This window comes from Rhizobium sp. 05N49 (genome assembly GCF_056396805.1).
This window is the reverse complement of record NZ_JBFTME010000005.1, coordinates 114351-229693: the sequence shown is the minus strand read 5'-3', so window position 1 is coordinate 229693 and position 115343 is coordinate 114351. Positions and strand designations below refer to the sequence as shown.

101 protein-coding genes (2 of these 101 cut by a window edge) are annotated in these 115343 nt (G+C 59.0%); 42 read left to right on the top strand and 59 right to left on the bottom strand.

Annotation, left to right across the window (positions count from 1 at the left end; translation table 11 throughout):
- The 6 genes in view from AC1DF8_RS12965 to AC1DF8_RS12940 are tightly spaced (at most 33 nt apart) and all read right to left on the bottom strand, a layout consistent with a single transcriptional unit that may run on beyond the window.
- On the bottom strand, positions 1–757 hold the 5' portion of the coding sequence (locus AC1DF8_RS12965) for a glutamine amidotransferase (RefSeq protein ID WP_113206619.1). 14 nt of this gene lie to the left of the window's left edge; only the first 757 of its 771 coding nucleotides appear in the window; its start codon is at positions 755–757; the stop codon falls past the left edge of the window.
- Between the two features lie 28 nt (positions 758–785).
- A complete protein-coding gene (locus AC1DF8_RS12960) occupies positions 786–1856 on the bottom strand; it encodes a phosphotriesterase family protein (protein WP_478153820.1) in 1071 nt (356 codons plus the stop codon).
- The gene (locus AC1DF8_RS12955) at positions 1856–2860 is read right to left on the bottom strand and encodes an ABC transporter permease (protein WP_113206617.1); all 1005 of its coding nucleotides are present in this window, start codon (positions 2858–2860) and stop codon (positions 1856–1858) included. Before AC1DF8_RS12955 ends, AC1DF8_RS12960 begins: the two co-directional genes overlap by 1 nt.
- A complete protein-coding gene (locus AC1DF8_RS12950; RefSeq protein ID WP_113206616.1) occupies positions 2857–3666 on the bottom strand; it encodes an ATP-binding cassette domain-containing protein in 810 nt (269 codons plus the stop codon). Before AC1DF8_RS12950 ends, AC1DF8_RS12955 begins: the two co-directional genes overlap by 4 nt.
- The gene (locus AC1DF8_RS12945; protein ID WP_112542529.1) at positions 3663–4613 is read right to left on the bottom strand and encodes an ABC transporter substrate-binding protein; all 951 of its coding nucleotides are present in this window, start codon (positions 4611–4613) and stop codon (positions 3663–3665) included. Before AC1DF8_RS12945 ends, AC1DF8_RS12950 begins: the two co-directional genes overlap by 4 nt.
- Before the next feature lie 33 nt (positions 4614–4646).
- Entirely contained in the window at positions 4647–5681 is a 1035-nt protein-coding gene (locus tag AC1DF8_RS12940) for a LacI family DNA-binding transcriptional regulator (protein ID WP_478153819.1), read from the bottom strand.
- Between the two features lie 364 nt (positions 5682–6045).
- Here AC1DF8_RS12940 and AC1DF8_RS12935 point away from each other — a divergent pair, with 364 nt between their 5' ends.
- Together AC1DF8_RS12935 and katE are read left to right on the top strand one after the other, a co-directional pair.
- Entirely contained in the window at positions 6046–6903 is an 858-nt protein-coding gene (locus tag AC1DF8_RS12935; protein ID WP_112542531.1) for an SDR family oxidoreductase, read from the top strand.
- A 310-nt stretch (positions 6904–7213) separates the two neighbouring features.
- Positions 7214–9355 (top strand): catalase, encoded by a 2142-nt coding sequence (katE, locus tag AC1DF8_RS12930; RefSeq protein WP_478153911.1) that lies wholly within the window; start codon positions 7214–7216, stop codon positions 9353–9355.
- A gap of 85 nt (positions 9356–9440) precedes the next feature.
- On the opposite strand, the gene AC1DF8_RS12925 is transcribed toward katE, so the two are convergent.
- From AC1DF8_RS12925 to AC1DF8_RS12915, 3 genes are all read right to left on the bottom strand, one after another.
- The gene (locus AC1DF8_RS12925) at positions 9441–9773 is read right to left on the bottom strand and encodes a hypothetical protein (RefSeq protein ID WP_112542532.1); all 333 of its coding nucleotides are present in this window, start codon (positions 9771–9773) and stop codon (positions 9441–9443) included.
- Between the two features lie 286 nt (positions 9774–10059).
- The gene (locus AC1DF8_RS12920; protein WP_478153818.1) at positions 10060–12114 is read right to left on the bottom strand and encodes an ATP-binding protein; all 2055 of its coding nucleotides are present in this window, start codon (positions 12112–12114) and stop codon (positions 10060–10062) included.
- A 386-nt stretch (positions 12115–12500) separates the two neighbouring features.
- Entirely contained in the window at positions 12501–14036 is a 1536-nt protein-coding gene (locus AC1DF8_RS12915) for a histidine kinase dimerization/phosphoacceptor domain -containing protein (protein WP_113147775.1), read from the bottom strand.
- A 689-nt stretch (positions 14037–14725) separates the two neighbouring features.
- Between AC1DF8_RS12915 and AC1DF8_RS12910 the strand changes: the two genes are divergently transcribed.
- Positions 14726–15103 carry a hypothetical protein gene (locus AC1DF8_RS12910; RefSeq protein WP_478153817.1) on the top strand — a complete coding sequence of 126 codons (378 nt, stop codon included), beginning with the start codon at positions 14726–14728 and terminating at the stop codon, positions 15101–15103.
- 89 nt (positions 15104–15192) lie between these two features.
- Positions 15193–15492: a GCG_CRPN prefix-to-repeats domain-containing protein gene (locus AC1DF8_RS12905; protein ID WP_112542536.1), complete on the top strand. Its 300-nt coding sequence runs from the start codon at positions 15193–15195 to the stop codon at positions 15490–15492.
- 95 nt (positions 15493–15587) lie between these two features.
- On the opposite strand, the gene AC1DF8_RS12900 is transcribed toward AC1DF8_RS12905, so the two are convergent.
- Positions 15588–17684 carry a carboxy terminal-processing peptidase gene (locus tag AC1DF8_RS12900; protein WP_478153910.1) on the bottom strand — a complete coding sequence of 699 codons (2097 nt, stop codon included), beginning with the start codon at positions 17682–17684 and terminating at the stop codon, positions 15588–15590.
- Positions 17685–18076: 392 nt separating this feature from the next.
- On the opposite strand from AC1DF8_RS12900, the gene AC1DF8_RS12895 reads away from it, so the two are divergent.
- Positions 18077–18910 carry an SMP-30/gluconolactonase/LRE family protein gene (locus AC1DF8_RS12895; RefSeq protein ID WP_478153816.1) on the top strand — a complete coding sequence of 278 codons (834 nt, stop codon included), beginning with the start codon at positions 18077–18079 and terminating at the stop codon, positions 18908–18910.
- 8 nt (positions 18911–18918) lie between these two features.
- On the opposite strand, the gene AC1DF8_RS12890 is transcribed toward AC1DF8_RS12895, so the two are convergent.
- A complete protein-coding gene (locus tag AC1DF8_RS12890) occupies positions 18919–19611 on the bottom strand; it encodes an FCD domain-containing protein (RefSeq protein ID WP_183848713.1) in 693 nt (230 codons plus the stop codon).
- Positions 19612–19758: 147 nt separating this feature from the next.
- Here AC1DF8_RS12890 and araD point away from each other — a divergent pair, with 147 nt between their 5' ends.
- Entirely contained in the window at positions 19759–21495 is a 1737-nt protein-coding gene (araD, locus tag AC1DF8_RS12885; RefSeq protein ID WP_478153815.1) for an L-arabinonate dehydratase, read from the top strand.
- 17 nt (positions 21496–21512) lie between these two features.
- The gene (locus AC1DF8_RS12880) at positions 21513–22235 is read left to right on the top strand and encodes a ribonuclease activity regulator RraA (RefSeq protein WP_478153814.1); all 723 of its coding nucleotides are present in this window, start codon (positions 21513–21515) and stop codon (positions 22233–22235) included.
- A 28-nt stretch (positions 22236–22263) separates the two neighbouring features.
- Here the strand turns inward: AC1DF8_RS12880 and AC1DF8_RS12875 are convergent, their stop codons facing one another.
- From AC1DF8_RS12875 to ltnD, 7 genes are all read right to left on the bottom strand, one after another.
- Positions 22264–23163: a carbohydrate ABC transporter permease gene (locus AC1DF8_RS12875; protein ID WP_112542542.1), complete on the bottom strand. Its 900-nt coding sequence runs from the start codon at positions 23161–23163 to the stop codon at positions 22264–22266.
- 11 nt (positions 23164–23174) lie between these two features.
- Positions 23175–24107, bottom strand: coding sequence for a carbohydrate ABC transporter permease (locus tag AC1DF8_RS12870; RefSeq protein WP_112972434.1), 933 nt, complete (start codon positions 24105–24107; stop codon positions 23175–23177).
- Positions 24108–24188: 81 nt separating this feature from the next.
- Positions 24189–25493 carry an ABC transporter substrate-binding protein gene (locus AC1DF8_RS12865; RefSeq protein WP_478153813.1) on the bottom strand — a complete coding sequence of 435 codons (1305 nt, stop codon included), beginning with the start codon at positions 25491–25493 and terminating at the stop codon, positions 24189–24191.
- Positions 25494–25643: 150 nt separating this feature from the next.
- Positions 25644–26711, bottom strand: coding sequence for an ABC transporter ATP-binding protein (locus AC1DF8_RS12860; RefSeq protein ID WP_478153812.1), 1068 nt, complete (start codon positions 26709–26711; stop codon positions 25644–25646).
- 78 nt (positions 26712–26789) lie between these two features.
- Complete coding sequence (locus AC1DF8_RS12855) at positions 26790–27563, bottom strand: SDR family oxidoreductase (protein WP_478153811.1); 774 nt, start codon at positions 27561–27563, stop codon at positions 26790–26792.
- A complete protein-coding gene (gene denD / locus AC1DF8_RS12850) occupies positions 27560–28546 on the bottom strand; it encodes a D-erythronate dehydrogenase (RefSeq protein WP_112542547.1) in 987 nt (328 codons plus the stop codon). Before denD ends, AC1DF8_RS12855 begins: the two co-directional genes overlap by 4 nt.
- A 270-nt stretch (positions 28547–28816) precedes the next feature.
- Positions 28817–29722, bottom strand: a complete 906-nt coding sequence (gene ltnD, locus AC1DF8_RS12845) for an L-threonate dehydrogenase (protein ID WP_478153810.1) — start codon at positions 29720–29722, stop codon at positions 28817–28819.
- Between the two features lie 237 nt (positions 29723–29959).
- Between ltnD and AC1DF8_RS12840 the strand changes: the two genes are divergently transcribed.
- The 8 genes from AC1DF8_RS12840 to AC1DF8_RS12805 all read left to right on the top strand — a co-directional run bounded on the left by AC1DF8_RS12840 (position 29960) and on the right by AC1DF8_RS12805 (position 39585).
- Entirely contained in the window at positions 29960–30916 is a 957-nt protein-coding gene (locus AC1DF8_RS12840; protein ID WP_478153909.1) for a LacI family DNA-binding transcriptional regulator, read from the top strand.
- Between the two features lie 157 nt (positions 30917–31073).
- Positions 31074–31997, top strand: a complete 924-nt coding sequence (locus AC1DF8_RS12835; protein WP_478153809.1) for an ArsR/SmtB family transcription factor — start codon at positions 31074–31076, stop codon at positions 31995–31997.
- Between the two features lie 206 nt (positions 31998–32203).
- Positions 32204–33712, top strand: coding sequence for an arabinosylfuranosidase ArfA (gene arfA / locus AC1DF8_RS12830; RefSeq protein ID WP_478153808.1), 1509 nt, complete (start codon positions 32204–32206; stop codon positions 33710–33712).
- 197 nt (positions 33713–33909) lie between these two features.
- A complete protein-coding gene (locus AC1DF8_RS12825) occupies positions 33910–35814 on the top strand; it encodes an ABC transporter substrate-binding protein (protein WP_478153807.1) in 1905 nt (634 codons plus the stop codon).
- Positions 35815–35918: 104 nt separating this feature from the next.
- Complete coding sequence (locus tag AC1DF8_RS12820; RefSeq protein ID WP_113116494.1) at positions 35919–36923, top strand: ABC transporter permease; 1005 nt, start codon at positions 35919–35921, stop codon at positions 36921–36923.
- Positions 36924–36926: 3 nt separating this feature from the next.
- Positions 36927–37784, top strand: coding sequence for an ABC transporter permease (locus tag AC1DF8_RS12815; RefSeq protein WP_018114640.1), 858 nt, complete (start codon positions 36927–36929; stop codon positions 37782–37784).
- 2 nt (positions 37785–37786) lie between these two features.
- Positions 37787–38776 carry an ABC transporter ATP-binding protein gene (locus AC1DF8_RS12810; RefSeq protein ID WP_478153806.1) on the top strand — a complete coding sequence of 330 codons (990 nt, stop codon included), beginning with the start codon at positions 37787–37789 and terminating at the stop codon, positions 38774–38776.
- The gene (locus AC1DF8_RS12805) at positions 38773–39585 is read left to right on the top strand and encodes an ABC transporter ATP-binding protein (RefSeq protein WP_112972441.1); all 813 of its coding nucleotides are present in this window, start codon (positions 38773–38775) and stop codon (positions 39583–39585) included. The genes AC1DF8_RS12810 and AC1DF8_RS12805 overlap by 4 nt, the downstream gene beginning before the upstream one ends.
- 296 nt (positions 39586–39881) lie before the next feature.
- On the opposite strand, the gene AC1DF8_RS12800 is transcribed toward AC1DF8_RS12805, so the two are convergent.
- Genes AC1DF8_RS12800 through AC1DF8_RS12780 form a run of 5 tightly spaced genes read right to left on the bottom strand, consistent with a single transcriptional unit; the run spans position 39882 to position 44817 of the window.
- Entirely contained in the window at positions 39882–40496 is a 615-nt protein-coding gene (locus AC1DF8_RS12800) for a DJ-1/PfpI family protein (RefSeq protein WP_478153805.1), read from the bottom strand.
- A 59-nt stretch (positions 40497–40555) separates the two neighbouring features.
- On the bottom strand, positions 40556–41503 hold the full coding sequence (locus AC1DF8_RS12795; protein WP_018114636.1) for a substrate-binding domain-containing protein: 948 nt from the start codon (positions 41501–41503) through the stop codon (positions 40556–40558).
- Positions 41504–41556: 53 nt separating this feature from the next.
- Positions 41557–42549: an ABC transporter permease gene (locus AC1DF8_RS12790; RefSeq protein ID WP_018114635.1), complete on the bottom strand. Its 993-nt coding sequence runs from the start codon at positions 42547–42549 to the stop codon at positions 41557–41559.
- Positions 42546–44108: a sugar ABC transporter ATP-binding protein gene (locus AC1DF8_RS12785; protein WP_478153908.1), complete on the bottom strand. Its 1563-nt coding sequence runs from the start codon at positions 44106–44108 to the stop codon at positions 42546–42548. The genes AC1DF8_RS12790 and AC1DF8_RS12785 overlap by 4 nt, the downstream gene beginning before the upstream one ends.
- A 28-nt stretch (positions 44109–44136) precedes the next feature.
- A complete protein-coding gene (locus tag AC1DF8_RS12780) occupies positions 44137–44817 on the bottom strand; it encodes a GntR family transcriptional regulator (RefSeq protein ID WP_478153907.1) in 681 nt (226 codons plus the stop codon).
- 211 nt (positions 44818–45028) lie between these two features.
- On the opposite strand from AC1DF8_RS12780, the gene AC1DF8_RS12775 reads away from it, so the two are divergent.
- The 4 genes from AC1DF8_RS12775 to AC1DF8_RS12760 all read left to right on the top strand — a co-directional run bounded on the left by AC1DF8_RS12775 (position 45029) and on the right by AC1DF8_RS12760 (position 49997).
- On the top strand, positions 45029–46255 hold the full coding sequence (locus AC1DF8_RS12775) for an iron-containing alcohol dehydrogenase (RefSeq protein WP_478153804.1): 1227 nt from the start codon (positions 45029–45031) through the stop codon (positions 46253–46255).
- A 34-nt stretch (positions 46256–46289) separates the two neighbouring features.
- Positions 46290–47759, top strand: coding sequence for an NAD-dependent succinate-semialdehyde dehydrogenase (locus AC1DF8_RS12770; protein WP_478153906.1), 1470 nt, complete (start codon positions 46290–46292; stop codon positions 47757–47759).
- Positions 47760–47778: 19 nt separating this feature from the next.
- Complete coding sequence (locus AC1DF8_RS12765) at positions 47779–48597, top strand: alpha/beta hydrolase (RefSeq protein WP_478153803.1); 819 nt, start codon at positions 47779–47781, stop codon at positions 48595–48597.
- A gap of 143 nt (positions 48598–48740) precedes the next feature.
- On the top strand, positions 48741–49997 hold the full coding sequence (locus AC1DF8_RS12760; protein ID WP_478153802.1) for an arsenic transporter: 1257 nt from the start codon (positions 48741–48743) through the stop codon (positions 49995–49997).
- A gap of 408 nt (positions 49998–50405) precedes the next feature.
- Here AC1DF8_RS12760 and AC1DF8_RS12755 read toward each other — a convergent pair whose 3' ends face one another.
- The 4 genes from AC1DF8_RS12755 to AC1DF8_RS12740 all read right to left on the bottom strand — a co-directional run bounded on the left by AC1DF8_RS12755 (position 50406) and on the right by AC1DF8_RS12740 (position 56512).
- Positions 50406–51620 carry a GGDEF domain-containing protein gene (locus tag AC1DF8_RS12755; protein ID WP_478153801.1) on the bottom strand — a complete coding sequence of 405 codons (1215 nt, stop codon included), beginning with the start codon at positions 51618–51620 and terminating at the stop codon, positions 50406–50408.
- A gap of 102 nt (positions 51621–51722) precedes the next feature.
- Positions 51723–52598, bottom strand: coding sequence for an alpha/beta fold hydrolase (locus tag AC1DF8_RS12750; RefSeq protein ID WP_478153800.1), 876 nt, complete (start codon positions 52596–52598; stop codon positions 51723–51725).
- A 947-nt stretch (positions 52599–53545) separates the two neighbouring features.
- Positions 53546–54460, bottom strand: a complete 915-nt coding sequence (locus AC1DF8_RS12745; RefSeq protein ID WP_478153799.1) for a phosphotriesterase family protein — start codon at positions 54458–54460, stop codon at positions 53546–53548.
- A gap of 261 nt (positions 54461–54721) precedes the next feature.
- Positions 54722–56512, bottom strand: a complete 1791-nt coding sequence (locus AC1DF8_RS12740) for an ABC transporter ATP-binding protein (protein ID WP_113116504.1) — start codon at positions 56510–56512, stop codon at positions 54722–54724.
- Between the two features lie 199 nt (positions 56513–56711).
- On the opposite strand from AC1DF8_RS12740, the gene AC1DF8_RS12735 reads away from it, so the two are divergent.
- Together AC1DF8_RS12735 and AC1DF8_RS12730 are read left to right on the top strand one after the other, a co-directional pair.
- Positions 56712–56930, top strand: coding sequence for a hypothetical protein (locus AC1DF8_RS12735; RefSeq protein ID WP_162710013.1), 219 nt, complete (start codon positions 56712–56714; stop codon positions 56928–56930).
- Between the two features lie 192 nt (positions 56931–57122).
- Positions 57123–57956: a MipA/OmpV family protein gene (locus tag AC1DF8_RS12730; RefSeq protein WP_112542565.1), complete on the top strand. Its 834-nt coding sequence runs from the start codon at positions 57123–57125 to the stop codon at positions 57954–57956.
- A gap of 18 nt (positions 57957–57974) precedes the next feature.
- Here the strand turns inward: AC1DF8_RS12730 and AC1DF8_RS12725 are convergent, their stop codons facing one another.
- From AC1DF8_RS12725 to AC1DF8_RS12670, 12 genes are all read right to left on the bottom strand, one after another.
- Positions 57975–58331: an EamA family transporter gene (locus tag AC1DF8_RS12725; RefSeq protein WP_478153905.1), complete on the bottom strand. Its 357-nt coding sequence runs from the start codon at positions 58329–58331 to the stop codon at positions 57975–57977.
- Between the two features lie 5 nt (positions 58332–58336).
- Positions 58337–59512 (bottom strand): GNAT family N-acetyltransferase, encoded by a 1176-nt coding sequence (locus AC1DF8_RS12720; protein WP_478153798.1) that lies wholly within the window; start codon positions 59510–59512, stop codon positions 58337–58339.
- Positions 59493–60308, bottom strand: coding sequence for an alpha/beta hydrolase (locus AC1DF8_RS12715; RefSeq protein ID WP_478153797.1), 816 nt, complete (start codon positions 60306–60308; stop codon positions 59493–59495). Before AC1DF8_RS12715 ends, AC1DF8_RS12720 begins: the two co-directional genes overlap by 20 nt.
- Positions 60298–61173: a fatty acid desaturase family protein gene (locus tag AC1DF8_RS12710; protein ID WP_478153796.1), complete on the bottom strand. Its 876-nt coding sequence runs from the start codon at positions 61171–61173 to the stop codon at positions 60298–60300. Before AC1DF8_RS12710 ends, AC1DF8_RS12715 begins: the two co-directional genes overlap by 11 nt.
- Positions 61170–61520: a DMT family transporter gene (locus AC1DF8_RS12705; RefSeq protein WP_112542569.1), complete on the bottom strand. Its 351-nt coding sequence runs from the start codon at positions 61518–61520 to the stop codon at positions 61170–61172. Before AC1DF8_RS12705 ends, AC1DF8_RS12710 begins: the two co-directional genes overlap by 4 nt.
- Positions 61517–62470, bottom strand: a complete 954-nt coding sequence (locus AC1DF8_RS12700) for an arginase family protein (protein ID WP_112542570.1) — start codon at positions 62468–62470, stop codon at positions 61517–61519. Before AC1DF8_RS12700 ends, AC1DF8_RS12705 begins: the two co-directional genes overlap by 4 nt.
- A 4-nt stretch (positions 62471–62474) precedes the next feature.
- Positions 62475–63887 carry an aspartate aminotransferase family protein gene (locus AC1DF8_RS12695; protein WP_183848756.1) on the bottom strand — a complete coding sequence of 471 codons (1413 nt, stop codon included), beginning with the start codon at positions 63885–63887 and terminating at the stop codon, positions 62475–62477.
- Between the two features lie 12 nt (positions 63888–63899).
- The gene (locus AC1DF8_RS12690; protein ID WP_478153795.1) at positions 63900–64583 is read right to left on the bottom strand and encodes an MtnX-like HAD-IB family phosphatase; all 684 of its coding nucleotides are present in this window, start codon (positions 64581–64583) and stop codon (positions 63900–63902) included.
- 87 nt (positions 64584–64670) lie between these two features.
- The gene (locus AC1DF8_RS12685; protein WP_478153794.1) at positions 64671–66038 is read right to left on the bottom strand and encodes a sensor histidine kinase; all 1368 of its coding nucleotides are present in this window, start codon (positions 66036–66038) and stop codon (positions 64671–64673) included.
- On the bottom strand, positions 66035–66697 hold the full coding sequence (locus tag AC1DF8_RS12680) for a response regulator transcription factor (protein WP_112542573.1): 663 nt from the start codon (positions 66695–66697) through the stop codon (positions 66035–66037). The genes AC1DF8_RS12685 and AC1DF8_RS12680 overlap by 4 nt, the downstream gene beginning before the upstream one ends.
- 216 nt (positions 66698–66913) lie before the next feature.
- Positions 66914–68062: an ABC transporter ATP-binding protein gene (locus AC1DF8_RS12675; protein ID WP_478153793.1), complete on the bottom strand. Its 1149-nt coding sequence runs from the start codon at positions 68060–68062 to the stop codon at positions 66914–66916.
- 301 nt (positions 68063–68363) lie between these two features.
- Positions 68364–69566 (bottom strand): ROK family protein, encoded by a 1203-nt coding sequence (locus tag AC1DF8_RS12670; protein WP_478153792.1) that lies wholly within the window; start codon positions 69564–69566, stop codon positions 68364–68366.
- A gap of 240 nt (positions 69567–69806) precedes the next feature.
- Between AC1DF8_RS12670 and AC1DF8_RS12665 the strand changes: the two genes are divergently transcribed.
- Positions 69807–70727 carry an ROK family protein gene (locus AC1DF8_RS12665; RefSeq protein ID WP_478153791.1) on the top strand — a complete coding sequence of 307 codons (921 nt, stop codon included), beginning with the start codon at positions 69807–69809 and terminating at the stop codon, positions 70725–70727.
- Positions 70724–72466, top strand: a complete 1743-nt coding sequence (locus AC1DF8_RS12660) for a GH116 family glycosyl hydrolase (protein WP_478153790.1) — start codon at positions 70724–70726, stop codon at positions 72464–72466. The genes AC1DF8_RS12665 and AC1DF8_RS12660 overlap by 4 nt, the downstream gene beginning before the upstream one ends.
- Before the next feature lie 97 nt (positions 72467–72563).
- Here the strand turns inward: AC1DF8_RS12660 and AC1DF8_RS12655 are convergent, their stop codons facing one another.
- From AC1DF8_RS12655 to AC1DF8_RS12645, 3 genes are read right to left on the bottom strand one after another with little or no spacing between them, the layout of a single operon-like run.
- Positions 72564–73382 carry a carbohydrate ABC transporter permease gene (locus AC1DF8_RS12655; protein ID WP_018114657.1) on the bottom strand — a complete coding sequence of 273 codons (819 nt, stop codon included), beginning with the start codon at positions 73380–73382 and terminating at the stop codon, positions 72564–72566.
- Entirely contained in the window at positions 73379–74332 is a 954-nt protein-coding gene (locus AC1DF8_RS12650) for a carbohydrate ABC transporter permease (protein WP_113206586.1), read from the bottom strand. Before AC1DF8_RS12650 ends, AC1DF8_RS12655 begins: the two co-directional genes overlap by 4 nt.
- On the bottom strand, positions 74329–75570 hold the full coding sequence (locus tag AC1DF8_RS12645) for an ABC transporter substrate-binding protein (protein WP_018114659.1): 1242 nt from the start codon (positions 75568–75570) through the stop codon (positions 74329–74331). The genes AC1DF8_RS12650 and AC1DF8_RS12645 overlap by 4 nt, the downstream gene beginning before the upstream one ends.
- Before the next feature lie 205 nt (positions 75571–75775).
- On the opposite strand from AC1DF8_RS12645, the gene pglB reads away from it, so the two are divergent.
- Positions 75776–77074: a polygalacturonase PglB gene (gene pglB, locus AC1DF8_RS12640; protein ID WP_478153789.1), complete on the top strand. Its 1299-nt coding sequence runs from the start codon at positions 75776–75778 to the stop codon at positions 77072–77074.
- 405 nt (positions 77075–77479) lie between these two features.
- Positions 77480–78712, top strand: a complete 1233-nt coding sequence (locus tag AC1DF8_RS12635) for an MFS transporter (protein WP_183880567.1) — start codon at positions 77480–77482, stop codon at positions 78710–78712.
- Between the two features lie 184 nt (positions 78713–78896).
- Here the strand turns inward: AC1DF8_RS12635 and AC1DF8_RS12630 are convergent, their stop codons facing one another.
- On the bottom strand, positions 78897–80102 hold the full coding sequence (locus tag AC1DF8_RS12630) for an MFS transporter (protein WP_478153788.1): 1206 nt from the start codon (positions 80100–80102) through the stop codon (positions 78897–78899).
- A 105-nt stretch (positions 80103–80207) separates the two neighbouring features.
- Between AC1DF8_RS12630 and AC1DF8_RS12625 the strand changes: the two genes are divergently transcribed.
- On the top strand, positions 80208–81158 hold the full coding sequence (locus tag AC1DF8_RS12625) for an AraC family transcriptional regulator (RefSeq protein ID WP_183880569.1): 951 nt from the start codon (positions 80208–80210) through the stop codon (positions 81156–81158).
- 182 nt (positions 81159–81340) lie between these two features.
- On the opposite strand, the gene AC1DF8_RS12620 is transcribed toward AC1DF8_RS12625, so the two are convergent.
- Entirely contained in the window at positions 81341–81793 is a 453-nt protein-coding gene (locus tag AC1DF8_RS12620) for a VOC family protein (protein WP_113202405.1), read from the bottom strand.
- Positions 81794–81805: 12 nt separating this feature from the next.
- Positions 81806–82069, bottom strand: coding sequence for a hypothetical protein (locus tag AC1DF8_RS12615; RefSeq protein ID WP_478153787.1), 264 nt, complete (start codon positions 82067–82069; stop codon positions 81806–81808).
- Positions 82070–82211: 142 nt separating this feature from the next.
- Between AC1DF8_RS12615 and gcvA the strand changes: the two genes are divergently transcribed.
- On the top strand, positions 82212–83099 hold the full coding sequence (gene gcvA / locus AC1DF8_RS12610) for a transcriptional regulator GcvA (RefSeq protein WP_183880571.1): 888 nt from the start codon (positions 82212–82214) through the stop codon (positions 83097–83099).
- A gap of 78 nt (positions 83100–83177) precedes the next feature.
- Here the strand turns inward: gcvA and leuS are convergent, their stop codons facing one another.
- A complete protein-coding gene (gene leuS / locus AC1DF8_RS12605; protein ID WP_183880573.1) occupies positions 83178–85697 on the bottom strand; it encodes a leucine--tRNA ligase in 2520 nt (839 codons plus the stop codon).
- Between the two features lie 412 nt (positions 85698–86109).
- Here leuS and AC1DF8_RS12600 point away from each other — a divergent pair, with 412 nt between their 5' ends.
- The 5 genes from AC1DF8_RS12600 to AC1DF8_RS12580 all read left to right on the top strand — a co-directional run bounded on the left by AC1DF8_RS12600 (position 86110) and on the right by AC1DF8_RS12580 (position 90822).
- Complete coding sequence (locus AC1DF8_RS12600; protein ID WP_478153786.1) at positions 86110–87393, top strand: GGDEF domain-containing protein; 1284 nt, start codon at positions 86110–86112, stop codon at positions 87391–87393.
- A gap of 807 nt (positions 87394–88200) precedes the next feature.
- Complete coding sequence (locus tag AC1DF8_RS12595) at positions 88201–88845, top strand: lysophospholipid acyltransferase family protein (RefSeq protein WP_018114117.1); 645 nt, start codon at positions 88201–88203, stop codon at positions 88843–88845.
- A complete protein-coding gene (locus AC1DF8_RS12590; RefSeq protein ID WP_112542588.1) occupies positions 88842–89789 on the top strand; it encodes a phosphatidate cytidylyltransferase in 948 nt (315 codons plus the stop codon). The genes AC1DF8_RS12595 and AC1DF8_RS12590 overlap by 4 nt, the downstream gene beginning before the upstream one ends.
- Positions 89789–90184 carry a hypothetical protein gene (locus AC1DF8_RS12585; protein WP_112970472.1) on the top strand — a complete coding sequence of 132 codons (396 nt, stop codon included), beginning with the start codon at positions 89789–89791 and terminating at the stop codon, positions 90182–90184. Before AC1DF8_RS12590 ends, AC1DF8_RS12585 begins: the two co-directional genes overlap by 1 nt.
- Positions 90181–90822 (top strand): CDP-alcohol phosphatidyltransferase family protein, encoded by a 642-nt coding sequence (locus tag AC1DF8_RS12580; RefSeq protein WP_112970473.1) that lies wholly within the window; start codon positions 90181–90183, stop codon positions 90820–90822. Before AC1DF8_RS12585 ends, AC1DF8_RS12580 begins: the two co-directional genes overlap by 4 nt.
- Here the strand turns inward: AC1DF8_RS12580 and AC1DF8_RS12575 are convergent.
- Together AC1DF8_RS12575 and AC1DF8_RS12570 are read right to left on the bottom strand one after the other, a co-directional pair.
- On the bottom strand, positions 90809–91777 hold the full coding sequence (locus AC1DF8_RS12575; RefSeq protein WP_478153904.1) for an ornithine cyclodeaminase family protein: 969 nt from the start codon (positions 91775–91777) through the stop codon (positions 90809–90811). The genes AC1DF8_RS12580 and AC1DF8_RS12575 overlap by 14 nt on opposite strands.
- A gap of 225 nt (positions 91778–92002) precedes the next feature.
- Entirely contained in the window at positions 92003–92782 is a 780-nt protein-coding gene (locus tag AC1DF8_RS12570) for an alpha/beta fold hydrolase (RefSeq protein WP_478153785.1), read from the bottom strand.
- A gap of 119 nt (positions 92783–92901) precedes the next feature.
- Between AC1DF8_RS12570 and AC1DF8_RS12565 the strand changes: the two genes are divergently transcribed.
- From AC1DF8_RS12565 to AC1DF8_RS12545, 5 genes are all read left to right on the top strand, one after another.
- Positions 92902–93852, top strand: coding sequence for an AraC family transcriptional regulator (locus AC1DF8_RS12565; protein ID WP_210299325.1), 951 nt, complete (start codon positions 92902–92904; stop codon positions 93850–93852).
- A 262-nt stretch (positions 93853–94114) separates the two neighbouring features.
- Positions 94115–94996: an MBL fold metallo-hydrolase gene (locus AC1DF8_RS12560; RefSeq protein ID WP_018114432.1), complete on the top strand. Its 882-nt coding sequence runs from the start codon at positions 94115–94117 to the stop codon at positions 94994–94996.
- Positions 94997–95198: 202 nt separating this feature from the next.
- Positions 95199–95834, top strand: coding sequence for a hypothetical protein (locus AC1DF8_RS12555; RefSeq protein ID WP_478153784.1), 636 nt, complete (start codon positions 95199–95201; stop codon positions 95832–95834).
- Between the two features lie 247 nt (positions 95835–96081).
- Positions 96082–97809, top strand: a complete 1728-nt coding sequence (locus AC1DF8_RS12550) for a flagellin N-terminal helical domain-containing protein (protein WP_478153783.1) — start codon at positions 96082–96084, stop codon at positions 97807–97809.
- 1365 nt (positions 97810–99174) lie between these two features.
- Positions 99175–99438, top strand: a complete 264-nt coding sequence (locus AC1DF8_RS12545) for a DUF982 domain-containing protein (protein ID WP_029616346.1) — start codon at positions 99175–99177, stop codon at positions 99436–99438.
- 56 nt (positions 99439–99494) lie between these two features.
- On the opposite strand, the gene AC1DF8_RS12540 is transcribed toward AC1DF8_RS12545, so the two are convergent.
- On the bottom strand, positions 99495–100379 hold the full coding sequence (locus tag AC1DF8_RS12540; RefSeq protein WP_478153782.1) for a LysR family transcriptional regulator: 885 nt from the start codon (positions 100377–100379) through the stop codon (positions 99495–99497).
- Between the two features lie 228 nt (positions 100380–100607).
- Between AC1DF8_RS12540 and AC1DF8_RS12535 the strand changes: the two genes are divergently transcribed.
- The 4 genes from AC1DF8_RS12535 to AC1DF8_RS12520 all read left to right on the top strand — a co-directional run bounded on the left by AC1DF8_RS12535 (position 100608) and on the right by AC1DF8_RS12520 (position 102811).
- Positions 100608–101342, top strand: a complete 735-nt coding sequence (locus AC1DF8_RS12535; RefSeq protein ID WP_478153781.1) for an SDR family NAD(P)-dependent oxidoreductase — start codon at positions 100608–100610, stop codon at positions 101340–101342.
- Between the two features lie 71 nt (positions 101343–101413).
- Positions 101414–102013: an NADPH-dependent F420 reductase gene (locus AC1DF8_RS12530; RefSeq protein WP_478153780.1), complete on the top strand. Its 600-nt coding sequence runs from the start codon at positions 101414–101416 to the stop codon at positions 102011–102013.
- A 154-nt stretch (positions 102014–102167) separates the two neighbouring features.
- Positions 102168–102329, top strand: coding sequence for a hypothetical protein (locus AC1DF8_RS12525; RefSeq protein ID WP_478153779.1), 162 nt, complete (start codon positions 102168–102170; stop codon positions 102327–102329).
- 119 nt (positions 102330–102448) lie between these two features.
- Positions 102449–102811 carry an RT0821/Lpp0805 family surface protein gene (locus tag AC1DF8_RS12520; protein ID WP_018114424.1) on the top strand — a complete coding sequence of 121 codons (363 nt, stop codon included), beginning with the start codon at positions 102449–102451 and terminating at the stop codon, positions 102809–102811.
- A 1189-nt stretch (positions 102812–104000) separates the two neighbouring features.
- Here AC1DF8_RS12520 and AC1DF8_RS12515 read toward each other — a convergent pair.
- The 10 genes from AC1DF8_RS12515 to AC1DF8_RS12470 all read right to left on the bottom strand — a co-directional run bounded on the left by AC1DF8_RS12515 (position 104001) and on the right by AC1DF8_RS12470 (position 114364).
- Positions 104001–104798: an HAD-IIB family hydrolase gene (locus AC1DF8_RS12515; RefSeq protein ID WP_478153778.1), complete on the bottom strand. Its 798-nt coding sequence runs from the start codon at positions 104796–104798 to the stop codon at positions 104001–104003.
- Positions 104798–105580 carry a DeoR/GlpR family DNA-binding transcription regulator gene (locus tag AC1DF8_RS12510; RefSeq protein ID WP_478153777.1) on the bottom strand — a complete coding sequence of 261 codons (783 nt, stop codon included), beginning with the start codon at positions 105578–105580 and terminating at the stop codon, positions 104798–104800. Before AC1DF8_RS12510 ends, AC1DF8_RS12515 begins: the two co-directional genes overlap by 1 nt.
- A 9-nt stretch (positions 105581–105589) precedes the next feature.
- Positions 105590–106342, bottom strand: a complete 753-nt coding sequence (locus tag AC1DF8_RS12505) for a glycerophosphodiester phosphodiesterase family protein (protein ID WP_478153776.1) — start codon at positions 106340–106342, stop codon at positions 105590–105592.
- A 57-nt stretch (positions 106343–106399) separates the two neighbouring features.
- Positions 106400–107452 carry a sn-glycerol-3-phosphate import ATP-binding protein UgpC gene (locus AC1DF8_RS12500; RefSeq protein ID WP_478153775.1) on the bottom strand — a complete coding sequence of 351 codons (1053 nt, stop codon included), beginning with the start codon at positions 107450–107452 and terminating at the stop codon, positions 106400–106402.
- Positions 107453–107455: 3 nt separating this feature from the next.
- Positions 107456–108304 (bottom strand): sn-glycerol-3-phosphate ABC transporter permease UgpE, encoded by an 849-nt coding sequence (ugpE, locus tag AC1DF8_RS12495; protein ID WP_478153774.1) that lies wholly within the window; start codon positions 108302–108304, stop codon positions 107456–107458.
- Between the two features lie 11 nt (positions 108305–108315).
- Positions 108316–109200 (bottom strand): sn-glycerol-3-phosphate ABC transporter permease UgpA, encoded by an 885-nt coding sequence (gene ugpA, locus AC1DF8_RS12490; RefSeq protein WP_112970482.1) that lies wholly within the window; start codon positions 109198–109200, stop codon positions 108316–108318.
- Positions 109201–109264: 64 nt separating this feature from the next.
- On the bottom strand, positions 109265–110590 hold the full coding sequence (gene ugpB / locus AC1DF8_RS12485; RefSeq protein WP_478153773.1) for a sn-glycerol-3-phosphate ABC transporter substrate-binding protein UgpB: 1326 nt from the start codon (positions 110588–110590) through the stop codon (positions 109265–109267).
- A 645-nt stretch (positions 110591–111235) separates the two neighbouring features.
- A complete protein-coding gene (locus AC1DF8_RS12480; RefSeq protein WP_478153772.1) occupies positions 111236–112108 on the bottom strand; it encodes a carbohydrate ABC transporter permease in 873 nt (290 codons plus the stop codon).
- Between the two features lie 12 nt (positions 112109–112120).
- Complete coding sequence (locus AC1DF8_RS12475) at positions 112121–113008, bottom strand: carbohydrate ABC transporter permease (protein WP_112542603.1); 888 nt, start codon at positions 113006–113008, stop codon at positions 112121–112123.
- Between the two features lie 90 nt (positions 113009–113098).
- A complete protein-coding gene (locus AC1DF8_RS12470) occupies positions 113099–114364 on the bottom strand; it encodes an ABC transporter substrate-binding protein (protein ID WP_478153771.1) in 1266 nt (421 codons plus the stop codon).
- A gap of 196 nt (positions 114365–114560) precedes the next feature.
- Here AC1DF8_RS12470 and AC1DF8_RS12465 point away from each other — a divergent pair, with 196 nt between their 5' ends.
- A protein-coding gene (locus AC1DF8_RS12465; protein WP_478153770.1) for a Gfo/Idh/MocA family protein crosses the window boundary here: on the top strand, positions 114561–115343 show its 5' portion. The gene runs 252 nt beyond the window's last position; the window shows 783 of its 1035 coding nt (coding positions 1–783); it begins with the start codon at positions 114561–114563; the stop codon falls past the right edge of the window.

Below are 115343 nucleotides of genomic sequence, written 5' to 3'. Positions count from 1 at the left end.
TCAGCCAGCCGAGAATATTCTTCCAAAGACGCCCGTAGCCCTCCCATTCGCAGAAGGCCGGCGAGAGCCAATGCGGACCGATATCCGAGGTCCAGGCGGCAGTTCGGCCTTTGCCGAAGCGGCCTGTGACCAGCAATGGATGGCCACCTTCCGCTTCCGGTAGCCGGGCAATGACTTCGACATCGGCGCGCTCGCGCACTTCGACTTCGTTGACGCCGAGCAGCAACGGCCATTCGCCTGACAGACCGGCGACGGTCTCGTGACCGGGCTTGACGAGGACAGGCGTCGTTCCCTCCGGAATTTCCACCCGGTCGTCATAGGGCAGGCACGTGACCGGCAGGACATCCTCGACCGGCGTGCGACGCCAGCGCGCCTTGCCGTCTATGCCCTGGAACGAGAAATAACCGCCGACCATCAGCAGCCCGCCACCCTTTTCGACCCAGGCCTTGAGCAGTTTCAGCCGGTTCGGAACAGTCTTGGAATGCAGCCAGACCGCCGGGGGAAGCAGCAGGGAGTTGGCGCCGATATCGGAGAGAATGATCGCGTCAAAAGCGTCGAGCCCTGCCATGTCGAAGGGGAATTTTTCGACTGCTTCATGGGCGGGCATATAGGTGAGCTCGAATGCACTATCCTTGAGTGCCGCAACGAGCGGCTCGGCGCCGAGGTGAAACGTGACGCTCCCGAACTGGTCGAAACCCTTATAATGCGTGGCGGAACTGACCCAGCTTTCGCCGACGAGAAGAACCTTCTTTTTCATGATGTTTCCATTTCTTTTTATGTGGCGGTCAGGCGCTGGCCTGAAAAACCGACCTTGGATTGGCGCGCATGAAGATGTCGAGCATCGCATCATCGAGACCGTGACGCTTCAGGCGAGGCAGAAAGTGGCGCAGGATATAGGCGTAGCCGTTGCCCCCATAATGCTTGAGCATCATCTTCAGGAAGACGTCGTGGGAGAGCAGGAGGCGATCCGCATATCCCATCTCGACGAGTTTGACGAGCGCGCGCGCCGCCTCCTCGTCACTCGGGCATTGCACCTGCTGATCGGCGTAAAAGAAGTCCATACCGATCATGTCATATTCGAGAAACGCACCGCGGGCGGCCAATTCCGACTGATAGGTGAGATCGTCATGTGACGGGTTCATGTGGCAGAGCACGGTGTGCCTTAGATCCGCCCCTTCGGAACCGACGATACCAAGGACCTTGTGGCCCAGCCGAAACCAGCCGGGAAGATGGACCATCAGCGGCAGGCCGGTGCGCACCTGAGCCTGTGCCGCACCCCGCAGCGATTTTTCCTCGGCGGCGATGAAATCAGAGGATACGCCGATTTCGCCGATCAGGCCGATCTTCACATCGGTACCATCAGCTCCGACCGTCGCTTCGAAGACGATCTCGTCGGCGATCTCGGAGACGGACATGCCGGCAACCTTGGCCGGATGCGAGGAGCCCAGATAGAAGCCGGCACCCATGACGATGTTCAGTCCTGTCGCCGCAGAAATCCGCCGCAAGGCGAGAGGATCGCGACCAATGCCCTGACACGTGGGCTCAACGACCGTACGTCCGCCGAGACTGGCAAAGTCCCCAAGTTCGGTGACGGCAAGGTTCTCATCGTCGAGCGTGATATTGTGCTTGTTGACGAAGGGGTCCTGCCTCAGTTCGCCGAGAATCTCCATGCAGACAAATCCCTCGGCAAGATATTGCCGCTCAGGCGTCTTCGGCGCATGCCACCAGCAGCGGCAATCGTTGAGGATGTGTTCGTGCATCAGCGTGATGCCGATTTCCGCCGCTGGAACCGGCCCGGAGACCGTCATCACATTGCCGGAACGCACATGACCCGGCGAAAGCTCATTTGCCGCCATCAGCTCTTCCTCCTGCCCGCCAAGCGGAAGTTGGTTGTGAAGATGCGAGTGTTCAGCCAGATGGCGACAAGGATGATCGCGCCGGTGACGATCTGGGTGAAGAAGGGCGAGATATGCATCAGGATTAGCCCGTTGCCGATGACGGCAATGGTCATCGTCCCAAGGACCGTGCCGATCATCGTGCCGCGCCCGCCCATCAGCGAGGTGCCGCCGAGCACGACCGCCGCGATGACCTGCAGTTCGAAGCCGACAGCGGCATTCGACGAGCCGGAACCGAGGCGAGCCGCGATCAAAAGACCGGCGAGTGCGGAGGCGGCGCCTGACACGAGGTAGACCGAGGCGACGATCCATTTGGCCGGCATGCCGACGCGGCGCGCTGCTTCCATGTTGGATCCGACAGCCACGATCTGCCGTCCGTACTTGGTGACCGCCATGATGGCGTAGCCTGCGATCGCAACCAGAATCGCAATGAGCGCCGGGACAGGAAAACCCGCCAGTTCGCCACGCCCCAGGTAGAAGAAGCCAGGCTCGTTATTGATCGGAATCGAATAGCCTTGCGTCAGGTAGAGGGCCACGCCACGCAGGATGGAAAGCCCGGCAAGGGTGACGATGAAGGCTGGAATGTTCTGGTAGGCGATGAACCAGCCCTGAAGCAGACCGACAATGCCGCCGAAGGCGAGCATGCCGATCGAGACTATGGGCCAGGGTATGCCTGTCGCCAGTGTAATGGCGGCAACGGCGTTGATCAGGGCCAGCATCGAACCGACCGACAGATCGATCCCGCCGGTGACGATGACGAGGGTCATGGCGATGGCGACGACGAGGATAGGAGCTGCCTGGCGCACGATGTTCAGGATGTTGCCCGTCGTCATGAAGGTCGTCGTCGTCAACGAAAAGAAGACGAGGCATGCCAGAAAGAAAAAGGCGATCGACAGAACCTGAGCGTTCTCACCCAGAAAGTCGGCTATCGGCGAGCCCTTGGCGCGTTCGGTGTAGACGGTCAATGTCTTTCTCCCCCGACGATGAGCTTGACGAGATCTTCGAGATTGGTGTTGCCGATGTCCCGCTCGGCAACCTTGGTGCCTTCATACATGACGGCAATCCTGTCGCAGACGCGGAACAGATCCTGCAGACGATGGGTGATGAGGACGACGGATACACCCTTTGCCTTGACGCGGTTGATCAGTGCAAGCACAGCCTCGACCTCGGCGACCGCCAATGCCGATGTCGGCTCGTCCATGATCAGAACCTTGGGCTGGAAGGAAGCCGCGCGCGCGATCGCAATCGCCTGGCGCTGGCCCCCGGACAGCTTCTCGACCTTGGCGGAGAGACGCGGAATACGGATTTCCAACGCATCCAGCATCTTGCGCGCTTCGCTCATCATCTTTTGACGATCAAGGAACGGACCCCTGGTGAGTTCTCGTCCAAGAAACAGATTGCCGACGACATCGATATGGTCGCAGAGGCTCAAATCCTGGAAGACCATTTCGATATGGCGGTTGCGAGCATCAGCAGGCCCGGACAGGTGGACCTCTTCGCCGTTCAGCGAAATCGTCCCCTCATCCGGCAGATAGGTTCCGGAGATGATTTTGGTAAGCGTTGACTTACCGGCTGCATTGTCACCGACAAGACCAAGGCACTCGCCTGGAAAGAGGTCGAGGTCGACGCCACGCAACGCCTGATGCGAACCGAACGTCTTGCGGATCCCGCGCAGTGAGACAGCAGGTGTCCGGGCGGACGAGCCGGAGGAATGCGGGGAGGCTTGCGCCTCCCCGGCCCCGGCATAAACAGGCCGATTGTCCGTCATCATTTGAAGACGGCCCGGTATGGCTCGACATTTTCCTTTGTCACGATCGTGATCGGAACGGAAATGCTCTTTTCGACGCTCTGGCCTGCTGTCAGCTTGGCAAGAGCTTCGACCGCGGCCTTGCCTTCGCCGGCAGGATCCTGCTGGACGACAGCAACGACGTAGCCGTCGTCGAGACCCGAAATCGCCTGCGCGGTCAGATCCCATCCGAAGACTTTGATACTGTCCTGCTTGCCCTGGCTCTGGACAGCGGCGATGGCGCCGAGCAGGGCCGGTTCGCCAGTTGCGTAGATCGCCGTCATGTCGGGATTGCCGGTAATCAGGTTCTCGGCAGCAGCAAGTGCATTGTCCTGGATATTCTGGCCGTCGACGACGCCCGAGGTCTCGATGCCATCGCCCTTGATGGCGTCCTCGAAGCCCTTCTGGCGGACGTTCTGAATATAGGAGTTCAAGGCGCCGACGATGCCGACCTTGGCCTTGCCGCCCATGTTCTTCTTCACGTAGTCGAGGAAGTAGGCGCCCATATCGGCGCCGGCCTTGCCGTTATCGACGCCGATCTGCGATTTCTGCGGTCCATCGGGCAGGATCGCGTCGATGGCGACAACAGGAATGCCGGCGTCCGAAGCCTGTTTGACCGCCGGCATGATGCCATTGACGTCAATTGCGACAACGATCAGGCCATCGACCTTCTGCTGGATGTAGTTTTCGATGGCGCTGTTCTGTGCGGCCGCTTCATTGTTGGCGTTGAAGATGACAAGCTTGTCACCGGAGGCATCGGCCGCCTTCTGCGCGCCTTCGTTGATCTGGTTGAAGAAAAGGGCCTGCTGATTGATCTGCACCAGCGCATAGGTCTTGCCCGCAGCGTGAGCGAGCGAAGCTCCAAGTGTGGCGCTGGCAAGCGCGGTGAAGGCAAGAGCGGCGCTGAACGCCCGACGTCTGATCTGTTTCATGTTCTCATCCTCTGGTTTCGTTATCGTTGCTTATTATTGCTTATTATGGGTCGACGGCGGCGCAACGGAGTTCCGCACGACGATTTCGACTGGCACGAGTTCCTCGGTGGCGAGCGATTTGCTCTCCTGCCAGTTTGTTTCAAGAAGAAGGGACAGGGCACGCCGGCCGATAGCGCGCACCGGCTGCCGGATCGCCGTTAATGGCGGCGCAAAAAGGTGTAGCGGACTGACATCGTCAAAGCCGATGATCGACAGGTCTTCAGGGATCGATATTCCCTTCTCTCTGAAGACTTCGATCATGCCGATGGCGATTTCGTCGGAGCTCGCGAAGATTGCGGTCGCTGGCTTGCCTTCTTCAAGGAAGCGGCGTGCCATGTCCCGCCCGCAGGCGACCGTATATTCGCCGCTGTAGCGCCTGATCGAGGCATCACCACCGAAATGCTCCTGCAGGCCCCTATGCAGTCCGTTGAAACGGCGCTGCGTGCTGATCATGGCATCGGGACCGCCCACATAGAGCACGTTTCGATGGCCGAACTCCGCCAGATGGCGCCCCGCCAGATGGCCGCCCTGAAAGTTGTCACAGAAGAGCTTCGGGACACTCGCGAGCGGAACGTCTTCGTCGACGACGATCACCTTGCCTGTTCGATTGATGAGAGCCGCGAGATCGCCGTTGTCGGGATGGTTGGTGACGAAAACCAGGCCGTCGACATGATTGTGCTCAAGCAGCCGGAGATAGGTGACCTCACGGCCGGTCCGGTTGAGAGTCGCGTAGAGCGAAACGGCCAGCCCCCGATCGTTTGCCTCCTCTTCGACCGCCGCCACCATGGTCGCGAAGAACGGGTTGGCGATATCAGGCACGACCAGCCCGATCATGTCGGAGCGGCCGCGGCTCAGCCGCCGCGCGTGAGGGTTCGGCTGGTATTTGAGGGAAGCGATAGCGTTTTCGATACGCTGCTTGGTGAGGGCAGGCAAATCCAGCGAGCCGTTCAGCATGCGCGAGACCGTCGTCACCGACACGCCCGCCGCTTTCGCGACATCCTTCAACCCTGGAGTTCTCGCTTGCGCCATCAGCTTGTAAACCGCTTTAGTAAAACGCTTTACTTACACTCCATGACAAGAGATTGCCTGTCAAGAGCCGTTATCAGCTGCGGAAGATCTGGTTTGGAAGGCTGACTCAATTGCCCACGGGGTACGTCGCTTCGGATACCGCTTCGACCGCCGGTCGAAGGGTTCGTTAAATCAGTTGGTTAGCTCCCGGCAAGAACAAGACCAATGCCTTCCGTCTTGAGGTGGCCGGCAGGAACGAGCTGCGCAAACACGGCGCTCAATCCGGATTATCTCCGCAAACTCACCGGGAACTGCTGGCCGACCGACGAGTTGTGTACCGAAACTCCGACCGCATCTGCGCCGCGAAAGTCAAAAGGAACAGAAAATGGCCAATTACCCGACCCCACCCTTCGATACGCCGCGCCAACCGATGCCGGGCACGACCGACGCGATGTCGCCGGTACCGGACCACGGCGAGCGGACCTATCGAGGATCTGGCCGACTGACCGGCAGGAAAGCGATTATTACCGGCGGCGACAGTGGTATCGGACGAGCCGTTGCGATTGCCTATGCCCGTGAGGGCGCAGATGTTCTCATCGCCTATCTCGACGAGGACGAAGACGCACGAGAAACCCAGAAATGGGTCGAAGAAGCAGGGCGAAAGGCCATTCTTGTCTCCGGGGACCTGCAGCATCCCGAACATTGCCGGCACATCATCGAAACAGCGCGCAGCAAACTTGGTGGTATCGACATCCTCGTCAACAATGCGGCCCATCAGGCAAGCTTCAAGGATATCGGCGAAATCAGCGATGACGAGTGGGAACTGACCTTCAAGGTCAATATCCATGCGATGTTCTATCTGACCAAGGCGGCGGTCCCGCATATGAAAGCGGGCAGCGCGATCATCAATACGGCGTCGATCAATGCTGACAGTCCGAGCCCGCACCTGCTTGCCTATGCGACAACCAAGGGGGCGATCCAGAACTTCACGGCGGGTCTGGCCCAAATGCTTGCGGAAAAGGGCATCCGTGCCAATGCGGTCGCGCCAGGCCCAATCTGGACGCCGCTCATTCCCTCGACGATGCCGGACGAAGCCGTCAGGAATTTCGGCAAACAGGTGCCGATGCAGCGACCTGGGCAGCCCGCCGAGCTTGCAACCACCTATGTGATGCTCGCCGATCCGCTGTCGAGCTATGTTTCGGGAGCAACGATTGCGGTGACAGGCGGCAAACCGATCTTGTGAGCTCGGGCATTGCGGCCTGCACTGTCGGCGGGGGCGTGAATACCATTCTTCGACGCTCGTGCTCGTTCGAAGGTCCACCTCAATATCCACAGAGGGCTGAGCGAGCGCCGACCTGGGACCTTCGTTTCAGTACGATTGGGAACAATGACGCCGCGCAGACATTGGGAATGCGTCCGCGCCCGGTAGCACCACCAACCAAGACGCCAAAGCACCGCGATGCGGGCCAGATCGAACGCTCCGACATGAGCGGACCGGCCCCGAGGCAGCATTTCCAGTTGGCAATTCACATATATCGCAAGGGAACGACATGATGGCCAAGAAGAAATCTTCGACGACCGCCGGGAAAAACACAGCGACGATCCATGACCAGAAACTGCATCGCGGCGAAGGGGGCGAGCTTCATCAGTTCGCCGAAGATGGCTATCCGGTTCTGACAACAGCGCAAGGTGGCCCTGTAGCAGACGATCAGAACAGCCTGCATGTCGGGACACCCGGACCTGCACTCATCGATGACTTCCACTTCCGAGAAAAGATCTTCCATTTCGACCACGAGCGCATTCCCGAACGCGTGGTACACGCCCGCGGCTATGGTGCGCATGGTTTTTTCGAGACTTATAAATCCCTTGCGGACTACACGCGGGCCGACATTTTCCAGCGCCCAGGCGAAAGGACACCGGCCTTCGTGCGCTTTTCAACAGTCGCGGGCAGCAAAGGGTCCTTCGATCTTGCGCGGGATGTTCGCGGTTTTGCCGTGAAGATGTACACAAAGGAAGGAAACTGGGATCTCGTCGGCAACAACATCCCGGTTTTCTTCATCCAGGACGCCATCAAATTTCCCGACGTGGTCCATTCCGTAAAGCCGGAGCCAGACCGGGGTTTTCCGCAGGCGCAATCCGCCCACGACAACTTCTGGGACTTTATCAGCCTGACGCCTGAAAGCATGCATATGATCATGTGGGTCATGTCTGACAGGGCGATTCCCCGATCCTTCCGCTTCATGGAGGGCTTCGGCGTCCATACTTTCCGTTTCGTCAACGCTAAGGATCAGTCGACATTCGTCAAGTTCCACTGGAAGCCGAAGCTTGGGCTGCAGTCCGTCGCCTGGAACGAGGCGGTCAAGATCAACGGCGCTGATCCAGACTTCCATCGCCGCGATCTCTGGCAGGCAATCCAGTCGGGCAACTTTCCGGAATGGGAACTCTCCGTCCAGCTTTTCGATCAGAAGTTCGCCGACGCGTTCGATTTCGACGTGCTTGATCCGACAAAGATCATTCCGGAAGAAATCCTCCCTGTTCAGCCGATCGGCCGGCTGGTCCTCGATCGCATGCCCGACAATTTCTTCGCCGAAACAGAACAGGTCGCCTTCATGACGCAGAACGTTCCGCCGGGGATAGACTTCAGCGACGATCCGCTTTTGCAGGGCCGGAATTTCTCCTATCTGGATACACAGCTCAAGCGCCTCGGCGGCCCGAACTTCACGCACCTGCCGATCAACGCGCCCAAGTGTCCCTTCCACACCTTTCACCAGGACGGCCACATGGCGATGCGCAATCCGGCCGGCCGGATCAACTACCAGCCAAACTCCTGGGGCGAAGGTCCGAGAGAATCGCCTCAGAAAGGCTTTCGACATTTCGCGTCCGAGGAACAAGGCGCAAAGGCCAGGCTCCGTCCGGAGAGCTTCGCCGACCATTACAGCCAGGCGCGTCAGTTCTACATCAGCCAGACGCCGCCCGAGCAACGGCATATCGCCATGGCGCTCACCTTTGAACTCAGCAAGGTCGAAAACCCTGTCATCCGCGAGCGGATGGTATCTCATCTGATCAACATCGACGAAACGTTGGCAACCACCGTCGCAGAAAAACTGGGATTTCAGTCGCTGCCGAAACCGGCTCAGGCCGCTATCCCAACGCGTCAGGACCTGGAGCCCTCACCCGCGCTCAGCATCATGAAACGCGGTCCTGGACGCTTCGAGGGGCGCAAACTTGGCATCTTCATTACCGACGGTGTCGATGCCAAACTGCTCAAGGGCGTGACAACGGCTCTTACCAAGCAGAAAGCGGTCTTCGAACTGATTGCTCCCAAGGTTGGTGGCGTGACGGCTTCGGACAGCACTTGGATCGAAGCGCAGCATATGATCGATGGCGCACCGTCGGTGCTTTTCGACGCGATAGTACTTTTGACCTCACCGGCTGCTATCGAAGACCTCGTCAAGGAGGCCGCAGCACGTGACTTCGTCGCCGATGCTTTCCAGCATTGCAAGTTTATCGGCTATGATCCGTCGGCGCTGCCGCTGCTAGAAAAGGCCGGAATTTCCGAAAGCATCGACGAGGGCGTCTTGAGCCTGCCTGGAGAAGAGGGCATTGCCGCGTTCGTCACCGAACTCGGCAAGCTGCGAGTCTGGGGCCGGGAACCTTCCGTCAAGCTCGGCAAGGCTTCACCACCGATAAAATGAGACAGGCCGGGACGCGGCAAAACGGCGTCCCTTAATGCCCCGGCAGCCAGTGTGTCCGGACCTTCGCTGGAAGGTGCGCGTCGTCTCAACCACCCGCACCAGGCGGCGCATCGTTCTCGAAGAACTCCCGGTACTGGATCGTTTCGTCCTCATTGGTATCCAGGCTGGAGCCGGAAGGCTGGCTGAAGCGGACACCAGGTCCGCCCGGGCTTGAATAGTCTCCGTCGAAAAACGAAACACCTGCCGAATGGACGGCGTTGATGATTGCTTCAATTGCCCGCCCTTGCGTCTTCAACTGCCCGGGCACGGCTTCAAGCTCCTCGATCAGAGGCAGTGAAACCCGTGCGGCCTCGGCAAGGTCCTTCTGCTCCCATCGCAATAGCGCGCGCGCTGCGCGCAGCTGTTCGCTTGTAATCATAGCACCGCATGCTCCAGCCGAATGTCTGACGAGGGATTGACCGGTCCGAGGACGAGTATCGCTTCCGCGAAGATTGCCGTGCCCCGCTTGGCGCTTGTTCCAACCATCGACATATTCCTTTTATCTTTGCAAAGCGCAAAACGGCAAAGATTGGCCAGGGTTCCCCTCGAAAGGAGCAGCGACGATAAGATCGGCGATAACGGCTGATGGAGGGAAGCAGATCGTTGCCGAAACTCGTTTGCCGCAATCGCGCGAAAAATGACCCTCGAAAAGACGTCGAGGCTGGTCAGCCCTTCGTCGGAATTTCCAGGCGCACGACATTTGCCGATTGGACTACCGAGGTTTTCGCCTTTTCGAGGCTGGCGGCCAGATCCTCGATCTTGAAGGGCTTCGGGACAACCGGACAACCGACCTCCGTACCGGCCTCAAGCCTGTCGCTGTAGCCGGTCATCAGCACGACAGGTAGAGATGCGTTTCTGCGGCGGATCTCCTCGGCAAGCTCGATACCCGACATGCCCGGCATCATGATGTCACTGACGATCGCTTCGATTTCAGGATGGCGGCCCAGGATCTCGATTGCCTCAGGTCCACCTGCGGCCAGGAAGATCGACGGCACGATGCCCTCGAGCGCCAGTCGCACGGATTCAAGCGATGTCGGTGTGTCGTCGACGATCATGATCGCATGGGGAAGATTCGCGGGGGGTGCTGGATCCGGACGTGCCGCACGCGGCTCGCTCGATCGTGGTAAAAGCAAGGTAAAGGCGCTGCCGTGACCGGCCAGGCTTGCGACCTTGACCGCACCGCCGCTGCCGGTGGCGAAACTGTGGACCTGCGTCAGGCCAAGGCCTGAGCCACCGTTCTTCTTGGTGGAAAAGAATGGCTCAAACACCCGCGCGAGATTTTCCGGGGCAACGCCTGTCCCGGTGTCGGAAATCGTCAGCGCCACGAACGGGCCCTGCAGCCCTGGATCCTCTGTGGCTGCGTTGAGCACATTGCGGGCGGAAATCGTCACCTTTCCACCTCCCGTCATGGCTTCGCGCGCATTCGTCAGGATGTTGATCAGGGCAATTTCAAGCCCGGCAGGATCGACATGAACCGGCCAGGTATCTTCCGGTATCCTGATCTCCATCACGATCGTGTCGTTGATCGCTTGACGCAACAGTGGAGACAGGTCGGCAAGCCTGACGTCCAGTTCGATCTGGGAGGCACCTTGGTTGGAGCGCCTTGAAAACGACAGTAGCCTTTGCGTGATCGCCTTTCCTCGTGCCACGCCATCGCTCATGTGCATCAGAAGCTGCGTCACGCGCTGTTCGTCGTTTCGCCGTCTCTTGATGCCCTCGACCCCTGACTGGAAGACCATCAGGAGATTGTTGAAATCGTGAGCAGCCTGCCCCGTCAGCTTGCCAAGCGCATCCATCCGCTGCCAGTTGGCCATGCTCTCGCGCTCCCGGTTCCGGGCGCGCGCCTCCCTGTAGAAGAGAAACACGGCCGAGCCGGACAACAGAAGTGTGAAACAGCTCGCCGTCACAAGCAGCATGGTGGCCCTGCGCGCCGGCCTCTCATAATCGGAAACCGGCAGGCCAACCCTTACCCGCCAAGGCGTGTCGGCAAGCGCGACTTCGGCGACCCGAAGCTCCAATCCGCTCTTGACGGTGGCTGTCCCGAAGTCATTGCCGGAAAAGCTTGCGAATTCGCTCGCCGGATTGCCGGCAAGCGCGGGATCGCCGGTCGATGCAACCAGACGATCCTGCCCATCGACGATCCAGGCCGACCATGATCCTGGAAGTCCATTGGCATAAAGCAGTTTCGTCACGATCGTCGGACGGATCACCACCGAAAGGACGGCTTTCAGACGATCGCTCCTCTGGATCGGAGCGCGCAAGGCAAAGGCGGCCTGGCCTTTCGGCCCGATGGCGATATTGCCGACCACCGCGACACCCGTGCGAACCAGGGCGTCATGGCTTTCCATGTCCACAACATGCGTATCGGCGGAGGGGTCGAGCGGCGGAAATGACAGAACCACTTCGCCCTTCTCGTTGGAAATCCGGATCTGCTCCCATTCCGGCACCCGATCGCGCAGACGCCGCGCAGTCTCGGCAAAAGCGGCGCGCGGTATGGGGGGATCGAGCCGAGGCGAATCGGCCACGATCGAAAGCAGCTGGATCTGGCTTGCGAGTTCCCGTTGAAGAGTGGCGGCCAACGTCGCTGCCCGGCCGCGAATGTCATCGTCGAGAGCAGCCTGCTGCTCCTTGATGAAGAACCTTCCCATCAGCGCCGCCAGTATGATGACCGGAATGAGCGACGCCGTGATGAGAAGGAGCGCTGGCCGGGTTTTATTCAACGGACACTCCGGGTGTGTTCTTCGAACCCTATCAAATAATCCAGGGCGGGAAACTTGCAATGCCAAGTTGGAATAAGACTGACCTTTCCCCTAGATAAGCGGCGACAGCAGAGCCTGTATCTCTACTCGACCTCCGAACGGGTGCGCTTCGACCCGTCGGGCCGCGGTGGCGGCCAGGTTAGGAGCTGAGAAGGCGGCTTGCTGGCCCTAGGAAATCCGAAACGCCTCAGTCGTGATGGACATCAAGCGACGGCGGCGCGGGCGGTTTCGCCAATTGCCGCCGGTCCGGAGGGAGTTCCGCGCCAGCGTCAGCACAGCCGGAGATTGCTTCAAAGATCTTTTTGCACGGAGAGCCAAGGTCGCCGACGCCAACGCTGATCGAAGCATCATCGTGCAGCGATAGACAACAGGGCGGTGAAGACGGTACCGCGTGCCCGTTCGGTGCCGTAGGTCCCATCCATCTGGCTGACGAAGGATTTGATCAACCGGCTTCCCATGCCGGTTTCTGTCGCAACCGGCTCATAGCCAACGCCGTCATCCGCCACTTCAAGCAGGACCTTGCCATCGGGATGCTTGAGCAGCCTGATACGGATATGACCGTCGGTCCGGTCGACGAAGGCGTATTTCATGCTGTTTGTCAGAAGCTCGTTCAGCAACAATGCAAATGGCGTCGCCTTGTCCGCATCGATCCTGATGTCGTCGATCTCGAAGGTCAGCTTGATGTCGCGATCATGCAACCCGACCAGCGTGCGCACCAGGTTGGGAACGAACTGCCGCGCAGTGACGCTGCTGAACTGATCGAAGCCATACATTTGCTCGTGCACCGCCGACATGGCGACGATCCGCTCGTTCACTCTCTGGACGGTTTCAGGCCGCAGGCCCTGTAGACGGATGAGCGCCATCACGGTCTGCAGATTATTTTTCACCCGGTGATGAATTTCCCGCATCAGGACCTGATTGGTTCGAAGCGCCTCGGCAAGTTCGGCGGTGTGGCGCGCATCCGCATGCGCCAGGTGCAGGATCTTCAATCCGCCAACCACGGCGGCGCAAAGCGCCAGGAGAACGATCAGCGCGGCAATCGAGACATCGGTCCAGAACGGCTTGAGAATTGCGCCGGTGTCGACCGATGCGATGGCGACAAATGGTGTCCGCTCGACGATGCGGTATGCCACTAGCCTTTCGACTTGGTCGACAGGGGAGACAGACACATAGGAGCCCGATGTCGCCTTGCGCATATAATCGGTGAACAGGATATAGTTACCGAGATCGACGACTTCTTTCGGTTCGGGATATCTGGCGATCAGCTTTCCGTCACGTCTCAAGAAGCTCACCGTCGAGCCTGGTCCGAGCGAGGCGGCGTCCCAGATCGATCGCAGCATTCCGACATCAAACGCCAGGATCGCGACGGCTTCGAACTTATCGTTCCTCTCGATGCGCGCAGCCGATAGGAAGACGTGGCGATCCGTATTGCGCATGACGGTCATCGCCGACGTATGGTCCTCTGCGCCATTGGCCAGGCGGCGGAAATAGGTTTGATCGACGATGTCTGCGGGGCTGCTTTCGCGATCGGTCGAATAGAGCAGCGTCCCATCCGCGGCGACCACGTAGGCCGTTGCCGTGGTCGGCAATGCAGCCGTCGCGGCGTTGAGCCTTCGAATACGCGCGTCGTCCGGCAATGCCTCAGCCGCTCCGAAGGCGTCGTCCATGCGGTAAAGGGTCTGGCGCGCTAGAGAATTGATCCAGATCGCGTTGGCAGCAACTATCTTGGCTGTGGCTGTGACCTGATCCTCTCCACGCCTGACGGCGGACATGTAGCTCGAATGCAGCCAAAAGCCCAAGACAAGCGAGAGCGCAAGGAACATTAACACGATGGCGGCTATCGCAGCTCTGCCGACGATCGTGAAGCCTTTCGTGAGGCCCATTGAATCCCCATGGATTTAGCAGGCGACACTGTCGGATAGCAGGCTATCAGAGTCAAGGATAGGTTGCAGCCTCCTCGATCCTCCCATTCTCCCGCCGCCCAATTCGGGGAACCAGCACACGCTTGCCGCGACTACTGGCCCGGGGGCCTGGCGCAGGAGATCCGAAGACTGTGTCGTCATGACCGACGAATTGCAAAACGGTGTGCCTCACTGCCTTTCGACGAGAATTGTGATATTCTCGAAATCACGGTTATCCTTGGGCTGGAGGCAGTTGATGGTCGCGCGAAGGGACATGACAAGCGACGAATGGAAGTGGCTTGTGCGGCTCTGCCAGCACGAAGCAGATAGTGTTCCACAAGCGATCGAAGCGAGGTTAGTCGCGCTCGGACTATCCGGGCCGAACGGCCTTTCGGCCGAAGCGCGAGACCTCGTGCAACATGAATTGTTGAGTGAACGACGGAATCGGCTGCAGGGCCTCCACTAGGCATCGACCGGACATACAGGAAGCAAGCGATCTCCTGTGCGAGATTCAATCCCGTCCGCAAGACAGGACCAGACGATCTGCTCGTGATCGGCAGGACCCGATTGAAGGATACTGGCCCCGGAATGGCGAGGTATCAGCCGCAATCGCCCGACAGGAACTATCGCCTCAACCCTTCGTTACCTCGGCACAGAAGCGAGGTAACGTCATGAACAAAATCATAGGACTGTCAACGGCGGCTGTCTTTGGACTGATCTCCACTTGCGCCCTTGCGCAGGCCCCAGCCGAACCGTCGCCGCCGGCACCCCCAGAATCCAGCAGGCAAAATCCACCGCCGCCGCCGAATTCTTCCAGCAAGAACGAGGAGCGTGCTGATGATGATTGGCGTTCGCAACCTAGGGAGCGCGGTGCCCGGTTCCACATCGAGAACGGTCAGACCAGGATCGATCTCAGATGCGCCGACGGCGACTCCACAAAGGACTGCGCCGACGCTGTTCTGCAGGTGCTGGAGCATTTGCAGGCATCCAACTCCGGCAACAACGATCGGCGCGGCGATGACCGGCGTGATCGCTGGGAACGCGACTAGCGGCTGAAGCTGTCGCCCAGGTGAACGGCGTTTTCAGCCTCGGTTCACCGGGACAGGCATTAAATCGCCCAATAATCGGAGAAACGAAGATGCGAAAACTTCTCGTCACCATAGCCCTTCTCGCAGCCGGAATGACAGCTGGAGCTGCAAATGCCATGCCCTCTGGCAGGGTCACGGCTCCGGCAGCCTCGAACGTGGTAACGGTCGACTACGCCTGTGGCCGCGGTTATCATTTGAGCCCGCGCGGCTTTTGCCGGCCCAATCGATGGGCACCGCCGCCGCCACGCTACTACGGTTGGGATCGCTCCTACGGTTGGGGTCGTCCGCATCGCGACTGGCGCGAATACAGACGCTACGACCGCTGGGATCGCGACCGCGACTGGCGGTAATCAATCCTTTCGCTGGCCGGACGAAGCTGGGATCGCTTCGGCCGGCCCGATAGGCCGCGACGGGACGCTCCGGTCTGACTACTTTCCGCCTGTGTCTACTGCTTGGTGATTGTCTTCGACACGCCTTGCTGCAAATCCGCCTCGTCGGCAAGGATGGCGGCTGCCTCGTCCAGAAGCACGTCCTTTGCTTTCTTGCGAGCATCTTCAATGGCAATATCGGCACTCAGGCTGCGTTCGTTCGACTCCAGCCCATCATCCGCGCCGGTATCTTCGCCACCGAGCAACTGTGCTCGAGACTTCCGGCGCTCCTCTCGAGCAGTTGCTTCCTTGCGACGCTCGGCTTCATTGAGGGAAACGACGCCTTTGTCGCGCAGCGCCTTGAGGTCGGCAATATCTTTCACGAGTCCCTGGAAGGCCGGATCGCTTCCAACCCGTGCATCATGGCGGCTTTGCAATGTGGGCAGCAACTTTGCGACCGTGTCGGCGGGTGCGTAATTCGCGGGCTTGATCTGCGCCCACGGCAAAGCGTTGTCATAACTCGTCTCGCCGAAGCTCGCCGGGTCGGAAAGCCCGGGCAAGCTGATATCGGGCGTCACACCACGCAGCTGCGTCGTACCACCATTGATCCGGAAAAACTGGGCAATCGTCACCTTCAGCTCGCCGAGTTCGGGTTTGCTGTTACGCACGATCTGGTCGAGATCAACGACGGTCTGAACGGTGCCCTTGCCGAAACTCGGTTCGCCGATGATCACGCCGCGACCGTAATCCTGGATTGCCGCGGCAAAAATCTCTGAAGCCGATGCCGACCCGCGATTGATGAGGACGCCCATAGGGCCTGTCCAGACAGGTGCCGCAAAATCCGCACTTCTGACCGCGACCTTGCCGTCGCTACTCCGTTGCTGAACGACCGGGCCATTGCCGATGAACAGGCCCGTCAAATCAACTGCCTCATCCAATGAACCGCCGCCATTGTTGCGCACGTCTATGAGAACGCTGTCGACCTTTTCCTGCTTCAATTCGTCGAGAAGCTTGGCGACGTCGCGGCTCGCACTTTTATAGTCCTTGTCCCCTTTGTGCCGGGCCTCAAAGTCCTCATAGAATGTCGGCAGGGTGATCACCCCGATTTTGCGTGTGGCACCCCCGTCATTCACGGTGAGCACGGTCTTCCTGGCAGCCTGTTTTTCAAGGCTGATTTTATCGCGCACGAGGCTGACAACACGATGCGTGCCATCTGGCCCGGCATCCGCGGGCAGGATGTCCAAGCGTACGACGGAGCCCTTTTTTCCGCGTATCAATTGCACGACTTCATCAAGGCGCGTGCCCACCACTTCTTTTATCGCGCCATCCTTGCCTTGACCAACGCCCGTAATGCGATCTCCGACCACGAGCTTGCCCGACAACTGGGCAGGGCCGCCGGGCACGAGCTCACGGATCGTCGTGTAGTCGTCGCGCTCTTGCAGGACCGCACCGATACCAACGAGCGAAAGCTTCATCGAGATATTGAAATCTGCCGAGGCAGCCGCACCGAAATAGTCCGTATGCGGATCGACCGACGTTGCGTAGGCCTCCATGAACGACTGGAATACGTCCTCGCTTTTATATTGATAGGCGCGCTCGAGAACGTTTGCATAGCGTTTGTCGAGCGTCTCCCGAATGGCTGCATCGGTCTTGCCGGCGAGTTTCAACAGCAGCCAGTCGCTTTTGACACGCTTGCGCCAGAGCTCATTGCTTTCGGCCTCCGATTGCGGCCACGGCGCTTTGTCACGCACAACGGAATAATTTTCCTGTACGCCGAAATCGAAGCCCTGCTTAAGCAAATTACGCGCGTAGGTCATACGATCGACAATACGCTGTTCATAGGCGTTGAAGATCGCAAACGGGATCTTCAAATCCTTCCGTTCGACGGCATCGTCGATCTCGCTGCGGTTAGACATGAATTTGTCGATGTCCGCTTGCAGGAAGAGCATGTGATCCGGATCCAGCGATTTGATGAACTGATCCATGATCTTGGCCGACAAGGCGTCATCGAGCGCAACAGGCCTGTAGCTGTATCGCCTGAGGAGTTGTGCGCTTAACTGAGCGGCTTGCGCCTGCTGCTTTAGCGGCGCCAAAACGGGCGGTGATGCGACTTCAGCATAGGCGGACTGCGCGATTGCAAGAAATGCACCAAGGACGATGTGTGATATGCGCAAGCGTTGATCCAATTCGTAATGCCTGTTGTCGATGTGCGATCTAGGTGAGGTAATTATGGTTTTTTGGCAACCGGCAGTAAACCGTGTGGTTTGCAAAGCCGCGAAAAACCATTCTCAACGACCGGCCGGAAAACAATGAAGTGTGCTGGGACCTTCCACATAACGCCGCCCGAAAGCCTTGGAAAAGCATGAATTTACGGTCCACGAGGTCGTGACTGGGCGGTCGCAGGAGCTTCCGCGTAGCGGTTCGTAGGAAAGTGGGATCGACTGCCCACGATTTCGTGTTCCGCATCAGGACCACAATTCGCACAGGTCGCGACCCCACGATTCCCGAGAGGCTGCGGCTAAGCTATGCATGTCGTATTGATATAGTGAGACAAGCTGAGAGCGAAATGGCGATTACATTCGAAGTGTTCTCCAACCGCTGGGCGCATCTTGGCGAGAGCCCGGTCTGGTCGGAGACTGAAAATTGCATCTGGTGGGTCGATACCGACGGCCGCAAGCTGCTGCGTACCGATCCAGAAACCGGCAAGACCTGGGCATGGGATGCGCCCGAAGCAGTCGGCTGCATTGCGTTGCGGACAGATGGAACGCTGATTGCCGGGCTTGCGACCGGCATTTTCCTCTTTGAACCGTCGGCAGGCCTGTTCCAACGGGTCTGCACACCGGAAAGCCGCCCGGATGTCCGCTTCAACGATGGCACGCTCGATCCCGCCGGACGATTCTGGGCCGGCACGATGCACCGGGAGATGGCAGCACCGGCCGGCGCGATCTTCTGCATCGAGCCCGATTTCAGCCATCGACGGGTTTTCGAAGATTTCTGGACGCCGAACGGCCTAGCCTTCGATCCAATACGGCAACGAATGTATTTTTCCGATTCCCATCCTTCTGTTCAAACCATCTGGGTCTGCGACTATGACCTTGCCACCGGCACGCCGTCCAACCGTCGGATCTTTGCGACCACGCATGCTTTTGCCGGAAGGCCCGATGGGGCGTTCATCGACGAGGACGGGATCTACTGGATTGCCGGCGTCGGCGGCTCGCAACTGTTGCGCTTTGCGCCATCGGGTGAGCCGCTCACGCCTGTCGAACTGCCGACAACCCATCCGACCAAGCTTGTGATGAACCGCGCAATGCCGCGCACGATTTTCGTCACCACCCGCCGCATGGCCGATGCCGATCAGAGCGACGCCTCCGGCCACCTCCTGCGCTGCTTTCCTGCCTGAGCCTGTCCTTAACGCCGGACGAAATCGGGATATTGCGCGCAGATGATATCCGTGATCGACAGCGTGCCCGACAGGTGCTTGCGCATCGCCGCGACCGCCTTTTCGGGTTCGCCGGAGCGAACAGCTTCAACGATGGCACGATGATCGGCAAGCACTGTCTCCAACTTGCCGGGCATCGGCAGGTTGAGGCGGCGCAGACGGTCGAGATGGACGCTTTGACGCCGCACCGTTGTCCAGAGACCCAGAATGCCGTTGCGCTCGAAGAGCGTGCGATGGAACTCCCTGTCGAGTGAATCGAACTGGTCAAACTGAATTGGCGAGGCCACTGCCTCCTGCATACGAAGTACCCGCTCCAATACCTGTGCCGTCTCGGCCGGGCTTGCGAGCGTCAGCCTGTGAACCGCTTCGAGTTCGATCGACAGCCTGAGAAAATGCGCCCGCTTGGCATGCTCGATGTCGATCTTGGCAACGACAGTGGCATATTGCGGATAGACCTCGACTAGTCCCTCCTCTTCCAGCCGCATCAAGGCATCCCGCACAGGCGTCTGACTGACATTAAACTCGCTCTGCAGCGACACGCGCGACAGAACCGTCGTCGGCGTCAGATCCATGGAGAGAATACGGGAACGAAGGATTTCAAGAATTTGCGGCGCGACCTGACGCGTTCGGTCGAGAGGAAATTCTGTCCGATTAACTTTCACGCCTGCCTATCCCACCCTCGAAACACTTCCGACCGTTTAAACATATTTTGTAGCTTGATGCACTGATGCATTAGTGCTTCAGTTCCTTCGCCCAAAGTCGCGCCGGGATTGGACGGCATTTTTCTTAATCCGAGACAGGACTTCACGATGAATGTCAGGAGAAACCCTTCCACGCTGCGCAGCGCCAGATGGTTCGCGCCTGACGACCTCAGAAGTTCGGGGCACCGTTCCCGCACCATGCAGATGGGATATGCGCCGGAGGAATGGTCGGGCAAGCCCGTCATCGCCATCCTCAATACCTGGTCAGACGCCAACCCATGCCATGCGCATTTCAAGCATCGCGTCGAGGATGTGAAGCGTGGCATCTTCCAGGCGGGCGGCTTCCCGCTCGAACTGCCGGCGCTGTCGCTGTCGGAAAGCTACGTCAAGCCGACGACCATGCTCTATCGCAACATGCTCGCCATGGAGGCAGAAGAACTGCTGCGCTCACATCCGGTCGATGGCACGGTGCTGATGGGTGGCTGCGACAAGACGACGCCCGGGCTTATCATGGGTGCGCTCAGCATGGGGCTGCCGATGATCTATTTGCCAGCAGGCCCGATGCTGCGCGGCAACTATCGCGGTGAATATCTGGGCTCCGGTTCGGATGCATGGAAATTCTGGGACGAGCGGCGGGCCGGCACGATTTCCGAAACCGAATGGGTCGAAGTGGAGGCCGGGATCGCCCGCTCCTATGGCCATTGCATGACCATGGGCACGGCAAGCACGATGACGGCGATCGCCGAAGCGCTTGGGCTGACGCTGCCGGGTGCAAGCYCCATTCCCGCCGCCGATTCCAACCATATCCGCATGTCGTCGGCAGTCGGCCGTCGCATCGTCGAGATGGTGTGGGAGGATCTTGTGCCGACGAAGATCGTCACCGAGACAGCAGTGAATAACGCAGTGACGGTAGCCATGGCGACGGGCTGTTCCACCAACGCCATCGTGCATCTGGTCGCGATGGCACGCCGGGCCGGCATACCGCTGACGCTCGACGATCTCGATCACGCCGGCCGCACGACGCCTGTGCTCGCCAATATCCGTCCAACCGGCAAGACCTATCTGATGGAGGACTTTTATTATGCGGGCGGTCTGAGAGCGCTGATGGCAAAGCTCTCCTCCAAGCTAGATCTCTCGACGATGACGGTGACTGGCGTAACTCTCGGCGAAACGCTCGACGGGGCCAGATGCTACAACGACGATGTCATTCGCTCGCTCGACGATCCCCTCTATCATGAAGGGTCGCTGGCGGTGCTGAAGGGCAATCTTGCGCCGACCGGCGCCGTCATCAAGCCGGCTGCTTGCGATCCGCGCTTCCACAAGCATGAAGGTCCTGCCCTCGTCTTCGACAGCTATCCGGACATGAAGAGAGCGGTCGACGACGAAAGCCTCGATATCACCCCGGATCACGTCATGGTTCTGCGCGGCGCAGGCCCGCAAGGCGGCCCCGGCATGCCGGAATGGGGCATGCTTCCGATGCCGAAGGCGCTGCTGAAGAAAGGCCACCGCGATATGCTGCGGCTTTCGGACGCGCGCATGAGCGGCACGAGCTACGGCGCCTGCGTGCTCCATATATCCCCGGAATCGCACGTCGGTGGCCCGCTCGCCCTGTTGAAGACTGGAGACATTGTTCGCCTCGATCTCGAAGCCCGCCGCATCGACATGCTTGTCGACGATGAAGAACTGGCGCGCCGCCGTGCCGCCTGGGTCAAGCCGCCAGAGAAATTCGGCCGCGGTTATGGCTGGATGTTTGCCCGCCACATCGCCCAGGCCGATACGGGCTGCGATTTCGATTTTCTGGAAACCGGCTTTGGCCCCGCCCCCGGCGAGCCGGATATCTATTGATTTCAGGAGGACAAGATATGACCACCACTTTGAGCGAGCAAACGCGTGAGAAGCTGAAAAGCGTTTCGACCGCAACGCTTTGTACTGCTCTTTTCAAACGCGGCCTGCGCAACCAGTTCATCCAGGACGTGCGCCCGCTCTCGCCGAAGAAGACCAACATGGTCGGCCAGGCTTTCACGCTGCGCTATATTCCGGCGCGCGAAGACCTGAACACGCTCGATGTTTTCCGCAATCCGGAACATCCCCAGCGCGCAGCCGTGGAACGCTGCCCGCCGGGCGCAGTGCTGATCATGGATAGCCGGCGGGACGCGCGTGCGGCCTCCGCCGGCTCGATTCTCGTCTCGCGCCTGCAGGTGCGCGGCGTTGCCGGTGTCGTGACCGACGGTGGTTTCCGTGACAGTCCTGAAATCGCCGGGCTCGATATCCCTGCCTATCACCACCGGCCGTCAGCGCCAACAAACCTGACCCTGCATCAGGCAATCGAGATCGATGTCCCAATCGGCTGCGGCGATGTTCCTGTCTTCCCGGGCGACGTGGTGGTCGGCGACAATGAGGGCGTGGTGGTCATCCCCCTGCATCTTGCCGAGGAGATCGCCGACGAGGCCGTCGAGATGACGGCCTACGAGGATTTCGTCACCGAGGAAGTGCTCGCCGGCGCGACCATCATCGGGCTTTATCCGGCAACCAGCGAAGCGCCGCGCGAAAAGTTCGCTGAATGGCGGAAGAGGAATAGTCGGTAGGCTCGGCAAGGGGCAGCTTCTGCCCCTTTCATTCCTTGACCGCCCCGGTCATCGACGAGACGTAATAGTCCACGAAGAACGAATAGAGGATGACGACGGGCAGCGAACCGAACAGGGCTCCCGCCATCAGCGACCCCCATTCGAACACGTCGCCACGCACCAGCTCCGTCAGCACACCAACGGGGATCGTCTTGTTCTCCGACGACTGGATGAAGGTCAGGGCGTAGATGAACTCGTTCCAAGACAGGGTGAAGGCGAAGATGCCGGCCGAGATCAGGCCGGGCACTGCCAATGGCAGAATGATCTTCGTCAGGATCTGCCAGCGATTGGCGCCGTCCACCAGTGCGCTTTCCTCGAGCTCGAACGGGATCGAGCGGAAGTAACCCATCAGAAGCCATGTGCAGAAGGGAATGAGGAAGGTCGGATAGGTGAAGATCAGCGCGAGCCGCGAGTCATAGATGCCGAGCTTGAAAACGATGAAGGCAAGCGGAATGAACAGGATCGATGGCGGCACGAGATAGGCAAGGAAGATGACGAGGCCGATGGAACGGGAGCCGGTAAAGCGCACGCGCTCGATCGCATAGGCGCCGAAGACCGACGCCACAAGCGACAGGAAGGTCGAGCAGACGGCGACAAGGATCGTGTTCCACATCCAGCCCGGATAGGACGTTTCGAAGAACAGGTATTTGATGTGATCAAGCGTCGGCCCGACCACCCAGAACGGGCTGTAATTGCTATAGTCTGTCAGCTGTTCGTTTGGCTTCACCGCGGTGATCGCCATCCAGTAGAACGGGAAGAGCAGCACGAAGACGAAAACCGCCATCGGCAGATAGAGCATCACCACCCGCCGCGGCAGGCGGTTCAGATAGCTCATGCCCTCGGCATTATCGGTCAGGACGACGTTGGCGGTATTGGAATTGGTCGACATTGTTTTTCTCCCTAGTCCTGGCCGCCCTGCTGCCATTTGCGGCGTTGCAGACCGAAGAAGCTGAACATGATCGCTCCAAGCAGGAACGGGATCATGGCGACGGCGATCGCAGCACCCTCGCCGAGCTGGCCGCCGGGAATGCCGCGTTGGAAGGACAATGTCGCCATCAGATGCGTGGCGTTGACCGGGCCGCCCTTGGTCAGCACGTAGATGAGCTGGAAATCGGTGAAAGTGAAAAGCACCGAGAATGTCATCACGACCGCGATGATCGGCGTCAACATCGGCAGCGTCACGTAGCGGAAACGCTGCCAGCTGGTCGCCCCGTCAAGTGAGGCAGCCTCCTGCAGAGACGCTGGGATGGTCTGCAGGCCGGCAAGCAGCGAAATAGCCACGAAGGGAATGCCGCGCCACACGTTGGCAATAATGACGGAAATGCGCGCATTGGTGGGATCACCAAGGAAGTTGATCGGCGCATCGATCAGGCCAAGCTGCATCAGCGACCACGATATGATCGAAAACTGGGAATCGTAGATCCACCAGAAGGCAAGGGCCGACAGCACGGTAGGCACGACCCAGGGCAGAAGCACGATCGCGCGGAAAAAACTCTTGAACGGCAGATGCTGGTTCAGGAGCAGCGCCAGCCAGAGGCCAAGGGCAAACTTCAGCAGCGATGCGATGAAGGTATAGAGGACGGTGTTGAAGACCGACAGCCAGAAGACGTTGTCGTCCATCAGGTATTGATAGTTCTCCAGCCCGATGAAGATACCGTCGCGGCCAATGCGCGTATCGGTGAAGCCAAGCCAGACACCAAGCCCCAGCGGATAGGTCAGGAAGCAGACCAGGAAGACCGCCGCCGGCAGCATGAACAGGAATCCGAGCACGTTATTGTTCTGCAGGAGCGCGGACGTCGGCGCGCGCGCATCCCCGGAATTCACCGTCGACATTGCTTATCTCCAGATTGCTGTAGATTTCAGGCTTGCGGCACGCCGGTTTCCGGCATGCCGCTTGTCTTGGAAAATGCGGGATCAGACGCGGTAGTAGCGGTTCGCCCGGCGCTCGGCCTCTTTCATCGCATCTTCCGGCGACATCTGGCCGGTAACCGCGGCGGCATACATGTCGACCAGAACATAGTCGGCCATGGTGGCAGCCGAGGCATAGCCGAGCGGGCCGGCATAGCCGTTCGGACGCAGCTTTTCCGAGGCGCGTGCGTAAGGCGCATGGATCGGATCGGCAGTCCAGATCGGGTTCTTGGCGAATTCCTTGAGCGGCTGGCAGCAATAGGCGCTGGAACCCTGGATCCAGGCATTCATCTGATCGGCTTCCATCATGAACTTGATGTAGGCCTTCGCGGCTTCCGGATATTTGCTGTGCTTGAACAGAAGCAATGAACTCGTCTGGCAAAGCTCGACGCTCTGGCCAACCGGGCCGATCGGGAAGTTCGTCGTGCGAATGTCCTTGGTGATTTCTGCGAGCTTGGGATCGTTCTTGGCGGTGTAATAGACCGACACACCATTGGCGATCAGCGAAACCTGGCCGGCAAGGAAGGCGCGGTTGTTGTTGACGTCCTGCCAGCTTTCCGTGCCCGGAATGAAGGTCGCATAGAGTTCCTTGGCGTAGTTGATCGACGCCAGCGTTTCCGGGCTGTTGATCGTCACCTTGCCGCCTTCGTCGACCATCTTGCCGCCGTGGCTCCAGAGCAGCCAATGGGCATAGTTGTTGCCGTCACCAACGGCCTTGCCATGCGGGAAGCCGGCAGGCGTGCCCTTTGCCTTCATGGCCTTGCAAAGCTCCAGGAAGCCGGCAGTGTCCTTGGGAAATTCGCTGAAGCCAGCCGCCTTCACATGGCTGTCGCGATAGACGACGGCATTGCCGATCGCCGTCAGCGGCATGGCAATGAACGTATCGCCGCGTGAGGCATAACCTTTGACCCCATCGTACCAGCCGCCATATTTGTTGCCGAGATAGTTGGCGAGTTCGGTCAGGTCGACGAGTTTGTCCGGATATTGGTGAGCATCATCGAACCAGCACATGATGAGGTCAGGCCCGGAACCGACATTGGCCGCAACAGCAGCCTTCGGGCGAATGTCCTCCCAGCTCTCCTTGTCGATACGGACCTCGACACCGGTTGCCTCCGTGAATTTCTTGGTATTTGCAAGCCAGGCCTCCTCATCGCCTTTCACGAAGGGTGTCCAGCGAAGCAGGCGCAGGCTCGCTCCACTTTCCGGCGTGAAGGTCGGCTCTGCCTGTGCGAAAGACGGCCTGATGCCGAGACCGGCGACGCCGGCCGCTGCTGCCGAAGCGGCAAGAAATTCACGTCTCTTGATCGTCATTATATTCCTCCTCCTGGAAAAAGCGGGAGAGAATTCTCCGACATTCATCTCCCGCTTGATGAACGACGGTACCCGCATCCTGAAATGGGATGCCAGCCATCTGGCGAATGGGCGGGAAGACTCCTCCTCTGCCGCGCCCCGCCTGAAGGCTTAATTGGTCAATCTCTGGCCGCCTTCTGCATCGAAGAGATGAACATGCGAGGCGTCGATCATCACATGCAGGCTTTCGCCCGGCCGTGCATTGACGCGTTCGCGAAAGACACAGTTGAGATCTGTGCCGCCAAGCTTCAAAGTGAGATGTGTCTCGTAACCGGTTGGCTCTATGACGACGATCTCACCGGGCAGGCCGCCGGCATCGAGCAAGATATATTCAGGCCGAAGCCCATAGACGAGATCACGCCCTTTAGCGCTTTCCGGCGCATTGGCGACCGGAAGCGCCGTGCCGTCGGCGGCGATAAAACGCGCTGCATTCTCGGGATCGAGCCTGCCCTTGATCATGTTCATCGCAGGCGAGCCGATGAAGCCGCCGACAAAGAGATTGGCCGGCTTGTCATAGAGTTCCAAAGGCGAACCGACCTGCTCGACGATCCCGTCATGCATGACGACGATCTTGTCGGCCATGGTCATCGCTTCGATCTGGTCGTGGGTGACGTAGACGGTGGTGGTCTTCAACCGCTGATGCAGTCCCTTGATCTCGGCTCGCATGGCGACGCGCAGCTTCGCATCCAGATTGGAGAGCGGCTCATCGAAAAGGAAGACTTCCGGATCGCGTACGATGGCGCGGCCCATGGCGACGCGCTGGCGCTGGCCGCCGGAAAGTTGGCGTGGATAGCGGTCGAGTAGCGCATCGAGCCCGAGAATGCCGGCGGCATATTTCACCCGCTTTTCGGCTTCGGCCTTCGGCGCCTTGTTGAGCATCAGCGAAAAGCCCATGTTCTGCTGCACCGTCATGTGCGGATAGAGCGCGTAGTTCTGGAAGACCATGGCGATGTCGCGATCCTTCGGCGGCAAGGTGTTCACCACCCGCCCGCCGATCCGGATTTCGCCCGCGGAGATGTTTTCCAGCCCCGCCAGCATGCGCAGCAGCGTGGACTTGCCGCAGCCTGAAGGGCCGACGAGAATGACGAATTCACCATCGGCAATATCGATGTTCACGCCTTTGATGACTGGAAACGCGCCGAATGATTTGCGCACTTCCGCGAATTGAACACCTGCCATACTCCCTCCTCCCAGATATCGAGCATCACATGCTATGTATTCGTATTCCTATACTTTTCGCTGGCGCAGGACCGAGGGTCACCCGCGCCCGACGAAGGGCATCCTGGTCGCCATCACGGTCATCGTCAGCACGTTGGCGCTGAGCGGCAGGCCCGCCATATAGACGACCGCATCGGCGATATGTTTGGGATCAATCGTCTCCTCCACGGCAGTCGTGCCATTGGCCTGAAGAACGCCGGTGGCCATTCTTTTCGTCATGTCGCTTGCCGCATTGCCGATATCGATCTGGCCGCACGCAATATCGAATTCGCGCCCGTCGAGAGCGGTCGATTTCGTCAGTCCGGTGATTGCATGCTTGGTCGCCGTATAGGGCGCGGAATTCGGACGTGGCGTCGTTGCCGAAACCGAGCCGTTGTTGATGATGCGGCCGCCACGCGGCATCTGACCCTTCATCAGCCTGAACGCCTGCTGCGTGCAGAGAAAGGCGCCTGTCAGATTGGCCGATACGACGGCGCTCCAGTCTTCGAAAGATACGTCCTCCAACGATATCCCCGGCGCCGAGACACCGGCATTGTTGACCAGGAGATCGAGACGGCCATACCGATTTTCGATCGCATCGAACAGTGCTCTGACTGAAAGCGGATCGCCGACATCGGCGCGGATTGCGGTAACTTCTGCACCTGTCTCGCTGGCGAGTTCGGCGGCGGCTTTTTCGAGAATCTCGGCACGTCGCCCCGAAATGACCAGTTTGTAGTCCGCAGTCCCCAGTCCTCTTGYGATTGCGCGGCCAACACCCGTGCCTCCGCCAGTCACAAGGGCAATCTTCGACCGCTCGCCGGAACTCCCGCTCATGCGATCCTCCCGCCGAGTTCGTCCTCGATATGCACCTGCAAGATCTCGTCGAAACTCGTCTCCGCCGTAAAGCCGAGCTCGGACGCTCGCTTCGCATCGAATTGGGTGGGCCAGCCGGCAACGATCCGTTCGATCACCGGGTCACGCTCGCGCTTGATCAAGGCAACCGCCTTGTCGCCCGCAACCCGGCGCAGGGCATCGATTTCCTCCGAAACCAGCGCCGAGAGACCCGGCATGGTCAGGTTGCGCCGCGACCCCACTTTTGCCGTATCGATTTTTGCAGCATGGACGAAGAAACCAACCGCCGCCCTCGGACTTGCGAACCAGTGCCGGACGCCATCGCCGACCGGCAGCACGGCCGGCTTGCCGGCGAGCGGCTCACGCAGAATATTGGAGAAGAAACCGGATGCGGCCTTGTTCGGTGCGCCAGGGCGCACGCAGATCGTCGGCAGGCGAATGCCGACGCCATCGAAAATCCCGCGACGCGAGTAGTCTGCAAGCAGCAACTCGGCGATGGCTTTCTGGGTTCCGTAACTTGTCAGGGGCGTGGAGAAGAACTCGTCCGGAATGACATCAGGGAAAGGCGTGCCGAACACGGCGATGGATGAAGCAAACACGACACGCGGCATATAGTGAGATTTCAGACCCTCTTGGCGGATTGCGTCGAACAGTGCACGCGTTCCATCGAGATTGACGGCATAGCCCTTATCGAAATCCGCTTCCGCCTCGCCTGAAACGATCGCCGCCAGATGAAAGATCAGATCCGGCCGGGCCTCGATCAGCTTGTCGGCAACACCTGCCCGGGCAAGATCGAACGTCATGGCGTTTGACAGGGACTGAAGGGCTTCGGGTACCGGCGGTTGAAATGCATCGACCAGCGTCAATCGACTGATCGTAGTGCCGAGCGCGTCAGGTTCGCGGGCAATTCTTTCGACCAGCTTGCGGCCGACCATGCCTGCCGCACCCAAAATCATCACATGCATGTCTGCTTACCTCCCAGCGCCGCCGATCTCGCTCTTCGAGACGACCTCGTGTCAGATCGGAACCCGTTCTCCCCGGTTGGATTCCGCGCGTCACACCAAGCGCAACGCCATCTATTTCTTCAAGTTTTCCAAAGTCCGGACCGATACGCAGGAACGTTAGCGACCGGATAAAATCAAACAAAACTGCAACCTGCAGGTCAACTTACCTTGCATGATCTGCGGGTGGTAGCAATCGAACATAAGTCTCATGTCTCCTTTGCCCAGTGCCTGTCAGCGAATAACAGTCATGCCCGGCAGGACGACGCCGCTCTTTTCGGCAAGGACCTTTGCCACGGCGGCATCATCCTCCTTGCCGAGACCGGCTTCGGCTGCCTGCTGGAACAGCGAGAGCGCGGTCGAAGCGAGCGGAGTGGCGGCCCCTGCCCGCTCTGCCTCAGAGGCGACGATGCCGAGATCCTTGACGAAGATGTCCACCGCCGAGCGCGGTGTATAGTCTCCCGAGACGATATGTTCGCCCCGGTTCTCGAACATCCAGGAGGAGCCTGCCGAAACCCGCAGGACTTCGTAAAGCGTCTTCAGGTCGATCCCGGTCTTGGCTGCAAACGTCATCGCCTCGGCCGTCACGGCGATATGCACCCCGGCCAGCAGTTGGTTGATCATCTTCACCTGCGAACCGGGGCCGGGCCTGTCCCCGAGCCGGAAGACCTTGCCGGAGACCGCATCGAGCGCCGGTTGTGCGCGCGCAAAAGCCTCCGGCGAGCCAGAGCCCATAACGACCATCTCGCCGGAAAGCGCCTTGGCGTGGCCGCCCGAAACCGGCGCATCGACGACAAGCATGCCGGCAGCTTCCAGTCGGTCGGCAATCGCGACTGTGGCGCTCGGCGCCATGGTCGCGCTAAGCAGAAAGACGGTGCCGGCGCGAGCCGTCTCCAGCGAACCGCCCGGCCCGAACAACACATCCTCGGCCTGACTGCTGTTGACGACGAACAGGAACACCACATCGGCTTCCGCTGTGGCTTTGGATGGTGTCTCGCAGGATTTGCCGCCCGCTTCCGAAAAGTGCTGCAACACATCCGATCGGACATCACATCCGTGGACGATAAAACCCGCCCTCAGAAGCGACAGGGCAGCGCCCCATCCCATCGATCCAAGGCCGATGACCGCTGCTGTCCGCATGTCCTGCACAGCTCCTCCTCCAACGTGGAATGCCAGCGTTGAGTACGGTGTTATCGATACCGGTATCGATAACAAGCCTCAATTTCGTAACATATGTCAAGCGTCGGCAATTCCTCTTTTTGCGAAATCGGCTTATGATTTATGCGCGTGTGCTGGTGTCGGCACTGATCGGGGGACCCCTTGGGGATACGCAAATCCACTCTGGAAGAGGTTGCCGCTGCGGCCGGCGTGAGCAAGATGACTGTATCCCGAGCGCTGCGTGGTGCACCTGACGTCTCCGCGCAAACTCGCCAGAGAGTGCTGACGGCGACGGAACAGCTCGGTTACGTCGGCAATCGGCTTGCCCTTTCATTGTCGTCACAGAAAACCAATCTCGTCGCCGTCGTGGTGCCGAGCATGTCCAATATCGTCTTTCCCGAGGTGCTCGCAGGCATTTCGACCGGGCTCGAAGGGTCCGGAATGCAGGCGGTCTTCGGGCTCTCAGACTATGATAGCCGCAAGGAACGGGACGTTATCAGGGACATGCTGTCCTGGCGGCCGAGCGCCATTATCGTCACCGGTCTCGACCAGCCCGAAGATACGGTGAGAATGTTGAAAAGCGCCGATATTCCCGTCATTCAGATCATGGATCTCGATGGTACGCCGATCGATTTCAATGTCGGCCTGTCGCACGGAAAGGCAGGCGAGGAAATGGCGAGATCGCTGATTGCCTCCGGCCGAAAGCGTTTCGGCTATATCGGCAGTGCGCTGGAGCGGGACCTGCGTGCCGCAAAACGCAAGGCCGGCTTCGAGCGCGCCCTGCATGAAAACGGCCTCGCCATCATCGGGCAAAGGCTGGGTGATACCCTTTCCTCCGTCAGTCTCGGCAAATATCTGACACAGCAGTTGCTGCGTGACGAGCCGAACCTCGACTGTATCTATTATTCCAATGACGACATGGCCGCGGGGGGTGCATTTGCCGGCATCGAGGCCTCCCGGACTGACGACATTCTGATGGCGGGTTTCAACGGCCTTGAACTCGCGGCTGCGCTTCCCGTGAGGATCGCTACATCCAAATCGCCACGTCGTCTGATCGGTGAAGTCGCAGCACGTCTGGCATGCGGCTCCATGGCGCCGGATATTCCGTCGAGCGGCAAGATCACCGCCTTCGTTCCCGAGATCACGGGCATTGTACCGGATAACTCCGGCTCGTAACTCCGGCTTGCCAACCGACGTGGTTTTGCGGAGAGACGCCCTGTCAATTTCAACGAATGCTGAGATTTAAATCAGGGAAGTCGATCTATATCCACGCGCGGCTTGCTATATCAGCATTGTCGATATAAATCGATATGTGATGCAGCATGGAGAAGCCATGGAACGCTCGTTTTTGACGATCGATGCCGGAGTCAATGACACCGTAATCAAAGCTCTCTCGGCGCCTGGACGCCTGCAACTCCTTAAACTTTTGTGTTCAAAGGGTCCCATGAACGTCAACGACATGGCACGGGCTCTGTCGCTGCCGCAGTCGACCGTCGCAACCGGAATTCAAATTCTGGAAGAGGTAGGATTGGTCGAATCCCGCCTCGCCAAAGGCCGGAAGGGCAATCAGAAGATCTGCTCCGCGGTTTATGACGAAATCCTCATCAGCTTTGAGGACAAGTCCGTCAACAAGGCGGATGACGTCATCGAGGTCGAGATGCCGGTTGGGCTCTACACGAGCTGCGATATCCACGCCCCATGCGGCCTTTGCTCCAGTGACAGTGTAGTCGGCCTGCTCGATGTTCCTGATTATTTCCTTGATCCACAGCGCATGCAGGCCGGTCTTGTGTGGTTCGGGAGGGGTTATGTCGAATACAAATTCCCGAACAATGCCAAGGTTTTGAACAAGGACGTGCGCGCCATTGAATTCTCGATGGAACTGTCTTCTGAAGTACCTGGGACCAATCCCGATTGGCCCTCGGACATCACGATCTGGGTCAATGGAATACCGGTCGGCACCTGGACTTCTCCGGGCGATTACGGTGACAAGCGCGGTGCTCACACACCTGCCTGGTGGAAGCTGGAAGGCTCTCAGTACGGCAAGTTGAAGACGTGGCGTATCTCCACACGAGGCACATTCATCGACGGCATCTCAACCTCCAATGTCACGGTGGAAGACCTTGCTCTCGCGCAGCATTCCTCGATCCGCCTGCGGATCGGCATTGCCGAGAACGCCAGCCATACCGGTGGCGTCAACATATTTGGCCGCGGCTTCGGGAATCATGGCCGCGACATTGTTATGCGCCTCTATATTTAACGAACAATATCGGAAATCCTGATTTCGAAGGCGCGAGAAATTTTTCTCCGGATGATGGAAATTTCCCCATAAATTATTGTTAAATAACTGTTATTTTTGAAAGGCGGGCTGCCAACAACTCACACGCTGTTCGATTGACTCGCACTCATCAAGCTATCAAGATAGCTGCACAAGAACGAAGAAATCGATATTTACGGGAGGGTTCGTTGAAAGCGAATGTTGTTGTTCATCGCGATTTTCGGGTCGCGAGCATTGATCCCAGACTTTACAGTTCGTTCCTTGAGCACCTCGGGAGAGCCGTTTACGGCGGCATATACGAGCCAGGGCATCCGACAGCAGACGCGGACGGCTTCCGGCAAGACGTTATCGATCTCGTCCAGGAACTCGATACGCCCTACTGTCGTTACCCTGGCGGCAATTTCGTTTCCGCCTATGATTGGCAAGACGGCGTTGGTCCGCGTTCCGAACGTCCTGTCCGGCTGGATCTTGCCTGGCGAACCCGGGAAAGCAACCAAATCGGCGTCAATGAATTCGTCGACTGGTGCAAGAAGGCGAAGACCGAGCCCATGCTCGCCGTCAACCTCGGCTCACGCGGGCTGGATTCGGCCCGCAACTTCCTCGAATATTGCAACCATCCCAGCGGCACCTATTGGTCGGACCTGCGTCGCAAGCATGGTTGGGAAGCACCCCATAACGTCAAATTGTGGTGCCTCGGCAACGAAATGGACGGCCCCTGGCAGGTAGGACACAAGTCAGCGCACGAATATGGCCGGCTCGCCGACGAAACGGCAAAGGCCATGCGGAATTTTGACAAGTCGCTGGAACTCGTGGTCTGCGGCTCCTCGCATTCCGATATGAAGACCTATCCGGATTGGGAAGCAGAGGTCCTAAACGAGTGCTATGACAGCGCCGACTATATTTCCCTGCATATGTATTTCGCAAACCGCGAGAAAAATACGCTCAACTACCTTGCCCGCACGACAAAGCTTGACCGTTACATCACCACGATCGGCGGTGTGATCGACTACATCAAGGCGAAGAAGCGGTCGAAGAAGACGATCGGCATTTCCTTCGACGAATGGAATGTCTGGTATCATTCCAACCAGCAGGACAAGGATATCCTCGCCAAAAACGAATGGCCCGATGCCCCACACCTTCTCGAAGACGTCTATAATTTCGAGGACGTGTTGCAGGTCGGCGGGATTCTCAACACCTTCATCCGCCGTTCGGACCGCGTGCGCATCGCCTGCATCGCCCAGCTCGTCAATGTCATCGCTCCGATCATGACCGAGAATGGTGGTCCGGCCTGGCGTCAGACGATCTATTATCCCTTCTACTTCGCGTCGAAATACGGCCGGGGATCAGCCCTGCAAATCATCACTGACGCGCCGACCTACGATTGCGACGAAGCGGACGATGTGCCCTATCTGGACACATCCGCAGTCCTTTCCGACGATGGCAAGACGCTGACCTTCTTTATCGTCAACCGTCATCCGCAAAGCGCCCTTGACCTCGACGCCCGGCTGGACGGCTTTGCCAATGCCCGCGTGCTCGAGCAGCTGGAGATGACGCATCCTGACCTGCAGGCGGTCAACACGGCACGGCAGCCGGAGACGGTTGCGCCAATCAAGGTCGAGAACGCGAAAGTCGAGGACGGCAGATTGCGCGCGAGCCTGAAGCCTCTGTCCTACAGCGTCATCCGGCTTTCGGTCTGACGCCATTCCGGCCATCACTCTCGTGCTGGCCTGGAGAATATCCGCTTGCTGCGAGGAGGCAGCCGAGCCGGAGAAATGGTTCGCAGAAGCATCTGACCTGACAAGTGCAAGTCCCTATGCCGCTGCGAACCCTAAAACCGCGACGTCCCATGCGTCCATTGCGGCCGCGCTCTCGTCGCATTCAAAGGGAGGAGATAATGCAGCATTGGAAGAAGCTTGCATTCGGCGTCGCCTTGGCGACGCTCGGCCTGATGGCCGCGGCTAAGGCGGATGACTATAAATCCTTGCCTCGCAAGGACACTCTCATCGTCGAAAACCCGGAAGGCACCATCAAGAATCCGGGCTGGTTCAATATTTGGGTCAACGGCGGCGGCGGCGTTTCGACCGGCCTGCAGCAGTTGACCATGGACACGCTCTGGTACATCGATCCGGAAAAAGGCCTCGGCGGCTCTACCTGGGACAATTCCCTTGCCGCCGACAAGCCGCAATACAATGCCGACTTCACCGAGATGACGGTGAAACTGCGCAAGGGGCTCTACTGGAGCGACGGCGTGGAGTTCACCGCTGACGACGTGGTCTACACGGTCAAGACGCAGATGGACCATCCCGGCATGGTCTGGAGTGCTGCCTTTTCCGTGCAGGTGGCAAGCGTCGAAGCGACCGATCCCTATACGGTCGTTTTCAAGCTGAAAAAGCCCAACTCCCGTTTTCATGCGATCTTCACCGTGCGCTGGAACGGTGCCTGGATCATGCCGAAGCACGTCTTCGAAAAGATCGCCGATCCGGTTCGCTATGACTTCGCCAACCCCGTCTCACTGGGCGCCTACAAGCTGAAGACCTATGACCCTCAGGGCAAATGGTACACATGGGAGAAGCGCGACGACTGGCAGCGGACTTCGCTTGGCCGGTTCGGCGAGCCTGCTCCAAAATATGTAACCTATGTCGACCCGGGCCCGCCGGATAAACGCACCATCGCCCAGCTCGAGCACAATCTCGATATCATCCACGACAATACGCCGGAAGGCATGTTCACGCTCAAGGAAAAGTCGAAGAGCGTCGATAGCTGGTTCCCGGGCTTCCCCTTTGCTCATCCGGACCCGACGCTTCCGGCTGTCATTTTCAATACGCAGGATCCGACCTTCCAGAACCCGGATGTCCGCTGGGCATTGGCGCTGCTGATCGATATCAAGGCCGTGGACATGGCGAGCTATCGCGGTGCGGCCACGCTATCGGCACTCGGTGTACCGCCAACGGCCATTGCCATGACGGACTATCAGGCTCCCCTGCAGGATTGGCTGAAGGACTTCGAGATCGATACGGGCAAGCGCAAGATCAAGCCTTACGATCCGACAGTTGGCCAGCAGATCGCCGATATCCTGCGCAAGCAGCCAAAATACAAGGATCAGATCCCGACGGACCCCGCCGCCATCAATAGCGCGTTCGGCTATGGCTGGTGGAAACCGGATCCGCAGGCAGCTGCCGAACTGCTGGAAAAAGCAGGCTTCAAGAAGATCGGCGGCAAATGGATGACCCCGGACGGCCAGCCGTTCAAGATCCGGATGACCGTCGAGGGCGACACCCGCTCCGTCTTCACCCGGGCCGGAACGCTCATCGCACAGCAATGGGCCTCTTTCGGCATCGACGCCAAAGCCGTGCCGGTCACGAAACTCTGGCAGGTTGCGCTTCAGCCCGGCGACTATCAGGTAGCGATTGCCTGGAGCGTGGAAACCTGGGGCGGCGATCCCGATCTGTCGTTCTTCCTCGACAGCTGGCACTCACAGTTCGTGGCAAAGAAGGGTGAGAACCAGCCGCCGCGCAACTGGCAGCGCTGGAGCAATCCGGAACTCGACAAGATCATCGAAAGCATTCGCGGCATCGGCGCCGACGATCCGAAGGGCCTTGAGCTCGGCAAGGATTATCTCAAGCTGGTCGCCCGAGAAATGCCGACGATACCGCTGATGTCCTATAACGTCTTCACCTCGATGGACACGACCTATTGGACCGGTTACCCGACGATATCAGACCCTTATACCGATCCGGTACCGAACTGGGCGAATTCCAGGTTGATGATGGTCAAATTGAAACCGGCACAACCGAAATAATCCTCCCACCGCCGGCGCGGCCCTTTCGCGCCGGCCCCCTTATCGGCGGGCAATCTGCCCGTCGATCCTTTCGATGAAGGGACCCAGAGAGGAACCACCACCCTATGACGTCCTATCTGATCTTTGTGCTGAAGCGGTTCGGTCAGTTTCTGCTCGTCGTATTTCTTGGCGTGACCATAACATTCTTCGTCACCCACCTGACCCCGATCGATCCGGTCGAAGAGAGCATAGGCTCCATAACGCAGATGGGGCAATCCGATCCAAACGCGATCGAACTGATGCGCCAGTCGCTTCGGGAGCTTTACGGACTGAATGGCTCGATCTGGCAGCAATACCTGCATTTCTGGCTTCGGCTCGCGACAGGTGACCTCGGCCCCTCGCTCTCGGCCTTCCCCACACCGGTCTCGACCATCATCATGCGTTCCCTGCCCTGGACGATCGGTCTGATGACGGTCTCCACGCTGATTACGTTCGTGCTCGGCAACGCGATCGGTGCGCTTGCCGGTTACCACCGGAAGAACATGATCCTGAAAGGGATCAGTCTCGTCTTCATCGCGATGCTGCCGATCCCCTATTACATTCTGGCCTTCGTTTTGCTCATTGTCTTCGGTTATGTCTGGCCGATCCTGCCGATCAATGGCGGCTATGAGATGAACGCCAATCTCGACCTGTCCTTCTCCCTTGTTATCGACATTCTCGAACATTCCATCCTGCCCGCATTCTCGCTGATCCTCGTCGGCACCGGCAGCTGGCTGATCGGGATGCGTGCTCTGGTTTCCAACATCATAACGGAGGATTATGTGGTCTTTGCCGAGCTCGGCGGCGTGCCGAAGCGGCGCATCCTGCGCTCCTATATCGCCCGCAACGCCATGGTGCCGCAGTTTACGGGCTTGGCGATGTCGCTCGGCGCTATCTTCAACGGCACGGTCATTACCGAGATCGTCTTCGGCTATCCCGGCATCGGAAACCTGCTGATATCAGCCGTCCATGCCGGCGACTACAGCCTCGTGCTCGGCCTCAGCGCCTTGTCGATCGTCGGCGTCGCGGCCGCCGTCTTCATCATCGACATCCTGAGCCCGCTCATCGATCCGCGCATCAAGGTGGAGTAGGCCATGTTCACGATCCTGCGCGACCTGACGCGTCACAACATGGAATTCCTGAGCGGCCTGGCACTCTTTGCCATCATCGTGGGCCTGGTCATCCTGTCCTATTTCTCGCCCTATGGCGCCACGGACATCTACCTGCTGCCGCCCGATATGCCGCCGGACGGAGACTATTGGCTGGGCACCACGTCGCGCGGCCAGGACGTCTTCTGGCAGCTGACGACTGCGCTGCGCAACACACTCTATTTCGGTATCGGCGTCGCCTTCCTATCTCGCATCATATCGCTCGTCGTTGGCCTGGTCGCTGGTTATGCCGGCGGCGTGGTTGACCGGGTCCTCATGGCAATCAACGACAGCGTCATGGTCATTCCGCAATTTCCGCTGCTGATCCTCTTCTATTTTGTGCTGAAGGACAGCATGACCTGGACAGCCCTCATCGTCATCATGGCAGCTCTCGGCTGGTCCTATGATGCGAGGCTCATCCGTTCTGTTGCGATCAGCCTTAAAACGCGGCCCTTTACCACTCAGAGCGTCTATTCCGGCATGAGCATGCGCAAGATCCTCGTCGAGGAGCATTTGCCCTACGTCCTGCCGATCGTCTTTGCCACGACGATGAACAACATGATCTGGTCTATCGGGATGGAGATCACCTTGTCGGTGCTTGGCTTCACCGACATCGAGACCCCGACCATGGGCATGATGATCTATTGGGCCAACGCCCATTCGGCACTCATCGCCGGCACCTGGTGGTGGGTGGCTGCACCCGTTGCCGTCATCGTCGTTCTCTTCCTGGCGCTGTTTCTCCTGTCCATGTCGATGAATGAATACAACGATCCGCGCAGCCGGCTGAACCGGATGGGAGGTTAGCCATGGATGCCCTGGTCGAAGTCCAGAACCTGAAAGCCTATTATCGCGCCTTCCTTTTTGGCGTCGATCGTGAAGTGCGCGCAGTCGACGACATTACCCTGACGATCGGTCGCGGTGAAATCTATGGGGTGGCGGGCGAATCCAGCAGCGGCAAGACGACCCTGATCAAGACGATTGCCGGTGCGATCCGGCCGCCGCTCAAGGTCGTATCGGGCAAGGTCGTCTTCCATTTTGCCGGCGGTACGCAGGACATATACGCCATGACGCCGGACGAACGCATGGCGCTTCGCTGGCTGCATCTGTCCTACATCATGCAGGGCTCAATGAACGTGCTGAACCCGGTTCGGCGCATCCATCACTCCTTCACCGATTTCGCCTTGCGTCACATGAAAGTCGGCAAGAGTGAGTTCTTCGCGAAAGTCGGCTCGCACCTCCAGAGATTGAAACTCGATCCGCATCTGCTCCAGGCCTATCCGCATGAACTCTCCGGGGGCATGCGCCAACGTATGACGATCGCGCTCGCGACGATCCTGACGCCTGAGTTCATCATTGCCGACGAGCCGACAACGGCGCTCGACGTCATCGTACAGCGCGACGTGCTGTCGATGATCCGCGAAATCCAGCATGAAATAGGCTCCTCCTTCTTGTTCGTCACCCATGACATGGGTGTGCATGCGACGGTTTCTGACCGTATCGGCATCGTCTATGCCGGGCGTCTCGTCGAGGAGGCGCCGACCCACAAGCTCTTTGCGCTGCCGCTGCATCCTTATACGCAGCATCTGGTCGGCAGCCTGCCGCGTATCGGCGATGCGAAGGCCCGGCCTTCGCTCGAGGGGCGGCCGCCGAACCTTGCCATGCCGCCTGAAGGCTGCCGGTTCCATCCGCGCTGCCCGAAGCGGATGGAGATCTGTTCGCAAAAGGTACCGCCGATGATCACGGTTGAGCCGGATCGGCGAGTGGCTTGCTTTGCGGTTACGGGAGATCAGGCTTGAACGCTCTTCTCACACTCTCTCATGTCACGAAAATCTACCGTCAGGGCGGCATGCTAGGCCGCCGGCAGATCGTGGCGGTCAAGGATGTCAGTTTCGAGATCGGCAGCGAACCGGAGATTCTCTCCATCGTCGGAGAATCGGGGTCGGGAAAATCGACGATTGCAGCAATGATCCTCGGGCAGACAGCGCCCACGCAAGGCATACTTCATTTTCGTGGGAAAGCGGTGGCCCTGCACGGCAAGGCGGAGCGTCGCGCCTTCATGAGGGAAGTGCAGCCAGTCCTGCAGAACCCCTTCGAAGCCTTTAATCCGCTCAAGCGCGTGGATCGTTACCTCTTCGAAACGGCGCGGAACTTCTCCGCTGGCGCCGGCAAGTCGGATCGCCAACAGATCGAACGATTGGCCGATGAGGCTCTCGGCCATGTGGGGCTCAGTCTTGCGGAAGTGAAGGGCCGGTTTCCGCATGAACTGTCCGGAGGACAGTTACAGCGCGTCGCAATTGCCCGTGCCCTGATCCCGCAGCCACGTCTGCTCATCGCCGACGAACCGGTATCGATGGTTGACGCGTCTCTGCGCATGGCAATCGTCAATCTCTTCGATCAATTGAAACGCGAGCTTGGACTTTCGATCGTCTACATCACGCATGATCTCGCCACAGCCTACTATATCAGCGACCGGATTATCATCATGCGCAAGGGCGAGATCGTCGAGCAGGGCGAGGCACGCAAGGTCCTCGACAATCCCCAGCACTCCTACTCGCGTGCATTGAAGGAAGCCGTGCTGAGCGCCGATTTCGCTGAGGCGCCCTAGCGCGCGAGCGGTGACGGAAGAGCTTCACCTGTGGAACCCTGCCTCAGATCGTGAGTGCATTCGCTTGCATTACTCAAACCATCGATGAGCATCGCAACCCGCCCGCCGAAATCCGCTGGTTGGGACTTAAAATTTAGATTGAAGCGACGTTCGGAAGATTGCGGTGGGCGCTCTCAGGCACCGCCGTGATGCCATCTGCGGGCAGGAAGGGACCGCCCTGGAAAGGCAACCCCCGCATTCTGCGAGGATTGCCTGATCATCAAACCAAGGGAACAAGCCGTGGCGCGAATGCAGGCTCAGGCTGCCCTGGCGATATCGTCGCTGTGGCGGATTTCCGTGCCGAGCACCTTCAGGCATTCGCGGATGAATGCAGCAAGTGCCGTCCATCCCTTCGCGGAAACCATGGTGCCATCGACATAGGCTTCGGTCGGCGACAAATCGATATAGGTACCGCCTGCAAGCGTGACTTCCGGCTCGCAAGCCCCGAGGGCACCGACCTTCTTGCCGCGAACCACACCGTCGACGGCAATCAGAATCTGGACGCCGTGGCAAATCGTGAAGATCGGCTTCTGCTTCTCGTGAAAATGCCGCACGATTGCCTGAACGCGTTTGTCGGTGCGGATATATTCGGGGCCGCGACCGCCTGCGCAGTAGACTGCGTGATATTGATCGAGCTGCGCCTCGGCCTCCGAGAAGGTCTTGTTGATCGTGAAGAAGTGCCCAAGCTTTTCTGTATATGTCTGATCGCCCTCGAAATCGTGGAGCGAGGTCTTGATCAGGTCGCCCGCCTTCTTGTCGGGGCAGATCACGTCGACCGTATGGCCGACTGCCTCCATCGCCTGCTGATAGACATAGATTTCATATTCCTCGGTGAATTCACCGGTCAGCATCAGTATCTTCTTACCAGGCATGATTTGCTCCTCTTCTTCATGCAATGGGGCGGCTGCGGCCGCCCCCGGTTTCGGTCTCATCAGAACGGAGAGTCGGGGAAATAGTATTCCTTGGCATTCTCCTGCGTAATCAGCGGCGCATCCAGCTTGACAGTGCCTCGCACCGGCGCCTGGCCGACAATATTGGCAACGGTCATGTAGATGGCGGTCTTGATCATGGACGGCGGATAGGGTGTCTCGACCGGCGTCATCGGATCGCCGTCGATAACCTTCTTGACGATGTCCTTCATGCCATTGCCGCCGAGGGCAAGCTTGATGTCCTTGCGACCCGATTCCTTGACAGCCTCGAGCACACCGAGAAGCATGTCGTCATCATTTGCCCAGACAGCATCGATCTGCGGGTATTTGGCAAGATAGTCCTGCATCAGCTTGAAGGCGTCATCACTGTTCCAGTTCGCGTACTGGATGTCCAGAATCTTGAGATCGGTTCCCTTGATGGCATCCTGAAAGCCCTGGATGCGTTCATCGTCGATGACGGTCGGAATGCCGCGCAAGACGACGAGGTTGCCTTTGCCGCCCAGCTTGTCGATCATGAATTTCGCCGTATTGCGGCCAACCGCGATGTTGTCGCCGGCAAGGTAGAGGTCCTGGATGGACTGGTCGTTCAGGCCACGGTCCACGACGGTGATGAAGGTGCCGGCATCCTTGACCGCCTTGACCGGCGTCGTCAGTTCCTCCGACGTATAGGGCAGGATGACCAGTGCATCGAGCTTGCGTCCTGCGGACAGATCTTCAAGCGCGCTCACCTGCGCCGTTGCCGAAGGCGAGGTCTTCACCACGACCTCGACATTCGGAAAGGCGGCATTGACTTCCTTGGCGGCAGCCTGTGCATGATAGACGATGCCCGCCGTCCAGCCATGGTCGGCTGCCGGGATCGACACGGCGACAACCTTCTTGTCTGCCGAAAGGGCCTGACCGGCGAGCAGCACCGTACTGACGGCCAGGGCCGCAATCCATTTTCTAGACATTCATTCCTCCCAGAATCGGACCACAAACATCAATCCGCGCGGTCCGGACGCGGTTACTTCGAGAATCTTTGAATGAGCATGGCGATGATGATGATGACGCCCTGAACGCCGGCGACGAGATATTCGGATACGAAATCCGAGAGCACCATCAGGTTGGCGATGAGTTCGAGGATCACCGCTCCGGCGACCGTGCCCCAAACATGGCCCTTGCCACCCCGCAGGGCAGTTCCGCCGATGACGACCGCAGTGATGACCTGCAATTCCCATAGCACGCCGGTGGTCGGCGTCGCCGCTCCGAGGCGCGGCACATAGCAGATCGCAGCGATCGCAACACATACGCCCTGCATCGCGTAGGCGATCGTGCGCGTCTTGATGATGGAAATTCCTGAGTAGCGGGCCACGTCCTCATTCGCGCCAACGGCAGCGCATTTCCGGCCGTACTTCATCTTGTAGAGGATGAAGGAAGCGATAGCCGCAACAGCAATCGAAATGAGGATCGGAAAGGGAATACCGCCAAAGGTGCCGAAATAGACGGGCCGATAGGCATCGCGGAGACTGCGATCGATCGGGATCGTTCCGCCATCCGACATATAGGTGATGAGGGCGCGGAAGATCCCCATGGTACCGAGTGTCGCGATAAAGGGCTCTATCTTTCCGACGGTAACGATGAGCCCGTTCATCAGCCCGCAAATGAGCCCGACGACAAGCGCGATAGCCATGCCGGCAGGTATTGCCAGGACACCCCAGTCTGCAGCCATCCTGTTCATGAACATAATAGTTATGCCCGTGATGAACGCGGCCATCGAACCGACCGAAAGATCCAGTCCGCCGGATGAGATGACGAAGGTCGCACCGACGGCGATGATCGCGATGAAGGCGCTTCGCGTGATCACATTGCCGAGATTGGTCGCCGAGAGGAAATCCTGGTTGATCGAAAAACCGATCAGCAGCAGCGCCAGAAGCGCAAGGAACGGACCGACATCCGACCAGCCGATGTTCCATTCCCGCTCCGGCCGAACCGGCGTCGAACCCGTAATCACACTCATTGTCTTCCTCCCTGCTTCGCCGCAACCTTCGTCTCGCTGGTGGCAAGAAGCGCAATCTCATGTTCCGTCATTCTGTCGCCCGTCACCTCTCCCGTGATGCGCCCCTCCCGCATCACAAGAATTCGGTCGCAGATTCCGATCAGCTCCTGCATTTCGGACGAGATGACGATGCAGGTCCTGCCTTCTGCGACGAGGCGCTCGATGAAGGCGTAGATCTGGGCCTTGTTCGCGATGTCGATCCCGCGCGTCGGCTCGTCGATGACGACGACCGAAGGGTCGGTGAGAAGCACCTTGGCGAGCAGAAGCTTCTGCTGGTTGCCTCCGGAGAGCTGACCCGCCTTGACGGCATAACTTTTCAGGCGGATGTCGTAGGTGTTGACGGCTTCGACGAGCGCGCTCTGCTCACGACGGCGGCGCATCAGAAGGCCGGGATGAAATCTGCCGAGGGCGGACAGCGTGAGGTTCGGCGCAAGCCGCTCCTGCAGCAGCAGGCCCTTGCCTTTGCGATCCTCGGTCAGGTAGCCGATGCCGGCATCCATCGCTGCCCGGGGACGCCTGATATCAATCGCCCTGCCCTGCAGTTTTACGGTTCCGGTGGCAGGGCGCAGGCCCATGATGCCCTCGAACACCTCGGTGCGGCCAGCACCGATCATGCCGGCGAATCCGAGGACTTCGCCTCTATGGGCGGTAAACGAGATGTCGCTTGCGAAGCCGGGAACGCCGAGGTCTCGGACTTCCAGCATCGCCTGCAGGGCTGGCTTTACGGTCTTCTCGGGATAAAGCGCGGCGAGATCGCGCCCAACCATCAGCCGCGCCATGTCCATCTGCGTCAGGCTATGACCGGGATATGTGCCGACCATCTTGCCGTCTCTAAGCACCGTCACCTTATCGGCAAGCCGCTGGACTTCATCGAGGCGATGGCTGATGTAGAGTACGGCAGCACCCTGCTCCTTCAGCTGAAGGATGATGGCAAGCAGTCGCTCGACCTCCTCACCCGTCAGGACTGCAGTCGGTTCGTCGAAAATGACAAGCTTGTAGTCGTCGAGGAGCGCACGTGCGATCTGCACGAGCTGGCGATCCGCAAGCGAAATGTCGCGCACCAAAGCATTTGGCGATACGTGACATCCAAGATCGTGAAGTTTTTCGACGGCCAGACGCCGCATCGTCCGATCATCGACCAGGCCATGACGCATCAGCTCGCGGCCGAGGAAAAGATTTTCGGCGACAGTCAGGGCGTCGGCAAGCAGGATCTCCTGGTGCACCAGAACAATACCCGCCTCCTGCGCCTGCTCCGGCTTTGAGAATCCGACCTTGCGGCCGCCCATCGACAGCGTTCCTGCAGTGGGCTCGGCGTAACCGGAAAGGAGCCGCATGAATGTCGACTTGCCGGCGCCATTCTCGCCGATGATGGCATGGATCTCGCCGGGCAAGATATCGAGCGTGACTTCCGAGAGTACGGTGACCGGTCCGTACTGCTTCGACATGCCCTCCGCACGAAGGACCGGATGAGAGACGAGGCTTTCTTTCTCGGACACCACGCTCCTCCCCTTTCTCTCCATGGTCATGACGCTCGACATTGCCCGCCTCTCAATCGAAGGCCGGCACGAGCCGGTCCCGTGAATGTTCGAGATGGGTTCTCATTGCCTTCTCGGCAGCCGATGGGTCACCCGCCGCAAAGGCAGAGAGAAGCGCCTCGTGCTCGTCCAACGCCTCTTCGGTGACGCGGGAATGGAACATCAGTCGAAAGATGTGAAAATGCGTGTGCTGGTGGCTGAGAGTTTGGCGAATGAGCTCGTTGCCGRCAAATTCCATGATCCTGTCATGGAAAACGGCATCCTGCCGCGCGAAGGTGGAATAGCGCAGCCGTTCATCGGCCCCTTCCCGGCGCCCCATGACGCCGGCCGCCTCCCTGAGGATAGCGAGCTTTTCATCGTCCATTGCCCTTGCCGCCCTCGCAGCACCGTCGGGCTCGAGAAGCAACCGCAAGTGATAGAGCTCATCGAAGCGACGATGGGTAATCTGCGGAGCAGCGCTGTAACCGATAAGATGCGTCTTGACGACGAGCCCCTCTCCCTCGAGGCGGCCGAGCGCCTCGCGGATCGGGGTCTGGGAAACATTGAATTCCTTGACCAGATTATCGACGGTGATGCGCGCACCCGGAGCAATCTTAAGAGACATGAGCTGCGCAAAAATCACCTCGTAGACGCTGTCCGCGAGACTGTTGCTGCGCTGTATGAAACCACTCGGATCAGGCGTGGCATTGAGCATCATCGTATTCCGGCCGTGTATTTCTTTTGCCTCTTGACAGGAACAATCGCTAACACGATGCTCGGCGATATGCAATCCCATATCCTATAGGATTTTATATCGGAGGTTTCATGAAGGTCATTTGGATAAGCGCGAAGGAAATCTCGCGCCAATTTTGCGACGCTTCCTCGAGGTTTTTCTTCATTCCCCAACTGGTGAAAGGGCCAGTACAATGACCCTCTTTGCGGCTATCCGGCTCCCGAAAGAAATCCTGTTCGGCAAGGGCCAACGGTTTGCGCTGCCATCCGTCGCCAGGAGGCTTGGCCAAAAGGCGCTGATCTGCACGGATGAGCGCTTCGCAGGGACTTCCGTTTTCGCCGAGCTTGTGGCCGCATTGAACGCGGCATCGATCGAGACACTGGTCCATGACCGGGTCCTGCCGGATGTCCCGCGCGACACCGTTGCGCTATGCGTTGAGGAGGCGCGGAGCTTCGAGCCCGACATGGTGATAGGGATAGGCGGGGGGAGTTGCCTCGACATGGCGAAATGCGCCGCCCTGCTTTTGAGCCATGGCGGCAGCCTCTCGGAATACTATGGCGAGTTCAAGGTTCCCGGTCCGACAATGCCCATCATCGCTGTGCCGACCACGGCGGGTACCGGCTCGGAGGTGACGCCGGTTGCCGTCATCTCCGACCCGGATCGGACGCTGAAAGTCGGCATATCGAGCCCTTATCTCATTGCCGCAGCGGCTATCTGCGATCCGGAGCTGACAATGTCCTGCCCGCCGGGCCTGACCGCTGTCGCGGGCGCGGACGCGTTGACGCATGCGATCGAGGCATTCACGGCCGCCCGGCGCGGCGCCGACCCCTTGTTGCCACAGAATCATGTCTTCATCGGTAAGAGTGAACTTACAGACTATTTCGCGCTCCTCGCCATCAAGCTCCTGGGACGCAGCCTGGAAACGGCTTGCAAGGACGGATCGAACGAAGATGCTCGCGCCGACGTAATGATGGGTGCGCTGGCTGCCGGCTGCGCATTCGGTACGGCCGGTACCGCAGCGGCGCATGCCATCCAGTATCCCGCGGGCGCATTGACCCATACGGCCCATGGGCTTGGCGTCGCGACGATGATGCCCTACGTCATGAACTATAACCGCTCCGCCTCAATGACCGAAATGGCGGAGATCGGGCAAGCGCTCGGTCTGGATTCAATGAGCAAGACGAAGCAGGAAATGGCCGACGCAGCCATCGAGGAGATCCGCAGGCTTTTTCAAGCCATCGGCATCACACCGACACTGGCCGATCTCGGACTTACCGCCGACAAGCTCGACTGGACCGCCGAACAGGCGCTCAGCATCGACAGATTGATCAAGAATAACCCGAGGCCTTTCGACATCGACGCCATGAAGCGTCTCGTTCGTGCAGCCTATGACGGCGATCTTGCCGCCGCTGCCCTCTAAACATTCGAGGACCAAAATGACTATTGCCCAGCAAATGCCACAGGCCGACCGCCACCTGCCAGACATTGGGGCCACGGCCCGCGGCCTCTATATCGATGGGAATTGGCGGCAATCGAAAAGCGGGCGCAAGATCGATGTGACCGACCCCTCGACCGGGGCGCTTCTTGCGGCTGTTGCGGATGCCACTGTCGAGGATGCGCAGGCAGGCATAGAGGCCGCATCCCGGGCTGCGCCGGGCTGGCGGTCGACGCCGCCGCGCAAGCGTTCGGAGATCTTGCGACGCTGTTTCGAACTGATGATCGAGCGTTCCGAAATGCTTGCCACCTTGATCTCCCTGGAGAATGGCAAGGCGCTACGCGACGCCCGCGGCGAGGTCGCCTATGCCGCCGAGTTCTTCCGCTGGAATGCGGAAGAAGCCGTCCGCATTACGGGAGAATTCGGCATCGCTCCGTCGGGCGCCAACCGCATCATTGTCGATTACCAGCCGATCGGCATCTGCCTGCTGATCACGCCATGGAATTTCCCGGCTGCGATGGCGACGCGAAAGATCGCTCCGGCCCTCGCCGCTGGTTGCACCGTCATTCTGAAGCCGGCAAGCGAGACGCCGCTGACGGCCTATGCGCTGGCCTCGATCTATGAGGAGGCCGGCGTACCGGCAGGCGTCGTCAACGTTCTGACGACGAGCACTCCAGCCCCGTTCAGCGCTGCCATTCTCGCGGATCCGCGCGTCAGAAAACTTTCGTTCACGGGCTCGACAGGCGTTGGCCGCCTGCTTCTCACCGAAGCGGCCAAGCATGTCGTCTCATGTTCCATGGAACTCGGCGGCAATGCTCCATTCATCGTTTTCGACGACGCCGATCTGGAGGCGGCACTCGACGGCGCGATGGTTGCCAAGATGCGCAATGCGGGCGAAGCCTGCACCGCAGCAAACCGTCTCTATGTCCAGTCGGGGATCTACCAGTCCTTCGCGGAGGGGCTGGCCAAAAGGATGTCTGCTCTCAACGTCGGTCCGGGCGTCGATGCCCTTACCGAATGCGGGCCGATGATCACGACGAAAGCCGTGGAGAAGATCGACCGCCTCGTCGTTGATGCGAAAGCAAAGGGCGCCCGCGTCACCTGCGGCGGTGAGCCCTCCGCCGGGCCGGGTTACTTCTACCCGCCGACAGTTCTCGTGGACATGCCCGACGGGGTCGAGATGGCGCATGAGGAAATCTTCGGACCGGTTGCGCCTCTTTACAGGTTCGAGACCGAGGACGAGGTAATCGGGCGCGCCAACGACACCGAATACGGTCTTGCCGCTTACGTCTTCACACGCGACATAGCACGGGGATTGCGCGTTTCCTCCGCTCTGGAATCAGGCATGATCGCGCTCAACCGGGGTCTGGTTTCCGATCCGGCAGCACCGTTTGGCGGCGTCAAGCAGAGCGGTCTCGGCCGTGAGGGCGGGCAGCATCACGGCATCGCCGAATTTATGGAAGCCAAGTATATCGCTGCGAGTTTCTGACGGCTGAGAGGAAGAATATTTGGAAACCGATCCGTTCCGCATACGGGGACATGTGCCGGAATTCGACGCCATCGTGTCGGAGATCAAGGCAAGGAGTGCTTCGACGCGTGCAAGGCTGCGTATGCGGGAAATCGCTTACGGAGAAGGCGGGAGTGAAACCGTGGACGTCTTCTACCCCGACGGTATAAGCGACCGACGACCGGTGCACATGTTCATCCACGGCGGCTACTGGCGGATGTTTTCCAAGCGTGACTACTCCTATGTCGCCGACACCATTGCCGGCACAGGGGCAATCGCGATCATTGTCGATTACGCCCTCATGCCGCATGTGAGGATGGAGGTGCTCGTCGATCAGGTTCGGCGAGCAAAGCAATGGGTACTCCAACACATCGCGAGCCATGGCGGCGACGCCTCGCGCTTCACGGTCAGCGGTCATTCTGCCGGTGCGCATCTTGCGAGCTTCCTGTTTCATCGACAGGAGGCTTTCTCGGGCGTGTCGGCAGCCCTCCTGCTGGGCGGCCTTTACGACCTGAAGCCCCTGCAATCATCATTTCTGCACTCAGAAATCGCCATTACCGACGGAGAGGTTGCCGACCTTTCGCCGATGCTGCACTCCTTTGACCAGGGCTGTCGCGCCATTATCGCGGTCGGCGCTGAAGAAACGCCGCCGTTTCATCAGCAGGCGGACGCCTTTTCATTGCGCCTGCGACAGCAAGGGCTGTCGGTCACCAGCGAAAGGCTCGAAGGCTCCAATCACATGAGCAGTGTTCGCGACCTTGGCCTCCCCGAAACGGCTATCGGTCGAATCCTCAGTGAAATGATCGCATCTGTCGGGTGATATCCAAGGTTCGATCTTCAACTGAAATCGGCTTCTTGCTCGGCGTTCGCGGTTGGCTCACGCAAAGGACCGCCGAGATAATTCTCTTGCGCCTGCCGTCTCGGCTGATAAAAGCCGGCCCGTCAACTGAAAACAGCGACTGAATGACAGAACACGCCATTACCTGGAGCATTGCCGGCCTGACCGCCATGGGCGTGGTCGTTCGTCCGTTTCGATGGCCGGAAGCGGTATGGGCCATGTTCGGTGCCTTGCTGCTCTTTGCCTTTCGCCTGATCGGACCACAGGACGTCATCACGGGCGTCTTAAAAGGCAGCGACGTATATCTTTTTCTGATCGGCATGATGCTCCTGTCGGAACTCGCCCGCCGGGAAGGGCTGTTCGACTGGATTGCGGCGATCGCCACAACGCTCTCCCGTGGCTCCTCCCGACGCCTGTTCGTGCTTGTCTATCTGGTCGGCATTGTCGTGACGGTCTTTCTCTCAAATGATGCGACGGCCGTCGTCCTTACCCCAGCCGTCTGCGCGGCCTGCCGGGCTGCCCGCGTCCGGGACCCGATGCCCTATCTGCTGATATGCGCCTTCATCGCCAATGCCGCGAGCTTTGTCCTTCCTATCTCCAATCCCGCCAATCTGGTGATCTTTGCGGGTGGCGAAATGCCGCCCCTGGCGCGCTGGTTGTCGACATTCATGCTTCCATCGATCGTTTCGATCGTTGTCACATTCGGCTGCCTTTACTGGACTCAGCGCCAGGCGCTTGCCCAGGACAGCGTTGCTGAAAACGTGCCACGGCCGACCCTTTCCGCGAGCGCTCGGCTGGCCGGGTGGGGAATTGTCCTGACGGCCGTCATTCTCATCGTGGCATCAGCTATGCACATCGATTTGGGTATGCTGACTTTTCTCGCCGGCACGATTACCACCGTGCTGGTGCTGGCACTGACCCGGCAAAGCCCGATCGAGACCTTCAAGGGTGTAAGCTGGAGCGTCCTGCCTCTGGTCGCAGGCCTGTTCGTCGTCGTGGAGGCGCTGGATCGTACCGGTCTGACAACCATGCTCTCAGATCAATTGGCCCTGCTCGCGGCGACATCGGAAACACGGGCGGCCGGCATTGCGGGCGTGGTTGTTGCGGTTGTCTGCAACCTCGTCAACAATCTCCCGGCAGGCCTGGTTGCGGGAAGCGCTGTGCAGGCAGCGCATGTCTCAGACAAGATTGCCGGAGCGGTGCTGATCGCAGTCGATCTCGGTCCTAACCTTTCCGTGACAGGATCGCTGGCAACAATATTGTGGTTGACCGTCCTTCGTCGTGAGGGACTTCACATCGGTGCGTGGCAGTTTCTCAAGCTCGGAACTGTCGTCATGTTTCCGGCACTGATCTTGTCCTTGCTGTCGCTCGTTCTTTTCTGAGACTGCCAGCCGACGGCGCCGTCTTCTTTCGAACTAGGTGCCGGAGCTTCTGCCCAAAGACGATGCGCGCCCCAAGACGTTGCAGCTGCCACATCGGCTTCTGGCTCACACCGGTCCTGAAGCATCGCCCCTTCAATCGGAGCAAGGGCAACGACATCCTTTCGCGCATGCTGTGACGCCCGCCCGAATGACCGGAGAGGGCGCGGCGCTTGGCGAGCATTGGCGTCTCCGGGATAGCTGCGCGATCGAAGGGTTGTCAGGCGCACCTTGTTATCGCTGACGACATAATCGTGTCGATGCATCGAATGCCCGACCCCATTCAGCTTGCTTGAACGTGAGTCTATATCCAGTGATAGACACGCACACGGGAGCGGGGGCTGACTGAGCCGGCTTGACTGACAATTGCAGCTAGGCGGCAAGCTCCCCCGGACGGGGATGCCCGGGTTCGGTCGAATGCTGGTCTGCGGCTGTTGCCGCGCTTGAAGAGCATTCTTCCATGCTTGCCGGATCTGCATATATCTCGACCCTGTCACGGCCGCCTCGCTTCGCGAGGTAGAGCGCCTGGTCTGCTCGATCCCGCAGCTTCTTTGGATCGCAATCGCCTCTCCAGATGGCGACGCCTGCGCTCACAGTCGGCACTATCGTTTCCGCACCGGCCGCAAATGCCAAGCCGTTGACCGCCCTGCGGATTTGATCCGCCTCTGCAGCGGCGGCATCTTCGGTTTGACCGCGCAGAAACAGCGCGAATTCCTCGCCGCCAAGGCGGCCGAACGTGACGTTGCGTCCAGCGGTATTGGCGATGGCTTGCGCTACGCCGACGAGAACCACATCCCCCGTCTCATGGCCGTAGCGATCGTTGATGCTCTTGAAGTGGTCGATGTCTATCATGATGAAGGCGTCACCGTCCCTGAGCTCGCTCGGAAGGGATGCCAGGAAGTGCTGCCGGTTTGGGATTCCCGTCAGCGCGTCGGTATTTGCCAGACGTCTGAGCTGAGTTTCTGCGCGTTCCTGCACCAGGACAACCACGAAAAGCGCGACGGAGAAATGGCAAATGATGAGCATGAAAAACGCATAGCGGGGTTCGACCGGCCCATACTGCGGAAAGATCATTCCGACAGTGACCAGCGTCGAAAAGCCCATGGCAGCGGCGAGTGACGCAAGCAGACCCAATCTCGCCGGGAGCCGGTCGAGGAAGAAATCCCGCAAGATGACAACACAGGAGATGCCAAGGAAAGCCGCGGTGTTCGCATTGAATATTGCGGCGCGCGTTTGGTTATCCGCATACCAATGCATAAAACCAACAACGACGGACAAGATGAGGGCGAACCCGACCAGAAGGCAATCCGAACGCTTTCGCCCGCGACGGCTCAACTGGATTAGTCCCGTCGTCATCAACGCATAACCTGTGACACCGATGGAAAAACTTGCCAGCGTCCAGATCTCATATGGCAGTATGCCTTGTTCTCCGACCCCGGCAAGCGTGGATGCAACGGCAAGAAGGCCGTCGCCGATCGCCAGAAAATCGAGACCTGGCTCTCTGGAGCGCCACCTGACGTAGAAACAGCAGATGGCGCCGACTATGAACGAGCACTTGTGAAGAAGAAGAACTGTAGCAAGATCCATCGTCAAACCGAAAAATAACCGGGATGCCGATGTCTATAATTTCCGAGAGCTACTTTTGAATGAATCTTCTCGCGCTGACAGAGCAGATCAGGCACAACTTCATCACGGGATCAGCCTGGGAGCTTCAGAAAATGCGAGGACGGCGTTCAAGAATTCTTCCGGCTGTTCCAAGTGCGCGAAATGACCGCTTTGGGAGAAGTGCACCAGCTCCGAATTCGAGCAGCTGTCATCAAGGGTTCTTGCCCATTTCGGACCGCATATGAAATCGTGAGCTCCGACCAGAACAAGCGCCGGTACGGAAAGGTCCTGAAGTCTTGAGCGGACGTCAAACGGCTCATTGTTGCCGATGAGAATTGTCGCCTTTATTCGCAAGCGGAATACTCCGAGATCAAGCTTCTCGTGGACATCGTCGGCAAAATAGGCGGGAAGCAGGTCGCGCATGATCTCGGTATAGTCTTCGTCGCTCGACATTTTCGGAACCGACTGCCACGCTCTCAGCACCGCCCGCCCCTCCACCTGGTGGCGATCAGCAAAACTCCGAACACCGTCTGCTGCCGCCACCATGAAATCACTCCCTGTCACGGCCGACGAGGAATACAGGATCATCGCCGATACGCGATCCGGGTGCTCGATCGTATATTGCTGGACGACGAAGCCTCCGTGGGAATGACCAAGAAGCACGACGTTTGAAAGGTCGAGTGTTTCGAGGAACCTGCCAAGCTGTTTGGCGAAGCGTTCGACGGTATAGCCATGGGGGTGCTCCGCCAACCGGCCGGAGCCACCGGTGCCGATCGGCTCAAGGTAGACCATGGTAAAATGGTGCTCCAAAAAACCCATGCGAAGATATTGCCAGTGGATCCCTGGCCCGCCAGGGTGAACGACCATCACCGGCCCCTGGCCCGCGACATGAAAGCTTTGCTGAATTCCGTCGATATCGACGACATGATGTCCGGGATTGAGGCTATTTCGCATTGACATCGATTGGACCTTATATCGCTTGAAAAGCACGGCCGTCGTTGCACCGCGCCAGAGAAATGGATTGAGTTCGGAGAGCCGTGGACGGACACATTGGTGTCACCGCGAACCTGTAAGGGATGCCGCACGCTTCGAGGCGCACGACACACTTGTCCTAGACTCCGCCGATCGCCGTTGCCGCAGCACTATAGGAAGAACGCTGCGGCAAGGTTTGAGCTGGAGTGCCAAGCACGGTGGACTGCTGGTTTTGGTTCGTGCCAGTCATCGGCTGGTCAGAAGGACCTTACGTTTCGCATCGACTAGTAGCATACCTCGGTCCTGAACGGACGCCCGGGGTGCTCGGCGTCCCATTGCCAATAGCAGCGATCATAGTCGTCGTTGCTACCCAGGAAGAACGGTCCGCGATCCCTAAAGCGGTCGTGGGCGAAAAACGCACCGCGGTTTCCTTCCCTGTCGAAATGGCCCATACCGAATCCCCCCATGTGCTCCGCTCCCATGTGCTCCCCTCCCATGTGCCCCCCTCCCTCGTGGCCTCCGCCTCCGTGGCCTCCGCCTCCACCGTGAGCAAATGCGGGCGTTGCGATGGAGCCAACTGCGAGGGTCAGGGAGATAAGACCTGTTAAGGCGATTTTGCGAAATACAGACATGGTGGTGTTCCTAAAAAGGCGGCTCTGTGTAGCCACGAACCATATGTGTTCATCGAAATTGGCGAACGCCTGCCACAATTCAGGGATCTTGCTCACATCTTGTCACATGTTCTCACCACGACCCGTAGCACCCGTGATCGCCGCTTGCGCGGGAGCGAGGCATTGAGACGACAGCCTTCACCGGGCACGCCAAATGCCTGATGATCCCGGTCAGCAGAGACACGCTGATCCGTCGGGCAGGAAGAAAACCCCTGTCCCTCATTGGACCGCAACGGCGTCCAGAAGCAAGAACTGCGCCTTCCTTCAGCGCGCGAATGCCTCGAAGGGATTGATTTCGGTGAGTTGGCGGATCGCATCCTGGCTTACGCCTGCGATTGTGAGCGCTGGCAGCAGGTTCTCGACAAGGTGCGTGTACGGTCGCGGGATTCCACCACCGGGCTGCGCGGGATCATACCAGCCGAGATCGTGGCTTATGAGCAGTTGCTCGCCCAGCCCGGTTTCAAGGGCGCGCATTATCATTGCTACCAGTTCTTGGTCTGGAGCCCTTCCCACATGATCGTATTCGATCCACGCACCGCGCTCCACCAGTGCCCGGTGAAGCCCGAAGTCTTTTTCCTCCTGGGTGTGAATGGATATGAAGCGCTCCGCTGCGCAGCCCTCTGACTGAAGAATGTCCAACTGATCCATCACAACGCGTCCCCGGATCGTATGCGAGCCGATGACCGCATTGGTCCGCACGGACGCTCTTGCCGCTGCGCGCAGGATACGGGCTTCGAGCGGCGTAATCCCATCGTCGCCTGCGCTGAGCTTGATCCACCCCGCCAGTACACCGGTGTCCTCCATTCCCTCGGTAAGCTCGCTTACCATCCACTGTTCGAGATCACTCTCACTGGCCTCGGCGATCCAGGCGGGTATCCATGGTTCCCGATAGTTGCCGGTCGGAACGACGATCGGGAAGTCGGCGGCCTTCGACACAGCAAGATCAATGTCAGCACGTCTTCCGACACCACCCGTCGTGCACTCGACGAGCAGCGTAACGCCTTGTCTTCTGATCGCCTCAATCTGTGGGACCATAAGTGCCACAACTTCGGCTATCCCCGCCTCGCCATAGCCGGGCTGGTCAGGTGTTCTAAGATCGACGAACACATGCTCGTGCGGGAGAATCATCCCGAGTTCTTCGCGACGCTTTGGCCCCAGAGTCGTGTAAATCTGCTTCATCGTTGACGGCTCCCCTCCCCCAATTGGTAGAACGACAGAACTTTGAATGCATCGGACCTATCCGGTCCACAGAATAGTTGGGTCAATTGCCGGCAGGACATCGGGCGACATCGTGCAGCAACATCGGCGCTTAGGCACGGAATAGCCACTGGCTCGCGTCTTGTACGATTTTGTCTCTTGCCGGGTGCACACCCGGCAAGAGAGCTTCCTGAGACAACAGTGGATTAGCGGCCCCGATTGCGCCGCCGCCTGTGGTTTCCGTCAGGCCACCAGACCCTTGGTCAGCTCCAGCGCCTGCCGCTCGAATAACCGGCGATAGATGCCCTCGTTGAGCCGGATCAGAGCCTGGTGGTCGCCCTCTTCGACAATCTTGCCTTTGTCGAAGACCAGCAGCCGGTCCAGCGCCCGCACAGTGGACAACCGATGTGCGATCACCAGCGTCGTGCGGCCGTCCATCAGGCGCTCCATGGCCTGCTGGATCTGTACCTCGCTCTCGCTGTCGAGGCTCGACGTCGCCTCGTCCAGGATCAGCACCGGCGCATCAGCAAGGAAGGCCCGGGCGATGGCAACACGCTGCCGCTCCCCGCCCGATAGCTTGACACCACGTTCCCCCACCATCGTCTCATAGCCCTTGGGAAGGCCGATGATGAAGTCGTGCGCATTGGCCTGTTTCGCCGCCTGCTCGATTTCACGCCGCGATGCGTTCGGGCGACTATAAGCGATGTTTTCCGCCAAAGTGCGGTGGAACAGGATGGGCTCCTGTTGCACGATGGCGATCTGGCCGCGCAGGCTCGCCTGCCTGACCTCAGCGATATCCTGCCCGTCGATGCGGATCGAACCGGATTTCACGTCATGGAGGCGCTGGATGAGCTTGACGAATGTCGTCTTGCCCGAGCCCGAATGCCCCACCAGTCCCACACGCTCGCCCGGCTTGATGGTGACCGAAAAGTCCTCATAAAGCGGATTGGGATGAGCGCCATATTGGAAGGTGACGCGATCGAAGACGATCTCGCCCCTGCCAATCTCGATCGGCACGGCATGCGGCTTGTCCTCGATGCCGAGCGGCATCTTGTCGAGCAGCACCAGTTCTTCCATGTCGTTGACGGCCCGTTGCAGATTGCGGATGTCCTGGCCGACATTTCGCAGATAGCCCTGCAGGACGAAGAACATCGCCAGCACGAAGGTGATATCGCCGGGCGTCGCCAATCCCCGCTGCCACATGACCAGGCCCGTTCCCAAAATACCCGCCTGCATGAAAACCATCATGAAGCCCTGGATCGTGCCGCTCGACGTGCCGCGCTTCCATGTCCGCCGCGTGCGGCTGTCCCATTTGGCCAGCACATGACCCAGCCGCGTCTCTTCGCGGCTCTCGGCGCCGAATGCCTTGACCACCGAGTTGCAACTGATGGCATCCGCCAGCGCGCCGCCCAGCTTGGTATCCCAGGCATTGGCAAGCCTTGCAGCAGGCGAGACAAAACCCATGGAAAGCGCCACGGTCACACCGATATAGATCACCGACCCGACAATCACGATGAGGCCCATGACCGGCCAGTAGCTTCCGAGAACGATACTGGCACCGGCAAGCATGACGATGGACGGCAACAGGGCTATCAGCAGCAGGTCATTGAGCGAGTCGAGCGCCCACATCCCGCGGGTAATCTTGCGCACCGTCGAGCCGGCGAAGCTGTTGGCGTGCCAGTCGGTCGAGAACCGCTGCACCTTATGGAAGCCGTTATTGACGACATCCGCCATAATGCGCAGCGTCAGCCGGATAATGCCATTGAAGATGAACCACCGCAGGGCCACGCTCGTCAGGCCCAGAGCCACGACGATAACAAAGGCGCGCAGGGCGCGATCAGCCTCATTGCCGGCTGCAATGGCATCGACGATCTGGCCGGAAAACACCGGCACCATGACTTCAGCAAGCGTGCTTGATATCACCAGCACTACGATGATGCCGACCAATGCCGGCCGATGGCTCCAATGATGAAAGACAAAGCCGAGCACGTGGCGATACGCGTCGGCGCGGAAATCGAGCTTCTTGCGAGTCATTTTAACCAGCCCGGCCCGTGTTTCGGCAACCGGTTCCTCAAAATCGAGAGTTGGATGGCACAGCCCGAGCGGGAGACGAAATGATCCCGTCAGATCAATCGGGCTATGGAGAAAGAGAAAACCGCATGTCGCGAGCGCTCAAGGCGGACCGCGAATGGATATGACCTAGTGTCGGGACATTCCACGCGGGAAGGTTTGGATGAATGCTGGTGTCATGCAATGCCTCCCTATGTTCGATCTGAAGCGGCTAGCGTCTTGTAGCGAACCAATTCGCCGTTGCCAACCGGCTTTTTACAACCTTGTAGAAAGTGATGCGAAAACGACACAATTCAGCGACCTGCAACCTGCATTTGGTCATGCTGACATCAAGTTTCCCGCCTTTTGCGAGGTCAATAAGAAATATTTCTCCGCTGGTTGATGAACCCGGGAAGCCAAACCGATCTATCCTCGGCATGGCACCTCCTGTTGCACCGATGACACGGGAGTCGCATTGTGAACGCGAACCCAGCCTCCCATCGACCAGGCAACCTTGACTAGCCCCGCATTGCCGGCCATTTTCGATGACGTAATGGCGCCTTGGGGGCGATGCTTTACCCGGAGATCAATCTCGTTGAGAACGAAAGCCAAGAGGCTTACGCTTTTTTCTGCGGCCTTGGGGGTGCTGTCAACCGCGTCACTGGCGACTGCCGCTGACCAGAAAGACGCATCCAACCAGTCCGATTCCGGCACCTGGATCGTGACTTTGGGCGCGAGCGTCGAGTATGGGCCCAAATTTCCGGGCTCGAAGCATGATGGCTTCAGCGCATTGCCCTCTTTCGACATCAGGCGCTTCGACGAGCCGGACGAGAATAGCGCGCCGGACGACAATATCGATTATGGCCTTATCGATCTCGGCCGCTTCGAAGCGGGTCCTGTGGTCGGCATTCGCGACAGCCGTTCGCAATCCGATGATAGCCGCTTGAAAGGCATCCACTCGGTGGATTGGGACATCGATGCCGGTGTTTTTGCACAATATTGGGCGATCCCCAATCAGCTTCGATTCCGCTCCGAAATCCGGCAGGCCATCTCGAACGGCAGCGGTCTCGTCATCGATATCGGCGCCGATTGGTTCCAGCGGCTCGGTGACAGATGGCTGCTCTCTGCAGGCCCCCGCGCCTCGTTCGGCAACGGCGCCTATATGCGAGAGTATTTCGGTATTTCGTCAAGTGAAGCATTGCAGAATGGCTCTCTATCCTCCTTCGATGCCAAGGGCGGCTTGAAGTCGGTAGGCTTCACGGTCTCCGCCGCCTATGATGTGACCCCGACCATAACGCTGCAGATTTATGATCGCTTCGATCGCCTCACGGGAGATGCTGCCGACAGCCCGATCACATCGAAGCTCGGCAGCGAGAATCAGAATGTAATCGGCATCTCCCTCGCCAAGGCGTTCAGCGTCAGCTTCTGAATTCCGCAGCTCAACCGCTCAGCCGGCAGGTCTCGACGCTGTTGCGATCAGCCAGACGCCGGCCAGGATCAGAAGGCTGCCTGCGAGCCGAAGCAGCGGCAATGGCTCGTCAAAGACCATCCAGGCAACGCCCATGATGAGGACATAGCTGATGGCCGAGAGCGGGAAGGCCTTGCTGAGATCGAGCTCGGAGAGAACGGTCATCCAGATGGCAAAGCAGACAATCTCAGCGACAATCGCCGCCAGGAACCAGTGTGACGACAAAATGTCGACCAGCCAGGTTCCGCCGGCTCTATCTGCATCGATAGCGCTCTGCTTCAGCAATATCTGTTGCGCCATGTTTAGAAGCGGCACCATCAGCCAGATCGGCCGCAACGCTCTCACGCCGTCACCTCACCGCCATCATCGGCCGCAAACAGCGGCGACATCATTTTGAGAGCGAATTGCAGCAGTGGATTGGAATGGCGAAAATACATCGCATTTGCCGTCAAGCGGCTTCCGAGCCGAACCTTGTTGCGATAGTAGGCCTGCCCGCTCTGATAGCGGCCAATCCCGTGATTGAGACAGTATTCGAGATTGGTGCACCAACTGAGGTAATAGAGGTTGTGGGACCTGCCCTTCTGACCATCCATGCAGAAGAATTTGTCGATCAACCTGTCCTTGTCATGGATCAGCAAATTGGCAGCAAGCAGTTCGTCCCCCACAAAATACATCGCGCAGAAGGACCTCCCCGGCATGCCTTTCAGCACACCATCAAAATAGGCCGGCGTCAGTTCCTCGAACTGTAATCCGCTCCGCTCGCGCGTCTCGCGATAGAGCTGCATAACGCGCGGCAGAAGATCATCGAAATCCTTGCGATACTCGATCCGTACCTCCTGCCGGCTCCGCAGTTTCCGCCGCATATCCTTGCGGGTCGCCGAGGACAGTGCGGCGAAATAGGCGTCGATCGTGTCGAATCCGATGTCCAGACATGCCGTCGGCAGTCCACCAATCTCGGCGTACCCTCTTGCCGCCAGGACCGGCTCCAGGCCTGACGGGATGGGGTGGGGCAGATCCTTAAGCGCTGTAAGCGAGCAGCCCTCCATGCGCGCATGCGCCTCGAAAGCATCGAGAAGTTCGGCAAAGAGCTTTGGCCGGCGGGCTTGCGCGATATCAGGATGAAAGCCGATGGAGGCAGTCTCCGTGCAGGGCGAGCCAAGGCAAGCAAGACGGAGCGTCAGGAACCCGCTGAAGATGCGGCGGATACCTTCCACCGTTCTCCGGAACCTGCCAGCTTCCAGGGTCGTCTCAAGGGAATAGCGGCAAAGGAATGCCGGCATGGCCGCGACAATCTTGTCGCCTTCGCGCATGATTGCATAGCGCCACTCGAATCCGTCGATACCGGCTTCCTCGACCGCAAGCAGATAGTCGTAGGTCTCGATCTCCCCAGGGAAGCAGGCATCCCAGGCATCGCGGTCGAGCATGCGAATGCTCGGGACGATCATCGCAACTGCCGATGTCGGATCGCTTGAGACCTGCGTTTCAGGTGACCGCACTTTAAGCGCTTGCTGCTGCATATTCTGCCTCGAAGAATTCCGCCGTCATGTCAGCTACCCGCCTGTGCTGCCGATCGAGATGGATCATGTGATAGCTGTCGTCGAGCCAGCGCAGTTCCCGCCGCCCGCCGATGTGCGATGCGATATACAGGGCATGCGAGGGGCCACTGAGATCGTCTTCGCGCGAATGGAGGATCAAGGTCGGTGTCTTGATCTCGGGAAGCYGGGCTTTCAGCGTCCGGCCAAGCTCATGCATTTCGATCAGGCCACGCCCCGGAAAGGTTTCGAGCATGCCCTCGCCCGTCATTCCGGCCACCATGCGGCGCATGCGCTCGTCCTTGATGCCGAGGGATGTCGTCTCCCGAAAATTCAGCCGGTCGATGAATGGGATAAGCGAGATCCAGCGAATGTGTGGCGAAAACAGCGAATAATAGCGGGGCACGTCCCATCCATCGTAGTGGAAACAGGGCGAATAGACAGCGACGGCGCGGATCGACAGGGGATTACGATCGGCTGCCATCATCGCCAGTTTGCCGCCAACGCATATTCCGGCGGCAAAGACCGTGTCGCTGCGTTCGCTGAGCCAGCCAGCCGCGGCTTCGACGCTGTCGAGCCAGTCCTCCCAGCGCGAGCGGCGGAGCGTCGCTTCGTTTTCGCCGTGGCCGGCCAGCAGAGGAGCATAGACGCTGAAGCCGCGGCGATGGAATTGCCTTGCCACAAGCCGCATTTCTGCCGGCGCGCCCGTCAGCCCATGAACAAGGATGACGCCCTTGCCGTTCGTGCCCTCGAGAAAGAAGGAGAGACTGTCAGCCGACATGCGGGAATTCTCCCTGCCGGCGGTTCTCCTTCGCCATGAAACCCAGCGCGTGGCAGGTGCTGATCACATGCGTGCCTGCCGCATCCTGCTCCTGCTTGATCTGCTCATGAAAGGTACTGAGCTTCGTCCAGTGCATCTTAGGGCGGTAGTGATGCTCGGCGTGATAGCCGTTACCGAACCAGAGCCAGTTATAGAAGCCGTTATGGCTGCTGACACCCCAGGCGATTGGAACATCGGGGTCGCCATTCAGATGCTCATAATAGCCGTTGAGGGAGGACAGGCAGTTCCCCAAATAATAAAACGGCAGGAAAAAGAACGTCGCTCTCCAGTCATAGATAAGAGCGAGGAAGACAAAGGCGAAGAACGATACGAGTTCAATGCGCCCCCATCTCGCGTCGAACGGCCTTTTCTTCGCAATCGCCCGATGGATGTCGCCGAGATCATCGCGGAAGAAGCTGAGAAACGTGTAGGAGAAGACGTTTTCCGGCTCGCCGTTCTTGCCGTGCTTGTAGATCGACAGGAGGTCGACCGTCTCGCCGTTTTCATTGGGACGGTCGCTGTTGCCGGAATGATGGCGCATATGCACCCAGTGATAATAGACCTGCGAAAAGCCGATCGTTACGGATTCGAGCAGGCTGAATGCATAGTTCATCCACTTCGGCTTGAAATACGGCGTGTGGATGAAGTTGTGCGAGATGCTGTTGATGTTCCACGATATCGACACGGCATAGACCGCGCCGAGCACAGCCGACAGCCAGAGTGGCCGGCTTGAGAAGCCGGCAATCAGATAGATGTTGAATGCCAGATGCGCTGTCGCGGCAAGCACCGGCATGACATCCCATTTCGTGTGCGCGAAGATTTTCATAGTCCCGTCGCTCCGACACAGACCACGCCGGCCGTCACCAGGACGATGCCGAGAGCGTGGCGAAGGTTGATGGTTTCCTTGAAGATGACGGCGCCTGCAAAAGCGATCGCCGCATAGCTCAGCGCCATCAGTGGAAAGGCCACCGACAACGCCACCTGTTCCAGCACGCGCGTCCACATCACCAGTTCGACCGCCCAGAACACGATCCCGAGCCAGATGACCGGTTTCTGCAGGGTTTCGAGCAGCGCACTTGCAGCGCCGTGCTTGAAGCACAACTCACGCCCGGTTTCTGCAAGAACGCAAAAGGCAATGATGGCGAACGTCCATGCTGTCAGTCCCGTCGTCATGCCATAAGCTCCGACAGGACTTCGAGCAGCGCGTGGTTTGCCGCACTGTTGATGTTGCGGGCAGCCTTCATGTCGTGATGACGGAAGGGCTGGTCGATCAGCACCTCTGCCTTCTTGATCGTCCGCGTGTAGAGATCGCCGCCGTAATACGGCGTCGAATAATCGCCGGTCACGTCCGCTCCGATGAGATGGTACCGTTCACCGATCTCGCTGAGCAGCCAAAGGACATAGGGTAGCCGCATACGGCCCTGATCCCAATTGGTCACGGCATCGGCATCGGAGAGAGCATCCTTGTCGATCGTGACGTAGACCGCTTCGGTTTGGATGCGGCCGAGAAGCCGGTCGAGGAAATTGCTCTCGCCGAGTTCCGATATCGATTGCCAGTGCAGGGCTCCGTCGATCTGGCTGAAACTCGGGCCGGAACCGTAATGCGATTTCACTTTGCTCGGCGGATGCTTATAGGGATAAAGTTCAAGGCGTCCGTCGGCTAGCGGCACCAGATTGGCGCCCTTGCGCTCCGGTGACCTGAGGTCGTGGCTGCAAACGCCGAGCGTTATCACCTTTTTGACCAGGGGCTGTTCGAGCGCCTTGTTGACCCACGAACCGCAATGCATGCCGGGATCGAAATGCACCCAGTCGGGGTGATTGTCGATATGGATGACGGTGACGGCTTTGCGGCTATTCTCGAGGGCCTGTGACAGAAGAAGAGCCGTCACATGATGGAAGTCGCCCGATCCCATAAAACAAAGGCGGGCGCCTTCACCGGTTGAGGGCCGGGCCTTCGCCAGGTTGCGCCAGACGGTATCAAGGTCCGGCCGGCGCCCCCACAGCCTGATGGCGCGGCCGCTATCCTTGTCGTCGACCTCGTGCGCCCCGGCCATCTGGCAGGAATGCACGAAGTCTGGCTGCAACTCCAACGCATCATCAAGATGGAGAAGGAGGAGCTGCAAGGTCCTATCTCCGCTCGGCGCGCGTCAGAAGCTGGTCGAGCAGCGAGATAGCAAGCTCGATCTCCTCGCGGCTGATCATCAGGTTCGGCGCAAGGGTGATGACGTTCTTGTGGTATCCGCCAACGTCGAGCACCAATCCATATTTCCTGCCATCGACCGCAAGATCACCCTTCATGCCTTCGTCGGACATCCAGTCGAGCGTCGCCTTGTCGGGAGTGAACCCGTCAGGCCCGCAGATTTCCATCCGAAGGGCAAGGCCGAGGCCGTCGACATCGCCGACGATAGGATGCCGCGACTGCAGCTCCTTCAGGCCTTCGAGGAAGTGTGCGCCTTTTTCCATCACACTCGCGCCGAAGTCGGTTTCAGACACCATCTTCAGCGTTTCGAGAGCGACGGCCGTGCCCATCGGGTTGCTGGCGAAGGTCGAATGCGTGGAGCCCGGCGGGAAGATCGTCGGGTTGATCATCTCTTCTTTGGCCCAGATGCCCGAAAGCGGGTTGAGACCATTGGTGATTGCCTTGCCGAAGACGAGCACATCCGGTGACACGCCGAAATGTTCGATCGACCAGAGCTTTCCGGTCCGATAGACGCCCATCTGAATTTCGTCGACGACAAGCAGGATGCCATGATCGTCGAGGACCTTCTTGAGCTCCTTGAAGAAATTCATCGGCGGGATGACATAGCCGCCGGTGCCCTGGATAGGTTCGATGTAGAAGGCGGCATATTCCGATTTTCCAGCCTTCGGATCCCAGACACCGTTGTACTCACTTTCAAACAGCCGCGCGAATTTCTGGACGCAATAGTGCCCGTATTCCTCCTTCGACATGCCCTTCGGTCCGCGAAAGTGATACGGGAATTCGATGAATTGGGCGCGTTCCCCGAAATGGCCGTAACGCCGGCGATAGCGGTAGCTCGAGGTGATCGACGTCGCGCCGAGCGTTCGCCCATGGTATCCGCCCTCGAAGGCGAACATCAGGCTCTTGCCGCCGGTATAGTTGCGAACGAGCTTCAAGGAATCCTCGACTGCCTGCGAGCCGCCGACGTTGAAGTGAACGCGACCTTTCGAACCGAATTTATGTTCGGCATCCCGAGCGATCAGCGCTGCGAGCTCGACCTTTTCGCGATGGAGATATTGCGAGGCAACCTGCGGCAACCGATCCAGCTGCCGATGCGCGGCATTGTTCAAACGCTCGTTGCGATAGCCGAAATTGACGGCGGAATACCACATCTGGAGATCGAGAAATGGTGTTTCGGCCGCGTCAAAGACGAATGAACCATCGCAGCTTTCGAAGAATTTCGGCTTCTGCGAGTAATGAACCGTATCGCCGTGGGAGCAATAGTTCTCTTCGAGCTGTCGCAGCTCGTCTTCAGAGGCGGTGGGGTGCACATTGGCAGCAAGTTTCAGGTTGGAACGCATGAAGTCCTCTTCTCACGCAGTTTTTGCCACGGCCTGTACAACAGGCTGCCGTGACGGGCTGGAAAGGATGGTTGCGACACTCGCCTGGATTTCGGCGAAGCCGCTATAGGGGATGAAAGGAAGGCAATTCGTGCGGCAGTAATCCGCAAGCCTGGCCTTGGCGAAGACAAGCAGTGCCTCGTGGGAGACGCAGAAGTCGCTGCGGCCGTCGCCGATATAGACATGGTTGCCGGACGGCCTCACCTGGGCGCACTTGCACACGCCGGCACCAGCAGTGCAGCTCGCGCTCTTGAATGGAAAGCCCAAATCGAATTCTGGCATGCCGACGTGCGGGCGAGAAATCAGCCTGTTTGCGATGATCCGAATGTCTTCAAGACCATGCCTGGCAAGGACCCGCTTGATAAAATGATCGACGCCGTCGCTGACGATAACGAGTTCGAGCCCGTTCTTTTCACAGAAGGCCCTGAAAGCCCCAAAGGCATTGTCGATTTCGATCGTGTCCAGAAATGCGTCGATATCTTCGCGTCTTGCCTGAAGCAGCTGGATCTGGCGGTGCATGCACTGGGCGGATGTGATCCTGCCATTGGTCCACTGATCTTCGATCTCGCGCCACTCCGCGCGCGCAAACCGGTCCAGAACGAGATCCGTCACGTCCTCTTTGGATATGGTCCCGTCGAAATCGCAAAACACCTGCATCGCATGCTCCTTCACTGTGAAGAAGCATTTAGCCTCGCGAACTGAAGGCGAGATGAGGCGAATATGAAGCGAAACTGAATTGACCGCTTATGCGGCAGGAATATCGAGGTCCACCTTCAGGCCGGATCCCCAGGCAGGCGTGCTGAGGCTGATCCCGATGTCGAGACGGTTGCCGATATCGGCGACGATCGGCAATCCCAGTCCCGCACCCTCCCCGGCTTGCGCGTCGAGGCGGTTGAACCGCTGGAAGGCTGCCTCCCGCTGCTCGAGCGGGATACCGGGGCCGCTGTCTTCGATGCAGAGCCGAAATCCGCGCGAGCCGGGTTCGATGCGGACCTCGATCCGACCGCCGGTGGGCGAATATTTGATCGCATTGTCGAGGACATTATCGATCATGACACGCAGCAGAGCACGGTCGGTCAAGACTTGCGGGTCTTGGGTTGCGACGAGCCCAACGTGGAAACCTCGGCGATTGAGGATGACCCCGAAATCCGCCAGGGCTGCCGCCGCAATCTGGCGGAGCGGCAACGCTTCCAGCTGCACCGGTTGATGGCTGACGCGTGCAAGCCGCAGCAACTGCTCTATGAGATGCATGGCGCGCTCGTTGCTGACGACGAGGTCCTTCAGCAGGGCCGCGCGCTCCTCATCGGAATCGGCACGATCGAACATTTGCAAAAGCAATTTGATGCCGGCCTGCGGCGTTCGCAATTGATGGGCCGCAAGATCGGAAAAACGCCGCTCCATCGTCAGCGAACGGCCAAGCTTTCGCAAAAGATTGTTGAGCGAGTGGACAAGCGGCGCCAGATCCCGCGGCAAGGCTTTCGTGGCAATCATCGACAGGTCATCCGGCGTACGGGCACGGATCTGCGAGACCAGCTCCCGGACATTGGCAAGCCCGTTATTGATGGCGAGCCAGATGATGATCGCACTGACCGGCACAAGAATGAGCAGCGGAAAGGCGAGATTGAGAAGGATGTTATCGACGAGGCCTTCCCGAAGGATGATCTTTTCGGCGACCTCGATCGTCACGTCACTATTCGGGATCGGCAGAGCATAGACCCGCCAGAGCTCGTTCTGATAGGTCACATCGGTGAAACCGGCCGAGAACCGCTTGACCTCATCAGGAAAGGCGTTGCTGCTGGCAAAGGCCAGCGCTAACCCCCTCCAGGCGCGAAACGAATGGGCGTCGGCATAGTCGTCCGCGTCCTCGTTGAGAGCAAGCTGGTTGTCCATGGTGAAATCAAGATCCGGGACCTGCACCGTCGGTCTCGCCGTCAATCTTGTGAGGGGATGCTTCATCAACGACCAGAGTACATTGGCGTCATTGATCAACTGCGCATCGTAGATATTGTCGATCTCGCGCGTAGCGCTGCGATAGGCGAAGATCCCAACGATGGCGATCGTGATGATGAGCGTCGGGAGAATGCGGAGAAAAAGGCGTTGACTAAGTGTCACTGCTGCCGCTCGACCATGTAACCGACGCCGCGGATCGATCGGATGAAATCAGTCCCGAGCTTCTTGCGCAGGTTATAGACCGTTACTTCTATCGTGTTGCTCTCAACCGAAACATCCGTGTCGTAGAGCGCATACTCGATATCGTTCTTCGTGACGTAACGTCCGCTCCGCTCCATGAGGAGCCGCAGGAGATGGAACTCCTTGGCGGGTATGTGAAGCTGTACGCCATTTCGGCGGGCCACCATGGCCGAAGGGTCGAGCTCGACGTCGGCGCATCGAATGATTGTTTCGGTGCGGCCCTGCCGTCGCCGGATCAGCGCACGCAGTCGGGCGAGCAGTTCGTCAAGGTCGAAGGGTTTGACGAGGTAATCGTCCGCGCCTTCGTCCAGGCCGGCGACGCGGTCGCGCACGCTGTCGAGCGCTGTCAGCATCAGGATCGGAACGTCGTTGCCTCCCCTCCTGAGCGAACGGGCCACATCAAAGCCGCTCGCCTTGGGAAGATTGACGTCGAGGATCACGCATCCAAATTGGCTGTCGCGCAGCGCGTCGAGCGCCGTCTCGGCATCGCGGAACCAATCTAAGCCATAGGCGTGTTTCTCGAGTGCACGTTTCAGCGAGGAGCCGAGAATGTAATCATCTTCGACCAGGAGTATGCGCACGTCCGCATCCTTGCGATTTAAATTCTCACGATGCTTCTTCGGTCTCGATTGAGGCCGAAATCCGGCGAAGATTTCCGCATGCTGTCGGAAACCCCTCTACGCTGGTGCGGATACTTCGAGACCGAACCGGATTGTGTGATCAGTCGGCGGCAGACCGGCAGGCTTTGCTCCTGACGGATCGCCTCATCGCAACAGCCTCATGAGCGGCGGGGCGTTTCAGGCCTCGACATTTCCGGCGCTCACGACAGTCGCGGCGGCGACAGGCGGTTTTGTGATGGAATTGCCGGTCTGGGCTCGAAAGAGATGAAGGCGTGCAGGTCGGACCACAAGCTGCAGGACTGCGCGATCCTTGATCGCGACATGATCAGGCAGGTGGACGATCGTTGCAGTCCCACTGCCCTCCACCGTGCCGTACACATAGGTGTCCGTGCCGATGCTTTCGGCGTAATCGACTTCGAAGCGGATCGGATAACCGTCGCCGCCACTGCCCTTGGCGAGTTCGAAATGGCTCGGCCGGACGCCGAGGATCACGGGTTCGCCGACGCTCGCCTCTCCCTGCTGTGCCGGAATGTCCAGGCGGCCGAAACCCGGCACGTCGACGACAGCATGACCCGGACCGGCTCCGGCAAGCACTCCATCGAAGAAGTTCATCTGCGGCGAGCCGATGAAGCCGGCGACAAACTTATTGGCGGGGGCCTCGAACAGTTCCAACGGTGTACCGACCTGCTCGACATGTCCGGCATTGAGGACGACGATGCGGTCCGCCATCGTCATGGCCTCAACCTGATCATGCGTCACATAAACCATGGTGGCGCCGAGCCGCTTGTGGAGACGGCTGATCTCGCCGCGTGTCTGAACGCGAAGTGCAGCATCCAGATTGGACAGCGGTTCATCGAACAGGAAGAGCTTGGGGTTCCTGACGATCGCGCGACCGATCGCCACGCGTTGCCGCTGGCCGCCAGAGAGCTGTTTCGGGCGTCGGTCGAGGAGCGGCTCGATGGCGAGCATTCTTGCCGCCTCCGTCACACGCCGATCGATTTCGGCCCGGCTCATCGTGAGGTTTTCGAGGCCGAAGGACAGATTCTTGGCAACGGTCATATGGGGATACAATGCATAGGACTGGAACACCATCGCGATCCCGCGATCCCCCGGCGGCGATGCCGTCACGTCGTCGTCGCCGATAATGATCTTCCCGCCGCTCACGCTTTCCAGGCCGGCGATCAAACGAAGCAATGTGGACTTGCCGCATCCTGAAGGGCCGACCAGAACGACGAATTCGCCCTCGTCCACATCGAGATCGACACCATGGAGAATCGAATGATGGCCGAAGCTCTTCCTGACATCGTTCAACTTCAGACCGGCCATGAATCCATTCCTTTTGATGTTCCTTCCGAAGGCAGCCGCGAGCACACCGGCAGTCGGATATCCTCCCTCATGTTCCCTACAGTCTGCGTGGAACTAATTAGTTCGTCAAGATGACGAACGTAATTTTCTGTCGCCACGATTATTGGATTTCCAATAAATCATCCATGACGGAGCGCGCCGGCGCAGGTTCCCGGCGGTCATCCTTATCGGCTATCTAGCCTTTACGATGTCAGCTTCATCGGTAGTGGGACCGTCATTTCCCCGCCACTCCGCTGTCGCGTTGCACGGATCTACGTGACAATCAAAGCGGCGGCGGCGGCAAGCGCCGCTGCTCCGGCAGGGTCTGGGGAGAGAAAAGCAGGTTGTGAACGTGGTTCAGCCCGATTGCGAGGGCCCCAACCAGCGTTGCCCGCCCGCCAAGAACACTTGCCTCGACATCGATGGCACGACGGCTCGCCTTGACAATCCCGCGCCGGACGCCTTCGGCAATGAGAGGATGGCGGCCGATGCTGCCACCGAGAACGACTATCTTCGGATCGACGATCGCATTGACCGAGACGACCAGCAGCGCAGCAATGTCCGAGACTTTCCCGATCACCTCGACGGCGACAGGATCGTTCTCTTCGGCAAGGGCCAGGATGTCCCGGACGGAGGTATCCTTCTTGCCCCCGGAACGCTCGTAGAGCTCGCTAATTCCCCGGGCCGCTATCGCGCATTCCAGCGCGCCTCGTTCAAGGCTGTCCTTCGTATAGGGATCGGCGCCAAACGGCATATAGGAAATCTCGCCACCCGCTCCGTTCGCGCCGCGCATCAGCTTGCCGTCCTGAAGCACGCCAAGCCCGATGCCGGTCCCGAGTGAAATGAAGGCCACAGTATCGATTGCGGTCGCGCATCCCTGCCAGGACTCGCCGATGACGGCGGCGTTGACGTCGTTTTCCAGGACAACGGGACAGCCAAGCCTCTCGCTGAGCGTCCTGCCAATATCGATATCGGTGATATCGGCGAGGTTCGGCGCCATCGAGAGCGCGCCCGTGGCGGGATCGACGACCCCCGGCGTTGCTATCGCCGCCACGAGGACGAACTCCCTGGCAATGCCCATCTTTGCAAGCATGTCCGACAGCATCGCCTCAACCTGGTCAATCAGATGATAACCGCCGCGACGGTCGGATGGATATTCGATTTCGCCGACAACACTCCCGACGATATTGCCGAGCACGATGCGTGTCGTCGTCGCGCCCATGTCGATACCGACAGCATAGCCGGCATCACCATTGACCTCATAGGTGATGGCTGTGCGGCCAATGCGCCCGCTCGTGACGCCCTTCTCTCGGACCCAACCAGCTTCCTCCAGCGCCCTGATGACCTCTGACATCGTCTGCTTTGAAAGGCCGGTGATCTTTGAAAGTTCGGCCCGCGACGTGGGGCCGGCATGGAGCAGCACGTCCATAACCGCGCGCACGGAAATCTGTCGCAGCACGGGCGGCGCGTTTTCGGTCAATACCATCGTCTAGCTACCCCGCCAGATCCGTCTTCATCGTTGTATCGGTGTTCTGCTTTTTCCATGAAAGCCCGCCGATTTCAAACTGCTTGTTGACAGCCCGCAAGCGCGGCCATAATAAATTCGTCAACCTGCCGAACAAATATCGCAAAAGGACTGCAATTGTCAAATATTTCAACCATTGCGTCTGGCTTGCGACGGGCAAAAATCACTCGTCGCGCGGACGAAGCGGGCGGATCTCAAGGCATGGTCGCCGGCGTCGACCTCGGCGGCACCAAGATCCTGGTAGGGCTTGCCGATCTGCAGGGACGTATTCTAGCAAGGGCCGAAGAGCCGACCGAACATGGCGCGGACGCTCCTGTATTGCGGCAAATTCCGCGGATGATTTTGTCGCTGCTGCAGGAAAATCGCGAACGCGGTCCGTTGCTTAAGGCTGTCGTCGGCGTACCCGGGGCGGTCTCGCCGGAAACGGGGCTTGCTTCGCTTTCCCCTCACTTGGCCATACCGGCCGATCAGCCGCTCGCTGCGTTGCTCGCACATGCTCTGCCGTGCCCCGTCGTGGTTGAGAACGACGTGAACCTCGGGGCGTTTGCCGAAGCCACGCTCGGCAAAGGACAGGATCAGGATTCGCTTGCATTTATCGCCTTCGGAACCGGCGTCGGCATGGGGCTGGTCATCGGTGGAAAACTCTTCCGCGGCCGGCATGGAAGAGCAGGAGAACTTGGTTTTCTTCCGTTAGGTCCCAATCCTCATCAGGCGGCGCCGCAGGCACGCGCCGGTCTCTTCGAGGATCAGGTTGATTCGCCCGCAGTGCGCAGCCTCTATGGCGATGGCACACTGCCAGTCGCCGAGATATTCGCTCGTGCTTTGGCTGGAGACGGGCAAGCTGTCGCCGCCATCGAAACGCTCGCGAAATCGGCCTCGGTCGGCCTTGCCGCCGTACAGGCCCTCTTCGATCCCGCCCTCATCGTGCTGGGCGGAGGCATAGGCTCGCGCCGCGAGTTCGTCGATGCCGTCAGGCGTCACATGCCGATGTTGCTGCCGTTTGAAACACGTATCGAGGCAACCGGGATCGGCCCTGAAGCCGGCATGCTCGGGGCGCTCATGCTCGGCCTGACCGACCATGCAGCAATTGAGAAGGCAGAAAAACAGGAAGCCGTCCGATGAGTTCAGCACAATCAAAATCACAGGTTCTGACACCGCTTGACGACGGACAGCTTCGCTCGTCGACGCCGGTGCTCGTCCCGTTCATGGCCCCGCGCCTGCAGGGTGATTGTCGACCGGAAGGCAGGATCGAGCTTTCGCTATGGGGTGCGGGCAAGCTCGTCAATCTGACGTTCACCGGCTGGAGCGCCCCTTTCACTTATGCACCGAACCGCGTGGAAGCGCATGGTGGAGGGCTTTATGTGGCGCAGTCGGCACCGGCGCTCTTCTTGAAAGGTGCAAAGCTGCGGACCTTCATCCCTGCACGGCGCTGCGCCTGGTGGGGCGCGACCGCGAAGCGCGAACCCATCGAACGGCAAGAGGGTCGCCGCATTGCCCGCACCGGCTGGGGCGTCGCCATCGCGGAGCAGAGGCCTGACGGCATCTTCGTGACGGCCGGCGCGACGATCGAGGAAGCGCTTGCAGCTCTTGAGCTCGACCAGACGAAACTGGTTGCCGAGGCCAATGCCTATGTCACGCGTTGCGACGCGATGCCGGAGGCGCCTGCCCTGATGCGCAGCATGATCTCGCAAAGCCTGCACGCCGCCTTTTCCAGCATAAGACAGGACGAGCACGGCGCCTTTGCCGGCCTTGCCGCCGGACAGGCCTACAGCGCGCCGGCTCGCACCTATTACCGGGACGGCTATTGGACACTCCAGGCTCTCCTGGATCGGGAACCGGACGCCGTCCGCGCCCAGATCGATCTTCTGGCACGAGGGGTGCAGGACAACGGCGAAGCGCCGAGCGGCGTCATCCTGACAGGACGAGGACAGGCCGAGGAATGGGAAAAGGTACGCGTGACAGATCCACGGATCAAAGAGGAGCACCTTCGACCCGGCGACTGGTGGAGCGACCATTTCGACAGCCCGCTCTTCTTCATTCTGACGATCGGCGACTACATCAATGCGACCGGCGACGGTTCGCCGCTTTCCCTCTACTGGGATAAGGTGGTGGCGATCTTCGATCGTTACTGCAGCTTCGACGAAACCGGAACAGGCTTGCCGATCAAGCCGCGGCACGACCGCGATTGGGCCGACAACGTTTATCGTCACGGTTATGTCGCCTATGATCTCGGCCTGTGGATCGGCGCCCTCGACGTCATCGCAAAGCACGGCGCCGCGCTCGACAAAGCCTTTGCGTCGAAGGCGGCAGCCGTGGCGCAAAAGGCGCGTGCTTCGCTGGACGAGGCGCTTCTGCAACCGGGCGGCACTTACGCGGACTACGGGACAAAGGCAGATTTCGTCGAAGACCATCTGACGCTCGACAGCCTGACGCTGCTTCGCTTCAAGGCGGTTTCTCCCGAGCGGGCGAAAGGCGTTCTCGCCAAGGTCCAGGAGATCCTGGAAAGTCGCAACAATGGCGAACAGCCTTACGGAGACTGGGGCGTGCTTTGCGCCTATCCGCCGTTCAAGCGCCCCAAGGATACGCGTGAGAAATCCTATTTCGCCTATCGCTACCACAATGGCTCGGACTGGCCCTATCTTTCGGGGCTCTATGCCGAGCAACGGCTTGCCTACGGTCTGGACGGCGCGGATTACCCGCTCCTGCGCTGGTGGGAGACCTGCCTCGAAGAGGGGTGGATGGGAGCGGTCGAATATTTCTCGCCACCCTGGGGACGCGGCTCGCTGCTTCAGGGATGGAGCAGCATGCCGGCCGCCGCCGCGCTTGCCTACAAGGATAGGCTGCCAGACGCGATCCGCTAGAGGTTTGCGACCTATCGCCACCGAGGCCGTTTTTTGAAAAAGCAAATGTCAAAGGGCCGCCCGAAAGGCGGCCCTTGAATTATGGAATATAGCAGGCCTATTCCTTCGTTGCGCCCGCCATCAGGCCGCTCATCAACATGCGCTGCAGGGCTGTAAACATGACGAGCACGGGCAGCACCGAAAGCACCGACATCGACAGCAGCCTCGGCCAGTTGATACCGAAGCGCCCGACCGTATTGGCAAGCGCGACCTGGACTGTCCATTTGTCCTGGTCACTGATGATCAGGAACGGCCAAAGATAATCGTTCCAGCGCCATACGAGATTGAAGGCGAGCAGCGTGCCGATCGCAGGTATGGCGAGCGGAACAATGATCCGCCACAGGATCCGCCATTCCGGCGTACCGTCGAGTCGTGCCGCCTCCAGAAGACTGTCAGGAATGTTGGTGATGTATTGGCGCATAAGGAAGACCCCGGTCGGGGTTGCCGCCGGCGCAATAATGATGCCTGCCAGCGTGTCGAGAAGATTGAGATCCCGCAGCACCAGAAAGACCGGGATCATGATGATCTGCAACGGCACCATCAACGACGACATGATGAGCAGGAAGAAAAGTGTGTCTCCCTTGAACCGAAATTTCGCGAGCGCGTAGCCAGCCATGACGCTGATGGTGACGGACAGTAGCGCCGAAAGCACGGAGACAATGGCCGAATTACGGAAGAAGATGAGGAACTTCGCGCGCGACACCGTGTCGACAAAATTCTGCAAGGTCGGCTGGGCCGGCAAAATCGTTGGCGGCCACTGGAAGATCTCCTGTTGTGATTTCAACGAAGACAGGAAAAGCCAGATCGGCGGCATCAGGAAGACGAACAAGGTCAGCACGACGAAGGCCAGTCGCCAGGGAGAATAGATGCGTGTCATTTCTCGCTCCGCGATACGCGCAACTGGAAGATCGTGAGGAAAAGCAGGATGATGAACAGCACCACGGATTGGGCGGCCGCAACGCCAGCCTGCATCGGCTTTTGGAACGCGGTGTCGTAGATCGTCTGTATGAGATAGACCGTTGCCTTGCCCGGACCGCCGCCCGTCAGCGATACGACGAGCTCGTAAACCTTGAAGGCCTCGATAGAGGAGAGGACCAGGACGACAGCGAGCGTCGGCTTTAAGAGCGGCAAGGTGATATGGGTGAATTGCCGCCACTTGCTGGTGCCGTCGATCGAGGCCGCCTCGTAGTAATCAGCGGAAATCGCGGTCAGGCCTGCAATGAAGATCATCATATTGAAGCCGGCTTGCGCCCACACCCAGGCGATGACGACGGCGATCTGAGCCATCGTGTCCTGTTCGAGCCATGGGACCGGGGCGAAGCCGATCAGTGAGAGCAGGTAGTTCACAAGGCCGTTATTGAGGCCGAAGAGCCATCGCCATGCAACGCCGATGATCAGCAGGCTGATCATCGACGGGAAGAAGACGATCGTGCGGACGAAGGCAAACAGCCTGGTCTGTGGCGCCAGCAGCAGAGCCAGCGCCAACGAGACGACAATGTTCAACGGAACCGCGATGATCACGAAAAGAACGGTCTTGAGCAATGAAACCTGAAAATCGGCATTGCTTAGAAGCCCGATAAAGTTATCCAGCCCGACATATTGCGGCAGCGTGTTGGGCACCTGCGGAACGACGACCACACCCCGCTTGAAGAAGGCCATGAAGAGGCCCTGGACCAGCGGATAGAGCGTGAAGGTAACGAGGAGCGCCATTGTCGGCACCATGAGCAGGTAGGGCCACCCGAGGCTTGCCAAGCTGCCGCGCAGGCCTTTCGGCACCGGGTGGGGACCCAGTGCCGAACGGCTGTCTTCCAATATGCCCGTCGTCACTTGCTAGCCTCAAGCGAGGCATCGGCTGCCTTCTTGATCTGCGATATGGCTTCGGCGGAGGTGACCTGACCGGCAACAGCCTGCGTGACGGCTGTCTTCACGGTCCCCCAGACGGCCTGCATCTGCGGCCAGGCCTGGTCGGTCGCAGCGTAGGCAGGGCTGGCGTTCAACTCGGCCTGCATTGCCGTGATCGCTTCGGTCGCGGCCGGATTGTCGTACTTGACGGCTGCTGCCTTCATATTGGCCGGGATCATGCCGAAGGTCTTGGCATATTGTCCCTGGATCTCCGGTGATGTGATCCATTTGATGAAATCGATCGCTTCCGGAAGATGCTGGCTCGTGTTGAAGGCCACGATGTAGTCGCCTCCGTAGATCGACGAGGCGACCGTGCCCCGCGGCGTCGGGCCAGCCTGCCACGCAAAATGCGCGTTATCGGCCAATCCGGCGATTTGCCAGCTTCCGGACATATAGGCTACGGCCTGACCGGCTGTGAAGATTTCCTTCGGGTTGTCGGAGCTCGCGCCGGACCAGAGACCGGGCGGCATTGCAGCCTTCGTGATGTCGATGAACTTGTCGAGCGTGCTCGTCCACGCTGCCTCGTCCATGACGACCTTTACGGGTTCCTTTTCCGTGTAGATGTGGTTTCCGTACTGATATTCATGAACGATCCAGCGGCTTGCCGAAACGTCCCAGACGAGCGGATAGCGAGTACCGGACTTTTCTGCGACTTCCTTGATCTTGGGAACGAACTCATCCCACGTCCAACCGGTCGCGTGGTCCGGGACGGCAACGCCGGCCTTCTTGAAGGCATCGACGTTCAGGAAGATGCCCGTCGAGGTCACACGCAACGGCGCGGCGATGACCTTGTCGTCGAGCTTGGCGCCATCACCCCAACCTTTGACGAAGTCGTTGATCCATTCAGGGCCGATCTCCTTTTTGAGGTCGACGAGGAACGGACGGATGACCGGCTCCATCGATGAGGTGAGCGACAGATCCGGCATGATGCCGGAGGCGGCATACTGCTGGAATTTCTGGACCATCCCATCATAAGGGGTGATCTCGAGGTCGAAGGTCGTGTCCGGGTGGAGTTTTGTGTACTGATCGAGCAAGGCGCGCGTGTTCGCCTCTTCCTGGTCGTTGTCGACATACCAGACGATCTTCAGTTCGGATGCTGCCGCAAGCGAAATCGTCATCGCCAGGGCGCCTGCCGTCATCATCAATGTCTTGAGCGGTTTCATAGGGTTCCCCTTTTTGCTCCTCAAACTCTGGCAACGACCAGCCTCCAAATCTCCCTTTGGCCGATCGTTTGTTCGTAACCATGACGAATTAAATACGAGTTTTCGGCGGTGTCAACACAAACAAGATTGACAGGATTAATTAGTTCGTCCTGTTGACGAATAAAATGACGTGGCTTAATCATCCCCAAAGCAACGAGGATCGCCAATGGATATTTCAATCGAGCCCGATGGCGCTGACCTGCAGCAATCGATCGACAAGCTGGTGCGCGCTGGCGGGGGAACGCTTCTGCTGCAGCCGGGTCGGCATATCACCGGACCAATCCGCCTGTTCAGCGGTGTGACACTGTCAATCGGGCTGGGCGCCACGCTCGAGTTCGTCCCCGATTACGAGCTTTATGCCGGAAACTCGGTAAGCGTCATCGCCGAGAAGTCCGACCGCGCCTATATCGTTGCGCAGGAGGCCCATGATGTCGCGATCGTCGGCGACGGCAAGATCCTCGCCGCGGGCGCCGCCTTCAGCACCGGCTTTGACCAGACGGTCGGCACCTATACGCCGAGCGAAAAACGCCCACGAGTCCTGGTGTTCGAGGACTGCAGCAAGATCAGGCTGGAAGGCTTTGTCATCGAAGATTCGCCGATGTGGACGGTCCACCTCGTGCGCTGCCGTGATGTGGTTGTCGAGAGCATCACGGTGCTTAACAATCGACAACTCCCGAATACGGACGGGATCGTCATCGACAGCTGCGCAAAGGTCGCCGTGCGACGCGTCATCATCAAAACGGCGGACGATGGCGTCTGCCTCAAGACGAGCCGCAGCGGTAAGGGCATCGCACGCTGCGAGGAGGTCGAAGTTTCGGACTGCCATGTCGAGAGCAACAGTTGCGCATTGAAGATCGGCACGGAGAGTTTTGGTGACATCCGCCATGTCGCTTTCACGCGTTGCGAGGTCCACGATTCCAATCGCGCCCTCGGCATTTTCTCGCGTGATGGCGGAGCGATTGAAGATATTGCCTTCTCGGACATCGATATCGATTGCCACGAAACGCCCGATGGTTTCTGGGGCTCTGGTGAGCCGCTCACAATTACCCAGCTCGATCGCCGGCCGGAGATGCCTGCTGGCGTCGTGAGCAACGTCCGCATCGAGAACGTGACGGGGAACTGCCAGGGTCCGATCAACCTCTTTGCACAGCGAAGCGGCGGAATTACGGGAATGAGCCTCAGCAACATCAAGTTGACGATTGAGGAAGGCTCCCTGGGGACAGCGAGGCAATATGACCTGCGCCCCACGAGTGCCGACCTCTCGCCGCCCAAGGATCACGAGGGTCGTGGCAATGCCTGGCTGCGGGGAGCCGACGGAAAAATTGTCGGCCTCGTCGATTACCCAGCGGGCATGCCGGCGCTCTTCGCGCACAATATCGCTGAGCTCACGTTCGAGAACATCGAAATCCAGCGTCCGGAACCTCTGCCAAACGGCTGGAATTCCGAGACCCTTTGCATCGAGTAATCGATAGAAGTCGATCATGCTAGGAATAGCCGGGCGCGGGACGTGACGGTCGATGCATGCGAAGAAGCGACGTCCACGACCCCGGATTATGGTTGGCTCGAAGCCGGTGGACATCTCCAAGGGCCGAGACGGATGGACTTACCGATCAAGCGGGATGTGCATAAGGCTCCACAGGGGCGCTATGACCAGCTGCCCGACGCCCGAAAGATTGCAACGGCGGCAGCTTGATGCCGCCCAATTGATTGCCGCATGTACGGATTCTCAGGTTTTCACCAAACTTAACTGTCGGCCTACGTCCGGCCTCCTAAGATCCGGGAGACGCCGAGCCCCAAAACCATGTGAAGTAGATACTAAACCGCATCCCACGACGGAGGCAGGCAGTCGTCTTTAACGATGGAGGCCAGCATGCTCAATAAAGCCTTTGACGCCCAATGCTCTGCCGTAAAGGTGCACTGCACCGATGCGGCGCAACAGCGGAAAGCCGGTTTGACGCTTTTCGCGCTCGCCCTGGGAAGCTTCTGCATCGGCACATCAGAATTCGCAAGCATGGGAATCTTGCAGCTGTTTGCGGCAAGCCTGGGGATCGATCTGCCCGCGGCCACGAATGCGATTACGGCATACGCCTTCGGTGTCGTTATCGGCGCGCCACTTGTCACTCTAGCCGCCGCTCGCCTGAACCGACGAACGCTGCTTCTATTGCTCATGACCCTCTTCGTGTGCGGAAACATCCTCTCAGCTTTGGCGACAGACCTCCGGATGTTTGCGGTGGCTCGTTTCATCAGCGGCGTACCTCAAGGAGCCTATTTTGGGGCAGGAGCGGTGGTTGCGTCGTACATTGTCGGGCCCGGACACGGAGGCAAGGCATTTGCGCTCGTCATGAGCGGCCTGACGATCGCCACGATCGTCGGATCACCCCTCGCCACCTTCCTTGGCCAAAATCTCGGATGGCGCAACACCTACCTCGCCGTCGCGTCTCTCGGCGTCTTGTCAACGCTGACGCTGTGGTTCTGGGTCCCAAAGACAAGCTCCTTGGATGGCGGCTCCGTCGCCCGGGAGCTCGCTTCTCTCGGCAGATCGTCAGTCTGGTTGATGATGATGGTGGCCGCGCTCGGCGTAGCGAGCATCTTTGCGGTCTATACATTCATCGGTGTTTTCGTGACCGACGTCGTTGCCATAGGCGCGGAATGGATTCCCGTTGCCCTTGCCCTGTTCGGCATCGGCATGACGGTGGGGAACCTGGTGGGGGGCAGGATTGCCGACGTGCACCCGGCGCGCGGCATTGTAGTCGGCTTTGGAAGCGCCCTCATCGTGCTTGCGATTTTGGCCAGCTTCGGCTCGAACATCCCCACGCTCTTCGTCGGGCTTTTCTGCGTGGGAGCAACAATGATGACCGCGATACCGACAATCCAGGTCCGCCTTACAAGACTTGCGCCGGAAGCCCCGACCTTGATGGGCGCCATGAACCTGGCCGCGCTCAATGTTGCGAACGCCATCGGCGCTTGGGCGGGTGGGGTGGCCATCGGCAACGGCTTCGGCTTACTGTCGGCAGTATGGGCCGGGTTCTGTCTCACACTCTTGGGCTTAGCAGTGTTCGCGCTGATCCTGCGTGGCGGCCCGCAGACAGCGTTAGCGCATTGAGGCGACCTAGGGCACCGATAGAGTTTTCAAGTCAGGCCGGCTGACGTACTGATCGCCGGCCGACCGGATTGGCCGGAGCCATCAATTGCAGCAGATCAAGGATCTCTACCGTGAACATTTCCAATTACGCTTGATGAGTCAGGCCGTTCCAGGCTGGCAAGAACGGTTCACGGTGGAGATTTCGCTAAGACGCCGCCGCTACCGTTTTCCGGCTGAGGATGCCGATCACGAGGGCGCCGCACAGCGCGGCAATAGCTGCAAAGCCGAACACCCCGGGCAACCCCTGTGCTTCGACAGTGAGGCCTCCAATAGCCGCCCCACTCGAAATGGCGACCTGGAAGGTGGTCAACATCAACGCACCTGCGCTTTCTGCTTCGTCGGATGCTGCCTGTGTGACGAAGCTCTGAACGCTCACCGGCAGAGCACCGAAGGCAAACCCCCACAGTGCGGTCGCGACGAAAGCAACGCTTGGAAGGCTGCCGGCCAGCGCTAGCGCCAATGTTGTTGCAGCGATCCCGATAGCCGCGATGACGATGGACAGTGCCGTGTTGCGCTCGGAAACAAAACCGCCGAACAGATTGCCGATGAAACCGCCGATCCCGAAGGCCAGCAGAACCGCCGATATCCCCTCGACCCCAAAATGTGGCACGGTTTCAAGGAAGGGCCGAATGAAGGTGAAGCCGGCGAAATGACCGGCGACCACCAGCAAGACGGTCAGAAGGCCCAGTCTGATTGCCGGGCGGCGTAGCACCGTGGCCATCGTGCCCAATCCTGCAGCGCCGACCGACGGCATCGCAGGCAGGGTTAGGAGTTGGGTCATGAAGGCAAGACCGCCGACCGCAGCCGCGATGACAAATGCAAAACGCCAGCCATAGACCTCTCCGACCCAGGCGCCGACGGGTGCAGCGCAAACTGTTGCAACGGATACGCCGGTCATGATGATCGCCATCGCCCGGGGCATCAGCCGCTCGGGAACAAGCCGCATGGCGAGCGCCAGCGACAAGGCCCAGAAGCCGCCGAGCGCGATCCCCAGCAACCCTCGAGCAACGAGAAGCGTCGCGAGCCCATCGGCGAATGCCGCCAGGAGACTGGAAATGATGAGCAGGGCGGTCAATCCGAGCAGAGTGAGACGACGGTCAAACCGGCTGGTGCCAATGACAATTGCAGGGCCTGCTATCGCGCCGATCACAGCGGTCATGGTCACCGACTGGCCGGCAGCGCCGATACTGACGTGAAGATCTTGTGAAATCGGTGTGAGCAGGCTGGCCGGAAGAAACTCGGCCGTCACGAGGCCGAAGACGCCGAGCGAGAGCGATACGACGCCTGCCCAGGCCGGACTGGCCTCCTTGTTGCTGGTATGGAAGCCGTTGGCTTCGGGATTGATGTTCATTGCCGTCTCCAGAAATTGTGCTGACAAGGCTAGACGGCTCGCGCTGGTGTTTCTATGCTAGAAAATCTACAAGACATGACCATTCGTCCAAATAACGAGGACACGATGAGTGACGCATTGACGGAAATGATGCGGGGGCTTCGTCTTGACGGCGTCGACTACGGCCGCTGCCAGCCGTCGGCCCCATGGGCGACCGCGTTTCCGACAAAGGGTGAAGCGCAGTTTCATTTTCTTGCGGCCGGACAGGCATTCGTGCAGACGCCGGACGGAGAATGGATGGAAATGCACCCGGGTGATGCGGTCCTGCTGCCGCGGGGCGATGCCCATGTCCTTGCAAGTGCGCCAGGCATAGTGCCGACGCCCGTCGAAGCCCTGCCGCGCAAGGCGGTCTGCGATGGCATCGTCGATCTGCAATGCCCCTGTGCAGATAGCAAGAACCTGCTGTTCTTCGCGGTCATGCGTTTCAATGTCGACAAGCGCCATCCGTTGCTGCAACTGATGCCCGATGTGATGCGCACAAGCGATCTTGCGGCCAGTGAACCTTCGATTCCGGCCCTGCTCGATGCGATGATGCGCGAGGTCGATATGAACCGCGTCGGGGCTGGCGGAATCCTCGCCCGGCTTGCGGATGTTCTGACCGCGACGATCATCCGCGCTTGGGTGGAGCACGGCTGCGGCGACTCCTCTGGATGGTTGACCGCCGTTCGCAATCCCGATGTGGGCCGGGTCCTGGCAGCGATCCATCTCGATCCGTCCCATGACTGGACGGTCGACGAACTCGCTCGCAAGATGGGCGCCTCCCGTTCCGGGTTTGCAGAGCGCTTCGCCAAAATCGTTGGCGAGACACCCGCTCGGTACGTCGCCCGCATGCGCATGCACCAGGCGCATCAATGGCTGCGGGAAGGGCAGCGCGTGGCTACGATTGCCGAACGTCTTGGCTATGAATCGGAGGCGTCATTCAGCCGGGCGTTCAAACGCATCATCGGCGCCCCGCCCATGACGTTCCGCGGGCGACCGCAAGATGGTCGTGCTTCCTCGCCGGAGCGCCTCATTTGATGGGAACCGAAACGCTGTGACTTAGTAGCAGTGCTCCGGTCCCTCCGGCGAGATTGCCAGAGCCCAGCGCTATTCCCGGAAGTCACGTGATCGATCGAGATCATAACCGGGAATCTGACGAAGCGTCGGCGTGTCTTGTGATGGGCAGCCGACAGTCGAAGTAATCGGCCTCGCCCTCCTTCCTAGCCTCGATAGGCCCGCTCGAGATCGGTGATGACGATCTTCTTCATCTTGTACATTGCCTGTAATACCCGTCCTGCCTTCTCCTTGTCGGGGTCGGAGACCATCCGCAGCAGGATCGATGGCGAGACCTGCCAGTAGACGCCGAACTTATCCGTCAGCCAGCCACAAGGCTGTTCCTTGCCGCCTCCAGACGTCAACGCGTTCCAGTAATAGTCGGTTTCCGCCTGGTCGTCGGTTTCGACTAGGAAGGAAAACGCCTCATTGTACGGCACATGAGAGTGAGCGTTCAGAGCGGCTATCGGCAGGCCCTCCAGTTCGAAGCGGACAACCGACAACTCAGGATCAGGCAGATCGATGCGCCCGAGTATTCTCGATCCCTTGAAGACCGACGTGTAGAACTCCATGGCCTCCTCGGCCCGAGACGCGAACCAGAGATGGGGATAGATTTTCATACGGCTTCTCCTTCAGTCGAGGCGACCGGCAGTCCGGCCATTGCCGGCCTGGATCAATGACCCATCCCAATCACGCTCAAAGCCGATGTCCTGCAGTCGGTGGTTGGAAAGGCGTGCAAGATATCCCATCGTCCAGCGGTGCCTGATTGGAGCGACCAAGCGAACCACCTGTTGGATGGTCGCTGTACGAAGCGGTTCGAGCGCCGCCATGGATAGCGGGGCGGGCTCAGCGGTATTGAGACCGCAACTTCCATTTTGAGCGAGAGTAATAGTCACAGCAATCTCCATTTCTAGAACCTGACGTTGCCATTCGCGAGATCGGGAAAGGCGTTGTCGATGGCCGAGAGTGCGCTGCTCCTGGCTGGACGACAAACGAATATTCGTGCAGGATTTGTGAGCAATAGTCACAGGTGAACCGATGCCGAGACGACTTCCGCCTCTCACCACCCTTCCGGCCTTCGACTCTGCGGCCCGTCATCTGAGCTTCACCAAAGCAGCGGCAGAACTCCATGTGACGCATGGAGCTGTCAGTCGTGCCATCCGCAACTTGGAGGAACAGCTCGGCACCCGGCTTTTTGAACGGGGAACCCGCTCCGTCCAACTGACGTCGGAAGGTGCCGCCTATGCTGCGGAGATCGGCGCAGCGCTGGATCGGATAGGTGCTGCGACAATCGTCGCAAGCGCGCCCAAATCAGCAGGCGTCCTCAATGTCAGCACGTCGGACGGCTTTGCCGGCCGGTGGCTTGTGCCGCGGCTCCATCGCTTCCATCGCGCCAACCGTGACATCGATGTGCGTCTGTCGACGTCCGGCACGTTTTCGGATTTCATCAGAGACGGAATTGACATCGCGATCCGCTACGGCGCCGGAGGATATGAGGGCGTGATATCGGAGTTCCTGGCTGAGGAAGAGGTTTCGCCTGTCTGCAGTCCGGAGCTGCTGCAGGGGGAGCATGCGCTGCGAACACCCAACGACCTCAAGCATCACAGACTCATCCACGACAACTTCCGCATCGACTGGGCGACCTGGCTCCGGGCCGCGGGTCTGGACGATATCAACCCCAATAACGGGGTAAGGTACGAGTCTGCGGCCTATGCCGTAGAAGCGGCGGTGCATGGCGAAGGCGTGCTCCTGGGCAGGAGCGCGCTCGTCTCTGCCGACCTGGCGGCTGGCCGACTTGTGCGGCCTTTTGACCTCGCGCTGAAATCCAGATGGAACTACTATGTCGTCTACCCGGACGGCGCCCTGCGTCAGCGGAAAGTCAGAGCATTCCGCGACTGGCTGTTCAGCGAAATGGTGGTCGGCTGAACTGGAAGCCCACAGAACGCGATAGCGCTAGCCAGAAGCCGGGTTCCGAACGCGCAAAAGCCAAGATGTTCGCGGCAATCAATCTCCCACGACAAAATTAACAAGGCGGTCTGGTACCGCGATTTCTTTTCTAATTTGCTTGCCCTCGAGCAGCGCACTTACGCGCGGATCGTTCTTGACGACAATCAGAAGCGCGTCGGCAGACAGACCGGGAGCGGCGAACACTTTGTGACGCAGCTTACCGTTAATTTGAACAGCGTACTCGCGACGCTCGTCTTCAGCCAGAGTTTCATCGAATGACGGCCACGGGGCGTAGGCAAGTGAGGTCTTGTGACCCAGCATGCACCATAATTCCTCGCAGATATGGGGCGCGAAAGGAGCCAGCAGCAACACGAAAGTTTCCACCGCCGCCCGCGGCCTTTGATCCAGCGCGATCAATGTGTTCGACATCTCCATCAGCTTGGAAATCGCTGTGTTGAACCGCATCGCGTCGATATCCCCACTGACCGCGCGCACGCTCTTGTGCATCAGGCGAACGATATCGCCTGTGGGCGGGGTATCGCTGATCTGGTCGCTCAGGCTGTCGGCTTCGTTGGCGATCATGCGCCAGACCCGGTGCAGGAAGCGACTGACGCCGGCGACGCCCGACATCTGCCACGGCTTGGCAACGTCGAGCGGCCCCATGAACATCTCGTAGAGCCGCATGGAATCGGCACCGTAGAGATCGATCACCTCGTCCGGATTGACCACATTGACCTTGGACTTGGACATCTTCTCCACCTGCTGGCTCACCGGCATCTCGCCGGCGAACCATTGGCCATTGCGCTCGCGGACATCCTCGGGACGGTAATACTTGCCGGTGGCGTCGCGGTAGGAAAAGGCCAGGATCATGCCCTGATTAAACAGTTTCTGGAACGGCTCTTTGGTTGATACGACCCCTATATCGAAGAGCACCTTGTGCCAGAAGCGGGCATAAAGCAGATGCAGCACGGCATGCTCGGCGCCGCCAACGTAGAGATCGACGGGCAGCCAATATTTCTCCACCGCCGGATCGATCGGAGCCAGGGCGTTTCTCGGATCGGCAAAGCGCAGATAGTACCAGCAAGAGCCCGCCCATTGGGGCATCGTATTGGTTTCCCGCAGCGCTGCCAGACCGGTCGCGGGATCACTCGTGCGCATCCAGCCCTCGGCCCGCGCCAGTGGAGGTTCGCCTGTTTCGGTAGGCTTGTAGTCGTCGAGCTCCGGTGCCAACAACGGAAGCGCATCCGCTGGCAGGGGTACAATAGCGCCATCCGCCCGGTGCAGGATCGGGAAAGGCTCGCCCCAATAGCGTTGGCGCGAAAACAGCCAGTCGCGCAGGCGATATTGCTTGCGGCCTCGCCCTACGCCCTGCTCTTCAACCCAGACAATAGCGGCCCGCTTTGCCGTTGGTGTGTCGAGACCGGTCCAGAGGCCCGAATTGACCAGCCTGCCCTCACCTTCCCACGCCTCTTCCTCGATATCGGTTTCCGCCGAGGCTGCGACAACTTCAACGATCGGCAGGCCGAAAGCACGTGCAAATGCGTGGTCGCGACTATCGTGGGCTGGCACCGCCATGATTGCGCCGGTACCAAAGCCCGTCAGCACGTAATCGGCGATCCATACCGGCATTGGTGTGCCGGAGGCAGGATTGATGGCATATGCGCCGGTGAATACGCCGGTCTTGTCGCGCTCCTGCGATTTTTCGACATCACTCTGCGTCGCAGCGCGGGCGAGATAGGCCTGCACCGCCTCTCGCTGCGCTGGCGTCGTGATCGCCGCTACCGCTGCATGCTGGGGCGACAGCACGAGGAAGGTCGCTCCCCAGATCGTCTCGGGCCGAGTGGTGTAGACACTGATGCGCTCTCCGCGCCCTCCAATGGCAAAGGCAATCTCTGCTCCTTCCGAACGACCGATCCAGTTGCGCTGCATGGTTTTGATGCCCTCGGGCCAGTCGAGCCCGTCCAGGTCTTCCAGCAGACGGTCGGCATAGTCGGTGATCTTGAGCATCCATTGGCGCATGAGGCGGCGCTCGACAGGCTCCCCCGTCTCCACATATCTGCCGTCCTTGACCTCTTCATTGGCCAAAACCGTCCCTTGTGCCGGACACCAGTTGACCGGCACCTCTGCCTGATAGGCAAGGCCACGTTCGTAGAGCTTGAGGAAGATCCACTGTGTCCAGCGGACGAAGTCGGGATCAGTGGTGGAGAGTTCGCGGCTCCAGTCGTAGGAAAAGCCCAGTCGCTGCACCTGGCTTTTGAAGTTGGCGATATTGGTCCTGGTGGTAACGGCGGGGTGTACACCCGTGCGCACTGCATAGCGCTCCGCCGGCAACCCATAGGCATCCCAGCCCATCGGATGCAGCACGTTGAAACCTGCCATCCGCTTGTAGCGCGCGACGATATCGGTCGCGGTATAGCCCTCCGGATGCCCGACATGCAGGCCTTCGCCAGAGGGGTACGGAAACATGTCGAGTACGTAGTATTTCGGCTTGGAGCGATCTTCGCCGGTTCGGAATGTTGAGTTTGTGTGCCAGTAGTTCTGCCACTTGGGCTCAATACGCTTTGGATCGTAAGCCACAATTGCCTCTATCGGTTGATCTGGCCGAAGAGAGCAATAAAAAACCCGCCTCTTCGGCGGGTTGCATCATAAAAGCGCGCACGCTAACCCACCCTCGTCAAGCGAAGGTGCCTAGGAGCAGGATATGGGCGGCGCTATAATTCATGATTGAACCAGTGCCATGAATTCTATCGAATGTCCACTTGTCGGAACAATCCCGAAGCGGGCCGTTACGGACTCGCATCACTATCGTTCGCGCAACACGCCCATTCTGGCAGCGGAGAACCTGCGAGATTCCGCTGCCCCGATCTGATACAGGCTCTTTCAGTCCCTGGATCCTGAGAGAGGACTTCTTTAGGCAGCCAACGCCGTCCTCCCCGACCCTAGGGTCACGTCGTCTTGTCCGTAGACGCCTCCTGCCTAGATCCACCAGATGGACGCCAAGCAAACAAAAACCGATGGCAAATCGGTAGGAGCACACCCGCGCAAGCTTCCGCAGCGGCTGAGCGCCGAGATTATAGAGGAAGTCGAGCGCCAGTTGGGCGGGCGCACGCGTGATATTCGCCTCGATGGAGAACTCGCTTATCTTTTTCGCGAACGCTCCTGGCCGCAGGCTTCAAAAATCATCCGCGCCTGGATGGCCTGGGTTATCGTACTCGATGTCCTGGCGCTCGGCCTCAACGCAATCCTGCTTCCAATCGAAACCGTCGAACCAATGCTGCTTCCAGCAGCCATCCTTCCCCCCGCTGCCATCGTGACGGAGATCGCTTTTCGAAAGCCCCTGGCGCCTTGGCAACATGGCGTATTCCTTCTTTCCGGGGTTTTTCTGATTCTGCTCTCTGTGGCCTTGGTAGGCGTCAACACTGGCGGCGAGTTTTATGAACGGCACCTCACCATCATGCTCTTTGTGGCCGTTACCGCCATCGTCATATTTCCCATGCCGTTAAGCTGGGGGATTGCCATTGCTGCTTATGCCCTTGGGATCTACCTCACGTTTCAGCTTCGAAACCCTGATATCGCTGTGGGAAGCGCGATCGCAGGGACGCTGTTTTTCACAGGAGGCGTCGCGGCAACGGTGGTGGCGCGCCGTACCGCGATTATCCTTGCCCAGAAGACCTTCCTGCTCGAGTTGCGGGACCGAAATCGGCTGGCGGATCTGACGGATGCAAATGCCCGCCTCGAACTGCTTGCACGAACCGACCCGCTGACAGGCGTCGCGAACAGACGTTCGATGATGGATGCCCTGCAGCGTTGCTGGAAGGACGAACAGGGCGCAAATACCATTGCGATGCTGATGTGCGATGTCGACGACTTCAAGAGGCTCAACGACAACCTCGGTCACGCCGAGGGTGATCGCTGTCTGGTCAAGGTTGCCGGCATCATTCAGAGCAGCATGAGAGATGAGCAGGATCAGGTCGCTCGCTACGGGGGCGAAGAATTTCTGGTTCTTCTCCCAGGGGCCGATGACCGCACCGCCAGATCAATTGCTGCGACAATCCGAAGCCGCGTGGAAGCTGCCTCTCTCCCCAACCCGACATCTCGCGTCATGCCCTACATCACCGTGAGCATCGGAGTGGCAACGGCGTCGCGAGATGGTGACCGGGCATCGGCGGAGGACCTTCAGCGCCGGGCTGACGCGGCTCTCTACCTCGCTAAGGAAAAAGGCCGGAACTGCGTTGTTTCCTACGGTGACAAGAACGATCAAGCGATGAAATGAGCGGCTCGATTAATTGTCGTTGCGTCGACGGCAGGCGACGAAGGATAAGTGGCCGGATCCGATCGCCATCTCCAGAACAATTCCCTTTAAATTCAGGATTTAACCCGGGCATCGAACATCCTTCGCCTATAACCCTCAGACACGCAAGTCTATGATCACGCTGCTAGGGACATTGAACTCCATGCGGCCTTCCCATTCGCACCACAATCCACTTCACCTCGGACTTTGGTCCGTTTTCGACAAGATTTTTCTGTGCATGATCCAGAGTTATATCTAAATCTGGGGGAGGAAATACTGTGATCTACGAAAAGCGGAATGTTACCGATAGCGAAAAAGAACGGACTCGTTTCGAAAAGGAAGCGGCCGAAGCTCTCAACAGGCATTACCGGCGCCCGATCGCAATCTGGTTTTCCTGGCAGCCAGGCCAGAAGCCGAATACGATTGATCTGCGAGCCACTCCCCAAGTGCTAGAGCAGGCCGAAGGCCGGGGGCCAGTCATCAGGGATCACTGATTGTCGCTTTTGAAGTGCGCCGGGGTTGTGATAGCCAGGACGTCGCCGCCGCCAGTATCAGGCGACGCGCGATTTCGCAGGTGTGATGCCTCTCCCTTAAACCCTCGAACGGTGGCCACGTCTAAGACTGACCGTCGATCGCGAGGCGACCGGGACATCGATGGCGTTCGGCTCTATCGGCCTCCGTCGAAGTATGTCTACGCCTTTCGGTTGAAAACCCGCGAAGCTCCTTCCTTCTGCCGATGACAATGCTAGAGTTTCGGTTGGTGACCGGCTAACATCAGCAGAGTGGTGAATGAAGGCTTTGCTTACAAAGGCCGCGGCGACGGTCATCGTACTGTTCGCACGCGCCGTCACGGCGGTCCGCGCCGTGTGGCCTGAGGGAGGGCTGCCCTCCCGCCCTTGTGTTTATTATGCCAACCACTCCAGCCACGGCGATTTCGTTCTGGTCTGGACGGTACTGCCGCCAAGGCTGCGGCATCGAGCCCGTCCGGTCGCAGGGGCTGAATACTGGCTGAAGTCCTGGCTCAATCGCTTCATCGGCAGCGATGTCTTCAACGCGGTGCTGATTGCGAGGGATCGGGACAAGCGAACGGAAGATCCCGTCACGCAGATGGCCTCGGCCATCGATGCCGGTTCGTCCCTCATTCTCTTCCCGGAAGGTACGCGAAACCAGTCCGACGCACGGCTCCTCCCGTTCAAAAGCGGCATCTTCCATCTGGCGATGGCGCGCCCTGATGTCGATCTCGTGCCAGTCTGGATCAGCAATCTCAACCGCGTCATGCCGAAAGGCGAGATCGTTCCGATACCGCTGATCTGCACGGTTACTTTCGGCAGCGCTTTGAGGATCGCACCGGGAGAAGAGAAGGATGTTTTTCTTGAACGGATGCAGGCCGCTCTGCTGGCCCTGTGTCCGAACACTGTAGGCGGTGGGGAATGAGTGGCGCGAACTCCGATCTTATGACGCTTGTAGCCGGGATCTTCGGCGTGCTCATTGTTGCGTCAGTCATCGGTTACATATTGCAGCAACGCTTCTCGCCGAACGGCTCGAATGCGGCTGTCGAAAACCTAAACGCGCGGATCAAGGCGTGGTGGGTCATGGTCATCCTGATCGGCATCGCTTTCATGGCGGGCCGTATCGGCGTGTTGATCCTGTTTGGCTTTTGTTCGTTCGCAGCACTTCGCGAATTCGTAACCCTCATCAATACAAAAAGGGCGGATCACTGGGCGCTTGCGGCAGCCTTTTTCGTTGTCGTTCCGATCCAGTATTTTCTGCTCTGGGCTGAACAATACGGCATATTTTCAATCTTCATCCCGGTCTACGCCTTCCTGCTGATGCCGATCATCTCGGTACTGCGAGGCGATACGGAGCGCTTTCTCGTCCGCATCGCGGAAGTCCAGTGGGCCTTGATGATCTGTGTCTTCTGCGCGTCCCACGTGCCAGCTCTGCTGACCTTGAAGATACCGGGATATGAGGGCCGCAATGTGCTGTTGATCGCCTTCCTGGTGATCGTCGTCCAGCTCAGCGATGTCCTGCAATATGTCTGGGGCAAACTGTTCGGACGCACAAAGATTGCGCCAAGACTGTCGCCGTCGAAAACGGTCGAGGGCTTTGTGGGCGGTGTCATCAGTGCGACGCTGATTGGAACGGGCCTCTGGTGGATTACACCATTTGCACCGCTTCAGGCCGGTCTTCTCGCCTTGGTCATCACGCTGATGGGCTTCTTCGGTGGCCTGGTGATGTCGGCGATCAAGCGCGACCGCGGTGTCAAGGATTGGGGCAATCTCATCGAAGGCCACGGCGGATTGATCGACAGGCTTGATTCCGTCGTCTTCTCTGCACCCATCTTCTTCCATCTTACCCGCTACTGGTGGTCCCTCTGATGCCTGTTTTGCTGCAACGTCTTCTGCGCAGCGGAGTGGTGCACGTCCTGTTTGCCTTTCTGGCGATGGGCAGCTGGGCCGTCTTCGCCAATCGCGCCCACGCCATGCCGGCGCCGCTCTATGCCGGTCTCGTGCAGGGGACGATTTCCGCCGCCCTGACGCTTTTCCTGAAATCGGTGATCGACTGGCTTTCCGTCCGCTTCAGCGGTCCAGCACGATTTTGGGCCCCGCCGCTAATTGCCTGCCTTGGCTCTGCCAGCATTCTGGTGGCGATCCATGCGGCGAGCGGTACGCCGGAAATACTTCGGACCATCGCGCTGCCGTTGCTTGTATCGACGACTTATGCCGCGATCTACAATTATTCGATCTCCGCAAGACGAGGTTTCGACACATGATGGAGACAGCAGACAGGAGGCCCCTGGCAAGCCGCAATACCCGATGGGCGGGCGCCATTGCCCGATGGATGGCCGCACGCGCAATCACGCCGAATCAGATCTCGCAAGCCAGCATGCTCGCTGCGGCAATTGCCGGCAGCACTTTCTATCTGGCGGGACAGACAACAGGCTTGCCGCGTGCGGGCTACCTGCTTCTTGCTGTTCTATTCTGCCAGGCGCGCCTCCTTTGCAACCTGTTCGACGGCATGGTGGCGGTCGAAGGCGGAAAGGGAGAGGCTGACGGTCCTTTCTGGAACGAATTCCCGGATCGCATCGCCGACCTGATGATATTCGCCGGCGTTGGCTATGGCATCGAGATGCCGGGATTGGGCTGGGCCGCCGGCGCTTTCTCCGTGCTGACGGCCTATGTCCGGGAACTCGGCCGCGCCACCGGCAATCCCAGCGACTTCTCCGGCCCGATGGCAAAGCAGCATCGGATGGCAACGATCACGGTGGCGGGATTGGCATCCCTTCTCGAGCCATTATGGGGTTGGCAGAACCAGATTCTGACCATCGGTCTCTGCGTCGTTGCGGCGGGAGCAGCCCTTACAGCGATCCGCCGCTCGAGGACATTGATAACGCGTCTCAAGCTTCGCTGATGGTGCTCTTTGGGTCGACACCCTTCGTGTATGTGTGATGAAGAAAAGCAGCACATGCGAGGTCCTGGACTATGGACCCGAGTGATTTGTAGATTGTCACATCGGCCTTGCTTACCCTGCCCTCGGACGCGCCGGCGAACACTGCTCCTATCTCCGCAAGAACATCGATTTCGGAAACAAGTCCGGCCGCCTTCGCCCTCAGGAATTCAGCGCCTTGCGCGATGACGCCTTCTCGATGGTCAGGAAAAAACCGTGCTCGCTTGACAAGCATTTCGTCGATCTCGGCCGGTCCAGCGTAGCTGGATCCAACAACATTGACATGCGCCCCATCACGAACATCTGCAGAAAAGAGGATCGGATCCCGGGCCGATGTTGTCGTGCAGATTATATCCGCCGTTTCAACCGCGGCCCTCGGGCTTGTTGCGACTTCTGTAGAAATGGCAAGTTCCTGGCGAATACGTTCACAAAGATATTGCGCCTTTTCCCGTGATCGTCCCCATATCGCAATGTGCTCAAGTTCACGAACATGCGGGATTGCGAGAGCGTGCTGCCACGCTTGCTCTCCCGTGCCGAGGATCGCAAGCCGTTTGGCATCTGCGCGAGCCAATATGTCCGTTGCCGCGGCGGAAGCGCAGGCGGTTCTGATCGCCGTGACCGCACCTGCATCGACTAAACAGGTCGGCGCCCCAGTGCTTCTGTCGAAGAGCAGGATTGCTCCTTGATGCGATCGACCATGCGCTGCCGCGGATGGGAAGACGCTGACGAGTTTCGCACCGAACCCCGCGCCATCCAGGACACCTGGCATAACGCCGAATAGGTCACCGTTGCCGAGATCTATGACGTTGCGAAGAGGCTGCCGGGATTGTCCCGTCGACAGTCTGATCATGGCCTCCCGCATGAGAGAAATGCACTTCTGGCGTCCTAATCTGTTTGCCACTTCTTCGGGGCCGATCACGATCAAGGTTCGTTCCTTCCTTTTCTTAACCGCAGCCGACATCATTGATGTGGCTCGGCAGTTGCAAGCCGTTGATTAAATTCCGGAGAGGTTAGGCAAAATTACCGATTGAACGATCTTTTCAGCCCGAGACGAGAAATAGAACAGGAGCACCAAAGGGTCAGTAGGAAGTGCGGAGGCGAACGTCATCCGCCTGCGCGATCGCGGCAATGTTCTCGCTGCTGTTTACTCAGTCGCGCTCTCGATCGCCGCAGCGAGTCCATCAGCGTCAGTCAGGAACGGCAGGTGGCCCGCTTGCAGCGTCACCGTGCGGCGCACCGGCATGCTGCCAACCATCCTGGCCTGGAAGGCGGGACTGATAACCTGATCCGCGCTGGTATGGACGTAGACCTTATCGACCTTCCCGAACCGGCTATTCGTGAGGCGCACGGGGGTCACCAACGGAACCACGGGCTCGTCGAGGATGAGGCCCGGCAGCTTCTCCTTCAGAGGCGCCGGACCGTCATTGGCAAACAGTTCGGCACGCGCCGAGTATTCGACCACGGCAATCCCCTTTTCCTGGTCGATCCTCAGATGCGGCCCGATCTTGGCGTCGTGATCCTGCTGGGCCAGCGACAGGAGCGAGTCCCCGTCATGCGGGAGGTAAGCGGCGACAAAGACCAGTGTCTTGATCTTCTCTGACGCCCGCTCGGCGGCAGCAGCGATGACGATGCCGGCGAAGCTGTGGCCGACCAGAATCACGGGACGATTGGCGTTGGCAAGCGCAACGAGCACCGTATCGCGATATAGATCGAGACTGACCGCGTCAGGGGTCATCGGGTTTGACGGTCGACCAGGCAAATCGATTGTCAGAACCTCATGGCCAGCGGCCTGCAGCTTGGCTGCGACATGCCCCCAAACAAAGCCGCTGGCGAAAGCGCCATGAACGAGAATGACGGGCGGCTTTTCTGCAGCCATGGCGGAGGCGTTTGAAGAAGAGTTTGGTACAGAGTTTCCGGCGGTCATTTCATTGTTCCTTCGCATTTTTACTGGTAATTTCAGCGGCAGTCGGCAGGCAAAAACTAGGGGAAAGCCGGAGGTCGGGATATGCCACTGCTTCCGAAATACATGATGGATCGTCCGGAATGACGCAGGACTTTGGGATGTCGGCGGCACGCAATGACGTGCTGTCAGAGGTGTTGAAGCTGATCCGTCTACGCGGTGAGTTGGTTTACAGCGCTTTTCTCGGAGAACCGTGGGGGCTGCAGTTTCAGCCCGGACCCGCACACTTTTATTTCATTGAGACGGGTCAGGTCTTGGTGACACCGGCCGGCGAGAGGCCAACGCGGGTCAATCAGGGCGATCTTGTCTTGTTGCCACTGGGAAAAGGCCACGTGATCACCGACGCCCTGGGTTCACCGGCGGAGAATATCGGCTTGGTCGCGGCCGAACATTTCGATCGAGACGAGTTGGTACTGCGACATGGCGGTGACGGGCCAGTCAGCCAACTGGTCGGAGGCTTTTTCAGCTTCGAGGGAAGCCAGCTTCCCGCGGTCATGTCCGCGCTTCCGGCCTTGATTCACATCCCTCGCGGCGACGCCGGAACACCGCCATGGCTCGCAGCCATATCGCGTTTCCTGGTCGCGGAGGCACGGCAACCTGATCCAGGCTCGTCCCTGATGATTTCCCGCCTGATCGACCTCCTGGTCATTCGTACCTTGCGCAGTTGGGCAGCAATCGAGGCCAACCACATGGGATGGCTTGGAGGGTTGGGCGAGGAGCGAATTGGACGGGTCCTCAACGCCATGCACGCTGATCCCTTCCGGCGCTGGACCGTGCAGTCGCTTGCCGAGATCGCAAGAATGTCCCGCTCCATTTTTGCAGAGCGATTTACCGCCGCGGTCGGCGAGCCGCCTCTGCGTTACCTGTCGCGATGGCGTCTCACAATAGCCGCCGACTTGCTCCGCAGCGGCGGATTGAAGGTAACCGAGGCGGCCTATCGCTGCGGATATGCGTCGGATGCGGCGTTCAGCCGTGCGTTCAAGGCCCATTTCGGCTATGCGCCGAGCGAGGCCAAGAACCGCCAATTGCCGTGAGTGTCATCGAGCGCAGTACGTAGCCTGCAGCTTACGAATGCAAGATCCGGGCTGGATGCGAATTAAAACTCTGCCGGGACAACGTCTGAGCCTGTCCGTCTGGTGACAGTTGGAAATTTGATAGATACCCTACTCCTGCCCTAGCTCCTTGAACTATATCCGCCGGGTTCGCAACGGTGATATCTTGGCGAGACTGCGAGGAGCCTGGCTTGATGATGGAGCCTAAATGACTTCATCGCTCCCGAAGTGAGAGGATCTCGTCATGCTGAATTCCAAAACTTTGTTCGTGGCTTCGTCTCTGGCGTTGGCGATCACGGGATCCGCCTCCGCGCAAATGCCTCCGCAGCAGCCGGACTCGAAAGCCTTCAAGATTGGCTCCCTCGATCTGGTTTCGTTGCACGACGCCCAGTTCGTACTGCCCAATGACGGCAAGATCTTCGGTATTGGACACTCCCCGGAGGAAATTGGTGAAGTGCTAAAGGCGTCAGGTGCGCCGACCGATACCGTGACGCTGAGCGTGGATGCGTTGTTGGTGAAAGAGCCAGAGCGCGTGATCCTGATCGATACCGGGGTCGGTGGAGCGCTGCAGCAGTCCCTCGCTCAGGCAGGCACCAAACCGGAAGAGGTCACCGACATTCTGATCACCCATTCGCATCCCGATCACATGGGCGGCCTCGTTAAGGACGGCAAGCTGGCCTTCCCCAAGGCAACGATCCGCATGTCGTCGGCGGAATGGGAGTTTGCCAGGAAGAACGCCCAGCTTGCGGACGTCGTCAAGGTGATCGAAGGAAATGTGAAGACGTTCAATCCGGGCGTGGAGGTCGTGCCGCAGATAACTTCGGTCGGCTTGAAAGGCCACACACCGGGCCATGTCGGTTATGAAATCGTATCCGGCAAGGAGAAGCTGCTGGACATTGGTGACACGGTGCACAGCTCGATCATCTCGCTTGTAAAACCGGAATGGCTCGTTGGGTTCGACAATGACGAAAAGGGCGGCGAGAAGAACCGCATCGACACCTTGAAGAAACTAGCGAAGGACAAGGAACTCGTCTTCACGCCGCACTTCCCCTTCCCGGGCGTCGGTCACATCGCAGCCGACGGCGATCACTTCTCGTGGCAGCCAAGCGTCCCGACAGCGAAGTAATCGTCCGGTCCGGAACGAAAGGCAGTTTGAGAAACGGAGCACCGATCTTGGCAATCTCGAGCCGGGTGTCTGGCGCGAATTTGCCTGTGAACAAACTATGCGAAAAGTTGTAATTTCCCGCGATCCGGGTAATCCGTTGGAAAGTATTCAATCTGAGAAATATTCATTTTGTTCAGATACAACTTGATCAGGACGAACATCTTTGAGCAAAGAAATTCCCAGCATCAATGATCTGGCACATCAATTTTATCGGGATCATAAGAAGGTTCTTGATCTGCTTGCGAAACCGAGCCCTGCGCTTGGCTTTGATGTCGCGGCTCAAAGATTGTTCGGCAAAAAGCCCGAGCGAAAGCAGGTGCTCGCAACTGTTGTCGGTCAATTCGTCTACTGTCGAATGGAAAAGAACCAGGTAACCTTCCTACCGGCTGACTGGAAGGACAAACTGGACAACATGCAAAGCATTTGGACAGGCTGTGAAAACTGGTGGCTTGGATACCCGCTCATCACCTATCTGTCGACAAGGTCCGGCAAGAACGGTGCTGACGGCGAGCTGCATCTCAATATCGAGCTGGGCCCGCTTTCGGACCACCGGCTTCGAAAAGGAATTATCGCTACTCTCGCAGCGGAAGCATCGGCGAAAGGCCTGAAACGGATCGGGTTTCCGGCCGGAGCGGCCGACAACGGCCGGCTATACTCCCGGTTCCTGCAGAAAAGCTCGGTTTCGCTCGATGATTCTTACAACGCGCATGAGGTCGAACATAAAATGCGCCATCTCCTTGTTGAATTCGAAMCAGAATTCGATTTTGTCGCAAACGTCATCCCGCAGTTCCCTATTTAAGAAACCACTATCTCCCGTTAGCTTGCCGTTAACCTTCTCGGGTACAAATGCGTTAACGATAATTCGCGGGACGATTGAAATCGCAACCCACAGTAACGAGTTTCGACCCTCAAGGTCTATGCGTAACGGTCTCGCCATGATGACGAGCACCCCCAGTGGTTAACCGTTGAAGTGTTCCGACATCGCTAGCAGCTTGCGCCGGACCGGCTGAAGTCCGGGGGCTAGCCTATTCCCACGGGGCTTTAACGTGACCAGCATTCTGACGAACACATCCGCCATCGCCGCACTTCAGACGCTTCGAAGCGTCAACGCGGGACTTGAGAAAACACAGCATCAAGTCAGCTCCGGCCTCCGAGTTCAAAAGGCGTCAGACAACGCGGCTTATTGGGCGATCTCGACAACGATGAGGTCGGACAACAGGGCATTCTCGGCTGTATCCGACGCCATCGAATTGGGGGCAGCGACGGTCGACACGGCTTATGCCGCGACGTCGTCCATCATCGACATCCTTGGTGAATTCAAAGCCAAACTCGTTGCGGCCAAGGAAAAAGGCGTCGACAAATCGAAAATTCAGGACGAACTCAACCAGCTTAGCGCGCAGGCGCAGGCAGCCGTGATATCGGCGAGCTTCAGCGGCCAGAACTGGCTGAGTACCAACGCTTCGACGCACCTGATGGAAACCACCGAACTTGCAACCGATGTGGCCTCTTCCTTCGTCCGTTCGGAGAATGGAGCGGTGGCCGTCACGACGACAAAGGTGAACCTTAAGAACACCAGCATGCTGAACGCCGGAGGCGGCGGCATCCTGCAGAAGGAGCTTGGCGGTGTCGGCGACATCGGCGGCTTCCGAAGCACGGGCATCAATTCCGTGGCGCACGAAGGCCACGAAAGCCACAGTTTCACCGGCCCGGCGACTTTCGGCACCACGGACTACATCACGTTCGATCTGGTCGTGGATGCAGGCACGCTTTCGGGAGGTATCACCTATTCCGGGCTGAGGATCGACAAGACGGTCATCGACTCCGCGCTAGGCACGAGCGACGGCACGATCCATGACGGTGCAGAGATGCGAAAAGTGCTCCAGAAAGTATTCGCCGACAACGCTGTCAAAGCGACCGCCAACGAGACAATGTTCACAGGCTCGACGACAGCAACGGATGTCTTTGAGATCGGTTCCCTTGAGACTTCCGGTCATCCAGGTTCCAGCATCGATATCTCCAATGTCGTATCCAATCTCGGAAGCTCGTATCCCGCAGGCTTCGCCATGGGCCTGGAAAACCCGCCGAGGCAGAACCACGACAATATGTATCCGGAAGCGTGGTTCGATTTCACCAAGCCGTTCACCGTATCGCCGACGTCGCAGATTTTCTTCGACGCTCAGGTCGGCCCCGGCGCGCCTCAATCCTTCACGATCGACCGTGCGACCGTCGATGCGGCACTCGGCACGACGGACGGCACAGTTGGAAGTGCCGCGGACCTCGCGACCGTCATAGAATACGTCACGACCGGGATGGGCCTTTCGGTGAGTACGTCGGGCAACCAACTGACGTTTTCCGCGGATCGGACAATGTTTCCGGAAGCAGGCAATCGCGCCGCCCGCGTCATGGTCGGGAATGTCACGTCCAATCCGACCTGGGCTTTGGAATTCGATCTCGCCGAAGTCGATGTAACGACCTCAAGCTTCACTGTCGACGAATACCTGGTTGGCGTCGAATATATGCTCCATCGATCGACGACCAGCGGCAGCGTCCTTGGCTCCCTCGACAAGCGCCTGGGCATGCAGTCGGATTTCGTCAGCCATCTTCAGGCCAGCATGACATCCGGTATCGGACGCTTGGTCGATGCAGACATGGAAGAAGTATCCGCGAGGCTGACGGCCCAACAAACCCAGCAACAGCTGTCCGTCCAGGCACTTCAGATCGCCAATCGGGGACCGAGTACGATTCTTCAGCTTTACTCGGGACGTCAGAGCTAGCGTGATGCGTCGGCGGCCGAGCCCGCCCGCCCGTTCTGGATACTCATGCCGCCGATCTAATTTCTAAAAGGCAGATTGCAGATGCAGGCGGACCGCACAGCCGGCTTTAGCGGGACTATAGGGCTTGGGTCCCCGGCTGTACGGTCCGCGCGTCTTGCTCGCGACGAAGAGTTAAGTTCCAACCCACCGTAAGAACTGATCGATGGATATCAGCCGAATATAGATGGCAGGAACCTGGTCTCCATTTCGTCACATCGCCCTGTCTGACTGGGAGTGAAGCTCAAGGCAGTCACCGAAACAGCCGCGCGCATACCGGTCGCAAAGACTAGGAGCAGCCGCGCTTCTGCATCCGCTTTATGATTTTCGCTTTTTTCTCTACTTCATCACCGGGTCTCTTGCCGCCTGTCGTTCGCGACAAGCGATCCTGCATTTGTTCGCAGGTTTTGCGTGGGCGATTATCATCCCGATCCTTCCGGCGAGCGTCCGCTTCGTCCCCGCTGCTCAACATCATCGTCGCAGAAACAAGGCTGACGATTGCGGTTCTCACTTGGGGCTGCCTTCGGGATTCGGTTGTTGCGATCCACAGTCGCGCGGGTTGCTTATCAACCCTACCATAATCGGACGACGGTTGGGGTGCGTCCGATCGCAATGATGTCGACGCATTTTGCACCATCAGGAACGGAAACGGCCTTCGGTAGCAGAACTGCCTGGCAGCGATTGCTTTGAAATACGGCATCTTGCTCCACGCACCCGTGACCGCGTCACGCCCGGAAAGGAGACACCGGACCGGCTTGTCAACGAGGCGGTGTTCCGCTTGCGGGCAGGTCCGGCACCAGTCGCGACCTCTACAAAAGTGACGTTATTATTCCGAGTCAACCAACGCCCGAATAAAGTCTATTGCGTCGATCTCCGACTTTAGGGCGAATATGCTGGTAATGCTGGATCTCATTGACCCAGGGGGAAGTATCGGTCAGAGGCAATATCGGCGCGACCCCTGAAGAAGAAGGACAACTACCCTCTCTTCGGGCCGTATTTCAAATTCGGCACGCACCGGCGTCGAATTCCAGGCACTTTCCACTTCCGGTTCGCCGAGTTTTCACAGTCATCCACGCGAGCTGGTCTCGCACAGCTGTGCACGTCGCACCGACGTGCACCCGGCACCCACTTGCCACCACTCAAAGGTCTGTCGAGGCATTGACGAGCGAACCGGGATACAATCGTGCACTAAACTCTCCGCGCGGTCCGACCGGGCACTTCGGCTCAATTGCACTGTCACGCGTTTTTCACGCGACAATTTGCAACCATACGATTAACTCTCTCGCTCAAAACGTGTTGGCCGATCGTATCGCCGTGGGGTATTGCGTCATGAAATTCGACACCTCTACCGAATTTGATCAAGTCATCCTCATCTTCAAAGATCCCGGCCGACGGCTGATCGTTCGGACCGTGCAGGAGGCTGCCAACGCTTTGCTGAAAGACTGGCCGTCGGACGATGGCGAGGAGTTTTTATCTGCGGTGAAAGCGTGTGTCGACGTGATGACCGGAAAAGCCAGTAGCTGGGAGCTGAGAAGCGCGATCCTCCGGGCCGCTAATGAAGCTGGTGTGGCCGCGGTTGCCGTACTTCATTGAGCGATGGGCGCCCGCCATGGATCGTCCGGCGGGCCAGGTCGAAGCGATGGTGACACCTAACCCGATCCCGCCAGAAGCGACGCGTTCTCGGCAAGCTTGCGAGCGGCGAACTCGGTGAAGAGCCGCACACGCTTCGTCTTGCGTGTCTCACCCTGCGTGAGAAGCCAGAGCGTGCCGTACATGTGCAGGTCAGTTCGAGGTACCCTCACCAGCGTTGGATCGGCATCTCCGACGAAGCAAGGCAGCGTCGTCATTCCCAGCCCCTGCCGCACCGCGACGATCTGCGCCTCGGCATCCGTGACCCTGAACGGCACGCCTGAACTACGGGTCTCACCATGGCGGACCCATTCGGGAATACCGTGAGCGCTTATGACGATCCACCGGACAGGATCAGGCCCGCCGGCATTCCATGCGGGCAGCAGATCGCGAGACATGTAGATTGCGCCGAACACATCCGGCCCCTTCAGGCCGTGAAGATTGGGCGGCAGAGTCTTGCGGTCATAGACGACGCGGATCGCGACGTCGGCCTCTCGGCTTGTCAGGTTCGCAAGGTCGCCGGATGACATGATGTCCATCTCGATGTCCGGATGCGAGCGCGCGAAGTCAGCGAAATCAGGCATGAGGAGGTGTGTCGCAAGTGTCGGGGCCAGCGTCACCCGCAGTAGCCCGCGCACGCTTTGGTCGCGACCGAGGACGCGGGTCTCCAACTGATGCGACGAGGCTTCCATCTGCTCCGCGAGCTCGCGTACCTCTTCCCCCGCCGCCGTTATGTGATAACCGGAAGGCAGCTTCTCGAACATCCGCGCTCCAAGACGCTCCTCAAGCTGGCCGATACGCCGAAGGACAGTGGAATGGTTCACGCCGAGAACCAGGGCAGCCGCCCGGACTGATCCGGCTCGCGCCACGGCAAGAAAATATCGAACGTCATCCCAGTCAACCATGGTGCATTCCGGCACCGCAGCGGTGCGCCCTCCAAACTACTTGCGGTCCAAATTACCTCTGCACGCTTAGAAAGCAAATCGGCTAGCCAATCAAACCGGATCGTTTTTGCACCACCCTTGTGCGTGCTTGCGCACTGATACCCGGAATCCGGTGGCCCTATGTTGGTGTTCTCAGGGTTTGGCAGGGCACTTCCCCATACCCGCGGAACACACCGAAGGATGCACGACATGAACAGACTAACCGGAAAGACTGCCATTATCACCGGTGGTGCTACTGGCATTGGCCGTGCCGCGGCGAAGCGCTTCATCGAGGAAGGCGCCTTCGTCTTCATCTTCGGTCGCAGGCAGGAAGCGCTGGTCGCGGCCCTGGCCGCTCTAGGGCCAAATGCCCGCTCGGTTCAAGGCTCGGTCTCCGACGAGGCGGACCTGGATCGTCTTTATGCGGCAGTGAAGGCCGAGCGCGGCACACTCGACATCGTCTTTGCCAACGCAGGAGCGGGAAGTCCGCTTCCTCTTGGCAAAATCACCGCAGAGCATATCGACGACACCTTCGACACCAATGTGAAGGGCACGATCTTCACGGTGCAGAAAGCGCTTCCGCTCATGGGACAAGGAGGGTCAATCATACTGACCGGATCGAGCGCAGGCACCACGGGCGCCCCGGCATTCACCGTCTACAGTGCCAGCAAGGCGGCGGTGCGCAACCTCGCCCGGACCTGGGCCGAGGACCTGAAGGGCACAGGCATCCGTGTCAACGTGCTCTCGCCCGGTGCAACGGCGACCGAACTCGCGAAGGATGCGCTTGGCGAGGAAGGGCAGAAGGCTTTCGCGTCGATCACCCCGCTCCAGCGTATGGCGGATCCGTCAGAAATCGCAGCTGTGGCCGCTTTCCTCGCGTCGCCGGACAGCAGCTTCATGACCGCCAGCGAAGTCGCCGTTGATGGCGGCCTCGCCCAGCTCTGACGCTCAGCCTGCTTGCGCCTTCGAAAAACGAGCGGGGCGCCTGGGAATTTCATGAACCAAGGGAGAAGATTATGACCTATGCAATCATCGGCTTCGGCAAGATCGGCCAGGCTCTCGCCAAGGCGTTCGCCCGAAGCGGCATTGAAGTATCCGTTGCCACCACTCGCGATCCGGAAAGCTTTGCATCTGAGGCCGCCGCGATTGGGCCTGGGATCATCCCGAAGACACTGACGGACGCAATCAAGGCGGACGTCATCTTTCTGGCAGTCCGTTTCGAGGCTCACGCAGGTGTCGCAAAGGCGCTGTCGGACTGGAAAGGGAAGATCATCGTCGACGTTACCAATGCCTATGGGTTGCCCCTTGAGATACTGGGAGAGCAGCCTTCCGCTAGAGTAATTGCGAACGCGTTTGCAGGCGCCAAGGTGGTCAAAGGGTTCAACCATCTGGTCGCCGGGATCCTTGAACAAGATCCGGATATCCACGGCGGCAAGAGGGTTGTGTTCCTGGCGAGCGACGACGAGGACGCGTCAAAGCAGATCGGCACGCTTGCGGAAAATCTCGGTTTTGCGCCGATCAACCTCGGCCGACTTTCCGAAGGCGGACTGCTCGTGCAGGCGCGCGGGAATAAATGGGGTCATCTGATCTTCAAGGACTTGGTCAAATTCAACTGATCTCGTTTTCGCAGACCCAAGAGAAGCCGGAGAATCCAATGAGCAGCGGCGACAAGGAAGGGTTGCTGCCGCTATCGGCCGAAGACATCGAGTGGACCGTTCCCGGGAACGCCATCACAGACACTCGGGTGTCAACGCCACAAACAAGCCGTTCATGAATGACTGGCTCACAATTATCGTCGAGAACGGGAAAGTGGCGGCCATCAGCGAATACATCGACACGCAGGCGCTGGCACGAGTTTCAGACGATGGCAGCGCGATCCGTGCGGCAAGACCGTCCTGCGCAGCGGAACCTTTTGCTTCGATGAGTGATTAAATCGGCGACGGTGGATCTCCCTGTTCGTCGCCGGCCGATGATAAATCTCATCGGCCGCAATCGGGTCTCCCCAGAATGTGAACGCTTGGTAACTTGAAATATTAGAGGCGAAAGGCTTTATGCAGCCGATGAACTCGAAGCACTTCATCACGGCCATGAGCATTGCAGCTTTGACGGCATGCTCACATATCGAGCCTCTTGAGACGCCCCTCGCCCAGTCAGCAATCCCGCACGAGGCGCCTTTGACGGATCAAGCAGTGATCGCAGATACTGTCGGTCGCAGTCCTGTCGGCGCAAACGCGCTTGCCTGGGCCAACCCGTCGACAGGCAGCGCGGGGGTTATCGAACAGATCGATGCCAGTACCGATGGACCGGACGGATGTCGCCGTTTTGTAACCAGCCGGCAATCGCTCGACGGCATGACGCGTTTCAATGGCGTAGCCTGCCCGTCCGGGGACAGTTGGAAACTGGGCGGGCAATAGGGCCAGCCGAACGTCAGTGACCGATGCCAGCAGCCGTGAACGCTTCGCTGCGACCGCTTAGCGATGGGGCTGTCACGACGGTCCTGCGATGCGGGCCACAAGGCGGGGTGCTTCCTCGGCGGCCGCCAATACTATGCCTGACTTGCGGGTAGAGGCGAAATCCAACCCGGTGAAATAGAGGCCCGGCAGGGCCGCCACGCCATCCTCGTGGACAGCCCCGCGGCATCGAGCTCACCGTCGAGCTTCATCCAACTGAAATCGCCCTTGAAGCCTGTGCACCACAAGAACAAAAATCGGGTGCTTCATCCTGAACTCCTTCAAGCGTCTGTGAGCGCCCGCGAAGGTCCATGGTCTTTCTGATTCAATCGCCAATGAAATCGATAGACGTTTAGCGGATATCACATCGCAATGACGAGACGAGCCTGAAGGCCCTGTCTCGCGGCGTCCTTTAGTACATGCTCAATTTGATTTTCGATTGTGGAAACTCAGTCTATGCTGTCGCTTGTCGGGATGAAGTTGGCAAGCAGGCTCGAATTCTCGCAACAATGCTCGTTCGCCTCGTACAACGTCTCCTCGTCGGGAGCGTAGAGAGGGCTCAGTACAAGCGGGATTTCGAGGCTCACCGAATTGGTCGTCTCATCCGTATTGAGACAGACCTCATCGAGGGTTCGAGGCCTGGAGCACGACCAAGATGGCGCGCTTCGGCTAAGAGGATTTAGAAGTGAAATTGTTTCTGCTCCTGCCCCTGATTACGATTGTCTGTTCAGGCTGTTCGACCGAGCCACCCACCGTTTCCCGAGCGGTGCGCCCTCAAAGCCGTCACGCATCACACCTTCCCCAGGCGCCAAACTGTGAAAGCAAGCCTAATTTTGAAGGGATGTTGCGTACACTCTGCTATTGAGGCTTGTTTATGCGGCCTGGACCGCAGCCGGCCTCAGTCATGAGGAAGGCAACGCACGCAGTTACGGATAGGCCGTCGAGACGGCGGTCGGAATTTGCGCGCCGGCAGATCGGCATCTTGAGCAGCGGTGCTCATTCCCCCGAAATCGATATCGCAACAGCAAGGACCTGGGCTGCCGATCCCGCTCGCACGACCTACCTCCTGGACGTGAGGACGCCGGCTGTTTCCTCGGCAATCTTTCCAGATCCAGTAGCGGAACCGATACCATCCTAACGGCTGGCCCCGGCGCTAAGCCTCTCTATGCTTGGCTGCAGCAAGAATGGTCTCCCCGATATCGGCAAAGCCGAGGCCGGCCGGCCGGGTCGAAATCCACCGAGGGGCATGTGAGAGCTGCGGCAAAATCGACAGGACATTGTTCACGCCGAAGGAATTGTCGATGTAGCCGAACATCGGTGCATCGTTGCGGGAATCGCCGACAAAAGCTGTCGCCAGCGGAACTGCTTGCGGACTGAGACCAAATTCCTCGATCAAGAGACGTTCGCTCATCGAGCGTTTGTCGTAATTGCCGATCCATGTATTGATATGGATCGAACTGATGGCGACAGTTGCCCCACTGTCACGCAGACACGCCGCCAAGCCATCTACCTCGGCCGGTGAGTGGCCAACGATATCAATGGCGACGTCCGCCAGCCGAAAGGCTTGATCATGTGCAATCTGAAAGCCCAAGCCCTCACGCGCGATAATGTCGACGACCGTTTGGAGATGGCGCCGTTGACGCTCGGTCTGGACCGCCTGTCCCTCCCAATAGTCGAAGACCACATCGCGCCCTCGGCGGAAAACTGCATAGGCGCCGCTTTCGCCTATGACCGCCTTGACGGGCCAGGCGCGAACAATGTGCTCACACCAACCGGCAGAACCGCCAGTGACCGGAATAACCGCAATACCGGCATCGTTCAGATCCCAAAGCACCTGATAGGTCTCCGGGAGCAACTGTCCGTCGGTCGTCAGCGTGTCGTCAATATCGGTGAAGAGGTAACGCACGCCCCGAAGCTCGTCAGCAGATGGAGTTCGATCAACAAAAGTCATCAATTTTCCTCGCCGCTTGTGACGATTTCGACGCCGCTTTCGGCAAGCGCTTGCCGGATCTGCGGTTCGCCCGGCAAGCGATCCGTGTAGAAGCGGTTGAGTTGTTTGAATGGAGCGACGCGAACAGCCGCCGTGCGCTCCCATTTGCTGACGTCGGCCGCGAGAAAGCGCGTCTGCGAATTCTCGATCAGAGCATTGGTTATCTGCGCCTCACCGTAGCTGAAATCCATGATACCGTTAGTCGCACTCAGTGCACCGGCACCAAAGACCGCATAGTTGGCGTAGAATTTCTCGATGAACTTGATGACGTCAGCGCCAACCACATCGCGGTCGTCGTGACGTAGCAAGCCACCCGTCAAATGCACTTCGACGCTCGGCGCGTCGCAGAGCGTAAGCGCCACATGGATATTGTTGGTCACGACGGTCAGCCCCTTGTGGTCGCGCAGCGCCTCGGCCACGAACTGAACGGTGCTGCCGACCCCGAGAAAGACGGTCGAATCCGCACCGATATCACTGGCCAGGCGCCTGGCGATCGCCCGTTTGGCGCGCTTGTTCAACTGCGCTCGTGCATTGAGCGAGATATTGCTGCCCTCGATCGGAAGATCCACTCCACCGTGAAATCGTCGTGCAAAACCGAGGTCGCACAGCGTATTGATGTCACGGCGTATCGTCTGCGTCGTCAGGTCGTATCGACGCGCAAGCTCCTCGATAAACTGGGTCCCTTCACTCTCGATCAACGCCAGGATTTCACGCTGTCGCGCCGAGATCATGCGCTGCGCCATCGGCTGTCCCTACTTTAGAAAGAGGCTCGGATCATCGGTTATCACACCTGTCAGCCCTGCCGGCCAGAAGGACGTCAGCAAGCGGGGGTCGTTGCATGTCCATGCGCGAACTTTGATGCCGCGAGTTGCGGCCTCTTCCAGGAATCCGATGCTCAGCGATTTGTAAAGGAGATGGATGGTCTTCGCCGGCACAGCGGCAAGTCGGTCCACCCAGTCCTCGGGAAGCTTGCTCCAGAGCATGGCAAGATCATAGTTCGCATCCAGCTTATGCATCGCCCGCAATGCGTCAGGATCGAAGCTCGAGATCATCACTTGCGTGTGCGCTGCGCGACTTTGGAGATGCTCATGGACCGTTCTCGTCAGCTGCTCGAGCGACGTCTGATGCGGATGCTGCTTGATTTCGACATTGATGTTGAGACCAAGGCGGCCCAGTTCCGGTACGACATCGGCAAGCAGCGGGATCTTTTCTCCCTTGAATTCCTCGCCGAACCACGAGCCTGCATCGATCCCGGAGAGATCGGCGGCTGTCATATGCTTGAGGTGCCCTTTCGAAGAGGAGCAGCGATCGACCGTTACGTCATGAATGACGACGGCGGTTCCGTCGCCAAGTAGCGCCACATCCAGTTCGACCCACTCTGCGCCCTGGTCGGCTGCCGCCTTGAATCCGGCGATCGTGTTTTCGGGCGCGACAGCGGATGCGCCGCGATGAGCCTGGATTTCATTCTTGGCCAAGTCCGAAGCCAATATATGCTGTGTGATCATGTTCACTTCTCAAAATAAAGTTCAGTATTGTCGAAGTCGTGCTTGCGCGGCTTCGAGTCAGAGATCGTCCGTTCGCCTGCCTGTCTGGCGATTGAAGGGATGGATGGATGCAACGCGAATATAAACCGGGATTTTGGCGGCTTCGCTAAAGTCAGGTCTTCCCGGAACGGTAACAATGGCGGTCTGATTGCTTTCGTCCAGGCGGATGTGCAAATGGCTCTCGCCACCGATCGGCTCAAGGAGTTCGACTATTGCATCGAGACGGATAGACAGTTCGCTCGGCTTCTCCGTGAATATGTCATCGGGTCGAATACCGAGCGTATCCGTCGCGTCCGGCAGAGTGAGCAGACCATCGCCGTCCGCTCGCCTGACCAGTTCGAGTGGCAGAATGTTCATCGGCGGCGAACCGATGAAGCTCGCGACAAAGAGGCTAGCGGGACGGTCATAGACGTCGACCGGCGTGCCGACCTGTTCGACGAGACCGCCATTCATCACCACGAGGCGATCGGCCAATGTCATGGCCTCCAGCTGATCGTGCGTGACATAGATGCTGGTCGTCTTCAGCCGACGTTGTAGACGGCGAATTTCCACGCGCATTTGTACGCGCAGCTTGGCATCGAGGTTGGAGAGCGGTTCGTCGAACAGAAAGGCAGCAGGCTCGCGGACGATTGCGCGTCCCATTGCGACACGCTGGCGCTGACCGCCGGACAGCTGACGCGGTTTGCGCTCGAGCATCGGACCGATCTCGAGGATCTCGGCAACCTCGGCAATCCGGCGATGGATCTCGGTCCTCGGCGTGCCTCGATTCTTCAGACCGTATTCAAGATTCTTGCGAACACTCATATGTGGATAAAGCGCATAGTTCTGGAAGACCATGGCGATGTCCCGTTCGGCAGGTTCCGCCTTGTTGACATTGCGTCCGGCGATCTGGATCTCGCCGTCGCTGACTGTTTCAAGGCCTGCTATCATTCGCAACAAGGTTGATTTTCCACAACCGGAGGGGCCGACCAAGACAATGAATTCGCCGTCCGCGACTGAAAGGTCGATACCTCTGACCGCGGGGACCGAACCATAATTCTTCTTGATGTCAATTATATTGATCGCTGCCATTTTTTATTTCTCCGTTTCGACCAAGCCCTTAACGAAAAGGCGCTGCATGGCGACGATGACGAGGACAGGGGGAAGTGCTGCCAGGATGACGGCTGACATAACAAGGTTCCAACGCGGCTCGGCATCAGCCACAGCCGCCATGCGCTGAATTCCCATCACCACAGTGTAAAGGCTCTGATCGGTCGTGATGATCAGCGGCCAGAGATACTGGTTCCAGCCGAGTACAAAGAGGATGATGAAGAGCGCCGCGATATTGGTGATCGATAGCGGCAGGAGGATATCCCAGAAGAATTTCATCGGCCCTGCCCCATCGACCCGCGCCGCTTCCATCAACTCATCCGGTACGGTGAGAAAAAACTGGCGGAACAGGAATGTCGCTGTTGCCGACGCGATCAGCGGGACGATCAGCCCGCCATAATTGTTGAGCATGCCGAGGTCGGCGACGACCTTGTAGGTTGGCACGATACGCACCTCGACCGGCAACATCAGGGTGATGAAGATCATCCAGAACGCCAATGTCCTGAAGGGGAACCTGAAATAGACGATGGCGAAGGCCGACAGGATCGAGATCGCAATCTTGCCGACTGCAACACCGATCGCCATGATCAGGGAATTGAGCATCATCGGGCCAATGGGCGGGGCGCCGGCATTCGTCATGCCGGCCGTCAGCATCGTGGAATAGTTCTCGATCATATGCCTGCTCGGCGTCAGCGGCACGACCCCGGACAGAAAGTCGTTAGGCCCGTGTGTCGATGCGATGAAGGCGACATAGACCGGGAAGACCACGACGACGACGCCGACGATCAGAACCAGATGCGCAAGAAGAGTTAGGAAGGGGCGATTTTCGACCATCGTCGTTATCCTCAATACTGTACGCGCCGCTCGATGAATCGGAACTGGATTGCTGTCAGGGCGACGACAATCAGCATCAGGATCACGGATTGGGCGGCCGAAGAGCCTAGGTTAAGTCCGATAAAGCCGTCGAAATAGACTTTGTAGACGAGGATCTCGGTCGCTCGCGCGGGACCGCCTTGCGTTGTTGCATGGATGATGCCGAAGGTGTCGAACATCGCGTAGACGATGTTGATCACGACGAGATAGAAGGTCGTAGGCGAGATCAGCGGGAAGACGATCGTCCAGAAGCGCTTGACGGGACCCGCGCCGTCAATGGCGCCCGCCTCCTGCAGGGACTGCGGCACGGATTGGAGTGCTGCCAGGAAAAACAGAAAATTATAGGATATCTGTTTCCAGGTCGCAGCGATGACGATGAGCGCCATCGCATCGTTGGGATTGATCAGATGGTTCCAGTTGACGCCCATCGATCGCAGGAGATAGGCGACAATGCCGATCGACGGATTGAACATGAACCACCAGAGGATGCCCGCAATCGCCGGCGCAACCGCGTAGGGCCAGATCAGGAGCGTCGAGTAAAGGCGCGAGGTGCGCAGCACGCGGCCGGCTGCAGCCGCCAGTATCAAGGCGATTGACGTCGACAAGCCCGTCACCAGGACGGCGAAGAGCAGCGTGTGGCCGAAGGCATCGAGATAGAGCGGATCGGCGAACAGGCGACGGTAGTTATCAAACCATACGAAGCTGGTTTTGAAGCCGAAGGCGTCCTGGCGCAGGAATGACTGCCAGAACGCGGTTGCGGCCGGCCAGAGAAAAAAAACTATCGTCACAAGGATCTGCGGGGCAATCAGCAGATAAGGGAGAAGCTTGCCCGGAAAGACAGTTCGTTTGGTTTGCATGAGCCCTCACGTCCCGATGGGTTGATGGGCGAAGGGCCGGCATGAACCGGCCCTTCGGTGGGGACTACTGATTGGCGGACTGGAAGTCACGCAGCTGTTCGTTGCCGCGTGTGACGACGGAATCGAGCGCTTCCTTGGCCGTCTTCTTGCCTGACAGAAGGGCGGCGAATTCATCATCGATGATGCCGCGAACCTGAACGTAATTGCCAAAACGGATGCCCTTGGAATTCTCCGTCGGGGTCACGCGCGTCAGCTGCTTGATGCCGATGTCCGCGCCAGGGTTCTTTGCGTAATAGCCTTGATCCTGGCCGAGCTTGTAGGCCGCTTCGGTGATCGGCAGGTAGCCGGAGAACTGGTGCCAGTCGGCCTGAACCTCAGGCTTTTGCAGATAGGTGTAGAACTTTGCGACACCCTTATATTCCTCCTCTGGCCGTCCCTTCAGCGTCCACAGCGTGGCGCCGCCGATGATGGAATTCAGAGGCTGCTGGATGACATCATTATAGTAGGGCAGAGTGGCAAAACCGACTTCGAAACCCTTGGCATTGTTCACGACGCCAGCCCGGCCGGCCGATGAGTTCATGTACATGGCGCATTCCTGCGAATAGAACATCGGCGGGGCATTGTCGCCGCCGCCGGGACCGCCGAACTTGAACAGGCCTTCGTCCTGCCACTTCTTCAAATTGTCCCAATGACGAACCGTCAGGTCATTGTTGAAGGTGAACTCTGCATCGAGGCCGCCAAAACCGTTGGCCTTGGTCGAATAGGGCTTGTCGTGCAGCGCATTGAGGTTCTCAGTCTGAATCCAGGAGATCCAGGCGCTGGTGAAACCGCATTTGGCCGCACCCGACTGCATGATCTTGCGGGAAAATGCCTCGACATCGGCCCAAGTCTTTGGCGGCGTTTCCGGATCAAGGCCCGCCTTTTTGAAGATATCCTTGTTATAATACATGATAGGGGTCGAAGAATTGAACGGCAAGGACAGGACGTTGCCGCTCGTGTCCGAATAGTATCCGACGACCGGGGCGATAAACTGGCTCTGGTCCCAAGCCTCGCCTTCGTCTTTCATGAGCTGATACACGGGATAGATCGCGCCTTGCGCGGCCATCATCGTTCCTGTTCCAACCTCGTAGACCTGGACGATCGCCGGCTGCTGGTTGGCGCGAAAAGCAGCAATGGCGCCGGTCAGGGTTTCGTCATAGGTGCCCTTGAAGACGGGAACGATCTCGTAGTCGCTTTGCGACGCGTTGAACCCCTTGGCGATCTCCTCCAGTTTTGCACCGTTCTCGCCACCCATCGCATGCCACCATTGAATCTTGGTTGCCGCCATGGCCGGCGCGCTCAAGGACAGGCTCAGCAGGCCCGCGGATAGATAACAAGCAGCCTTATTCATCTCTCACTCCCAATGTTGATCCGTGGAGCCTCCCGCTCCGAATGCGACGCAAACCCTACCAGCTGACATTCATATTGCAATCAATTAATGTTCAAATGAACATCCGTGTCAAAGTAACGCTTCGACGGGCTCGGCAAAATTAGGGAGATTCGGGAAAATCGCGGTGGGCTTCGTGCATTTTCGCACGATCTCACACATCTTGCCGACATGGATGAACCTTGACAAAAAGACAGACGTTCGAATGAACATATGGCAGATATCGAAATGGCAGGATGCGCCGCTCGCCGTTTCGAGCTGCCTAACTGGTCGGGAACGCAAGCCGCGCGCCGATTCGTAACGATTGGCCGGTGACAAAGAGGTGTGCCGGAGCTCAGATCACGCAAATGGCGGATAGTCGCAGTTCAGGACGCAGAACCGGTCAGACCGCCCACACCCGAGTGGTCCCTTCAGGGCCGACGTTCGTCCGCGGCCCGATCTTCCCTATTCCAAGCGCCACCGGGATCGATCTTGAAATCGCCCCCACTTCTTCCGAGCGAAACCGCGGTTCGGCGGATCTGCGCCCATTCAGGTACGAGCCTGATTGAGACGAGCGACAGAAGGAGCAGTCACAGATACGCAACCGCAAACAATCAGCCATTTGCCTCGCTATTTGCCGACGCCTTGGCTGAGCCCTCTGATGAACTGCCGCGAGAAAATCACGTAGAGGGCGACGAGTGGCACGACGCCAAGCGTCAATGCGGCAAGAAGGGCCGGATAGTCGCTGAGAAACTGACCGACAAACTGCTGAACACCGAGCGTCACAGTCTGGTTGGCCTTGCCAGGCGCCAGGATCAGCGGAAACCAGAGGTCGTTCCAGACCGGCAGCATGGTTAGCGTCGCGACTGCAGCAAGGCCGGGCTTGACCACTGGCAGCACGATGCGGAAGGTGCGGAATTCGCCCGCGCCATCCATGCGCGCCGCCTCCTTGATCTCCGTCGGCACGGTGCGGAAATAAGCCATCATCAGAGTGACCGCGATCGGTATGCTCATCGCCGTATAGACCAGGATCAGCGCCGTCAGCGTATCGACGAGGCCCCATGTGATCATGATCTTCAGGATCGGTACGGTGCCGAGGCGTATCGGCAGCATGATGCCGACAACGAAAAGCGCGGCGATCACTGGCGTGATCTTCAGACGGTATTCCGTCAGGCCGTAGGCGGCGAGCGCCGAAAGGACCACAGTCAACACGATCGTCGAGACCGTAACGATCAGGCTGTTGCGATAGTTCAGCAAGAAATTGCCACGGGTGAAGACACGAATATAGCCGTCGACGCCGAAGGTCGACGCCGTCGGCAGGTCGAAGGGACCGCCGAAAATGGCGGGTGTCGTCTTGAACGAATTCAGAATGACGACGCAGATCGGGCCGAGCGCCAGAAGCACGAAGAAGATGAGGAGCCCGTGGACGATGAGCCGGTCGAGCAACATGCGGTGGCGGCTCGTGCCGTAGAAGGTGGAACTGACCTTGCTGGAGGATAGCATCTGTTCCGCTCCCTAGATCTGATGGGCCTGGAGGCGGCGCTGGACCAGCCAGAAATAGGCGCCGGTCACGAGAAGAATGATGACGAAAATGACTGTTGCCACCGTCGCGCCGAGATCAAGATCAGCGACCTGGCCGCTCGATCCGAAGAAGGTTCGGTAAAACAGCGTCCCGAGAATATCGGTGCTGTAGTTCGGACCGGGGGCGGATCCGTTGAGCGCAAAGATCAGGTCGAACCCGTTGAAGGTCCAGATATAGGTCAGGATGACGATCAGTCCGAACTGCGGAGCAATCAGCGGGAACTTGATCTTCCAGAAGATCCGCCAGTTTCCTGCGCCGTCGAGACGGGCGGCCTCGATGATATCTTCGGGGACGGCAAGAAGCGCGCTGTAGAGAAAGAGCATGGGTATGCCGACATATTGCCAGACCGACATCAGCGAGATCGTCGGCAGGGCCGTCATCTCGTTGCCGAGCAGCGGGAAGCCGACGAGGCCCCAGAGCGGATTGATGATCAGCCGCCAGATGAAGCCGACGATGACGACCGAAAGTGTGGCCGGTACGAAGAGCAGCGTACGGTAGATGCCCTCGGAACGACCGAGAAGCCCCGATGTCAGAAGCCCGGCCATCAACAGGCCGATCGGCACTTCGACGATCAGGTGAATGAGGAAGAATTCGCAATTGTTCATGAGCGCGTTCCAGAAACGGGCGCTCGTGACCGGATGCGTGAAGAGATAATAGTAGTTTGCCAGCCCCACGAACACGCGACCACCGGGGCTATCCGTATCGAAGAAGCTCATGACGATCGATGCCGCGAGCGGCAGAACGGCGAAGGCGAGATAGATTGCGAGCGCTGGCAGCACAAACAGAAAAAGGCTCCAGCGAGCCGTCGCAGGACGTGTCACCCGGTATCTCCGTAGTCTCGGCGCCGGGGTAGGCCGGCGGGTATCGGAAGCCTCGCGTAACGGGACAGCCGGTACGCGAGGGGCTCTTTCTTACTTCTTCTGCGGTGCGTACCAGGAGGCAAGACCGGCCTGCAGTTCGGCTGCCGCCTTTTCCGGTGTAACGTCGTCACCGATCATCATCGTCTGCAGCACGCGCCAGATTTCGTCATCGAGCGGCGGGTTGCCTGCGCTCAGACGGTCCAGCGCCAGGCGCGGGGTCAGCTTGGCGCCCGTCTTCAGGTCGGCGAATTTCTGCGCCAGCGCATTGGTATAGGTGACAGGGGTGCTGCTCATGGCAAAGAAGCCGGGCGCGGCGTTGACGTAGAGTTCCTGGAACTCTGGCGTCCCAAGCCAGGCGAGGAAAGTCTTTGCGGCATCCTTGTGCTTGCCGGCCGCATTGATGCCGATCGCCATGTCAGGCATTTCCTGCAGGTAGCGCTGGCCACCCTCTTTAGCAGCCGGCGGACCGAAGACGCCGACATTGAGGCCCGTCGAGGTCACCTGATTGATGTTCCATGAGCCATCGGGAAGGATCGCCGCGCGACCGATCGTGAAGAGCTGCGTCATGTCGGCATATTGCAGGCTCGCCTGGCCTTTCGGCAGGAAAGGCTTCCAGGCCGCGAAGGCCTTGAAGGCTTCGATGAATTCCGGATCGGTCAGTTTCTTCGTACCATCGATCAGGCCGAGCCGGCCCTCTTCACCATTCCAGTAAGACGGGCCGATATTGTAGAGGCCGTTATAGGCGAGCTGCCAGGATTCGGCGGAACCATAGGCAAGCGGTTCGTACTTGCCGCTGTCCTTGATCTTCTGCAGCACCTTGACGAACTCATCAGCCGTCTTCGGCACCTCGAGGCCCAGCTCCTTGAAAATATCGATATTATAGTAGAAGCCGGCGAGCACCGCGGCGACGGGCAGGCAATAGGGCGCACCCTTTGCATCCGTCCAGGCAGCTTTCGATGTCTCGTCGAAATTCTTGATCGCATCGAAATCGGCAAGTGAGTCGAAATAACCGCGACCGATCCATTCGCGATTGACGTCGAAGGGACGGCAGGTCAGGAGATCCGGGCCGGCGCCAGCCTCGATCTGTGATTGCATTGCCGCATTATATTCATTGGTGTTGACCGGCGCGAACTCGACTTTGATGCCGGGATTTTTGGCTTCGAAGGCGGGTATGATCTTGTCTTGCCAGACAGCAATGTCTTCCGTCCGCCAGCTGCCGAGCTTGATCGTAACATCTTCTGCCAGCGCACTGCCGGCCATCATCAGGGCCGCGACCGACACCAAGGCGCCGTTCAGCAATTCATGCTTTGAAAGCATTTGATAATCTCCCATTTTCGTCGCTTGAAACTGCTCCCGTCCCGGCTCATGAGAGGATCGTCCGGGGATTGATGACGGACGATACCTCTCAATACCAGTTGTGACAAGTTATATTTTTTATTTCCAGTTTTTGTCTTATGTGGTATTCGATCGAAAAGGATGGCGCGATCCATCGCGATAGATCGAGGGATGAAACATGATTGGTGTCGGACTGCTGGGGTCGGGGTTTATCGGCGAATGTTATGCCGACGCGCTGCTTGATGTGCGCAATGCGGAGTTGCGCGCCTGCTTTTCCCGCAGCACCGCCCGCGCTAGTGAATTTGCGCAAAAATGGAACGTGACTGCTCATTCAAACATGGATGGTCTCTGCGCCGATCCGGCCGTCGACATCGTGATCATCGCGCTCCCGAACGAAATCCATCTCGAAGCGACGAGAACCGCCGCCAGGCATGGGAAGGCGGTCATCTGCACCAAGCCGCTCGCCCGCACGGAGGCCGAGGCGGCAGTCATGCTCAAGGTGGTGATCGAAGCGGGTATCTGGCACGGATATGCCGAAAGCTCGGTCTTTTCTCCCAATACCGCCAAGGCCTACGAGATGGTGAAGGCCGGCGGCATCGGCAGGCTTTTGACGATGCGCGCCCGCGAAGCCCATTCCGGCCCGCATGCTCCGCATTTCTGGGACGCCGAAACGGCGGGCGGTGGCGCCTTGCTTGACATGGGATGCCACACTGTAGAATCAGCAAGACACTTCTTCGGCAAGGATAATCCCGTAACCGAAGTCATGGCCTGGGGTTCGACGATGGTGCACGGCGACAAGACGACCGGCGAGGACGCGGCGATCGCCCTCCTTAAGTTTGCAGGCGGAGAGTTGGCGACCATCGAATCGTCCTGGATCGAAAAGGGCGGCATGCAGTTGCGCCACGAACTCGTCGGCTCTGAAGGCCGCATCGTGACGGACAGCTCCGTCGGCCCCGTCTGG

What these genes read in the sequence shown, in the direction of transcription:
- AC1DF8_RS12720 (WP_478153798.1), bottom strand. Translation starts at nt 59,512, where the DNA reads ATGCAGCAGCAAGCGCTTAAAGTGCGGTCACCTGAAACGCAGGTCTCA.
- AC1DF8_RS12620 (WP_113202405.1), bottom strand. Translation starts at nt 81,793, where the DNA reads ATGAAAATCTATCCCCATCTCTGGTTCGCGTCTCGGGCCGAGGAGGCC.
- AC1DF8_RS12925 (WP_112542532.1), bottom strand. Translation starts at nt 9,773, where the DNA reads ATGATTACAAGCGAACAGCTGCGCGCAGCGCGCGCGCTATTGCGATGG.
- AC1DF8_RS12500 (WP_478153775.1), bottom strand. Translation starts at nt 107,452, where the DNA reads ATGGCAGCGATCAATATAATTGACATCAAGAAGAATTATGGTTCGGTC.
- AC1DF8_RS12735 (WP_162710013.1), top strand. Translation starts at nt 56,712, where the DNA reads ATGAATGCTGGTGTCATGCAATGCCTCCCTATGTTCGATCTGAAGCGG.
- AC1DF8_RS12635 (WP_183880567.1), top strand. Translation starts at nt 77,480, where the DNA reads ATGCTCAATAAAGCCTTTGACGCCCAATGCTCTGCCGTAAAGGTGCAC.
- katE (WP_478153911.1), top strand. Translation starts at nt 7,214, where the DNA reads ATGGCCAAGAAGAAATCTTCGACGACCGCCGGGAAAAACACAGCGACG.
- AC1DF8_RS12785 (WP_478153908.1), bottom strand. Translation starts at nt 44,108, where the DNA reads ATGGAGAGAAAGGGGAGGAGCGTGGTGTCCGAGAAAGAAAGCCTCGTC.
- AC1DF8_RS12750 (WP_478153800.1), bottom strand. Translation starts at nt 52,598, where the DNA reads ATGTCAATGCGAAATAGCCTCAATCCCGGACATCATGTCGTCGATATC.
- AC1DF8_RS12645 (WP_018114659.1), bottom strand. Translation starts at nt 75,570, where the DNA reads ATGAAACCGCTCAAGACATTGATGATGACGGCAGGCGCCCTGGCGATG.
- pglB (WP_478153789.1), top strand. Translation starts at nt 75,776, where the DNA reads ATGGATATTTCAATCGAGCCCGATGGCGCTGACCTGCAGCAATCGATC.
- AC1DF8_RS12630 (WP_478153788.1), bottom strand. Translation starts at nt 80,102, where the DNA reads ATGAACATCAATCCCGAAGCCAACGGCTTCCATACCAGCAACAAGGAG.
- AC1DF8_RS12820 (WP_113116494.1), top strand. Translation starts at nt 35,919, where the DNA reads ATGACGTCCTATCTGATCTTTGTGCTGAAGCGGTTCGGTCAGTTTCTG.
- AC1DF8_RS12690 (WP_478153795.1), bottom strand. Translation starts at nt 64,583, where the DNA reads ATGCAGGTGTTTTGCGATTTCGACGGGACCATATCCAAAGAGGACGTG.
- AC1DF8_RS12590 (WP_112542588.1), top strand. Translation starts at nt 88,842, where the DNA reads ATGAGTGGCGCGAACTCCGATCTTATGACGCTTGTAGCCGGGATCTTC.
- AC1DF8_RS12960 (WP_478153820.1), bottom strand. Translation starts at nt 1,856, where the DNA reads ATGGCGGCAAATGAGCTTTCGCCGGGTCATGTGCGTTCCGGCAATGTG.
- AC1DF8_RS12880 (WP_478153814.1), top strand. Translation starts at nt 21,513, where the DNA reads ATGACCACCACTTTGAGCGAGCAAACGCGTGAGAAGCTGAAAAGCGTT.
- AC1DF8_RS12515 (WP_478153778.1), bottom strand. Translation starts at nt 104,798, where the DNA reads ATGACTTTTGTTGATCGAACTCCATCTGCTGACGAGCTTCGGGGCGTG.
- ugpA (WP_112970482.1), bottom strand. Translation starts at nt 109,200, where the DNA reads ATGCAAACCAAACGAACTGTCTTTCCGGGCAAGCTTCTCCCTTATCTG.
- AC1DF8_RS12840 (WP_478153909.1), top strand. Translation starts at nt 29,960, where the DNA reads ATGACTGTATCCCGAGCGCTGCGTGGTGCACCTGACGTCTCCGCGCAA.
- AC1DF8_RS12580 (WP_112970473.1), top strand. Translation starts at nt 90,181, where the DNA reads ATGATGGAGACAGCAGACAGGAGGCCCCTGGCAAGCCGCAATACCCGA.
- AC1DF8_RS12510 (WP_478153777.1), bottom strand. Translation starts at nt 105,580, where the DNA reads ATGGCGCAGCGCATGATCTCGGCGCGACAGCGTGAAATCCTGGCGTTG.
- AC1DF8_RS12570 (WP_478153785.1), bottom strand. Translation starts at nt 92,782, where the DNA reads ATGACCGCCGGAAACTCTGTACCAAACTCTTCTTCAAACGCCTCCGCC.
- AC1DF8_RS12915 (WP_113147775.1), bottom strand. Translation starts at nt 14,036, where the DNA reads ATGGGCCTCACGAAAGGCTTCACGATCGTCGGCAGAGCTGCGATAGCC.
- AC1DF8_RS12565 (WP_210299325.1), top strand. Translation starts at nt 92,902, where the DNA reads ATGACGCAGGACTTTGGGATGTCGGCGGCACGCAATGACGTGCTGTCA.
- AC1DF8_RS12535 (WP_478153781.1), top strand. Translation starts at nt 100,608, where the DNA reads ATGAACAGACTAACCGGAAAGACTGCCATTATCACCGGTGGTGCTACT.
- AC1DF8_RS12770 (WP_478153906.1), top strand. Translation starts at nt 46,290, where the DNA reads ATGCCACAGGCCGACCGCCACCTGCCAGACATTGGGGCCACGGCCCGC.
- AC1DF8_RS12825 (WP_478153807.1), top strand. Translation starts at nt 33,910, where the DNA reads ATGCAGCATTGGAAGAAGCTTGCATTCGGCGTCGCCTTGGCGACGCTC.
- AC1DF8_RS12910 (WP_478153817.1), top strand. Translation starts at nt 14,726, where the DNA reads ATGAACAAAATCATAGGACTGTCAACGGCGGCTGTCTTTGGACTGATC.
- AC1DF8_RS12625 (WP_183880569.1), top strand. Translation starts at nt 80,208, where the DNA reads ATGAGTGACGCATTGACGGAAATGATGCGGGGGCTTCGTCTTGACGGC.
- AC1DF8_RS12865 (WP_478153813.1), bottom strand. Translation starts at nt 25,493, where the DNA reads ATGACGATCAAGAGACGTGAATTTCTTGCCGCTTCGGCAGCAGCGGCC.
- AC1DF8_RS12470 (WP_478153771.1), bottom strand. Translation starts at nt 114,364, where the DNA reads ATGCTTTCAAAGCATGAATTGCTGAACGGCGCCTTGGTGTCGGTCGCG.
- AC1DF8_RS12870 (WP_112972434.1), bottom strand. Translation starts at nt 24,107, where the DNA reads ATGTCGACGGTGAATTCCGGGGATGCGCGCGCGCCGACGTCCGCGCTC.
- AC1DF8_RS12540 (WP_478153782.1), bottom strand. Translation starts at nt 100,379, where the DNA reads ATGGTTGACTGGGATGACGTTCGATATTTTCTTGCCGTGGCGCGAGCC.
- AC1DF8_RS12945 (WP_112542529.1), bottom strand. Translation starts at nt 4,613, where the DNA reads ATGAAACAGATCAGACGTCGGGCGTTCAGCGCCGCTCTTGCCTTCACC.
- AC1DF8_RS12775 (WP_478153804.1), top strand. Translation starts at nt 45,029, where the DNA reads ATGACCCTCTTTGCGGCTATCCGGCTCCCGAAAGAAATCCTGTTCGGC.
- AC1DF8_RS12835 (WP_478153809.1), top strand. Translation starts at nt 31,074, where the DNA reads ATGGAACGCTCGTTTTTGACGATCGATGCCGGAGTCAATGACACCGTA.
- AC1DF8_RS12530 (WP_478153780.1), top strand. Translation starts at nt 101,414, where the DNA reads ATGACCTATGCAATCATCGGCTTCGGCAAGATCGGCCAGGCTCTCGCC.
- AC1DF8_RS12950 (WP_113206616.1), bottom strand. Translation starts at nt 3,666, where the DNA reads ATGATGACGGACAATCGGCCTGTTTATGCCGGGGCCGGGGAGGCGCAA.
- AC1DF8_RS12710 (WP_478153796.1), bottom strand. Translation starts at nt 61,173, where the DNA reads ATGAAAATCTTCGCGCACACGAAATGGGATGTCATGCCGGTGCTTGCC.
- AC1DF8_RS12560 (WP_018114432.1), top strand. Translation starts at nt 94,115, where the DNA reads ATGCTGAATTCCAAAACTTTGTTCGTGGCTTCGTCTCTGGCGTTGGCG.
- AC1DF8_RS12905 (WP_112542536.1), top strand. Translation starts at nt 15,193, where the DNA reads ATGCGAAAACTTCTCGTCACCATAGCCCTTCTCGCAGCCGGAATGACA.
- AC1DF8_RS12480 (WP_478153772.1), bottom strand. Translation starts at nt 112,108, where the DNA reads ATGCTATCCTCCAGCAAGGTCAGTTCCACCTTCTACGGCACGAGCCGC.
- AC1DF8_RS12860 (WP_478153812.1), bottom strand. Translation starts at nt 26,711, where the DNA reads ATGGCAGGTGTTCAATTCGCGGAAGTGCGCAAATCATTCGGCGCGTTT.
- AC1DF8_RS12520 (WP_018114424.1), top strand. Translation starts at nt 102,449, where the DNA reads ATGCAGCCGATGAACTCGAAGCACTTCATCACGGCCATGAGCATTGCA.
- AC1DF8_RS12935 (WP_112542531.1), top strand. Translation starts at nt 6,046, where the DNA reads ATGGCCAATTACCCGACCCCACCCTTCGATACGCCGCGCCAACCGATG.
- AC1DF8_RS12675 (WP_478153793.1), bottom strand. Translation starts at nt 68,062, where the DNA reads ATGGCCGGTCTGAAGTTGAACGATGTCAGGAAGAGCTTCGGCCATCAT.
- gcvA (WP_183880571.1), top strand. Translation starts at nt 82,212, where the DNA reads ATGCCGAGACGACTTCCGCCTCTCACCACCCTTCCGGCCTTCGACTCT.
- AC1DF8_RS12790 (WP_018114635.1), bottom strand. Translation starts at nt 42,549, where the DNA reads ATGAGTGTGATTACGGGTTCGACGCCGGTTCGGCCGGAGCGGGAATGG.
- AC1DF8_RS12755 (WP_478153801.1), bottom strand. Translation starts at nt 51,620, where the DNA reads ATGGATCTTGCTACAGTTCTTCTTCTTCACAAGTGCTCGTTCATAGTC.
- AC1DF8_RS12545 (WP_029616346.1), top strand. Translation starts at nt 99,175, where the DNA reads ATGAAATTCGACACCTCTACCGAATTTGATCAAGTCATCCTCATCTTC.
- denD (WP_112542547.1), bottom strand. Translation starts at nt 28,546, where the DNA reads ATGCATGTGATGATTTTGGGTGCGGCAGGCATGGTCGGCCGCAAGCTG.
- AC1DF8_RS12815 (WP_018114640.1), top strand. Translation starts at nt 36,927, where the DNA reads ATGTTCACGATCCTGCGCGACCTGACGCGTCACAACATGGAATTCCTG.
- AC1DF8_RS12705 (WP_112542569.1), bottom strand. Translation starts at nt 61,520, where the DNA reads ATGACGACGGGACTGACAGCATGGACGTTCGCCATCATTGCCTTTTGC.
- AC1DF8_RS12695 (WP_183848756.1), bottom strand. Translation starts at nt 63,887, where the DNA reads ATGCGTTCCAACCTGAAACTTGCTGCCAATGTGCACCCCACCGCCTCT.
- AC1DF8_RS12795 (WP_018114636.1), bottom strand. Translation starts at nt 41,503, where the DNA reads ATGTCTAGAAAATGGATTGCGGCCCTGGCCGTCAGTACGGTGCTGCTC.
- ltnD (WP_478153810.1), bottom strand. Translation starts at nt 29,722, where the DNA reads ATGCGGACAGCAGCGGTCATCGGCCTTGGATCGATGGGATGGGGCGCT.
- AC1DF8_RS12665 (WP_478153791.1), top strand. Translation starts at nt 69,807, where the DNA reads ATGGTCGCCGGCGTCGACCTCGGCGGCACCAAGATCCTGGTAGGGCTT.
- AC1DF8_RS12875 (WP_112542542.1), bottom strand. Translation starts at nt 23,163, where the DNA reads ATGTCGACCAATTCCAATACCGCCAACGTCGTCCTGACCGATAATGCC.
- AC1DF8_RS12740 (WP_113116504.1), bottom strand. Translation starts at nt 56,512, where the DNA reads ATGACTCGCAAGAAGCTCGATTTCCGCGCCGACGCGTATCGCCACGTG.
- AC1DF8_RS12660 (WP_478153790.1), top strand. Translation starts at nt 70,724, where the DNA reads ATGAGTTCAGCACAATCAAAATCACAGGTTCTGACACCGCTTGACGAC.
- AC1DF8_RS12595 (WP_018114117.1), top strand. Translation starts at nt 88,201, where the DNA reads ATGAAGGCTTTGCTTACAAAGGCCGCGGCGACGGTCATCGTACTGTTC.
- AC1DF8_RS12600 (WP_478153786.1), top strand. Translation starts at nt 86,110, where the DNA reads ATGGACGCCAAGCAAACAAAAACCGATGGCAAATCGGTAGGAGCACAC.
- AC1DF8_RS12745 (WP_478153799.1), bottom strand. Translation starts at nt 54,460, where the DNA reads ATGAAGCAGATTTACACGACTCTGGGGCCAAAGCGTCGCGAAGAACTC.
- AC1DF8_RS12585 (WP_112970472.1), top strand. Translation starts at nt 89,789, where the DNA reads ATGCCTGTTTTGCTGCAACGTCTTCTGCGCAGCGGAGTGGTGCACGTC.
- AC1DF8_RS12800 (WP_478153805.1), bottom strand. Translation starts at nt 40,496, where the DNA reads ATGCCTGGTAAGAAGATACTGATGCTGACCGGTGAATTCACCGAGGAA.
- AC1DF8_RS12760 (WP_478153802.1), top strand. Translation starts at nt 48,741, where the DNA reads ATGACAGAACACGCCATTACCTGGAGCATTGCCGGCCTGACCGCCATG.
- AC1DF8_RS12525 (WP_478153779.1), top strand. Translation starts at nt 102,168, where the DNA reads ATGAATGACTGGCTCACAATTATCGTCGAGAACGGGAAAGTGGCGGCC.
- ugpE (WP_478153774.1), bottom strand. Translation starts at nt 108,304, where the DNA reads ATGGTCGAAAATCGCCCCTTCCTAACTCTTCTTGCGCATCTGGTTCTG.
- ugpB (WP_478153773.1), bottom strand. Translation starts at nt 110,590, where the DNA reads ATGAATAAGGCTGCTTGTTATCTATCCGCGGGCCTGCTGAGCCTGTCC.
- AC1DF8_RS12940 (WP_478153819.1), bottom strand. Translation starts at nt 5,681, where the DNA reads ATGGCGCAAGCGAGAACTCCAGGGTTGAAGGATGTCGCGAAAGCGGCG.
- AC1DF8_RS12655 (WP_018114657.1), bottom strand. Translation starts at nt 73,382, where the DNA reads ATGACACGCATCTATTCTCCCTGGCGACTGGCCTTCGTCGTGCTGACC.
- AC1DF8_RS12505 (WP_478153776.1), bottom strand. Translation starts at nt 106,342, where the DNA reads ATGATCACACAGCATATATTGGCTTCGGACTTGGCCAAGAATGAAATC.
- AC1DF8_RS12810 (WP_478153806.1), top strand. Translation starts at nt 37,787, where the DNA reads ATGGATGCCCTGGTCGAAGTCCAGAACCTGAAAGCCTATTATCGCGCC.
- AC1DF8_RS12670 (WP_478153792.1), bottom strand. Translation starts at nt 69,566, where the DNA reads ATGGTATTGACCGAAAACGCGCCGCCCGTGCTGCGACAGATTTCCGTG.
- AC1DF8_RS12895 (WP_478153816.1), top strand. Translation starts at nt 18,077, where the DNA reads ATGGCGATTACATTCGAAGTGTTCTCCAACCGCTGGGCGCATCTTGGC.